Source organism: Collimonas arenae (assembly GCF_000786695.1).
Lineage (GTDB): Bacteria > Pseudomonadota > Gammaproteobacteria > Burkholderiales > Burkholderiaceae_D > Collimonas > Collimonas arenae_A.
The window spans coordinates 5,410,665-5,526,007 of sequence record NZ_CP009962.1 but is presented as its reverse complement, the minus strand read 5'-3'; the positions used below and the strand labels follow the sequence as shown (position 1 = coordinate 5,526,007).

The following is a 115,343-nucleotide window of genomic DNA, read 5'->3' as shown; positions in this document are numbered from 1 at the left end:
CGGGCGAGCTGGGGATTTATCCTCGCCACACCCCACTTATCACGCGCATCAAGCCGGGTGCCGTACGCATCAAGGTGGCAGGCCAGGCACAGGACGAGTTTGTGTTCGTTGCCGGCGGTTTGCTGGAAGTGCAGCCGAACAAGGTTACCGTGCTGGCTGACACCGCAATCCGCGGCGCCGACCTGGACGAAGCGAAGGCTAGCGAAGCCAAGCGTCGCGCCGAAGAAGCGTTGACCAATAAAGAATCCTTGATCGATTACGCAAAAGCACAGTCAGAGTTGACTGCCGCGATTGCGCAATTGGCGGCGATTCAGAAATTGCGTCAAAAAGGACGCTGATCCGCTATTGTGGTTTTTCGGATGGCAACAAGAAAAAGCAGCTTCGGCTGCTTTTTTGTTGTCCAAAGCAAAAGCCCGCTGCAGTTTTAGCATGGCGCGGCGAGTGTTATTCCACTAAGATGTTCCTGTCCCTCATAATAACGCGGCCTGAGCACGCCAAGGAGGAAACAGATGAAAACGCTGCTACGAAATTTGCTGCTGGTTGGCATGTTGGCATGCGGCCTTGGCGCATGTGAGAAGCCGGTAGATACGGCGCCGACTCCGAAGGTATACAAGGTCGGCATGAACGCAGCATTTGCCCCCTTCGGCTCGATCGACACCAGCGGCAAGATCGTCGGTTTTGACGTCGACATCATGCAGGCGGTGGCAGACCAGGCCGGGATCAAGATCGTCTGGGTCAATACCCCCTGGGAGGGCATATTTACCACCCTGGCCAATGCGGACATCGACATCATCGCCTCCGGCGTCACAATTACCGACGAGCGCAAGCAGAGCATGCTGTTCTCGGATCCGTATTTTGAAGCCAAGCAGGTGATCCTGGTTTCGCCAGGGAAAAACATCGGCAGTCCGGATGATCTGAAACAGGCCAATCGTGTTGGTGTGACAGCCGGCACCAGCGCCGACACCATCATGCAGAAAATGCTGGGTAAGAACAGCAACGCGCTGGTGCGCTTCGAAAGCTTGCCGCTGCTGCTGACTGAAGTCGATAACGGTGGTGTCGATGCCGCCGTCGGCGATAACGGCGCGGTGGCCAATCATTTGAAATTCAACAAAGACAAGGGTTTCAAGTTGATCGAGAGCGACAAGTTCGAGAAAGAATATTACGGTATCGCTGTACGGCCAGTCGATACCGCTCTGATGGCCAAGATCAATAGCGGACTCAAAGCAGTGCACGCCAACGGCAGCTACGACAAGATTTACGCCAGCTATTTCGCCAAGTAGACATGCAGCCGCTTTCCGGTAATGGGGGAGGGTGGCCTAAAGCCGTTGCCCATACGACTACAAGAGCGGCGCCGGAAATTGCAAAATCACAGTAATATTCACAGTAAGCTTCGCATTAAGATCATCTTCAGATTCTCGAATTTATCGAGATTTCCCATACGCTGACCAGCAGATCGCCGAACCCATGACCACGCTATCCAAGCCAGAATATAACCCTGTCAATCCGGTCATCGCCATAGTCGGCCTGTCGCCAAAACCGGATCGTCCCAGCTACGGCGTGGCTCGCTACATGCAGGAGCGAGGATACCGGATCATTCCGGTCAATCCGACGCATGTGGGCACTTACATTCTTGGAGAGCCTTGCTACGCCAATCTTTATGACGCGGCAAAAGCGCTGGCAGGGGAAAATCAAAAGATCGACATCGTCGATTGTTTTCGCAAGGCAGAAGACATTCCACCCATCGTCGGCGAGGCGATCATGATTGATGCACGCTGCATCTGGATGCAGCTTGGCATTGTCAATGAAGCGGCCGCCGCCAAGGCGCGCGCCTTTGGAATGCAGGTGGAGATGGATAGCTGCATCAAGATCGAACATGCGCTGGGCAACCTGCACGGTATTTTGTAGCTGACCCGCAGCGACGCAACGAGAATTGACTGACCGGAGAACCGAATGAAAGCATGCAAGCAGTTCCGCGCCACCAAACAGACTAGCATCAAGGATGCCGACGCTGCCGAAAAGCCGCTTTCCAGCGGCGATAAGCTCAAGGATAAGGAGCTGGTCGTGGGCATGGCAGCGGAAATCGCGGCGCTGCAGGAAATGCTGTATGCCGGCCAGCAGCACAAGGTGCTGGTGGTATTACAGGGTATCGATACCAGCGGCAAGGACGGCACGGTAAAAGGGGTGTTTAACCTGGTCAATCCACAGGGTATCCAGATCGCCGATTTCAAGGCGCCGAGCACCATCGAACGCGCCCACGATTATCTGTGGCGGGTGCATCAGCAGGTGCCGCGCCAGGGCGAGATCGTGGTGTTCAACCGCAGCCACTATGAAGACGTATTGATCACCATGGTGCATGACTGGATCGACGAGGCCGAGTGCGAACGCCGCTACGCCCAGATCCGCGACTTTGAAAGAATGCTGGCGGAAACCGGCACCACCATCATCAAGTGCTTGCTGCACATCTCGAAGGATGAGCAGCGCGACCGTTTGCAAGAGCGGGTGGACGACCCTGCCAAGCACTGGAAATTCGATATGCAGGATCTGGAAGAACGCAAAAGCTGGGATAAATACCAGGAATTGTTTGGCAAAGCCATCAATGCTACCGATGCAGATCATGCACCCTGGTATGTCATTCCGGCCAACTCCAAAACCCATCGCAACCTGGCGATCGCCAGCATCCTTCTGGAAACCCTGGCCGATCTGAAATTGAAGCCGCCAGCCGCCAAGCCCGAATTAAAAGGCTTGAAAATTACGTAAATCCGGTGCGCTAGCCCCTATAATTGCTTGCCGATAGGAAAAATAACTCACGAGCCAAGGAGACATGAAGTGCGCCGCTGGTTGCCGGAACTGATTGCATTACCGCTCTTGCCATGGCTGATCATACAAGGCCGTCGCACGCGCCGCATCACGCCACGCCTGCCCGAGGCGATGGGGCCGACCATTGGCCAGGCGCAGATTCCAACCGGGATCGGTCCCGAGCCGCAGCCGCGGCCGTTGGCATTGCTGACGATCGGCGAGTCGCCGGTGGCGGGGGTTGGCGTCGCCACCCATTACGAAGCGATCACCGGGCAGTTTGCCGCGGCGCTGTCGCTACGCTTGCAACGCACCGTGACTTGGCAGGCGGTCGGTCAGAACGGCGCGACGTTGAGTGACGCCGCCAAGATTATGCTGCCGCAGGTAGCGTCGCAAAAGGTTGATATCGTATTGATTGCCTTCGGCGTTAACGACACCACGGCGTTCCGCTCATGCAATCGTTACCGTGCGGAGCTGCTGCAACTGATGCGTGATATACAGGCACATCTGACGCCCCGTCTGATCGTCATTTCCGGCATCCCGCCCATTCACGCTTTCCCGGCTTTGCCCGAACCTTTACGCTACGTGCTTGGCCTGAAAGCCAAGGCGCTGGATGAAACGGTAGAGCAATTGATTTTCAATCTCCCTGCAGATCTCAACCACGTGCGAGTGACGCGGGTGCCCATGCTGATCGATATCAACGACCACGCCTTGATGGCGTCGGATGGCTTTCATCCCTCGGCCAGCGGCGTAGCGTTGTGGGCGCGGCAACTGGCTACCGCGGTGGCGGCGCATTTGAAATCGATCAAGAAAAGCCAGGCCGCGCGGAAGGCAGCCAGCAAGCAGGGCTAGCAAGCTAACGGTTCGTCATTCTACAAAATGGTGCATGCTATGCTGATGCAAAATTTCTGGCTTTTCCTGCCCGCCTGTTTCGCGCTGAACATGGCGTTCGGTCCCAACAACGTTTTGTCGCTGTCGAATGGCGCACGTGATGGCGTGTGGTATTCGATCGCCGCCGCCTTTGGACGCTTGTTGGCTTTTGCCGCGATGATTGCCATCGCCGGCTTGGGACTGGGAGCGTTGTTGCTTGCATCGGAGACGCTATTTACGGCCTTGAAACTCGGTGGCGCCGCTTATCTGGTATGGCTCGGCATCAAATTGTTTTGTGCCGGTCCTGCGCATTTTTCAAGCGCGGCAAAGGATGCCGGGGCTAACTCCGAGCGGCCGTCGGACAAGCTGCGCCGGCTGGCGAAACAGGAGTTTTTGGTGGCGGCGGGCAACCCCAAGGCAATTCTGATTTTCACCGCATTTTTCCCGCAGTTTGTCGATCGCTCGGCCTACGCAATGAGTTTCATTATGCTCGGTGCGACTTTCCTGCTGCTGGAATTGGTCGCGATTGCCATCTATGCAATGTTAGGCGCCAAACTTGGGACGTTGACAAATGGGGCCAGCAGATTCCAGTGGCTCAATCGCGCAAGTGGAACAATGATGGTTGGCTTCGGCCTGGCTCTGGCGTTCCTGCGCCGACCCACAAGCTGAAGCCATGTTTTATTGAGCAATATTGATTAATATGCTCACTTGAGCCATTGATTGACCAGGCGGTCATACTCGCCGGTCGCTTTCAACTGATGCATCCAGGTATCCACGAATTGTTTGAACGGCACGTCGCCGCGCGGCAGCATGAACGCTTTTTCCGAAAATTCCAGCGGCTGGTCGGGATGAATCGCGCATAGCTGCGGATGCAGCTTGGCCTGCCACATCGTCTCGCTGGCGTCGGTCACCATGACGTCGGCCTTACCCTGCACGATCTGGTCGAAGATCGTGACATTATCCGGATGCAGGATCAGTTGCGCCTGTTTGTAGTTAGCGCGGGCGAAGCGTTCGTTGGTGCCGCCGGGATTGACGATGGCGCGGGTGCCAGGCTGGTCGATGGCCGCCAGCGACTGGAATTTCTGGACATCGCTGCAGCGGGCGATGGCTGACTTGCCATCCACCATATGTGGTACTGAAAACGATACTTTCTTCTGCCGTTCCAGCGTCACCGAAACGCCGCCCATTGCGATATCGCATTTTTCCAGGAAGTCGCTGGTCAGGTTGCTCCAGCTGGTTTTGATAAAACGGGCTTCCGAGCCGAGCGCCTTGGCCAGCGAGCGGGCGAGGTCGACATCGATTCCTTCGAAACTATTGTCGGCCTTCAAAAAGCTGAATGGCTTGTAGTCGCCGGTCATGCAGACGCGCAAGTTGCCGGACTTGATGACCTCATCGAGGCGTGAAGGGGATGTCTGCGCTGCCGCAGGAACGGCCTGTGTACCGAGCGCCAAGACAAGGATAAAAAACAGTTTTTTCATGCAATCTCCTCAATCAAAACAGTGGTGATGCGTTCATTTCCAATGGGCCTTGATAATCGCCGCCAGCTTATCGAACGCCGGTGCAATCTGTTCATTCGGTACGCAGGCATAACCCAGCAACAGACCGTTGCGAGCGGTTTCGCTGTTCATGTAATAACGTGACAATGGCCGCGCCACAATCCCCGCTTCGCGTGCGGCGCGGCTGATCGCCAGGTCGTCGCATTGTGCGGGCAGGCCCAGCGCCAGATGCAGGCCGGCTTCGCCGCCGGTCAACGTAATGCCGTCGCCGAAGTGGCGGTCGATGGCAGCCTGCAGCAATTGCAGGCGTTCCGCATACAACAGACGCATGCGCCGGATGTGCGAAGCAAAATGACCCTCGGTCATGAAGTCCGCCATGATCGCCTGCATGAACACCTGGCTGCCGCGATACAGCTCGGAAACGCCGATGGCGAAGGCGTTCGCCAGCGATTCGGGCACCACCATGAAGCCGATGCGCAAGCTGGGAAACATGGTCTTGCTGAAGGTGCCCATGTACAGCACGCGGTCATCGGTATCCATGCCCTGCAAAGACGCCAATGGCCGGCTGCCGTAGCGGAATTCGCTGTCATAGTCGTCTTCGATGATCCAGACTTTGCGCTGCGCCGCATACTCCAGCAGCATGCGCCGCCGCGACAGGCTCATCACCATTCCAAGGGGATACTGATGCGAGGGCGTGGCGCAAATGAAGCGCGGCGGTTGCCGCAGATTGGCCAGCCGCATGCGCATGCCTTCGGCGTCGACCGGAATCGCTACCGGCTTGATGCCGAGCGAGTTGAGCACGCTGCGGGTGCCCCAGTAACAAGGATCTTCAACCCAGGCGCTGTCGCCGTGTTCGCCCAGTAGTTTGACTACGATATCCAGCGACTGGTGAATGCCGGTGGTGATGATCACCTGGCTGGCGTTGCAATTGACCGAGCGCGCCATGCGCAGGTATTCGGCGATCGCTTCCCGCAGCGGCAGGTAGCCGCCGGCATCGCCGTAGGTCAGCAGATCGGCGCGCGAACGTCGCCAGTGCTTGTTTTGCAGGCGGCTCCAGATCTTGTTCGGAAACAGCGTCACATCCGGGACACCCGGCATGAAGGCACCCCATTGCAAATCGCTGACGCCAGCTTGCTGGATCAGTTGTGCGCCATGCGCGGACAGTTCCGATTCGCCGCTGGGATCGGTCAGTGGCGGCGTGTTCAGGCGGGTTTCGGGAATCTGGTCGGGCGTGGTATCGGCGATGTAGGTGCCTGAGCCGGCCCGGGTTTCCAGATAGCCTTCGGCGATCAGCTGTTCGTAGGCATAAGTCACCGTATTGCGTGATATCCCCAGTTCACGGGCCAGGTCGCGCGAGGATGGCAGTTGCAGGGCGGATGGCAGCAACTGGGACAGGATTGCTTCGCGGATGGCCTGGTAAATCTGCCGGTTCAGCGGCGTGCCGGCGGCCGCGGCTTTGGCGATCGTGCCGTCTGCCCCACGCTCAATGCGCATCAACAGGAAATCGGTGAGCGAGGCGATGCGCAAAGTGGCTCCATGAGAAAACTGAAAGTGGCACTATATTATAGAGCCAGCCCGGCCTTAGTATGCATCAAAGCAGTTGCACATACAAAAAACGCATATCTAAACCAGGAGCCAGTATGAAGAACGACGGATATCACGCGGCGGCGGCCATCGCCAATTCAAATAGCAACGCTGAACTGCACAAGCGGAAAAATGCAGCCACCCCGCGCGGCGTCGGCGTCATGTGCGATTTCTATGCTTCGCACGCCCTCAATGCCGAAATCTGGGATGTCGAGAATCGCCGCTTTATCGATTTTGCCGCCGGCATCGCCGTGTTGAACACCGGCCACCGCCATCCGAAATTGATTTCGGCAATGCAAGAACAACTCGGCAAATTCACCCACACCGCTTATCAAATTGTTCCCTACGCCAGCTATGTCGAACTGGCCGAGCGCATCAATGCGATTACGCCGGGCGATCATGCCAAGAAAACCACCTTCTTTTCGACCGGCGCCGAAGCAGTGGAAAACGCCGTCAAGATCGCCCGTGCCGCCACCGGCCGCAGCGCCGTCATCGCTTTCTCAGGCGCTTTCCACGGCCGCACCATGATGGGCATGGCGCTGACTGGCAAAGTGGTGCCATACAAGGTCGGTTTCGGCCCGTTCCCGGCCGAGGTCTACCACGTGCCGTTTCCAGTCGAGCTACATGGCGTCAGCCCGGAGCAGTCATTGGCAGCCTTGCAATCCCTGTTCAAGGCTGACGTCGATCCCAAGCGTGTCGCAGCGATCATCCTGGAGCCGGTGCAAGGCGAGGGTGGTTTCTACGCCGCGCCGCCGGCCTTCATGCAGGCGCTGCGCACATTGTGCGATGAACACGGCATCTTGCTGATCGTTGACGAAGTGCAAACCGGCTTCGCCCGTACCGGCAAGTTGTTCGCAGTAGAACATTCCGGCGTGATTCCTGACCTGATGACGATGGCCAAGAGCCTGGCCGGCGGCATGCCTTTGTCGGCAGTCTGCGGCAGGACGGAAATTATGGACGCGGCCGCGCCCGGCGGTCTTGGCGGCACTTACGCCGGCAATCCGCTGGCGGTGGCGTCGGCACTGGCTGTGCTGGAAGTGATCGAGGAAGAAAAACTGGTCGAGCGCGCCAATCTGCTGGGCGCCAAGCTCAAGCAAGTATTGGAAAGCCTGCGTGCGGAGATTCCGCAGATCGCCGATATTCGCGGCCTGGGAGCCATGGTGGCGGTGGAATTCATGCAGCCAGGCACACGCCAGCCCGATGCCGAGTTCACGAAGAAGGTACAGGCCGAAGCGCTCAAAAACGGCTTGCTGTTGCTGAGCTGCGGGGTCTACAGTAATGCGATCCGTTTCTTGTTTCCGCTGACCATAGAGGATAACTTGATGGATGAAGCGCTGGCCATCCTGTGCGCAGCAATGCGCACCGTTGCGGCCGCTTGAAACCTGGCAGGAGAACAAGTTGAAGCAAGAAAATATCGCTCCCCACCTGGCGTCGTCTGCCGAGGATATCGCTAGCCATACCGCCGCGCAGGATACGCTGGTGCAGTTTTCCGGCGTCAAGAAAACCTATGACGGCGAGAATCTGGTCGTCAAGAATCTCAACCTGGATATCCAGCGCGGCGAATTCCTGACCTTGCTGGGGCCATCTGGTTCCGGCAAGACCACATGTCTGATGATGCTGGCAGGATTCGAGTTTCCCACAGGCGGCGAAATCCGCCTGGATGGCCAGTTGCTCAATAAAGTACCGCCGCACAAGCGCAATATCGGCATGGTGTTCCAGAACTACGCCCTGTTCCCGCACATGACTGTGGCGCAAAACGTTGCCTACCCGCTAAGGGTGCGCAATATCAACGGCAGCGAGCGCGTCGACAAGGTAAAAAGGGCGCTGGACATGGTCCAGATGGGCAAGTTCGGCGATCGTTATCCTGCGCAGTTATCGGGTGGCCAGCAACAGCGTATCGCGCTGGCGCGGGCGCTGGTGTTCGATCCCAAGCTGGTGTTGATGGACGAGCCGCTGGGCGCGCTGGATAAGCAATTGCGCGAACACATGCAGCTTGAACTGAAAGCCCTGCATAAACGTCTCGGCGTCACCTTTGTGTATGTGACGCACGATCAAAGCGAAGCGCTGACCATGTCGGACCGGGTCGCCGTTTTCGACCAGGGGATCATCCAGCAGCTGGCCGTGGTCGATCGTCTCTACGAGTACCCGGAAAACCTGTTCGTTGCCGGTTTCATCGGCGATAACAACCGCTTCCATGGCGTGCTTAGCGCAACCGACGGCGCTAACGGCACCGTACGTCTTCCGCATGGCGGCTTGCTGAGCGGCGTCAACGCAAACCAGGCCAGCGTCAATCAGCAAGTCGTGGCCTGCATCCGCCCCGAGCGGATTCATCTGTTGCCGCTGGCCAGCGCTACCGCTAATGCTTTCCCGGTCAATGTCAGCAGCCTGATTTATTTCGGCGATCACGTGCGGGTACGCTGCGCGATTCCGCAGCAGGAGGACTGCTTCGTCAAACTGTCGCTGAACGACCCGGCTCTGATGGGGCTTAACGAAGGCACAGTGGTTGCATTGGACATAGATCCCAAGCACCTGCGCATTTTCATTTAACAACAACATTAAAAAATTCTGACCTGCTTTTTTCAAACCACGAGGAGACGTGATGAAGTCTGTATTCAAACCTGTATTTAGCAGCATCGTACTGTCGCTGGCCGTCATCGGCATGGCGCAAGCAGCTGCGCTGACGGTGGTCAATTTCGGCGGCGCCAACGGCGCAGCGCAGAAGGTCGCCTACATCGATCCCTACGCCAAGGCTAGCGGCGACAAGATCACCGTAGTGGAATTCAACGGTGAACTGGCCAAGGTCAAGGCCATGGTCGAGGCCAAGAAGGTCAGCTGGGATGCGGTCGAAGTGGATGCAGGCGATATCGGCCGTGCCTGCGAAGAAGGCTTGCTGGAAAAGATCGATTTCAGCAAGATCGGCAACAAGGCCGATTTCAATCCCGCCGCCATTCATGAGTGCGGTGTTGGCGCCTTCGTCTGGTCGACCGTGCTGGCCTACGATGCCGACAAGCTCAAGAGCGCGCCAAAGAGCTGGGCCGATTTCTGGGATACCAAGAAATTTCCCGGCAAGCGTGCTCTGAAGAAGGGCGCGGAGAATAACCTGGAGTTCGCACTGATGGCGGATGGCGTGGCGCCGAAAGATGTCTACAAGCTGCTCGGCACCAAGGCCGGCGTCGATCGCGCTTTCAAGAAACTGGATGAGCTGAAACCGAATATCCAGTGGTGGGAAGCCGGCGCCCAGCCGCCCCAATTCCTGGTAGCGGGCGACGTCGTGATGTCGAGTGCTTTTAACGGCCGCATCGATGCTGCCCAGCGCGAAGGCAAGAACCTCAAGGTCAGCTGGACAGGCAGCATCTACACGCTCGATTTCTGGGTGATTCCGAAGGGCACGCCGAACAAGGCCGACGCCGAGAAATTCGTCGCCTTCGCCAGCAAGCCAGAATCGCAAAAAGCCTATGCCAGCAATATTTCCTATGGTCCGGTGAACAACCAGGCGCTCAAGCTGCTGGATCCGAAAGTGCTGGCCAACCTGCCGACTTCGCCGACCAACGCCAAGGATGCCTTGGCGCTGAGCCAGTCGTTCTGGACAGATCATGGGGAAGAACTGGAACAGCGCTTCACTGCCTGGGCCGCCAAGTAAGCAGGCTGCCGCCGCTGGCCATGGAGAGTTCTTCGTGGCCAGCGACAGTTCTTTGCATTCCTCTTTTTGCTAAAGCCGGATCATCATGACTTCTATTGCATCCTCCGTCGGCGTCAACCCGATGCCGATGGCGCCGCCGGCAGCGCCGCCCAACTCGCAGCTCAAGCGTGAATTGCGGCAAGCGCAATTCCGCAAGCGTGCCGCGGCGCTGGCACTGATCGCACCGCTGGCGATTTTCCTGCTGCTGACTTTCCTGGTGCCGATCGCCATGCTGCTTAAGCGCGCCGTGGAGAACCCGGAAATCGCGACGACGCTGCCGCATACCGTGGCCGCCCTGGCCGGCTGGGATCGCAAGAGCAGTCCTCCGGACGCCGCCTATGCCGGACTGGCGACGGATCTGCTGCAGGCGCGCGAAGACAGTTCTGCCGGATCACTGGCACGCCGCTTGAATTCGGAAATTTCCGGCGCCCGTTCCATCATCATGAAAACCGCGCGCGCCTTGCCCTTGCTGGATGCGGACGGCAAGCCGTTGCCGCCTGCGCAGATCAAGCAGGCACTGATCGATATCGATGAGCAGTGGAATCAATTGCCGTACTGGCAGGTGATCGCCAAGAATGGCGCGCCGTACTCTCCCTATTACCTGCTGGCAGCGCTGGACCTGAAGCAAGACGCTTTCGGCCATATTGAAAAAGCCGATCCGGATGCCTCGGTGTATCAAAAGATTTTCGGCCGCACCTTCTGGATGGGGCTGGTCGCCACGCTGGCTTGCCTGGTGCTCGGCTATCCGCTGGCCTATTGGCTGTCGACCATGTCTGAGCGGCGCGCCAACCTGTTCATGATCCTGGTGCTGATTCCATTCTGGACCTCGATCCTGGTGCGGGTCGCGGCCTGGATCGTGCTGCTGCAATCGGAAGGGCTGGTCAATAAAGCCTTGATGGCGACCGGCCTGACGCAGGCGCCCTTGGAGCTGCTGTTCAACCGCATCGGCGTCTACATCGCGATGACGCATATCCTGCTGCCATTCATGATCTTGCCGCTGTATAGCGTGATGAAGGCGATTCCGCCAACCTATATGCGTGCGGCGGTGTCGCTCGGCAGTCATCCGTTTGCAGCCTTCTGGCGCGTGTATGTGCCACAGACCTATCCGGGTATCGGCGCCGGCGCCTTGCTGGTGTTTATCCTTTCGGTCGGTTATTACATTACGCCAGCCTTGCTAGGCGGGCCCAACGAACAGATGGTCAGCTATTACATCGCTTACTTTACCAATGTCACCATCAACTGGGGCATGGCTTGTGCGCTCGGCGCTTTGCTGTTTGCTGCGACGCTGGTGCTGTACGGCGTGTATCGCCGCTTTACAAAAACCGACGTGAGCATGGCTTAAATCATGAAACTATTTCCACAATTTCCACCTTATGTATCGCTCACCGAACGCGTATGGTTTTATTTTTCGCGCAGCTTCAATCTGCTGGTGCTGCTGTTCCTGTTGTTGCCGATCCTGGTGATTATTCCGCTATCGTTCAGCGACAGTACTTTCCTGGTCTATCCGATCCACGGTTTTTCCATGCGCTGGTATCAAAACCTGGTGCAGTCGGAGGAGTGGGTCAGCGCCGCCAAGAATAGTTTTATCGTGGCGCCGTTGGCGACCATGCTGGCGACCCTACTTGGCACACTGGCAGCTGTCGGTTTGAACAAGGCTGATTTCCGTGGCAAGGGTTTGCTGATGGCGGTGCTGATTTCGCCGATGGTGGTGCCGGTGGTGGTGGTCGGCGTCGGCGTCTATCTGTTCTTCGCGCAGATCGGTTTGTCCGACAGCTATACAGGATTGATACTCGCGCATGCGGCGCTGGGCGCGCCGTTTGTAGTGACAACGGTGCTGGCGACCTTACAGGGATTCAACCAGAACCTCGTGCGCGCCAGCCTCAGTCTCGGCGCCAGTCCGCTCTCGACTTTCTTCCGCATCACATTACCGGTTATCGCCCCGGGTTTGATTTCCGGCGCATTATTCGCCTTCGCGACATCGTTCGACGATGTGGTGGTAACCTTGTTTGTCGCCGGCCCAGGACAAGCAACCTTGCCGCGCCAGATGTTTACCGGCATTAAGGAAAACATCAGCCCGACCATCGCTGCGTTGGCCACTATCCTGATCGTGTTTTCCACCTGCCTGTTGCTGGCGCTGGAATGGATACGCGGTCGCAACAAGGCGCTCGCCAAGATATAGCTCTGTCATCGCTTGCCGGCAAGTTACCGCTTTTCAACCTGTATGGTGCAGTCAACCATACCGGTCTTCCCTGTTCTTAGGAGTTACCTCATGATGCAATTGAAAGATCCCTCATTGTTCCGTCAGCAAGCTTATCTGAATGGCGAGTGGTGCAACGCCGACGGCGGTGGAACGCATGCGGTGACCAATCCCGCCACCGGAGAAACCATCGGTAGCGTGCCGCTGATGGGCGCTGCTGAAACGCGCCGCGCGATTTCCGCCGCCAACGACGCCTGGCGTCAATGGCGGCGCAAGACCGCCAAGGAACGCAGCATCATCCTGCGCAAATGGAATGACCTGATGCTGGCCAACCTCGACGACCTGGCCCTGATCATGACCGTGGAACAGGGCAAGCCTTTGGCCGAATCCAAAGGCGAAATCGCCTATGCCGCCTCGTTCATCGAATGGTTTGCGGAGGAGGGCAAGCGTGCTGGCGGCGACACGATTCCATCGCCGACGCCGGGTACGCGCATCGTGGTGGTGAAGGAGCCGATCGGGGTTTGCGCAGCGATCACGCCATGGAATTTTCCAGCGGCGATGATTACCCGCAAAGCAGGTCCGGCGCTGGCTGCAGGCTGCACCATGGTGCTCAAACCGGCGGAGTCGACGCCGTTCTCGGCGCTGGCGCTGGCGGTGCTGGCTGAGCGCGCCGGCATCCCGGCCGGCGTGTTTAGCGTGGTGACCGGTTCGGCGCGCGAAATCGGCGCGGAAATGACCAGCAATCCTATCGTGCGCAAGCTCACGTTTACCGGCTCTACCGGCGTCGGCCGTTTGCTGATGGAACAATGCGCCGCCACTATCAAGAAACTGTCGCTGGAACTGGGCGGCAATGCGCCATTCATCGTGTTTGACGACGCCGACCTGGATGCCGCCGTAGAAGGCGCGATGGCGTCCAAATATCGCAACGCCGGACAAACCTGCGTATGCGCCAATCGCCTGTATGTGCAAGACGGCGTCTACGATGCCTTCGCGGAGAAACTGGTCGCGGCAGTGGCCAGGCTGAAGGTTGGCAATGGTTTGCAAGAGGGCGTCACGCAAGGCCCGCTGATCGACCAGAAGGCGGTGCTCAAGGTCGAGCAGCATATTGCGGACGCAGTGGCAAAGGGCGCACGCGTGCTGGCCGGCGGGAAACGGCATGCGCTGGGACAGAGTTTTTTCGAGCCGACCGTGCTGGCTGACGTTACCGCCGACATGATGGTGGCGCGCGAAGAGACCTTCGGTCCGATGGCGCCGCTGTTCCGTTTCAAAACCGATGAAGAAGCGGTGGCGCTGGCCAACGATACCGAGTTCGGACTCGCCAGTTATTTTTACTCGCGCGATATCGGCCGCATCTGGCGCGTCGCCGAAGGGCTGGAAAGCGGCATGGTAGGCATCAACACCGGTTTGATTTCCAATGAAGTCGCACCATTCGGGGGCGTCAAGCAATCCGGCCTGGGGCGCGAGGGATCGAAGTACGGGATCGAGGATTACCAGGTGATCAAATATTTGTGCATGGGCGGTATCTGATCAATGACAACGGTGCACATTCATCTGCGGAAATTCTGATCCTCCTGACGTCCGCAGATCAATTGTGCACCGGCGAATCAGCCGTCTTTGGCAAGCAGTTTTATACAAACGAAATAGCTCATTTCCGACGCCTAAGAAGACATAAATTCCGCTCTTCGCTTTTAGCTCAATACAGCCCTTTTTTAAAATAAAAATGCACCAAGGTGCAGCAATAAGAAAATACCGAGAACTAATGTTTATGCGGTGTTTCGGCCAATATTTCCATGTTCATTCTTGTATTTAAATATGTCTTTTTGTATCTCCCGCAGGTACGGAATTTTCTATCCTTTTTAAGATGAAACAAATTGTAAGAACGGATGAGTAAATATTGCAGTGTGGAAATTTAAGACTTATGCTGAGGCTGTAATTTGCAACATCAGGCATGTGGAAATACAGATTTTTTGTAGCGACACTTACCCCACAAGCGTAATGCTGTCGTATCGATGGTCCTTAAAAGGGAATAGTGATGACCGGCGTTAAGTCTTTAGAACCAGCAGCGTTTCTGCAGTCGCAATCCGAACAGGTTTTGGATTTCCTTCATCCTATTTTCTCCCGTATTTTCTCCCGTATCCCGGCACAGGTTGCGCGATCACCAAGGGTCGCGCACCGGCCATCCCAGTAACGAGCTAGAGGTTCGTTAATCCCGCATCGCTACAGGCGATGCATATCTGACGCTTAGCGTGTTCATGTAAGGCTGCTTTTTGCAACCTTGTGGTTTCGCACATTTGTCGTTTGTGTGTGCCCGCGGTTCTAAGGTGCAGGGAGGACTCATCACGCATGCATTGCATTCCGGGTGTATGGAAAGGTGCGCTCAAGCGTTGTCGCAAGCTGTTTCCACGTTGTTTCGGTGTTGCATATTTTAAAAGGAATAAAAAAATGAAATCGAAAGCATCAGCAGCAAAAGCAGGGGAATTCGCAGTACCGCGTATCAGCACATTGGCCTTAGCGTTGTCCCTGGCCTGCATCGGCATGGCGGCGCACGCGGGCACAGATACCTCGAACTGGGTATCGACCAAGACAGACGCTTTCCTGCCGCGCGTACAAACGCACGACAGCACTGGCGTTGCCGTGACAGCAGACAAGGTTGCTGTGGACATGGCGCAGGGCGAAGAAAAAAGCGTGACCGTTGCGCTGCAACTGCGTAACAAGGCGCAACTGGACAGCTTCGTCAAAGAACTCTATACACCCGGCAGTTCGGTGTATCACAAATTTCTGACGCCAGCGCAATTCGCTGCGCAATACTCGCCTACGCAAGCACAGGTCGACGCCGTCACCGCGCACTTGAGCAAAGCCGGCTTCAAGAATATCAACGTCAGCTCGAACCGTCTGCTGGTCAGCGCCGACGGTACCGCAGCGACTGTCAAGCAAGCGTTCAACACTTCCCTGAAGCGCTTCACGCATGAAGGCCGCAACGTTTACGCCAATGAAACCGCAGCACAAGTGCCGCCGGAACTGGCGACCATCGTCGGTTCGGTGCTAGGCCTGCAAAATGCGGCGATCCACCACGTTACACACAGCGGTTTGCACAGCACGCAAAAATCGATAGTCCAGGCAGCGGCCGGGACGGAAACATCGCACACGCCGGTGCAATATCCAGGCATCTACGGCGCGGTCTCGACACCGGCTGCATCGAATGCCGTGGTGGGCACGATTTCCGAAGGCGACATGACATACACCCTGAACGATTTCCAGACTTTCCTCAGCAATAATCCAAGCTTGCCAAAACTGACGCCTACCGTAGTGTATGTCGGTAGCCAGAGCTCGGATGAATCGGGCGAAGTGGAATGGGCCCTGGACAGCCAGGTGATCTACGGCGCTTCCGGCGGCGTCAAGCAACTGATTTTCTACACCGCAAGCTCGATGGAAGATGCGCCGCTGACTGCTGCCTATAACGCCGCCGTGACTGCCAACGTCGCCAGCGTGGTCAACGTGTCGCTGGGCGAGTGCGAAGCTTCAGCCAAGTCTTCGGGCTCGCAAGCGGCAGATGACGCGGTGTTTGAACAAGCCGTGGCGCAAGGTATCACTTTCTCGGTGGCCTCCGGCGATGCCGGTCCTTATAACTGCGACACGGACTCCCAGGGAAATCCTGGCGTGGCCAACACGACCACCAAGAAAAAGACCTATGACGTGAGCGAGCCAGCCAGTTCGCCGTATGTGACTACGGTTGGCGGCACGGCCTTGTTCACTACTTCCGCCGGCGCCTATAACGGCCAGGCGGTGTGGAACGAAGGTACCGCCCAGACCGGCGACGGCAGCGCTGTGCGTATCTGGTCCACCGGCGGCGGTTTCAGTAAATATGAGACCGCACCAAGCTGGCAGACTTCCAGCATCGTCGGCACCGGCCACACCACGCGCGGTTTGCCTGATCTGGTATTCGATGCGGCTTCGGCCAGCGGCACCTATATCTACATCACTGCGTCGAATAACGGCGGCACCGCAGCAGGCGTAGTAGGCGGTACCAGCATGGCGGCGCCGATGTTCGCCGGCTTCTGGTCGCGTCTGGAATCCGCGCACGGCAATAATCTGGGCTTCCCTAATTCGGCCCTGTATGCAGCGATTCCATCGAACGCCAGCCTGGTCTTCCCTGTGACCAGCGCCGCAGTAGATGGCGATGCAATCGACTACAACGGCTGGAGCACGACTTATCCAGGCATGAAAGCCAATGCATCGGGATGGAGTGCAGCGACTGGTTTCGGCAGCTTGAATGTCGACAAATTGAACGCCTACATCACGGCCAACCCAACTGTTTTCCCTGCTAAATAAGGAAAACAAATATCGGCCTCGCTGGCATCTTGCAGGGAGAATGAGGCCGGTTTGATCTGGCAGTACATTGCGCTACAGCGTATAGCGCAATGGTTGTTTCACATGGGTAAATGCCTCGCCGGTTTGCAATAGCCGGAGAGGCATTTTTTTATGTCACCGGCTCTGATATCGAGCAGCGTAGACCATTACAGTAGATTACCGGTCTTTCACGGCAGCGAATTGATATTGCAGGCGGGCAGGGGTAGCGCTTAGGCAGCTTGCCCCTGAACCGTCATTTCGCAAAAATCCAACACTTTTCACGCCGGCCGCCAAATTTCGGCGATGAAATCTGGTAGCGCTAACACAAATAAACCGCGATTGCTATAATGTTGCTTCGCACCACGGTTCCGGGTGCGCGCCATTGACTGCCGCGGTTTTCCTGCCGTTCGGCGGTTCCATTTCCGGATGATCATCATGCTGTCTCTGCCCCTGCTTGCCCTTGCTGTTGCCGCTTTCGGCATCGGTACGACGGAGTTCGTCATCATGGGCCTGTTGCCCGATGTGGCGCGTGATCTGGGGGTGACCATTCCGGCAGCCGGCATGCTGGTGACTGGCTATGCGCTGGGCGTCACCATCGGTGCGCCGATCGTCGCTATCGCCACCGCCAACATGCCGCGACGGACCGCATTGCTCAGCCTGATCGGTCTGTTTATTATCGGTAACGTGCTGTGCGCCTTATCACCGAATTATGCGGTGCTGATGCTGGCGCGGATCGTGACCGCGTTTTGCCATGGCGCGTTTTTCGGTATCGGTTCGGTAGTGGCTGCCGGCCTGGTGCCATCCAACCGGCGTGCGCAGGCGATTGCCCTGATGTTTGCCGGGCTTACCCTGGCCAATGTACTGGGCGTGCCATTCGGTACTGCCCTCGGACAACAGCTGGGCTGGCGCTCGACGTTCTGGGCGGTGACAGTGATTGGCGTGCTGGCGGCAATTGCCCTGGCGTTGTGGCTGCCAAAGAAAATCGAGATGCAAAAGACCAGCCTGCTGCAAGAATTTTCCGTACTCAAGGACAAACAGGTCGTGATGGTGCTGGCGATTAGCGCGCTGGCCTCGGCCAGCCTGTTCTCGGTGTTCACCTACATCACGCCGATCCTGGAAGACGTCACCGGTCTGACGCCGCATGCAGTGACCCTGGTGTTACTGGTATTCGGCCTTGGCCTCACAGTCGGCAGCGCGCTCGGCGGCAAACTGGCCGACTGGCGCTTGCTGCCGTCGCTGATCGGTTTCCTGGTGGCGCTGGCGATAGTCCTGACGGTATTTACCTTGACCATGCGTACGCCGTTGCCGGCTGTGATCACGATTTTCATCTGGGGCGTACTCGCCTTCGCGATTGTGCCGCCGCTGCAGGTACTTGTTGTGGAACGCGCCAGCGCCGCGCCGAATCTGGCTTCCACCCTGAACCAGGGCGCCTTCAATCTCGGCAACGCCAGCGGCGCCTGGTTTGGCGGCATGGCGATCGGCGCCGGTTTTGAGCTGACCACCTTGCCTTACGTCGGCGTGGTGCTGGTGGCACTGGCGTTGGGATTGACTTTATGGTCGGCGTCGATCGAACGCAATAACGGCCTGGCGATGACGCCGAGCGAATAAAGCGGCAGCCTCGCTGCCGCCATGAATGGTGAACTCTCCAGCAATGACCCGGACGCTTAAGTTGCCGGCGTCAACTCCCGCCGCGCCCCAATCCCGGGGCGCAATTGATCAGATCGCCGTTATACCAATTTTGCATTATTATTATCTTTTAACCATTGCTACTATATGTCCTGTCTCCATCCAGCGGTCGTGGCAAGGCAATCCTGGATGACGTTGTGCGGCAAAATCTTGCTTTAAGGCAAGATCGGTTGTAGATTCACTGATTTGAGCAAAGTAGAACCCGGTTCTCGCAGCGTTTGTGCCGAGACTCGCCAGGCTACCGCCATGGCATCGGTATATCTTATAGCCAAGCATTCATCCTGATCGTCGTTCATGTATTCGATACTGCCTGCAGTCGTTGCTTCGATCTTCCTGGCCTACGGTCTGTACGTGGTATGCACCAAGGGCTTCACGCGCATCGGCATCAGTTTCCTGGTGCTGTGCATTACCTCTGCGTTCTGGCAGGGCGCATGGGCATTCCTGTTCACCTTGCGCGATCCGCATATGGCGATGTTTGTGGTGAAGTTCGGCTACCTGCTGATCCTGTTTCTACCGACCAGTCTTTACCATTTCCTGACCGAGATCTGCGAACGCACCGAGGAGCGGAGATTCGTCTACGCTTCCTACGCTTTCGCCGGCATCCTGGCGGTTCTCCTGCTGGGATCGGATCTTCTGGTGTCGGGCTACTACCAGTATTTCTGGGGCTATTATCCGAAGGCCGGCCTGCTGCATCCGTTGCATGTGCTGCAGACCGTCATCGTGGTATGCCGCGGCCTGTACATCACCTATCGCGAGCAGCAGGTGGCGGAACTTGGCAAACGCATCAAGCTGCGCCTGTGTATTGGCGCCATATTGATTTACTTTTTCGCCGCGGTCGATTATCTGTGCAACTACGGCATCGAGTTTTATCCACCCGGCGTCCTGTTCATCGCGGTCAGCCTTGGCGTCATGTCGGTCGCCATCGTTCGCCATCACCTGCTGGATCCGATGACTGTCGCCAGTACGGTCGGCCACGAAATGCGCACGCCGTTGACGTCGATCCGCATGCTGGCGAAAGGGATGGAGCAGTTTTTGCCGACCTTGCTGGAGGGGTACCGGCTGGCGGTGGAACACGGCTTGCTGGCGCCGTCTATTCGTCCGGACACGGTCAAGCAGTTATCGAAGGCCACCAACTCGATCACGCAAGAAGTCGATCGCACAACGGTGGTGATCGACATGATGCTGGCTTCGGCCAAGCTTGATCGTATCGATACCGACGCATTTGCCAACTACTCGGTGGTCCAGCTGATCGATGAAGCGTTGGAACGCTATCCGTTCGAACAGGGCGAACGCGCCAAGATTTACCTGGCCGCCATGGAGGATTACGCCTTCTTCGGCTCGGACCGGTTGTTCGTGTTTGTCCTGTTTAATTTGCTGAAAAATTCCCTGTACGCTTTAAAGGCTGCATCCAAGGGCGAGATCAGTATTTCCACCACGCGCTCCGCGAAATTCAACTACCTGTGTTTTACGGATACCGGTGCTGGTATCGCCACCAATGTCTTGCCGCATATTTTCGACGCGCACTATACGACCAAGAAGGGCGCTGGTTCCGGTATCGGCCTGGCGTTCTGCCATCAAGTGATGGCGGTGTTCGGCGGCAGCATCCGCTGCGAATCAGCGGTTGGAGAATATACCCGCTTCACCTTGGAATTCCCCGTCGTTGCGGGGACGCAGGCTGCTTCGAATCCGCAGCTGCATCACAGCACGCCGCCCGGATGAACCAGGCGGCGCGCACTCTCTGATCTATCTAGTTAGAGAGCATTTCTACTTTTCTTGGATTTTCATACTGCCGGATTTTTTCAAGAATGTGCTCAGGCAAGCGGCTGATTTTTTTGTCCTTGTTGGCAAAGACGATTTGCTGGTGTCCGGTGGAGACCAGTTTGCCGTCTACAAAAAATTGGAACAACAAGGAAAACGAGCATTGCTTGACGGCCGCAGTGCTGACTTCGCACTCCACTTTTTGAAACGCAAAGGTCTCGTGGATGTATGTCTGCTGCGCGTCCTTGGTAATGAACACGCCCAGCGGCGCCAGCATGTCGGCTGAAATACATTCAAAGAACCAGCGCTCGCGGCAGATACCTTGCCATTCAAAATAGCGGGCAAAGTAGATGTTGCCGGTGGCGTTGGAATCCTTCAGGTAGATATCGATCGAATGCCGAAAGATCTTGCGTGAGATAGGCGTGATGGGCAATGAGGAACCGTGGGAAAACATGGTCGATGTCATCCCGGCTTCTTGAAACAGCGATGTTTTTTGTAGCGTGGTAGTCATAGAAGCTCCATAAGTATAAAAACGTTCACAAGTGAACATGACCGTCTCCGACGATTCGGAAGACGGTCATTTCATTGTTAGTATTTTTTTATGAGAGCCGCAACGACAGGTATCGCTACCATCCGCGGAGCCTTACCAGTTGCGCAGTCCCAGGATTTTTTCACCCAGTTCATTCAACCTGGCCAGGGGATAGCGCGTCTTCTCCCATTCACGTGGATCGCCGGGGAAGGCATAGCTGTCCGGACGCATGCGCTGACGCCAGCTCTCCACCCGCCATTGCCGCAATTCGGCCTGCTCTTCGCGCGCCGGCGTGAATGCGATGTACTGTGCGAGCCGGACTTTATCGGCTGAGGTATTGGGCCTGATGCCGTGCGCCAGCAAGCTGTTGAAGATCAGCAGATCGCCAGCCTTCATCGGAATGAATTTGACTTCCCACGGTAGCGACGTAACATCCGGACGCCACGGATTGCGATCCTTGGGAGCGTCCTTGCGCCATCTGGTGAAATTCTGGAACAGCTCCGGAATGCATTGGAAGCCGCCGCTTTCCGGCGTCGTATCGGATAGCGCCAGCACGCCCTGGACGTTGACCGGCAGCGGATCGAGCGAAGTGTCGGCATCCCAGTGGATGAAGCCGCCGAAACGCCGTGCGCCCTGGTTCGGCGTATTCAGGTTGGCGCGGTCGATGGTCACCCACAGGTCTTCGCGATCCCAGATGTCGACGAAGGCATTGACGATGCGTGGGGTCTGGCGATTGTCCCAAAAAGTTTGATGATGATAGGCCTCGACCATGCCGGAGCCGTTCAGCTCGGTCATTTCATGGTCGCGCAACTGCGCCCGGTTCCAGGTTTCCGGCGCGTGCTGATCGAGCTCCTGGAACTCCCACAGGAAATCGGCGGTACGCTGTACCTGTTCGGCGCTTACGGCAGTCCTGACGATGACATAGCCGTAGGTTTGCCAGTGATAGAAATCCGCTGCCGTCAGCACGCGTAGCGGCAGGGTTTTTCGTATCTCGCGTAATTGCGCCTGGTCCGGATAGAGCACGGATGGATTGCTGGGGGCTTGCTTGTCGCTCGCGTAAGGCTGGTTCATGAAGGAATCTCCGCGTTGGTTTTATGAGGTCGGGCAACTAGATTCTGTACCCGCTATCCTCCGCAGATTTCGCTGCAACTGTCCCTTATTGATACTATTCTGATGTTATTGTTCAACCGAAGGTCATAATGCGACCGCAATACGAACACCTCAGCGCATCCCCTGGTCAATCTTGGCGTCTGCTGTGGCGCGAGCTGCCGGAGCTGCCTTTCCTTTGGCACTACCATCCGGAATTCGAGCTGACCCTGACCTTGAACGCGCGCGGGCAGCGTTATGTGGGCGACCATCTGGCGGACTTCTCCGACGGCGACCTGATATTGCTCGGCCCGAATTTGCCCCACACCTGGTCGGCCAGCGAACGTATCGCTCCCGCACAGCAAATGCTGGCGGTGGTGGTCTGGTTTTCGCGCGACTGGCTGGTCCAGCTGCAAACCAGCCTGCCGGAACTGGCCGGGCTGCTGCAATTGGGCAAGCGCGCCGACAGGGGATTGCAATTTTCTGCCGGGACGGCAATCAAGGTCAGGCCATTGATGTTGCGCATGGAGAAATTACCTCCGGCACAGCGTTTGCCGATACTGCTGGAATTGTTGCTGCTGCTTGCACAGGACGAGCAGGCGCGGCCGCTGGCGTCGGTGGCATCGGCATCGATCGCTGTGGATACCCAGCGCCAGCGAATGGGCAAGGTACTGGATTATCTGCATGAAAATTTTCAGGCGGCGATCCCGGTCGAGCTGCTGGCCGAACGTGCGGCGCTGTCGGTAGGCGCGTTTCACCGCTTCTTCAAACGCCACACCCAATTGACCGTCACCGCCTATCTAGCTCAGCTCAGGATCGGCAGCGCCTGCCAGCAACTGATCCAGACCGACAAGGCAATCGGCGTGATCGCGCAGGAAGCGGGCTACCGCAACCTTGCGCATTTCAACCGCCAGTTCCGCGAGGCCAAAGGCGTTAGTCCACGCGATTTCAAGAAGATATATCGATAAAGGTTATCTAAAGCCGAGTGTCAGCGCTTACTGTTCGCAAATACAATGGTTATCGGCGCGGCACGCCCGGCAGCACGCACAGCATTTCATAGGCGAGGTTCGCGCCCAGCAACGCAGTAGTGCCTAGCGGATCATAGGGAGGCGATACCTCCACCAGATCCGCGCCGATAATATCCAGGCCCCAGGCGCCGCGGATGATTTCCAAGGCCTGCGGTACGGTCAAACCGGCAATTTCTGGGGTGCCGGTGCCGGGTGCGTAGGCCGGATCGATGCCATCGATATCGAAGCTCAGGTAGACCGGACCGCCGCCTACGCGCGCTCGCACTTCTTCCATCAGTGGCGTCAGCGACTTGTTCCAGCACTCTTCCACTTGCACAACCTTAAAGCCCTGATCGCGGCACCAGTCGAAATCTTCCGCGGTATAGCCAGTGCCGCGCAGACCGATCTGCACCACGCGCCGGCAGTCCAGCAAGCCCTCTTCCACCGCGCGGCGGAACGGCGTGCCGTGGGCGATCTTTTCGCCGAACATGGTGTCGTTGACATCGGCATGGGCATCGACGTGGATCAGGCCGATCTTGCCGTATTTGCGATGCAGCGCGCGCAGGATCGGCAGCGCGATGGTGTGATCGCCGCCGAGCGAAATCGGCCGGCAGCCGGAAGCGACGATACTGTCATAGGCGTTTTCGATCAGCCTGACCGAATCCAGCAGGTTATAGGGATTGATAGCGACATCGCCCAGGTCAGCCACGCGCAAGGCATCGAAAGGCGCGGCGCGGGTGGCCATGTTGTAGGGACGTAGCAATACCGATTCGGTGCGAATCTGGCGCGGTCCGAAGCGGGCACCGGAACGGTTCGAGGTGCCGAGGTCGAAGGGTACGCCGACGAAACAGGCATCCAGCCCGGCGCTGCCGGCAACATGCGGCAAGCGCATCATGGTGGCGATGCCGCCGAAACGCGGCATGTCGTTGCCGCCTAGCGGTTGATAAAGTGGGGTTTCCGACATGGTCATCTCCAGCAAAGGGAAGGTTGTTTTGGATTCTGTGCCGTAGCGACTCTAGCGATAAATAACATGATGAAAAATCTTTGTAATGCCATGTTTACATTGATAAATATAGATGTATGATCGATTTGATCTTGTCTACGACCAGCACAACAATATGCTCAATCAGCTATCCGATCTTGACCTGCGCCTGATCCGCGTCTTCCTGTCGGTATTGGACGCTGGCGGTATTTCCGCGGCACAGACCACATTGAATGTGAGTCAGTCCACCATCAGCAGCCAGATAGCGACGCTGGAAACGCGGCTAGGTTACCGTTTGTGCGAACGCGGCCGCGCCGGCTTCCGCCTGACGTCGCGCGGCGAGCAGTTTTCCTTGGGCAGCCGCCGGCTGATCGAGAACATCGACCACTTTTGCCTGGATGCGCGGCAAATCGGCCGCAAACTGGTAGGCAAATTACAGTTGGGACTGATAGGCCACGCCGCAATGAGCACAAATGCGCGCCTGAGTCAGGCGATCGCACGGTTTCGCGCCAGGGACGAGGCGGTTATGCTGTCGCTCGCAGTGCTGTCGCCAGGCCAGTTGGAGGAAGAAGTGATCAATGGCCGATTGGATCTCGGCATTGGCTATTTCTGGCACCGCTTGCCGAATCTGGAATATATACCTCTGTACTCGGAACGTCAGGTGGCCTATTGCGCGGCTGAGCATCCCCTGTTTACACGGGCTGGTAATGTAAGCCGAGAGGCGGTAGCCGACCACGACTGGGTCTGGCGCAGCTATCCCTTGCCGGAAGCCGACGGGACGGATGGCGCGTTCTTGCCGGCGCGGGTGACGGCACTGGCCGACAATATGGAAGCGGTCGCGGTCCTGATACTGTCGGGACGGCACCTTGGCTTCCTGCCGGAACACTTTGCCGCACCCTTGGTGCAACAGGGATTGCTGACGGCGCTGAATCCCCAATTACTTTCCTATGACGTGACATTGCACATGGTGACGCGCCGCCAGTCCAGCCGCGGCGAGGTGTTGCAAGCCTTCCTTGATGACCTGATTGCGGCACATCAGGATATTTCCGGCAAATAATAGATACTCTGTCTGGTTTAACAGCGAGCTTGATTTCAAGCTCGCGCCAACTCAAGCATTTACACGGCTCCAAATACGGCTTGGCAAGCTGAAGATGTCGATGAAGCCCTCCGCGCTGCTTTGATTGAAAGTGCAATTGCTATCGTAAGTAACAAGCTCATGACGGTACATTGACTTTGGTGCTTTGCGGGTGACAACTTTTGAATTGCCTTTGTACAGCTTTAACCGAATCTCGCCCGTGACGTTTTGTTGAGTGAACAGAATGAATGCGTCAATTGCAAGTTTCAATGGGCTATACCAAAGGCCTTCGTAGATCATTCGGCTATAGGTAATTTCTAAAGCGCTCTTTTGGGTCAGTAGGTCCGGAGGTAGTACCAGATTCTCCAAATCGCGATGGGCTTGTATGAGAATCTGTTGGCCAGGAACCTCATATAGCTCTCTGGATTTGATGCCGACGACGCGGTTTTCTATCATGTCAACTCTTCCTATTCCATGACGACCACCCACCGTATTGAGTTGTTCCATCAAATTCAATGGCGACATTTTCTTACCATCAAGCGCAACAGGAATTCCTCGCTCAAAGTGAATAGTTATGTACTCTGGTTGAGAGGGGGTATTTTCTATTGCGCTCGTCAGATTCCAGACTTCTTCAGTTGGCTCCCATTGGAGATCTTCGATCAAGCCTGCTTCAATATTCCGACCTAAAATATTCAGATCGATCGCCCATGGCTTTTCTTTTGTTACATGCGAAGAAATGCCAAAGCGCTCAGAATATGCGATGGTTTCGGACCGGCTGAATCCCCATTCTCGTGCCGGAGCGAGAATTTTTAATTCAGGGGCTAGTAGCGCCACGGTCAGATCCATTCGAATCTGGTCATTGCCCTTTCCCGTGCAACCATGTGCCACCGCACCACAACCAAACTCGTTCGCAGTCTGCACAAGCAAGTCGCCTATCAAGGGTCGGCCCAGAGCGGAAGATAGAGGATACTGTAAGTCATACATTGCATTGGCCATGACAGCCGGGAAGCCGTATTCTCTTACGAAACGATCTTTTGCGTCGACGACCACCGCAATATCTGCCCCAGCCTGTAACGCTTTCTGACGAATTGGTTCGAGTTCGTCGCCTTGGCCGAGGTCAGCGGTCATTGCAACAATGAACTGACAATTCATTTCTTGCCGCAGATATGGAATGCAGGCAGTAGTATCGACACCGCCGGAATAGGCGAGGACAACATGATCATTTGGCTTCATTAAAATTCCTTTTTTATAAAACAGAAAAAGTGAAGACTGAGTGACTCAGGCCGGAATTTTTTTCTCTGACACCGGATGCTCAGAACCGAGAAAATGGGCCCACATAATCGCTGCGAGCATGATAGAGAAACCCAATACTTGATGTCGTGAAGTCACCTCACCCAATATTAGTGCTCCACCCGCAACGGCAAACAGTGGTTCGAGATTGAAGAGCATTCCGACAACGAAAGGAGTTACTTGTCGTTGAGCCCATGTTTGAATGACCAGCAATAAGCCGATTACATAAAAACCGCAGAAGAATGCAATTGCATGGATCGTAGGTGAATAAAGCAGTATTGAAGTTAGGTCTGTCGGCAAAATGAAGTAAGCCAGCATCGCGCAAATGAAAACTTGTATCGTAATGAAGGATGGTCCTTTGATACGACGCACGCCTTCTGCCATGATTACAATATGTAAGGCATTAAAGAATGCTCCGACGAAAAGCAAGACCTCACCTTTTCCAATGCGGAACAATTCTGTGTCTTTTTGTGAATCCACCGAGGCGATGACTAGTCCGATTGTCGCCAGCAGCGCAATTGCACATAGGATCGGGCTGGGCCATTTTCGCTCCAACACAGACGTTATTAGCGGGATAAACACAACAGTTAGGCCAGTGATGAACCCGGCGGTACCGGAAGTCGTTTCAACGAGACCGGCAGTTTGCAGATAGTAGATTAGAAACAATACTACGCCTGCGCCGATGCCATATAGCCACTTAGTCAAATCATTGTTTGACGAGATGGGGGACGACGGACGTTTGCAGCGTTGCCACAGCACTAATGGGATCAAAAAACATAATGCATACGCCAAACGTAGCAGAAGGAAGCCAGCGACGGGTATCTCGCCGACAGCAATTTTGATCGGTGCAAACATCAGGCCCCAGGTCGCCGCAATCCAGATCAGGACAAATACGGCTACGTTGCGCCGCCAAGCAATGCCCATTACGCGGGGCTTTAGCATGCACTCTTCAATTTGTTGGTGGCAAGACTGGCGTTAAGCTGATGTAACGTGGCTGCGGCTGTTTTCACACGTTCTGGTGCTGTTCCTCCAAAGGAATTGCGGCTAGCAATCGCATGATTTACATTTAGCACATCAGCCGCACGTTGATCGAAGCGAGGATCGAAGCTGGCTAGTTCTATTTGGGTGACGCCTTGCAATTCTTTACCCCGTTCTTCGAGCCACTTGACCAGATTGCCAACTATGCCGTGACTTTCTCGAAACGAGATCTTCTGTTCTCGAACTAGCCAATCTGCGAGATCAGTGGCGCTACTATTTCCTAAAGTGGCATCGTTCTTCATCTTAGGGAGGTTGATAGTAATTCCGGCCAACATTGCAGTGGTTGCGCGAACGCATAGCTCCACTGTGTCCGCGCTATCAAATAAGGCTTCTTTGTCCTCTTGCATATCGCGGCTGTAGGCAAGTGGGAGACCCTTCAGTACCGCTAGCAATGCCATCAAGTTGCCGAACACCCGGCCAGATTTAGCGCGCACCAATTCAGCCGTATCCGGATTGCGTTTTTGAGGCATGATTGATGAACCCGCAGTTAGATTTTCTGGTAAGTGAGCGAAATCAAATTGGGGGCTACTCCAGATAACGAGTTCTTCCGCCAGGCGAGACATATGCATTGCCATTGTGGCGGCAGTCATCATGTAGTCAAGTACGAAGTCACGATCAGAAACGGCATCTAACGAATTGCGTGTTGGTCGATCAAAGCCTAATGTATGTGCCGTTTGCACTGGATTGATTGGATAACTGGTACCAGCTAAAGCCGCGGCACCTAATGGGGACTCGTTCAAGCGCCTGCGAGCATCCAGCAGACGATCACGATCTCGGAAAAACATTTCACCGTATGCGAGCAGGTGATGTCCCAACGTTACCGGCTGCGCGCACTGCATATGAGTGAAACCTGGCATAGCATGTGCATAGTGATTGTTGGCTTGCTCGACGATGATTTCTATCAGCTGGTACAACAATGCATCCAGTCGATCAGTTGCGTCACGTACCCACATCTTTGTGTCTACAGCGACCTGATCGTTGCGTGAACGGCCGGTATGCAAGCGTCCTGCTACTGGCCCGACAATTACATGTAACCGTGACTCAACATTCATATGTACATCCTCAAGAGCCGAGTCGAACACGAATATGCCGGTTTCGATTTCTAGTTTTATTTTGTGCAATCCGGAAATGATGATTTTTACCTCATGTACCCCCAGCACTCCGCAAAAGGCGAGCATTTCAGCGTGGGCGATTGATCCAGCGATATCTTGCAAAGCCAAACGTTTGTCGAAATGAACGGAGGAATTGATTTCCTTAAGTAGTTCGCTAGCGCCTTCATTGAAGCGACCACCCCAGAGCGGATTGGCCTTGCTGGGTACTTCGCTTGGTACTAGTTGGATATCGTTCATGATTAGATGCTCCTGAAGAATCTCTTAGAATTAAAAAAGTGTTGTGTGGAAAAGAGAACGTGCACAGAGCGACGTTTACTCTGGGTGTAGAACTGCGATTTTGAAGTGGAACTTGCTTCCGAATTCACGTTTTTTTCTCAGTAATTCTCTGATCCGATAGAAATTCGACAGCCATTGGACTTTGTAGAAGAATTTTATGAATAACCAACGCAATGGTTGTTTTTGAACAAAATCATGTTCGGATTCATAGACCTGGAAGCCAGCATCGCGTGCCATTTTTTCCATCGCCGGACGGGAGAAAAATAGCAAATGCTTTTTGTGGGAGTAGCTTAAGGTTCGCAAACTGGTTTCGAATAGATACTTTCCATAGCCATTGCGGCGATATTCACGTTCGATAAACACGACCGCAATTTCGCACCAATTCCCGAGCATGTGATGGGCCAGTAGCGCACCGCATAATTTGTTGGTGGATCGGCGCAACAATACGAACGTATCGCGCCGACCGGCCCATTCACTCAAGCTGTAGCCGGTAATTGTTGGAGAGTCATTTATTTGTTGCGCAATTTTGATCGCCTCCTCGCGAGTTAAGGGACGCCGTTGTACTTCGACTTGGTCGAGCGCGAGTTGGTTTAAGACCCGATTTTCAAAAAATGTCTCTTTTTGTTTCATGTGGGCGCCTTCAAGGTTATCAATTTCATGCGTTAGTGCCAAATGTCGGCTGTTGAACTCAGCGCACTTGGTTTTAGGTTCAACATGTTTTTTTACTGGTTTCGCTATAGTGGCTCGTTTGAATGATTGGGTTAGCGAATAGTGTTATTTTTTTATTAATATATGCGGAGAGGATTATTTATGTCTATAAGGCATGACTGATCTATGTTTCTCGAACCGAGATACGCCTAATTGCAGAGAGGCTGCCAACTTAAATGAACGGTGTGATCGTTGAAGAAATGCGCGTGGTGCGCATCGATGAATGCTATTCGAGCGAGTACAACGAAATCGATAACGAGTTTGGGCACGTTGAAGAATGCCGAAGAAACATGCTGCTCTCTACCTTTGCCAGATCTTTAATTTGTCGTTTTGCGCTGCGTTGGCGTGAACCCGCAAAAACGCTATATGTCATCCAGAATTTTGTATAAGGAATGCTTAGCTCAGCGCTTGCTTGGATGGCCGCTACTTTGCGGCCAAGAACCGATATGATCGCTTGAGTTCGTCTACCGCAGGTTGCCCAAATATGGGCTTGATATTGGTACCCGCATGTTCAGTATTTAGGGTGCTAAGGCTTCAAAAATACCTAGGAATTCGGGAGTTTCAAGCGACGTACGAAAGAGTAGTTGGGAAAAGTTGGTCGGGAATAAATACTGGGTGTATTCAAAGCATCACCGTAGCCTAAGCTTTGGATGAGATAATAAGGTGTTATCACAAGCATTGGTCCTCTCTCATGTCGCAATTCGCCCCTCTGAAAAACGATACCTTCCTGCGTGCGCTGTTGCGCCAGCCGACTGAATACACGCCACTGTGGCTGATGCGTCAGGCCGGTCGTTATCTGCCGGAATACCGTAAAACCCGCAGCCGTGCGGGGTCTTTCATGGGCTTGGCGACCAATCCGGATTACGCCACCGAAGTGACGCTGCAACCGCTAGACCGTTTCCCGCTGGATGCCGCTATCTTGTTTTCCGACATTCTGACGGTGCCGGACGCGATGGGGCTGGGATTGTATTTTGCCGATGGCGAAGGTCCCAAGTTCGAACGGCCGTTGCGCGATGAAAAAGACGTGATGGCCCTGCAATCTCCGGATCTGGAAAAGCTCGATTACGTATTCAAGGCCGTAACGCAAATCCGCACAGAGCTGAATGGCCGGGTGCCGCTGATCGGCTTTGCCGGCAGCCCGTGGACGCTGGCTTGCTACATGGTGGAAGGCCAGGGCTCGCGCGAATTCCATACGGTGAAGACCATGCTGTACAACCGCCCGGACCTGATGCATCACGTGCTCAGCACCAACGCCGCGGCCGTGGCGGCTTATCTAAATGCGCAAATCGACGCTGGCGCACAGGCCGTCATGATTTTCGATTCGTGGGGCGGAGCGCTGGCGGATGGCGCTTATCAAGAGTTTTCGCTGAATTACATGCGCCAGGTGGTGTCGCAGCTGAAGCGAGAGAAAGATGGTGTGCCGATTCCGGCGATTGTGTTTACCAAGGGTGGCGGCCTGTGGCTGGAACAAATTGCCGACATCGGCGCCGATGCCGTCGGTCTCGACTGGACGGTCAATCTGGCTGAAGCACGCGATCGCATCGGCCAGCGCGTTGCCTTGCAAGGCAACCTCGATCCTGCGGTGCTGTTTGCCAATCCTGAACAAATCCGTGGCGAAGTCAGCCGTTTGCTCAATGCATACGGTGCGCCGCAAGCTGGCAATGGCCACGTCTTCAACCTGGGCCACGGGATTTCGCAATTTACGCCGCCAGAATCGGTGGCCGTGATGGTCGATGCGGTCCATGAAGTCAGCCGCAAGATACGCACGTAGGGCCTACGCGCATAGGACCGGCACCGCGGGATTTTGATTTTCGTGTGGAAAAATCGACTGTTACAAAGTGAAACACATAACACATTCGATGCTGCCACGGATATCAATAGCGACTAGTTATGCACAAAATAAATCTGCTGCACCACGGTAATTATTTATATAGATATTTTTATTTTACGACTTGATTGTGTTTTGTAAGTATTTGATTTTTAACGGTTTATTTTCTGCTTTTAGTTTAGGCAATTTAATGAAACCCGCGTCAAATATGAGTCTGCAGCCTGTCAAGAGTGGGTTACCCACAAAGTTATCCACAGACATTGTGGATAATTTGAAAAGCGCTTATGAAACCGACGCTTAGGGCACTTCCTAATGTTTTACATTAAGTAGAATCTTGGGAAATTGTAGTAATAGCGATTTGGCTAGAGTTGACACGGCACCAATTTTGCCGATACGTAGCTGGATAAATTTCACAGAAAAAGCGACATGATGGTGCACTGAGCCGGTTTCGAATATCGATCTGATTGTTACCTGTTGGTGCTCCGTTTTGGCACATTTTGAATTTAGTTATGCACATATTTTTGTTTCTGCAAGGCTATTTTTAAATTGCAGAGAAAATTTTTGCTGTTCACTGCGCATAAATTAAGCCTTTGATTTAAAAGGACTTTTATTTTTAATTTTATTTGACCATCGGCCTGAATGCCCCGTAAACAGGCGCTTTCCCCTTGTTTAGCTGACGTTGTCCACAAAGTTATCCACAGAAAATTCAGTTAGTTTTAAAAGCACTTATGAAACCGATAGTTAGCCAATTTCCTCGGGAATCACATTAAGTTCGTGAAACAAAGCATTCTCCAAATCGTCCTCGATACCCCCCTCGATAGCAGCTTCGATTATCGCTGGCAAGCCAGTGACGACAGCGAGCCTCTGCCGCGCGTTGGCCAGTTGGTGCAGCTATCGTTCGCCCGGCGTGAAGTGGTCGGCATGATCGTGGGCTTGAGCGATGAAAGCGACGTTCCTGCCGATAAATTGAAAAACGTACAAGCCGTGCGTCATCAACTGCCGCCTTTATCGGTGCAATGGCTGGCGCTGTGTCGTTTTGCCGCCGATTATTACCAACGGCCACTGGGCGAAGTGGCGTTGCCGGGTTTGCCGAAAAACCTGCGTGCGCTGAAACCGGTGGCCCTGGATCGCGGTTTGAAAAAGCTGCAGCAAACCGAAGCTGTGCACGACGCCACGCCGATCGACGTGGCGCGGCTTAATCCGGCCCAGCAACAGGCGGCCGATGCAATTGCCGGCGCTCGCGGTTTTGCGCCAACTTTGCTGTACGGCGTTACAGGCAGCGGCAAGACCGAAGTCTATTTGCAGGCGGCTGCGCAGATCCTGGCGCATGACGAAGGTGGCGCTGAGAACCAGTCGCAAATCCTGATCCTGGTGCCGGAAATCAACCTGACGCCGCAACTGGAAGGGAATATCCGGGCCCGGTTTCCCGGCGTCATGGTGGCGACTTTGCATAGCGGCCTGGCCGAAGGTGAACGCATGCGCCACTGGCTGGCGGCACATCTGGGGCAGGCGCGGATTATCCTGGGTACCCGGCTGGCAGTCCTGGCATCCTTGCCGCACCTGAAGCTGATTGTTATCGACGAGGAGCACGACCCTTCTTACAAGCAGCAGGAAGGCCTGCGCTATTCGGCGCGCGACCTGGCGGTATGGCGTGCCCATCAATTAAGCATTCCGATCGTGCTGGGTTCGGCTACGCCGTCGCTGGAGACTTGGCATCACGCGCAATCCGGCCGCTATAAAAAACTGGAACTACGTGAGCGCGCGGTCAAAGACGCTGTTTTGCCGAAGGTGCGCCGGATCGACATGGAGCGCGACAAACCAAGCGAAGGCCTGACTTCAATGCTGGTCAGCGCACTCAAGCAAAGGCTGGAGCACGGCGAACAATCCTTGCTGTTCCTGAACCGCCGCGGTTATGCGCCGGTTATTGCCTGCGATGCCTGTGGTTGGGTCAGCAATTGCACCCGCTGCACTTCTTTCATGGTGTTGCACAAACCCGAGCATCGGCTGCGTTGCCATCATTGCAGCCTGGAGTTGCGCATCCCGAAATCCTGTCCGACGTGCGGCAACGTTGATTTGCAACCGCTGGGACGCGGCACGCAAAGACTGGAAGAGGGCTTGAAAGTCATGTTTCCGGAAGCGCGAGTGCTGCGCATCGACGCCGATTCAACTCGGCGCAAAGGGAGTGCGCAGATTGCTTTCGACAGCGTCCACAACGGCGAAGTCGATATCCTGATCGGTACCCAGATGGTCGCCAAAGGACATGATTTCAAGAATTTGACGCTGGTGGGCATCCTGAATCCGGATACTGCGCTGTTTTCGCACGACTATCGCGCCAGCGAGAGGTTGTTTGCGCAATTGATGCAGGTAGCGGGGCGCGCCGGCCGTGCTGCACAGAAGGAGGGCGGTAGCCCCAGTGAAGTGCTGATCCAGACTCGCTATCCGCAGCATCCGTTGTATGCAGCCGTGATCGCCCACGATTACGACCACTTTGCCAGTTCGCTGCTGGAAGAACGCGAGCAAGCCTGCTTGCCGCCATATATCTACCAGGCCTTGTTACGGGCGGAAGCCAAAGAGCTGGAAACGGCAATTGAGTTTCTGCAACAGGCAGCGCACTGTATCGAGCACGCCGGCATCACGATACATGATCCGATTCCGATGACCATGACGCGGGTAGCCAACGTCGACCGCGCGCAATTGCTGATCGAGTGTCCGTCGCGTCCGGGTTTGCAAGCTTTTCTGACTGACTGGATGGCTCAACTGCGCCAGATCAAGACGCGCGCGAAGTGGTCTCTGGAGGTGGATCCGGTTGATATTTAATACTTTGCTCGGGCACCGACCGCGAGAAAATCTTCACCACCGAGTCCATGTGCGCCCGCATCGCCTTGCGGGCGGCGACGGCGTCGCGCGCCTGCAGCGCTTCCAGGATCACCAGATGTTCGTGCTCTGAGCGGTTCGGCATGTCTTTCGACGTGTACAACGTTTGCAGGCGCTGGAACATCATGCCGTACTTACGTCCCAGCAGATGGCTCACCAGCAGCAGATAAGCGGGGTTGCCGCTGGCCTCGGCGATACGGATGTGAAACAGGCGGTCGCCCGGATGGGTGCGCGAACCGTTGCGGTTATCTTCCACATTGCGGGCATAGGCTTCGGCGATGCTGTGCAGCTGTTCATCGCTGGCGTTAATTGCGGCGAGGGCGGCGGTTTCCGGCTCTACCAGGCGCCTTGCCTGTAGCAGTTTGAACGGCGGAATTTCGTCATCTACCTCATGACTGATTTCCAGGTCGAGTTCAGGGTCGATTTCCCAGCCGCTGCGACGCGCAGCTTGCTGAAGAGTGGATGGTTCTGGCTCATTTCCGGCTAAAGGCTGCTCTTCACGCGGCAACACCACCACGCCGTTACCCACCCGCACGCTGACAATTCCGATCACTTCCAAGGCAATCAGCGCCTCCCGCACCGAAGTACGGCTGACGCCAAATTGCTTGGCTAGCTCCCGCTCGGGCGGCAGGTTGCCGCCAGGACCGTATTCGCCGCGGTCGATCATGTCACGCAACTGATCGGCGATTTGTTGATACAGGCGGCGGTTGTGGATAACTTGTATGGGCATGGCAGCAAGGTAAGATATTTTTCATATTGTGCCATGCCGAGACCTCTGGAAGCCGATTCGGAAGTGGCAGAGACCTATCTTGTTTTAGATAAAGACAAGGACCTTTCACTTGCTCGGGATCGCTAAAAAGTTTCGTCAGTGCACATAAATCAGAATTGCCGAGGATTGGCGGGTTTTTTCATATGGTAATATTGGTCCAGCCAATGAACCTTTTCAAGAGAAAAATTCAACCAGTATCACTCTGAGCAATGGCTTTATTGAATACCGGGGGGCAATCTTTGCTTTTCCTCTATACCGGACGCTTGTCATCCAGACCCATGTGGGTGGCAAGCACGTGAGCGGTGCGCTTAGTTGATTGAGGTAACTGATATGCGTTATTGCCTGGCGCTGGACCTGAAAGAAGATCCAGTCCTGATTCAAGAGTATGAGCAATATCACCGCCGGATCTGGCCCGAGATCGCGGCGCATCTGCGCCAGCATGGCGTGACCGGCATGGAAATCTATCGTCTCGGCACCCGGCTGGTCATGCTGATGGAAACCGATGACGCCGTTTATCGCCCGGAACGCATGGCGCACGCGGCCAAGGTAAACCCCAAGGTGCAAGAATGGGAAGCTTTGATGTGGCAATTCCAGGCCGCTACGCCATGGACTGCCGCCGGCGAGAAATGGGTGCCGATGACGCAGATATTCAATCTCAGCCAGCAGGATTGAGCTGGCCAGGAGTCAATGTCCTGCCGCTTGCTTACCACACGCCAATTCCGGCAGAAACCAGTCTCCGTGCCCGTGCGGCTGGATGACATCGCCGGTGAAGGTTGCGCAGTACCTGCCTAGTTCGATGTCGTTGCGCAAGCCCATTTTTTTCATCGCCGCCGCTTTTTGCAGACTCACTGTCTTCACGCTCTTGCTAAGACGCCTGGCGATATCGTGCAAAGTGTTACCGGCTGCATACAAGCGCAGCACTTCGGTCTCGCGCGGACTGGGGACGCGATATTTGCCTTGTTCCTCAACCTCGACCTGCAACATCGCCTGAAACGAGGGGCTCACATATGGCGTGTCGCTACCGAGTTGGCGGATGTTTTTGCCAAGTTCAGGAATCGCATCGCTTTTGTGCAGCAGGCCGTTCACGCCGCTATTGATGATCTGTTGCAGCACGACCGGAAAGGCATTCATGCTCAATACGATCTGCCAGGTTTGCGGATGGTGACGCCGGATGTAGGAAAGCAGGTGCAAACCATCGCTGACGCGCGTCGTCGGCATCGAAAACTCGGTGATGATGAGATCGCATGGCGTCGATTCCAAGCAGCGGACCAGGTCATCGGCGCTGGTAACGCAGGCGATCACGCGACAATCGGGTACGCGATCGAGATAGTCGCGTACCCCTGCGGTAAATACGGGATGGTCGTCTGCTAGAACGATTTTCACAGTAATTGCTCCATGGAAAAACACAACCAGGTAAGGCCGGTCCGGGACAATCGTTTGTCCAGGAATCTCAGCGTCGTGTAGTAGCGGGCTCAATATTATCCATTTTGCATCTAAGTTATCAATTGATCTACATATTTACGAAGATTACTTATATATTTAATAACAAGCAAATCGGATACTTCCTAATCGATAACGATAAGTAAAACCCTAGGAACCGGTCATCCTGAGTCGGCCCCTGGAGCGATACATCAACCATTTATCCGAAGGAGGGAGTTCCATGATCAAGATCATTCTGGCCGACGATCAGCCAGCCGTTATTTCGGGCGTACGCAAATTCATCCGGCAAATGCCCGGCTTTACGGTGGTAGCGACGGCGGCGTCGATCAAAGAGCTCGCAGAGCGGTTGCAAGATACGCCCTGTGACCTGGTGATCACCGAATTCTCGCTGCCGATCAATCGTATCGGCGGCGGCTGCACCTTGCTCAACCAGATCAAGCGTGACCATCCGGGCGTTTCGCTGATTGTGCTGACGATGATTGGCCTGCCTGTGGTGCTGCACCAGATCATGCAAAGCGGGGTAAAAGGATTAGTACACAAGAGTGACGAGATGGTTGAACTCGGCCGCGCGCTCCTGGAGGGGTCGCATAGTGCACCATACATCGGAAAATCAGCGCTGACGCTGCTGAGTAACGGTCCGAGCGGCAAGTTACCGACCAGGCGGGAAATCGAAGTGCTCAAGATGTATGTAGTGGGCAACAGCCTGCGCGAAATTGCCGACCGTCTTCAAAAAAGTGTCAAGACCGTGGGCTTACAAAAGGCTTCCGCGATGAAGAAAATGGGCTTGCGCAACGATATTGAGCTGGGCAGATATTCTTGCACGATGGGGCGGATCAACACGCCGCCGAGTTAATCTGGCGGACTGTATTTTTGGATTACCGGGGGCGATTACAAGACCACTTGAGGCTGAAGCCGTTATACTTGGAGGAATAGCGGGCCAGACTGGCCGACAGAAAGCAAGCTCCATGAACGGTATCAAACAAGAATCCAAGTCCTCCGGCCAGCAGCCGTCCAAGCACGAAATTCGTCCAGGTCAATCGATAGAACTGCTCAAAGAGCTGCATATCCTGACGCGCGACGGCAAATTGAATCAGGATAGCCGCCGCAAGCTCAAGCAGGTATATCATCTATATCAATTCATTGAACCTTTGCTGCAGGAAATCCAACAGGAACAAAGCGGCGTACAGCTGGTCGATCATGGGGCGGGCAAATCGTATCTGGGATTTATTCTCTACGATTTGTTCTTCAAGACGCTCAGCGACAATTCGCATATCTTCGGCATCGAGACGCGCGAAGAACTGGTGAAAAAATCGCAAGAACTGGCGCAGCGTCTAGAGTTTCCGGGCATGTCGTTTCTCAATTTATCAGTGGCGGAGTCGATCGAATCGACATTGCTGCCCAGCCGGATCGATGTCGTTACAGCATTGCACGCGTGCAACACTGCGACTGACGATGCGATTGAGTTCGGCTTGAAGAAACAGGCACGCTTCATGGTGCTGGTGCCTTGCTGCCAAGCTGAAGTGGCTTCGGTGCTGAAGAAGAATAAAGGGAAATCGCTCGGAAAAGAAGCTTTGACCGAGATTTGGCGTCATCCGTTGCATACGCGTGAATTCGGCAGCCAAGTGACCAATGTGCTGCGTTGCTTGCAATTGGAAGCACACGGTTATCAAGTCAGCGTGACCGAACTGGTCGGCTGGGAGCATTCCATGAAGAATGAACTGATTATCGCCAGCTACAAAAATCTACCGCGCAAGAGACCGACCGAGCGTCTGCAAGAGGTGCTGCACACGCTCGGGCTGGAAGAAATGGAAGAACGCTTCTTCACTACGCAATAATTTATTTCGCGCATTTGCCGCACATTTCCCCGGCGCAAAAGCACAAGCGAACCTAAACAAAAATCTGAACAATATCGAGTCTGCAGCATCAGCCCGCAGTAGCGGGCCGTCCATCATCACACCACTTAACCAAAGGAGAGTGACATGAGTAAGACGAGTGGCTCACATGCCGTTAAAGAATTCACCAAGGCGCCGCTAACCGAGGAAGGATTGACTGAAACGGTGCAGCGCATAACCGCGGGCGCCGATGAGTTCAGTGTTCTTAACCACCCTGCGCGCGCCGTGCTGGTCGCCAAAGTGACAGAGCAATGGCAACAGGATTTTGTCAGTAATTTCCATATTCCCGACGACCTTGCCAAGGCAGGCGAAGCCTACGCCGCCATCGAGCAAGGCGACAAATACCCGAGCTTGACCGATTCCGCCCGCGAAGCCGTGCTAAAGCGCTTCGATGACCGTTACGGCGACGGCGGTCCGCGCCTGTGGGCCGGCCTCAATGGAAAATAGCGCCTCAGCCTGGTCGAAACCATAGAAACTGCGCCGCATGGCTTCCCAGCTGCTGTTTTCCTTACTTCCAACGTAATATCCCGGATCGTGCCCATCGCCGCCAGCATCGGACAGACGCCGAGGCTGACGCGATGCGCACCAGCCTCGACCATGATTGAAGCCGAGGGTGCGCCAGACAACGCCGTCAGGCTGAGCTGACCATGCAGCGCGGTGCTGATGCGCCTGATTGATTTTCACCGTCGCTGCCGTATTTATTGTCGCAATGCTCATGTCCGAAAACCGCTAGACACTGCCAGCCGATGGCGCGATCATGCCGCCATGGAACTCGATCACGACACCTGCTACCGGGCGCTGGCCAGCCGCGATGTGCGCTTTGACGGCAGGTTCTTTATCGCTGTCAAAACTACGGGTATCTATTGCCGGCCGATTTGCCCGGCACGCACCGCCAAATCGGAAAACGTCTTGTTTTTTGCCAGCGCCGCCGCAGCCCAGGAAGCCGGTTTCCGTCCTTGTTTGCGCTGCCGACCCGAAGCCGCGCCCGACTCCGGCGCCTGGCGCGGTGTCTCGAATACAGGCGTCTCGCATGCTGTGGCGCGGGCGTTGGCGCTGATCGAAATGGGGGCATTGGATGAGGCCGGCATGGATGCGCTGGCAGATCGTCTCGGTCTGGGCGAGCGGCAGCTGCGCCGTCTGTTTGTGCAGCATGTAGGCGCATCGCCGGTCACCGTGGCGCAGACCCGCCGCGTATTGCTGGCCAAGCAGCTGATCCACGAAACCCGCATGCCCTTCACTGAAATCGCCTTCGCTGCCGGCTTCGGCAGCGTGCGTCGTTTTAACGAAGTGTTCCATGGCCTGTATCAACGTCCGCCCAGCGCCTTGCGGCGTAGCGCCCAGCCCGAACAATCGGCCGGCGCTCAAGGCGAGGTGACGCTCCTGCTACGTTACCGTCCACCTTACGACTGGCCGGCCATGCTGGCCTTTTTCAAGGCGCGTGCCATCAACGGCCTGGAACTGGTGTCCGACAGCAGTTATTCCCGCAGCATCTGTCTCGACGGCGTGCAAGGCACGGTGCTGGTGCAACAGGGCGCCGGCCATGCGCTGCAAGCCACCATTCGTTTTCCGCGGCTGGCGTCGCTGCCGGCCATCATCGCCCGCCTCAGAAGAATGTTCGACTTGGCCGCCGATCCGCAAGCCATCAACCAGCAATTGAGCGCTGATCCTTTGATGGCGGCACTGACCGCAGCGCGCTCCGGCTTGCGCCTGCCAGGTGCCTGGGATGGTTTTGAACTGGCGATGCGCGCCGTGCTGGGGCAGCAGATTACCGTAGCCGGTGCGATCCGGCTGGCCGCCAAACTGGTGGCGCAACATGGCGAAGCGCTGCGGGAACAATGCGCGGATCGTCCCGGCCTCAGCCATGTATTTCCGCAACCTGCGCACGTCGCATTGGCGGATCTGGCGCTGCTAGGCATGCCGAAATCGCGCGCGGCAACCTTGTCGGCGATAGCGGCTGCGTTGGTAGCCGATCCGCAATTGCTGGATGGCCGCGCCAGCCTGGGCGAAGCGGTGCAAAAGATGTGCGAGCTGCCCGGCATCGGCGACTGGACTGCGCACTACATCGCATTGCGGCATTTGCGCGAACCGGATGCGTTTCCAGCCGCGGATGTGGCGTTGATGAATGCGATTGCGCTGCATGAAGGCGGGACTCGGCCAAATGCCAAAGAGCTAGCCATACGTGCAGAAGCCTGGCGGCCCTGGCGCGCCTATGCGGCGCAGCATCTTTGGGCTTCGCTGGCTGTCAATGGCTGACAACTTCAAGCAAGCCGCGCTGCCACAACCAGGTCAGCAGGCGCTGGGCTTTTTGCAAACCCATGGTTTGACCCAGCAGATCGCGCGCCGAAGCCAAGCGGGTTTGTTGTGACAATATCTCCAGGCGTGGCAGCACGGCTTCGTTTTCCCAAAAGGCCAGGGGACGCTCCAGATGCGGATGCCGCATGGCCGGCAATAATTTGACCTTATCGGCCATCGCGCAGGGCAAAGGCACTATTTCTACCGCAGGATGAAAGCGGATCATCTGGTCACCTTGTATTCCGGGACCTGCCTGCAACACTGGCTCACGATAGTTTTCCAAGCGATCCATTTCCAGTTGCAGTGCGTCCGTCATGAGACGAGATTCTGGATTGCTGGCTGCCGATGCGAGCGATGATGAAGCAAGCGACGATATCGAGCGGCTACGCCAAAATGGCTGTTCGCTACACCAGGCTTGCCGATAATATGCTGTGGTCCAGAAATGATGGCGGGCGCAGGTTTCAAGCAGGCGTTGCTGATAGAACTCATGCGCCAGGGTTTGCTGCGCCGGATTGTCCGCCTGGCAAAAGGTATGCACCGCAAGCGCTGCCTGCAAGGAAAAGCGCATGGCCTTTTCCACGCCGGAGGAGGATATCGGATCCAGCGCAAATGCCGCATCGCCAAGTTTGATACGGCCATCCTGCCAGCTGTTCAGTGCCACATAGGGGGTCGCGGAGCACATCTGTAGCGAGCTGGAAAATTGCTGTTGGGCCACATCCGCGAACAAAGTACTGGCGGCGCATTGACTGCGTAGCCACGATTCCGGTTCGCCCGCATGCAGCTGGCGCGAGGTAGCCGGATCGGATAACAACATGACGCGATAACGCCGGTCCGGCAAGCGCGTGCCCCATAACCAGCCATGCGCAAGCGCTTCAACCTGGGTGACATGCGCCATATCGGCGGGAATGTGATTTTCCGCAATTTCCACCCACATGGCGGATAAACGTGGCGCGCTGAGCAACTGTTGGGCCGGTTTGCCCTGGCGTCCCTGAGCGTCAAGAATCATCCGTGCCTTGACCAGATGCGTGGCACCGGGCGTTGAAAAGGCCAGTTGCCAGGCACCCGCGCCGCCGGTGATGCTGTCCAGGGCGGCCGGCTGATGCACCTCGATCCCGCGCGCCTTGGCCAGTTGCAGCAAGGCCGCATCGAAAGCCGCGCGGTCGACCACGGCGGCATCGGCATGCGCCACCGTTTCCACTGTCTTGCTGCGCCAGCTCAAGCGCGTCGGCAAGCGGGTCAGATGCGGGACATGTTCCATGGCGTCGTTGGCGTCCAGGAATGCGATGATGTTTTTTACTCCCGGCGTCAGGGCTTCGCCGATCTGGGCGCGCGGCCAGACGGCGCTGCGCTCGATCAACATCACGCGATAGCCGAGCTGCTGCAGACGCAGCGCTGCGCACAGCCCGGCAGGGCCGGCGCCGATCACGAACATGTCGACCTGACGGCTCACCGCTAATCGCCGTCGGCGTTGCCCGGATCGGCAAACCAGGCGGGCGCCAGCTGGCCGAGACGGCCGTGGGCGCCGATGGTGTAATGCAGCCAGCCGCGGATATAGTCGCAGGCGCTGCGGCCCCGCGCCAGCACCTCGTGATGGCAGCCGCCGCCGCACAGATAGCGTGCCCAGCAGGCATTGCAAGGCTGTTGCTGATGTACGTGGCGCTGTTCCAGCCACACGGTCTGGCGCGCCTGATCGACGCCCTCGGCCAGATTTCCCATCTTGCCGGCTTCGTCGCCAACGAAGCGATGGCAAGCCGATAATTCACCTTCTGCAGATACGCCGAAATAGCCGGCGCCGGCACCGCAAGGGTAGGGGCGATGGGTGCCGCGCTGAATTTCGCGCAGGGCGTTTTGCATGTTCATGAAGGGATAGCGTCGCCCCAGCATGACATTTTGCTCAAACGCCAGGCCGCAGGCGATCATACCCTGTAGCATCTCTTCCATATCCTCCGGCCCCATTTCCGCCTGGCCGTTCGAGGCGCGCAGCAATGGCGAAAAGCCGACGCTATGGAAGCCCATGCCGATAAACAGGTCCAGCGTTTGCGGCAAGTTCAGATTAAACGGCGTCACCGTGACCCGCGCCGATACCTGCATCTGGCGCTGGCGTTCCAGCAGCGGCGCGAGTCGTTCGATAATTTTATCGAACGAACCTTTGCCGCCCTTGAACGGACGCAGGCGATTGTGCTGCTCTGAGGGGCCATCCAGGCTGACCGTCACAGCGAAACCGTGTTCTTCGAAAAAGTCAGCGTCGTCCGCTTGCAATAACGTGCCATTGGTCGTGATCGAAAAATGGCAATTGACGCCTCGCTGCCGGGCCTGTTCTTGCGCATAGGAGGTGACAGCGCGCAAAGCAGGGCGATTCGCCAGCGGTTCGCCGCCCATGAAAGCCAGGTTGACCTTGGCCCCGGGCGCAGCTTTGCGCAGCAGCAGATCGACTGCCTGCTGCGCCGTTTCCAGCTCCATGTTCTTGGCTTTGCCGCCAAATTCGCCTTGTTGCGCATAGCAATAGGTGCAACCCAGATTGCATTTTTGCGCAATCGCCAGCGACAGCGCGTGCACTGGCGGCGCGGCCAGTGGCACGTCATCGATCAGCGGCGCCATTTGCAGGCCGCTGCTGGCGATCAGGCCTTGCACCAGGCTATCGTCCTGCGCATCCAGCGCCATCCGGAATTCCGCCACCAGCTCTGGCGGCAAATGAAACAGGCGACTACCGTTCACCATCAGTAGCTGCGCGCCTTGCGCATCGTCGATCAGGTGGGCGTCGCGCTGGCGTGGCCGCGATGCTTCGACGATGCGCGCCGCCAGCGCAGGCGCCATGCCGGCCGCCAGCGCGGCATCGACCAAAGGCGCCGGAATCGGTTCGGCAGCGTGCAGCGCCAGCTGGTCATGCTTCATCGGCATCTTTCCCGCGAATCACGAATTGCAGGTCTTCTTGCCAGGATTTGAACAAGTCATCGTAAGACCACAAGCGTGTATCTACCCGGTTGTCGGGGATGTAGGTGCCGGTGCGTTTCTTGGCGAACCACATGTCACCTTTGGACAGACCATCCTGGCCCGGCTCCACATTGACATAATCGGGGCGTGACGCCGCCCAGTAATAACAGGCGCATTCGCGATAATCGTTTTGCCAGGGTGCGCACAAGCCTTGCGTCAGTTCGCCCGGTTGCAGCATGTCGGTGTTGATGGTGGCGCTTTCCGCTTCGAAGAAACGGCGCATGGTCAGGTTGACCTTGAGCGTTTCGGTGTCCTTCGTCACCAGCACTTCGTCGGTGGCGTTGGCGTAGGTGGTGAATTCGCATTCGACCTGCTGCCCTTGCAGATGGATGATGCGGGCAAATGAATTCGACCATTCCATGAACGACACGGCATTCGGATTGGCGGCGCTGGCCAGCGTGCCGGAGGAGCCGTTAGGGTATACCGGTCCGCTGGTCGCCACCATGGTGCCGACATCCAGGCCGGCAAAGCGTAGCAGGCGACGCGTCGCCAGGTGTTGGAACGGCGGTTCGGCATGCACCACGTAGTTGTTGTTCTCGACCAGGACAATGCCTTCAAAGGCGCGTCGCCACAGGTTCCGGAAATCGAATTCCAGGCCCGGAAAGCAATTGGAGATGGCGCTGCGAGGCAGCACCGAAGCAGGGTTTCCCGCGCCGCGATGGTGGATTTGCGCCGTCAGGTTATTGGCGCGGATCGTCATGTTTTTAGCGGACATTGTGGTCTCCGTCTGGATGGGTTTGGCCAAACATCGCGTTGCGGGCCGCCTTGATCACCATGTTGATGTGACGCCGGGTCAGCGTCAGGCTGCGGCCATCGGCGCCGCGCATCAGGGCCGGCATCTTGCGCAATCCTTCCGACGACAGGTCGCCGATTTCTTCAGGCTGGCGCAATACCTTGGCGAACCATGGCGCGCCGCCGGCGGTCAGGGTGCTGAAGACGCGTTCGTGCAGGGCGCGCAAAGCCAGGTTGTCGACGATCGACGGCGCTGCAATCGGTTCGTAATAGCGTTCAAAGTCGGCGCTGTTCTGGCGCACCATGGTGCTTGCCACGTTTAGCTGGCCGTTGACCGGATTGCCGTTCATCACGGCGGTATTCATCAGGCGCACGGTTTCCAAGGCGCGCAAGACGATTTCCGTGGCGGCATCCAGCGAGACGCTTTCCTCGGCGACTTCGGGACCGTACAGGATCTGCTCCATTTCATCCGACACGACCCGGATAGGCAGCGTATCGGGGGCAAAGGCCGGCGGACCGGCGCCGATATAGCCATGCGCCCAAAGCTGGCTACCGTCCTTGCGGGTCAGGCCGATGCGCGCCACGCCGTCGCATTCGTCGTCCAGGTAGCCCCAGCTGACCTGGTTGCCATCCTTGTCCGCATAGCCGGCGTAGATTCCGGCCGGGTTGGTCAGGGTAGGGCCGGTGCTTTCGCTGTAGTTCAGCCAGTCGCCCCTTGTTTCGTCGTACAGCACCAAGTCGTGGTGATCGATTACAGGGTCGTCGTGCAGCTCCAGGTCCTGGTACGATTCGCGCCGTTTCATGCGGGTGCCGTAGACGATGCCTGCGGCCGGCGTGTAGCGCAGGCGGATTTCCGGAAATTCGTCGCTTGGCTTGATAAACTGGATAAAGCCCAGCGGCAGCCGTTTATCATGGTGAAAGTTCGGGCAGCTGCCGACGATTGCATGTCGCCGGTGATCTTTCAGGGTGTGCAGGCTGGCCTCGATTTTGTCGTTTTCGTTGTTGGTGCGACGATAGATCTTGATATTGCCCAGGTCGATATCCCAATGCAGCGCCGTCAGATCCAGGCCTTCCGCCGCCAGCAAGGCCAGCGTCAATGGCTGCAGTTCCAACGGCGCTTCGCTGGTGCGGGCGTAGACTTCCAGGAAGGGCGCCACGGGCCGGATCTTTTTGTTGTCGTCCTTGAAGCGTATGGTTTCCGGCACATAGCAGCGCACAATCTCTCCGCTTTGCGGATCGATTTCAAAACTTGGCCGTGGCACGATGCGGCGATAATCAAAGGGCTGGTCGGGGTTGATTTCCAGATCGAATGCTTCCAGCGGCGTGGTTGCAGCGCCTAGCCGTCCGATGGCGATCGGCGGCAGGATACGGAGTTCTAATATCGGCATAATCGGCTCCTAGAGCAAGGCTGGATCAATGCTGCCGGACAAAATACGCGTCGCAATCGCGATCATGTTTTTATCCGCTTCGCGCAAACTGTGCAAATAGGCGTGGCGCGCCGGGCTGCTGGTGAGCAGCAGTGCGGCGATCAACCCCTCGGATGCGTTAAGCAGGTCGAGATGTCCGATCCAGCGATCCGCTTCACTAAATGCACTGTTCAGGGTGTAGGGCATCTGAAATGGTGGCCCCGCGAATCCGGCTTCCGGATCGGTGGCGGAGACCGGTGACTGCATCAGGATTTCCGAAATGGCGCGCAGGTTGTACATTTCGCCAAACGTCGCATTCACGATGGTGCCGCGCGGTGTGATCAAACCCGCCGCATTCAACCCACCGTACAGCGTGAAGCTGTGGATCAAGTAGGTCAGCAACATGCGATAACGTACGTTGTGCAAAGAGGCCCACAGTGCTGATTCCGGATGGGTAATCGGCGTGGTAGGCGTGCCGTCTTGCTCGGGTTCCTCGTCGCTATCCAGCGACACATACGGATTGACCGCCACCGGGCGCGAAGCGCTCCACGGTGCGGCGTTGGCCTGCGGCGCAGAAGCCATGTCCGGGTAGGAGCGCGTCCAGGCATCCTCCAGAAAATCGGCAGGACGGGCGTTGTTCCACAGTTCCAGGCTGCAGGCCTGATGGGTCTGCGCCGCGCGCATTTCGACGTACACCCGCAAAAAACGCACGAAATGCGACGGCGTCGAGCCATGCGGCGCTTCACCCTGCTTGGCGATGGCCTTCAAGGCGTTGACAGCATCGTCGCGGCAAGTCACCGGCACCACCAGCACATCTGGCGTCCTGGTCACGGTCTTTTCCGTGGCGGTGTCGGTGCTGTTGCCGCGATTGCCGCCCTGGTAGCCGCGGCCCCACTCGGCGAAGTTGGCCTGGCAAGAGAAGGTGTCGGCCTGGAATACGTAATCGTGCAAATACAGCGGATCTTCCACCAGCGGAATCAAGGTATTGAACAATTCCGCCACCTGATGCGGATTCGACGTCTGGGTCGCCACCCGCGCCCGGATTTCGTCGCCCAGCGCGCCGCCTTTCCAGTCCACGGCGGCTTCCGTGTAGACATACTTGGCCAGCGAATCCAGGGTCAGCGGCTGCAGCATGAACGGGAAGGGGTAAAACGGCACATCCCAGGGATAGTCTTCGCGCTCGAAGTGCAGCGGCGCGCCGATCAGGCGCAGCACGTTTTGCACCGAAATCAAGTGCCCCATTTCCTCTTTGGCAATGCCCAGGATCACTTCCTGCCAGCTGCGCACGGCGTCGCGAAACTGCGACGGCACCTGCGGTCCGCCCAGCGAATAGGCAGCGTACAGATACTGCACCATCAGGCAGTGCTCAATCTCGGCATCGATGGATAGCAGATAAGCAACATAATCGCGCGGGGAAAATTCAAGATTAAGCAGTTGTTCGCTGGCGGCGTCTTGCGTAGTCAGTTTTTGCGCGGCCAGCATGGTTGGCGTAGTGGCCGGCAGCAATTTCGCCGCCCCACCCAGATGACGCCTTATTTGTGAAGCTTGCATTGTTTCTCCTTCGTATCAACTTCATTGAAAATGAGTACGGTTTGCGAAAACAAGGAAAGACGCTTGCCTGGGGCACCTATCGCCTTTTACCAGCTGCAATAAAGCGCATGGCTAGCAGCCGCGCGCTGTGCGACTTGCAAGCTGATAAGGATCGAGCAAGATGAAACGGGATTCAGATGGGAAGCAGGAGCAGCATTTGTATTTTTTAGCCATCGGCATGTGCAGCTAGTTGCCTCAAGGCATTTGGTGCTTGGCAAGATTGCTCGTCAATCTTGATTTGAACAACTGTCAAAATTGATAGGATCTGGATTGCTGGAAATCTGTTGAGTCGCAAAGATGTTGTAAGACTGTTCCGCAAATCTCAACGATTGAAGGTGTATGTATCTCTGGAGTAGGCCGGTCGTAAAACTAGTGCAAGGTTTTGCTATTTATAGTGACGCTGCGGCTGTTCCTGCGTCAGCACCAAAGGAGGCTAATTGCAACGGGAGTCGCCCGGACGATCAAATAGGATGGGAATCTGAGGGCAGTGAACCGCTATAATTGCCGGTCGTTCGCACTAGCATGGTTTGCAAGCGATTTTTAAGTATTTGATTTGTATGGGGAAAACTGGTGCGGCTGGCTGGAATCGAACCAGCGACCCTTGGCTTCGGAGGCCAATACTCTATCCACTGAGCTACAGCCGCATAAGAGGAACGGTGAAGAGGCATGAAGGATACCGTTTTTCTGCGCGCGCGTCCATGTAAAGCAACTGTTGTTCGTTCCAAATAGTATTTATTGCGACTATAATCAAGGGTTTGGCGAGGGATCGTGGACTGTTCTGGCAGTTTGAACGGTTTTTTGGCGCGTATCCGGCTATGGCTTTGAAAATTGCACTGAGGGAATTATGAGCGACGCACAAAACGAAGAGCATCAATCCGCGATCAAGACGCCTAAGCAACTGATCATTGCTGTTGCAGCCGGTTTTTTAGTCCCTATCATCTGTATTGTATTGCTGGTGCAATACGTCACCGCCGGCAAAAAAGTCGGTGCAGGTTCCGAAGGGCAGACGCCCGAAGCGATCGCTGCCCGTATCCAGCCGGTCGCCGACGCCGGTTTTACCTTCAAGGATGCCAATGCTCCCAAGCAGTTGCTGTCCGGTGAAGAAGTCTTCAAGTCTACTTGTTCCGCTTGCCATGCGACCGGCGCAGCGGGTGCGCCAAAGGTCGGCGATGCCGGCGCCTGGGGACCGCGTCTGGCTGATGGCTATGACAAGGTGGTTGGTTATGCATTGCACGGTCTGCGGGCGATGCCGGCCAAGGGCGGCAATCCTGATCTCGACGATATCGAAGTGGCGCGCGCAGTGGTCTACATGGCCAACCAGTCCGGCGGCAAGTTCAAGGAACCTGAAGTTCCGGCACCAGCTGCACCAGCGGCTGCTTCTGCCGCGGCTAGCGCCGCTTCGGAGCCGGCAGCAAAATAATTTAGCTTAGACAGTGACCCGTCCTGAAATAGGTTGACACCTGTCAGTGCGTCGATTCACTGATCAGATAGTAGCCAGAGACGCCCGATGAATTTCATCGGGCGTTTTGTATTGTAAAGACAGATGCGGCCTTTCAGCGTTATAAATGCGCACGGATTGTTTTACCATTAAGGCTGCCTGTTGAAGATTGGCAGGTCGTTGCAAGAGAAACTCTCCCTTCAAGATGCCATTAACGCGTTCTGCCAAAGCGTTCTGATAACAATCATAACCATCGGTCATGGAGCAGGTGATACCGTGACGTGCATGAATTTTTTGATAATAGGTCGAACAGTATTGCATTCCCCGATCGGAATGATGGACCAATTGCTGCCGAGATTGACGTTCTCTTAGTGCCATCTTCAGTGCTTGGCTTACTTGCTCGGTCTGCAAGCTATCATGGACATGGTAGCCGACAATCTTTCTAGAGTAGGCGTCGGTGATCAAACTCAAATAAGCAAACCGCTGGGCCGTCGGCAGATAGGTAATATCGGCCACCCAGACCTGCTCAGCCTGAGTCGGTACGATTTTCGACGGTCCATCCTTGAGCAAATTCGGATGCCTGCGGAAACGATGGTGGCTATTGGTTGTCTTGTGATATGCCCGGCGGGGGACGACCAGCAGGCGTGCTCTACGTAGCACATTGAACAAGCCGTCTCGCCCTAGCTTGACGCCAATCTCGCCCAGCGGCGGACTCAAGATGTGTTGAAGTTTGCGGGTGCCAAGGCGAGGCTGACGTAAGCGAACCTGCTTCACCAACGTAATGATCTTGCCTTCTCGCTCATCTTTTTGTTGCTGGCTTTGATGGCGTTTGTAATATGCTTGGCGACTGATGCCAACATATTCGCAGGCCTTGCTCACGCTCAATCCTTCGACGAGCCTTTGTGAGAGGACCTGCCCAAAGGCTTTTTTACGATGCGTACTCCGTAATCCTTCTTCAGAACATCGATCATGGCCTCAAACAGCTGCGCTTTCTCATTGGCAGCCTTGAGTTGTGCCTCCAATTCCTTGATGCGCTGTTCCGGCGTGAGCACTTTCTTTACCTCGTTTCCCATTGCGAACTCCACAGTCTTACGGCTCGATTGGCCACTCCAATCCTGATGACCGTATTTCCGCAACCATACCAGTACCGTCGATCTACCTTGTATGCCATATCGGCGCTGCGCCTCTATATAGCTCAGTTCGCCTTTTTCTACCTGTTCTACCACTGCCAATTTAAAGGCCAATCCATAATCGCGCTGCGTCCGCTTAACCATTGATTCCATTGACTTCTCCTTCGTTGCGACGAAAAAGTGTCAACCTATTTCAGGACGAGTCACAGTCGTAAAAAAAAGCCAGTCAATACGTTGACTGGCTTTTTTTTTGCTCAAGATCTCGGATGAGAGATCAATAAGCCCGTGCTTGTGGCTGCGGTTGCCCTTGCTGGGGAGCCGGTTCGCGGACAAAGATTTCAGCACGGCGATTGACCGCGCGATTGGCTGCCGTATCGTTGGCGACCAGAGGCTGAGTTGAGCCGAGGCCGTCCGAGGTGATGCGGTTCGGGGCGACGCCGCGGCTGCTCAGGTAGCTGGCGACATTCTGCGCACGCTGGCGTGACAGGGGACCGTTGATGGCGTCGGTACCGGTGCTATCCGTGTGGCCGTAGACTTCCACCAGGGATGCCGGGTTCTGCACCAGCGTTGTCGCCAGTTGGTCCAGGATCGGGCGCAGGGCCGGATTGAGGTCGGCGCGTCCGGTGGCAAAGCCGGTATCGGCCGGAACATTGACCTTCAGACGGTTATCGGCGGTCTGGGTAACTTGTACGTTAGTACCGGCAGTAGCTCTTTCCATCGCCAGTTTCTGGTCTTGCTGGTGCTTACCCCAGATATTGCCGCCGACCGCGCCAATCGCGGCGCCAATTGCTGCACCGGCAGCCGTCCGGCCAGCGCCGCCCGGGCCTGCGATACCGCCCACCAAGCCGCCGAGTACAGCGCCTGCGCCCGCACCCATTGCGGTGCTTTGCTGCGTTTGCGACATATCGGCACAACCGGCGGTTGCCATGGCAACTGCCACAACCAGAGCGCCTAATTTAAATTTATTCATGGTCTTTCCTCTCGAAGATTGAGACAGCATCAGCAAAAAACCGGATCTCCGGGCGGAGATTACGGTCATTCGTCATCCGTTGTTTCCTTGCTATTTCTACTGCTGACAAAAACGGCGCCGCCGATTGCTGCAATTACAGCAGCGCCGATTAGAAAAGGTTTGCGCGTGCAGCGCTTGGACAGCCATGACACGCCGGTCACCACCAGCGGCAGCATCGCCGGCAGATTGCTCGCCTTGAGCGCGCTTGAGGTGCCGAGCAAGGAGGAGGCGATGCCGCTGACGCGGCCCAATACAATCGTCGCCAGCGATTTGCTGTTCAAATTGGCGCGTACGATATCGCGTGAATGGAGCATCTCAGCGCGAAACACCGCACCTTCCGCAAGCAGTTTCTGTTTGCGTTCGGCGGTTGAGAGGTGGCTGTCCAGTCCTGCGTGTCTGCTCATGTGCGGTTCCGTGCTTAAAGTAGTGCGTCGCGATCTTTGCGCAGTTCCGCCATGGTGACCGGCAAACCGAGCCGGCCCTGGCGCAAGACGCTGCGTACATACAAGGCCGAGCCTATCGCCACCAGGGTGAAGAACGCGCCCAGAATCACCAGTATTTTCCAGCCCATGGCTTCCCACGCCAGCACCACTACCAAGGCGCTCCAGAAGGCCAGCGCAAACCACAGCGCGACAATGCTGAGCGCGCAGATCAGGAACAGCTTCAGCAGGTGGGAGCCGATCTCGGAAAACTCCAGGGCGGCCAGTTCAATGCGGCTGATCACCAGCGCAAACATGTTTTTCGCGGTGCTGACCAGCCCGGACACCAGACCCGGGCTACTGTGCTTGGGTTGTTGTGGGTTCATGCGTGCCTGACGGTTATGCTGCGTTTATTTACGGGAAATGGCCAAGCCGAGCAGCAAACCGATACCGCCGGCAATCGCGATGGCGCTCCATGGGTTTTCCTGAACATAATCATCAGTAGTGGCGGCGATATCCTTGCCGGCTTCGATCGCTGCTGCTTGCACGTCTTGTGCTTTAGATACAGCCGCGTCAAGTAGTTCCAAACCTTTTTGACGCAAATCTTCAGCTTTCTCGCCGGTGGTCGCTGCCGCTTCGCGGAACAGCTCTTGTGCGTCTTTGACCAGGCTACGGATATCGCTGCGAGTGGTTTTCAGGGTGGATCTGTGCATGGTGTAGCTCCTTGATTCGTGGATTTTTAAGTATAGCGAATACGTGCTATGACGGCTGTCGCCGAGCTAGCTTAGGCAGTATCGACGATGATACAGGCTACTGTGCCAATCTGCCAACAAGGTGTTTTACCGGCAGATGTGCACCGATTGGCGAAGGTAACAGACGATCTGCGACTATTTCTTGTCGCGCAATTCCGCAATTTTTTCAATATTGCCGATCTGGATAACGATGGGACGCAGCGCAATCGTCGCTTGCGCGGGGCGCCAGGCAAACAGCCATTCATGCTGGGAGGCGTCGCGCTTGGGTTTGGTAAATGTCGCGCCCAGCGGACTCGGCTGACCGTAGCAGATGGCGGCGTCGATCCCGGCCCAGTTGGGCAGCACACGCTGGGCGGCGCGATGGATCAGTTCACCGAATTCTTCTGTATTGTGAATCACCAGGCAGCAGTCGGACGGTGCAAAGGCGTTGAACAGGCTGGCGTCGTCGCTGCTGCTCATGCTTAGCGTCAATAACTGCGGCATGGCTTTGGCGCCCGAATTGCGTGGATGATGCAGGTTGCTGATCTGCAGGCTTTCTGCCGGCGGACGCAAGCGGAATTCTCCGAGCGTCAAAGAGCGTTCCAGCCACTGCCGCTCCGAATAGCGGTAGAGCTTGGGAGGGCGTTGATAATCTGCGCTTAACATGATGACCTGTCTTTACTTTTTTACGTAACAGACGCGATAGCTCGACGTCTTGAAAACTTGCGGCAGTAGATGGCGTTTTATTGGATATAACGTTGTCGGCTGCTGCACGCGATTGCGGATGTGATTAAAGGTGAAATTCGCCGTTGGCTTCGGGCTGGTAAGTCACGTCCAGGATCCGCAGCTGCAGAGGACGGCCGCCCGGGCCTTGCCAGGAAATCGATTGTCCTACCGACAGACCCAGCAAAGCACTGCCGACCGGGGCCAGGATCGATACCGCATCCGGCGGATTGGACGGGCCAGGGTAGGCCAGGGTCATGTCGTATTCGACTTTGCTGACATCGTCAATAAAACGGACTGAGGAGTTCATGGTGATCAGGCCTGGCGGAATCTGTTCCGGATCAACCACGGTAGCGCGGCCCAATTCATGCTCCAGGGCGTCGATGCCCGGCAGGTTGCGGTAGGCGGCCGACGCCAGCAATTGTTCAATACGTTCCAGGTCGAAGCTGGAAATGGTGATTGGCGGCTTGATATCCATGACTGTGCTATCTCGTAGAAAAAGGGGATGTAGGTGCGAACGCGGCGTGACGAAGAATCACACGGAGTGCTACCTGGCGTTCTGGCTGGTAGCTCGATGGTAGGCGAGATGCGCGCGGGAAGCAAGCCTCCCCGGCAGCGCCTGTCAGGATGCACCTTGCCAAGCGCGTTATTGATCCATTTGCTGTTCCGCGATCGAGCGCAGCTGGAAACGACCATCGTCATTGAACAGCCAGCTTTCTGCGATCTCGACTTCGCCGCGCCGCAGGAATTTGCCGTCGGGTTTGGGGAAGGGCGCGGCTTTGCGTACCGAGGTCAAGGCGCTGGTTTCCGCCTTGCGATCCCGATTGGTGCGTAAGATTTCCGCGCGCAGCAGCTGGCCATCGGCATTGATATAGTATTTCACTACGATCACAGCGCGCAGCAGCGCCTGCGGCCGGCCGATGTACACCTCGGTCGAATTGACGGCGACGATTCTTTGCGCCAAGCCGCGCTTGTAGTCATCCAGCGTGGTGGCGGTTGAGGTGGCGTTGGGCGTTGTGGCCGGTATCGGTGGCGGCGCCGTCGGCGTGCTGGTGCAAGAGCCTAGTAGAAGCGCGGTGGCGCAGTACAAGCCTAGATTGATCCTGGCGTTCATCGCGGTCTCCTGGAATTATCGGGCAGGTCGCCTTTTTATCATTCTAGGCTGAGAGCGGGCTATCGCCAAAATAAAAAGCCGTCGGCTTTCGCAGATGGCTTTTGATCGGGCGCATTGGCTTCGCTCTATCTCAATTCAGCTAAGCTTGATCAATTTGCTGGTAGCGTTGACTGCCGCTGCCAGTTTGCCGATATCGCGCAGTTCCGCTGCCGTAATGCCCAGTTTCTTTAACTCGGCAATATGGCCGGTGACGCAGCCGCGGCATTTGCCGACGATCGATGCCGCCAAAGTGTAGATTTCGAAGTGCTTCTTTTCAACGCCGCCGTGGGTGGCGTAGGCTTGCATGCGGATTTGCGGCGGCTGGGTTTTCAGCTCGGCGTCATCGGCCAGCTCCAGATAGCTGTACCAGATATTGGTCATGCCCATGATTGCCGCCGCAGTCTTGGCGGCGGTGGCTTCGGCTTCGGTAGTCAAACCCTGGAACGCTTCAACCAGCTGGGGACTGCCGGCCGAGATCGCTGCTGCAATGCCTGCGGCCGCCGCAACTTCCGGCGCTAGGCCAGACCTGTTCAAAGCGCCATCAAGGGTGATCCAGACGTCTTTGGCATACGACGGGATGGCATCGCGTAATTGAAGCATATCCATGGTTTCTCCTTAAGTACTGAATTCAAATCGTGTCGGCTCGCGAGGCGCCGGCATTAGCCAGGCCTCGTTGCGGACGGTTACATCATTGCTGGATTGCTCTCGGTATCACACCGGATCAAGCGCAGGGGGCTTGATCGAATCCGGATGGATTACAGAGTTTCGCCGCCAGGGGCGCGGTTGCAGGCGCACAGTTCGTCGGTTTGCAGAGCATCCAGGATGCGCAGTGTTTCTTCAGGGTTACGGCCGACATTCAGGTTGTTGACGGAAACGTGCTGGATGACGTTGTTTGGATCGATGATGAAAGTCGCGCGCAGTGCTACGCCGGCTTCGTGGCGAATGCCCAGTTGGTCGATCAGGCTGCCGGTTGTGTCGGCGAACTGCCAGTTGCTCAGCTTGTTCAGGTCAGCGTGCTCGCGGCGCCATGCCAGCTTGACGAATTCATTGTCGGAAGAACCACCCAGCAAGACTGCATCGCGGTCATCGAAGTCACGCGTCAGTTTGTTATAGGCAACGATTTCAGTTGGGCAAACGAATGTGAAATCTTTTGGGTAGAAGTACAGGATCTTCCATTTGCCAGGAAACGAGGTTTCGGTGATGGTTTCAAATGCCGATACGCCGTTCTCTTCAGGCAGGTTGAAGCCAGGTTTTACGCCTTCGACTTTGAATGGTGCGAGAGATTGACCGATTGTTTTCATCGTGATGCCTTTCGATAGTAAAAGTTAATTATATACAATTCGTTGATAGCATTAATTGTATATTTCTATGAGGACGATAGGTCGTTGCTGCGGCGCCGCATGAATCCACACGACGTACAACGATCTGTGTCAGGATACGAAGCTGCGACTGGTGACGACAGTCGACATGAACCCGGCATTCCTTTTTCTGGAAAACCAATTCAGCCGAAAGAATAGCAGAGTGCGTCGGAGTACGCGTTCGTCACGTGGCGATTTTGTGGTCGGGATCGACAGAGCTACAGAGGGAAATGCGGGGCTACGGAAAACTTTTTAAACAATTTTTAATGAAGCGCTAGTTTTTTTAAAAAAACCGTTGTACAATCTGCCCCCTTCAGGCGTAGTGACATACGCAAGAAAATTTGGCTGACTAAGTGTGCATTTTGGGTGCTTAGCTCAGTTGGTAGAGCGGCGCCCTTACAAGGCGTAGGTCGGGAGTTCGAGCCTCTCAGCACCCACCAAGTAGCCAAATGATCTTAATGAAGAGTAGTTTAGGAGTGGTAGTTCAGTTGGTTAGAATACCGGCCTGTCACGCCGGGGGTCGCGGGTTCGAGTCCCGTCCACTCCGCCAAGAATACAAGTGCCCGCGCAAGCGGGCATTTTTATTTCAAGTCCCAATTTCATATTCCCGTTAGGGGATATCACTCTGTGGAGTGGAGAAAGCCGCCTGTGCGGCTTTCGGCGGGAGTCGAAGGGCTGCGCTTGCAAGCGCAGCAGCGGCCTGCAGCATGTAGGCGAGTCCCGTCCACTCCGCCAAGAATACAAGTGCCCGCGCAAGCGGGCATTTGTATTTCAGGGATCGTTTATGGGATGACTTGAAAATAAAAAAGACGACTTCGAAGTCGTCTTTTTTCGTCAGGCCGTATCCACTATCCCTATATCTTAAAAGCGATCGCCAATAGTCCGTGTGATAGCGGTGCCTTCCGATTTTTGCAGCATTACCTTGCCATTGCGTATCACCAGCGTCTCAACGCTTTTGTCCCTGGTCTCGGCAACCTTGCCTATTGGTCCGATTGCCATGCTGACATTGGTCGCCAGCTTTACTTCGGCGCTACGCTTGTCCTTGCCAATCTCGATATGCTCGATGTTTATCTGGTAATTGGCCGACATCATGCCGCCGGTATGGGCCATGCCGTCGAACATCTTGTCGTATTTGTCGCAGGTTTCCTGCTTGTCGGCATTTTCCTGAATGCGTCCCTGGCTGGTCGAATTGATGCCGGTGCGCGTAAAATCCTTGGTCAGCATGGCGCACAGTTCTTTGCCTTGGCCATTCAGCACATGTTCGGTGGCTATGTCGTAGAAGCGTGTGACGGCTGCCTCATCAAGGGTATTTTGACGATTCCAGTACCAACCGCCTATCCCGACAGCAACTAATAACAAAATAATGACTCTCATACTCCCCTGATCCCCTTAAAACACGAAAGACGTTCTATTTTTACGGTCCCATTTGCACCGGCCTGCTTCTACACCTGGTTAAGGATTGGCAGATGCGGTTTAAATTTCCGATAAGCTATAGCATATCTGTTGTGTAACAATTTTGATACATTACTCATTCCCACATCCGTGTGATAGCCAAAACATGGCATTATTGTTCCCCTTTAGTACCATGTCCTGCATCCATTTCTCCCAAAAAAATGAATTGCTGTCTGTCATGCGTGGCGGCTTGTTGCCAATAGAGCTGAAGAAACCAATGGCAACAATGGCGTGCAAAGGGAATTCGGGGAAATGAAAGAGCAACGACGAAAAGAAATGAATGCGATGGCATTCGGCATGCTGGGGCGCGTCGCGCTGAGCGGGGTACTGGATGTCTTGCTGCTATGCGGTTTTGCCTATGCCGGGGTGATACAGCCCGATATCGCGCTGCTCTACGGCATGGCCGTGATCGTGGTGAGCGGGATTTTCTATCTGTTGCTCAGAAGCGGCTACAAACGCCGCTCCAAAGATCCCGGCCTGACTTTCCCGCAAGTAGTGACGGCTTTGCTGGTGCAGACCGGATTCCTGATACTGGCGCCGCAGGTGGGCTACCTGTTCCTGATCAATTTCTTCGTTATCTACGCCTTCGGGGCTTTGGGTCTCAGCACTTTCTGGAATGTGGTGAGCTGGCTGATCGGCTCGCTCGGGCTGGTGCTGGCGTTCAGCCTTATCGGCTGGCACCTGCAATTCCCGGTAGGCAGCAATCTTGGCCAGCTGCTGGTCTGCCTCTCATTCATCCTGACCCTGGGCCGCTGCATCTACCTGGCCAACATGATGAGCCGTATGCAGCGCAAGATCACCGAACAGAACCAGCAACTGGTGAAGGCCATGAAACGGGTGCAAGAGCTGGCGACCCGCGACGAACTGACCAATATCGAGAACCGTCGTTCGCTGATGGAAATCCTGGCTGTCGAGCAAAAGCGATTTCAGCGCGGCGGTACGCCGTTCTGCATCGCCATTCTCGATCTGGACGGCTTCAAGTCGGTTAATGATAATTTCGGCCACGCGGCCGGCGACATGGTGCTTAAGACTTTCGTTGAGATTGTCCGCAACGAAATGCGCCTGAGCGACCATTTTGCCCGCTACGGCGGCGACGAGTTCGTGCTGGTGCTGACCGGCACCACGGTGCAAGAAGGCGTGACCGCGCTTGACCGCATCTGCGCCGAGACTGAAATGTACGACTGGAGCAAGTTCGGCAAGGATATTATCTTGACGGCGTCGATCGGCATTACCGATTTCCGCCCTGGCGAAAGCATCGACGAAGCGTTTCAGCGCGCCGACATGGCCCTGTACGGCGCCAAGGCGGCAGGCCGCAACCGCGTCATGATCAGCCCGGACAGCTTCGAGTCTTCCGACGGCGGCACCACCATCCGGGCTTTTTAAGAATCAGCACGGGGTTTCGCTATTGCCGAAACCCCGCATCAACTGGATCAGACCGCCGGTTCGCCACCCAACGCAAATACGATATCGTTGAGCATCTTGCTCAGTTCGCCGGTCATCAGCATCATGTCGGAATCGAAACGTTCGTCGTCGTTCTTGCTGCTGACGTCATTGCTTTCCTTCAGCACATCCAGCGGCGCGATGCGCTTGATCGCCAGCGATTCAGTCAGAACGAAAGAAATGTGATCAGCCCAGGTCATCGCCAGCCGCGTGCATTGCTTGCCGGAGGCGATATGACGGCGGACGTCGTCGGCTTCGATGGTATGGCGCACGTAGCGTACGGTGGCTTTGCTCTCGCCGGCGGCGCGCAGTTCGGTGTCCTGGTCGACGGTAAAGCCATGCGGCGCTTCATCCGACGCCAGCCAGTTGGTCATCGAAGTCAACGGCGAATGCGCCGTGCGCAAGCCGGAAATCTGCAGTTTGTCGACCGATCCCAGCAGCAGCTTGAGGATTTCTTCGGCCTTGGCCGGGCTCGACGCATCGATGACCAGCCAGCCGTTGACCGGATCGATCCAGACCCAGGTATTGCGCTGGATGCTGAATGCGCGCGGCAACAGCTCATCGGTGACTTGTTCCTTGAGATCTTTCAGCTGCTTGCGACCGGGCGCATAGCCTTGCTGCTCTTCAATCTCGGCGGCGCGCGCCTTGGTGACCTGGTTGACAACGGTAGCTGGCAGCAATTTCTTCTCCGTGCCCAGCAGGATCATCATCTGGCGATTCACGGTATGCACCAGCATGCCGTTGTCGCGGGGCGACAGCCAGCCCTGGCTTTGCAGTTCCAGGCTGCTGCATTTGGCAAATGCCTGGGGCGCCAGGAATGCTTCCAGCTGTTCGGCCGAAATGGCCCAAGGTGCGGGGATACGATAGATCTGGAGATTTTTAAACCACATAATGTTCCAATAAAATAAACAATCGCGGCACACAGCTTCATGGCCACACGCTATGTGGCGATTTATGCTGTGTACGGCGGGTTAAACGGGAAGTTTGAGGCGTTCTTGGCAGTTACAGGCAGGGTCGTCCCTGCCCGCAAAGTCATATTGGCTGGGGAATCAGATACCCATATTGGTCAGCGTATCGGCGATTTCGCGCAATACCGGTTCCAGGTGCGGATGCTTCACCGCGAGGCGTGCCGAAATGCCCTGGGCGCGCTCCACCAGTTCGGAGCGGATACCGGTCGCCGGCGCTGCTGTTGCGGTGGTTTCGGGGGATTTCAGCAACTGCTGGATGTCGGTATCCAGGGTTTGCAGCAAGTTCTTCAATTCGCCATCCACCGCGCCGTTGTTCTCCAGCGTTGCGCGGAGCTTTTCCAGCGAGGTCTTGATGTTGTCTATACTCATTTGTTACTCCTGAATGGAAACGCTGTAAGGCCTATCATCTCACGCCGCTCTCGGCTTCTGCAACAAAGCCTTCAAATTGGCCAGGCGATTCTGTGGCGTGATCTGTTCGGCTTCGGTCGGCATGGCGTCGCCTTCATCCAGCTTCATTTCCTTGACGAACCGTGATATTTCGCAAACGATGGATTCGCCGGCGCGTTTGCGTTTCTTGCACCAGCTGACGTGCAGGCTGCGCTGGGCGCGCGTGATGCCGACGTACATCAACCGCCTTTCCTCTTCGATGCGGGCGGCGATGGTTTCCGGCGGCGCATCGGGGTCACCCTTGTGCGGCAGGATGCCCTCCTCGACGCCAATCAGGAACACGTGCGGATATTCCAGCCCTTTGGAAGCATGCAGAGTCGACATGCGCACCGCATCCGGTTCTTCGTCGCGCCCTTCCAGCATCGACATCAGCGCCACCATCTGGGTCAGCTCCAGCAAGTTGCGCTCATCGCCGGCGCCATCCTTACCGCCAGTGCCCTTTTCCTTCAGCCAATTGGTGAAATCCAGCACGTTCTGCCATTTGCCCTGGGCCGCGCGGTCGTCGAAGCTGTCATACAGATAATGCTCGTAATTGATTTCCTTCATCATGTCGTCCAGCACCGCCGCGGCGTTTTCGCCGCTGCCCGAGGGGCCGACACGGCTGGCGCGGGCTTCCAGCTGGTTGATGAAATGGCAGAATTCTCGCAGCGGGTATAGCTGGCGGTCGGTCAGCTTGGCTTCGATGCCACCCTTGAACACCGCTTCAAACAGCGAACATTGCCACTGCCCCGCCACCGTGCCCAGCACTTCCAGCGTGGCCTGGCCGACGCCGCGCCTTGGCGTGGTAATGGCGCGGATGAAAGCCGGATCGTCGTCCTCGTTGGCGATCAGGCGCAAATAACTGATGATGTCCTTGATTTCTGCGCGGTCGAAGAAGCTCTGGCCGCCCGACATCGAATATGGAATGCGTTCGCGCCGCAAAGCCTTTTCAAATATCCGCGCCTGGTGATTGCCGCGGTACAGGATGGCGTAGTCGGAAAACTTGGCGCGCCGCTCGAAGCGATGCGCAGACAGCATGATCGCCACCTGCTCCGCCTCTTTCTCGTCGTCTTCCATGCCCATCACCTTGATCGGATCGCCCAAGCCGTGTTCCGACCACAACGATTTGTCGAACAGCTTGGGATTGTTGCCGATCACCGCATTGGCGGCTTGCAGGATACGGGTGGAAGAACGGTAATTCTGTTCCAGCTTGATCACTTTCAGGTCGGGGAAATCGACCTGCAGGGTTTTCAGGTTCTCTATGGTGGCGCCGCGCCAGGCGTAGATCGCCTGGTCGTCGTCGCCCACCGCGGTGAACATCGGTTTCTTGCCGAGCCCGGTCACCAGCAGCTTGACCAGTTCGTACTGGCAGGTGTTGGTATCCTGGTATTCATCGACCAGCAGATAGCGCAAGCGCCGCTGCCATTTGTCGCGCACCGCCTCGTTGCCGCGGAACAGTTCCACCGGCAGGCGGATCAGGTCGTCGAAATCAACCGCCTGGTAGGCCGCCAGAGTCGCCACATAGCTGCGATAGATACGCGCAGACTGGGCTTCGTCTTCGGTGACGGCATCCTTGATGGCTTGCTCCGGATCGATCAGGCCGTTCTTCCAGAGCGACATGGCGCCCTGGATACGGCGCACCAGCTGCTTGTCGGTCGTGATCGCCAGATCTTGCACGATAGAAAAGCAATCGTCGCTGTCCATGATCGAAAAGCGGTCCTTCAAGCCCAGCGAGCGTGCTTCCTGGCGCAGGATCTTGACCCCCAGCGAATGGAAGGTGCTGACGGTGATGTGCTTGGCCTGCTTCGGGTCCTTCAACAGCTTGGCGATACGCTCCTGCATTTCTGTCGCCGCCTTGTTGGTAAAGGTCAGCGCCGCGATGTGTTTGGGGTCGTAGCCGCAATCCTCGATCAGATGCTGGATTTTCTGCGTGATGACGCGCGTCTTGCCGGAGCCCGCCCCGGCCAGCACCAGGCAGGGGCCGTCCAGGTACTTGACGGCTTCCCGTTGGGGAGCATTGAGACCGAAATTGGGGGTGGACGACATAAATGACAGCGCAGCGGCAGGCCGAAAGGAGCAAAGCGCTGTATTTTAACAGTGCGCGGGGGACGGGCAAGCTTCCTGCGGCCTGGCACCAGTTCCTGTGCCGAATATGGGACAATCCGTCATCAACTATTTCGCCGGACATTCCATGAAATTCAGCCATTTGATCGAAATCAATGATCCCCTCAACCCGCTGATCGACTCCCTGACCCGCGAGCAGCTGTGGCGCGGACTGGTGATGCGCGCCGAACAGCCGATGTTGTTCGTTGAGCATCTGGACGATTGCCGCTTGTCGGACAAATCGGTGCAGTCGGTCGCGCGGGAATTGCGTTATGGCAAAGTAACGGTCAAGGATGTGGTCAGTTACCTGCCATTGCTGCAAGTGCGCTACCAGGTGCCGAAACAGCAAGATATCGGCGGTTCCAGCCTGATCATGACGATTGAGGAGCCGGAACAGGAAATGCTGTTCGTGCGCTTTGAATATGAGGACGACGCGGTTGAGCGAGAGCCGGCGGCGCAGGCCGAGCAAGAGTTTTACGATGAATTCCGCCGTTCCGCTTATGAAGAGGCCGACATCGACACCATCCGCATGATTCGCGAACTGGCGGCCGAAGGGAAACTGGGCTAGGCAACAATTGCCTTGATCGCCTTGATCAGCTTCTTAGCGAAAATTATTTTCCACCGCGAACTTGATCAGCTCGGCCTGCCCCTCTATATCCAGCTTGCGCTTGATGTTGAGCCGGTGGGCTTCCACGGTGCGCACGCTTAAATCGAGGTCGCGCGCAATCTGCTTGTTCGATTCGCCGTTGGCGATGTGTTGCAGCACTTGGCGCTCGCGGGCAGTCAACAATTGTCCCGGCGTCATCGGCCGCGCCAGCTTCTGCGCCAGCGCCGCGCTGTAGTACATGCCGCCCGAAATCACGGTTTCTATCGCATGCACGATGTCCTTGCCGGGCGCGTCTTTCAGCACATAACCGCGGGCGCCAGCCTGCACCGACTGCATCAGGTACTCGGTCTTGTCGTGCATGCTCAGGATAAGTACGGCGATTTCCGGGAAGCTGGCATGGAAGCGCGCCGTCAGGTCGATGCCGTTGCTGCCGCCGCGCAGGTTGATATCCATCAGAATCAGGTCTATCGGTTGCTCTTCGGCGCGCTGCAGGGCTTCCTCGGCGCTGCCGGCTTCGGCCACGATGGCGAAATTCGGCACGGCTTCCAGCCGTGCGCGCAAGCCGTCGCGCACCAGCGGATGGTCATCGACCAGCATGATCTTCGTAATTGTTTCAGGCATAAGATGTGTGGGGAATGGTTGCCAGCACGCGAGTGCCTGCGGCTGATGAACTGATGCCGAGACTGCCGCCGACTGCTTCCAGCCGCTCGACCATATTACGCAAGCCGATGCCGCGCTTCGGATTGCCGTCGATTTTATCGACGTCGAAACCGACGCCGTTGTCTTGCACGGTCAAGGTAATCGCTTGCGCATCGCCTTGCAACATGATGTCGATCTGTGTCGCCTGTGAATGGCGGGCGATATTGGTCAGGGCTTCCTGGGCGATGCGGAACAGCACGGTATTGGCGACCGCGGGCAAGCCGTCGGTGTGACCTGCGTGCTTGAATGTGATCGGGATGCCGGCATGTTCCAGCCATTCCTGAGTCAGGTGTTCCAGCGCAGCCGCAAGACCAAGATCATCCAGGATCGCCGGACGCAGATCGTGCGAAATACGGCGTACTTCGCCCAACACGTCATTGAGCTGGCCAGCAGTGCGTTCGAAGGTCGTGCGCGCCGCCGTGGCATGTTGCGGGCCGTTATCCAGTCGGGTGATGCCGGCTTCGATCTGCAGCTTGATCGAGACCAGCCACTGGCTGATGCCGTCGTGCAGATCGCGTGACAACCTTGCGCGTTCCTCTTCCTGCGAACGCACCACGCGTTGCGCCAGGACTTTCAGCTTGGCGTCTGCCACCCGGTGCTCGCTGATGTTGAGCACCAGTCCCGACGCCCCGACCACCAATGCGCTCAGGATGGCGATGCCGGCGATCCACCACATGGTGTTGCGGATATTGCCGGAAACCTGGGCGTCGATCTTGCTGAGTGCATCGTCGACGTCGTCCAGATAGATACCGGTACCCAGCATCCAGCCCCATTTAGGTAACGCCACCACATAGCCGAGCTTGGGCGCCACATGGTGGCTGGACGGCTTTCCCCACAAATAGCGTTCAAAGCCGCCACCGCTCCTGGCGCGTTCTATCAGGTGCTGGATGGTCAGGCTGCCATTCGCATCTTTCATGTCCCACAAATCGCGTCCGACCAGCTCCGGCTGGCGCGGATGCATCAGGCTCTTGCCTTGCATATCGTAGATAAAGAAGTAACCGTCGTCGCCGTAGGACAGCTTGGCCAGGATTGCCTTGGCCTCGTCCAGCGTGGCCTGGTCACTGCGGCCGGATTCGTAGAGATGGGCGATCGAACGCGTTGCCAGCGCTACATAGTGCTTGAGCTCGGCTTCCTTGCTGGCCAGATACGCTGCCTGGATTGTTGCGCGCTGCTGCTGCCCTAGTGAAATGGCCTGATGGCGCACCGCCAGCGCAATGGCGCACAGCGCCAGGATCAGCGGGACGATGGCCATGAAGATGATTTTTTGCCTTAATTTCATGGCGCTACTTTACTCGTAATCGCAGGCGGATCTGAAAAAATCCCCAGCGCCGTAGTGAAATTTCCCATAGAGACTACGTAGTACTACGTAAAGGTTTTGCGTAGTTCCTCGCTTGTTCTCATGCTCCGTATGCCAAATACTTTGGCCGCGGTTCCTGCTGCCTGGCCGGCGTCAGCCGCACACCCTAATAAAAACAATATCTAACAACATTCTTTCCCTCTGGGAGGAGACCAATGAATCGTCTATATTCAAAAATGGGCTGGCTTGCGCTGGCCCTGCTCGGTGCATTCGCGTTTGGCTACATCGGCCTGCAGCGCGGCGAATCCATCAGCGCCATCTGGATCGTGATCGCCGCCGTCTGCGTCTATCTGATCGCTTACCGCTTCTACAGCCTCTATATATCCGACAAGGTGCTCGGCCTGGACGCCAAGCGCATGACGCCGGCCTACAAGTTTAACGACGGCCTGGATTATGTGCCGACCAACAAGAACGTCTTGTTCGGCCATCACTTTGCGGCGATTGCCGGCGCGGGTCCGCTGGTCGGCCCGGTGCTGGCGGCGCAGATGGGTTACCTGCCGGGAATGTTGTGGATATTGGCCGGGGTGGTGTTTGCCGGCGCGGTGCAGGATCTGATGGTGCTGTTCATCTCGACCCGCCGCGACGGCCGTTCGCTGGGTGATCTGATCAAATCCGAGCTGGGTCCGATTCCTGGCGTGATCGCATTGTTCGGCACCTTCATGATCATGGTGATCATCCTTGCGGTGCTGGCGCTGATCGTGGTCAAGGCGCTGGCGGAATCTCCCTGGGGCACCTTCACCGTGATGGCGACGATTCCTATCGCGCTGTTCATGGGCGTGTACACCCGTTATCTGCGGCCGGGACGCATCGGCGAAATCTCGCTGATCGGTTTTGTGCTGCTGATGCTGGCGATCGTCGGCGGCCAGTATGTGCAGGAACATGCGGTGCTGGGCGCCATGTTTACCTTTACCGGTAAAGAACTGACCTGGATGTTGATCGGCTACGGTTTCATCGCATCAGTGTTGCCGGTCTGGCTGCTGCTGGCGCCGCGCGACTACCTCTCGACTTTTCTCAAGATCGGTACCATTGTCGGCCTGGCGCTGGGCATTGTATTTGTCGCGCCGGAACTGAAAATGCCAGCCTTCACCCAGTTCATGGATGGCTCGGGTCCGGTCTGGTCGGGCAGCCTGTTCCCCTTCTTGTTCATTACTATCGCCTGCGGCGCAGTCTCGGGTTTCCATGCGTTGATCGCTTCCGGCACCACGCCGAAATTGCTGGAAAACGAACGCCATGCGCGTTTCATTGGCTACGGCGCGATGCTGATGGAATCCTTTGTCGCCATCATGGCGCTCATCGCCGCGTCCTGCATTGAGCCGGGTGTGTATTTCGCGATGAACAGTCCAGCGGCGTTGATCGGCACCACGGTCGAAACTGCAGCGCATGCGGTATCGCAATGGGGCTTTTATGTGACGCCGGAAATGCTGGCGCAGGTGGCCAAGGATGTCGGCGAGCACAGCATCATTTCGCGCGCAGGCGGCGCACCGACCCTGGCGGTTGGCATGGCGCACATTCTCTCCAGCGTTGGCGGCGGCAAAGTCATGATGGCGTTCTGGTACCACTTCGCGATCTTGTTCGAAGCCTTGTTCATCCTCACCGCAGTGGATGCCGGTACCCGCGCCGGACGCTTCATGCTGCAGGATCTGCTCGGCACTTTTGTGCCATCCATGCGCAAGACCGATTCGCTACCGGCCAGTCTTATCGCGACGGGCCTGTGCGTCGCAGGCTGGGGCTACTTTCTGTACCAGGGCGTGGTCGATCCACTGGGCGGCATCAATACCTTGTGGCCGCTGTTCGGCATCTCCAACCAGATGCTGGCGGGGATTGCGCTGATCCTGGCGACATGCGTGCTGTTCAAGATGAAGCGCGATCGTTTCGCCTGGGTCACCATCGTGCCGACTGTCTGGATTCTGATTTGCACCCTGACCGCCGGCTGGCAAAAGATCTTCGACGCCAATCCGCGCGTCGGCTTCCTGACCCACGCCAGCAAATACCAGGCGGCCCTGGCCGAAGGAAAACTGCTGGCGCCGGCCAAATCGGTGGCGCAGATGCAGCAAATCATTTTCAACGATTACCTGGATGCCGGACTGGCGGCGTTCTTCATCCTGGTGTTGCTGAGCGTTCTCGGTTTTGGCATCAAGACAGTGCTGGCGGCACGCGCCACCAGCAAGCCTAGCACCAGCGAGACGCCGTTTGAAGCGCTACCGGCGAGCGCCCTGCCCACAACCTGAAAGGCTGGCTATGTTGGATGAAATAGTTAAAGCCGGACGCTACCTCGGTCAATCCATGCGGTTGATGGTGGGCCTGCCTGAGTACGGCACTTACGTGACGCACATGGAAAACACGCATCCGGGCGAGCCGATGATGAGCTACGAAGAGTTCTTCAAGGAGCGCCAGGAAGCACGCTATGGCGGCAATGGCCGGGTCGGGCGCTGTTGTTGATCCGCCTGCACCGCCTTTAAAAGTTAAGCGTCCTATGGGGGATGTTTGTGCCGACCGGTTTTCCGGTCGGCATTTTTTTTGACGCTGCAATCAACCGTTCAACCGGCCGCCGTAGAGATTCGCCGATGACTGTGCGCTGCGGTACAGGCTGGCGATGCGCGACAGGCGCCCGATGAGCATGCCGTTGAAAATGCCGTACAGCGTGCAAACCACAGCCGTGAATGCGGGGTCCTGGGCAAGCGATGGATGTATTGCCAGCAATACGCCAACGATATATTTGGTCAGGAAAATTCCCATCATCAGCACCAATGGCAACCAGCTGCCGCGCTGGAACACAACACCGCGCTCTGGATAGGCAACTACCCTGCTTTTCCTGAAAAGGACCCAGCTGAGTGCTGCTGTGACACCTGCGGCCAGCAGCCAGCAGGCCGTGGTTAACGGCGTGATGCCGAAACTGCTGGCTATGCCTTGCCAGGAAAGCGCCAGCATCACCAGAGGAATGATGGACAGCTTTTTCAGCGTGACTTCGCGGTCGGCGCTGGCCAGGATGCCGCGATAGACCAGAAACGCCAGCAAGGCCCAGACCCAAAGCGGCGTGTGCGAAATGATTTGTGCAAACATGATGTTCTCCCATTGATTGATCTGCGGCGATTATCTGGTCGCGGCACAACTGGGAGAAGCGGAAAGCGACGAAATGCAGAAATGCGTCGTGAATCGACTGTCCGGGAGGATGGCGTGCGGCTGATTGCCGACCGCCTAAGAGGCTGTTGCAAACACACCTGGCGTTGTTGCCCTTGCAGGGTCCCCCCCGCTTGCAAGCCCGGGTCGTTCCGCAGGCAGACGACAATGTCGTCTGAAACCCCCGCTACACCCTCCTTGCCGTACTACTTGTACTGTCTTCGTCGGAGCGCCTAGCCATCTGTGTTCGCAACAGCCTCTAAGTCTGTTAACGCACTTCTGCAGAGTATTGAAAGCGCTCGGCCGGTACGAAGGAGCTGCGCCATTCGACCGGTTCGCCGGCATGGTCCAGCATCAATCGTTCCACACAAATCGCCACGGTCTTGGTTTTCAGCTTGAATACGGCGGCGTTGGCACGGTTCAAAGGTTTTGCCGTCAAGTCATCAATGGCGCGCGAGACCAGCACGTCGCATTCGCTCTCATAGACAGGATACAAAAAAGGCGGAGAGTTGCTTTTAAGATATTTTTGTAGCTTGCGGAAGCGCGCCAGCGGCAGCCAGATATGCTCTGACAAAACAATCTCATCATTCAAAGACCGGGTGCGATGCAGATAGAGGGTTTTGTCGCGCGGCTTGAGTTTGAGTTTTTCCGCTACTGCAGCCGGAGGTATGGCAGTCGTCATCGACCGGATGTGCGTGACCGGCAATTCATTCCTGGTTTTTCCCTGAGCGCGTACAAAGCGCAGCATTGAAGAGCGTTCTGCAGCGCACGCGACAAATGTCCCGCGTCCGCGCACGCGATCGACGATGCCGTCATTGACCAGCGTGTCGAGCACCTTGCGCATCGTACCAACCGCAATGTCATATTCGGCGGCCAGTTTTTCTTCAGACGGTAGCGCTTCATCAGCGGCCCAGCTACGCAAAACGATCCTTTTCAAGAGATCGTCACGGACTTGCAAATAGCGAGGCAAACGCGGATCAGACGCATTTTTTGGCGAGAGAGACGCGTTTTTTTGAGAGAGAGACGTGTTTTTTTTCAAGAGAGGCGCGTTTTTTTGCGAGAGAGACGTGTTTTTTTCGTCTTTTTGAGGGTTTTTTTTCGGATTTTTTTTATTCAGCATTAACAGCATTTCAAACCAGGTAAGGGCCAGAAATGTATCAAGTTCCAACTGTTTTTACAATACATATGTGCATCTCTAGTTCTATACAGAAGTAGAGATTCACATATGTAGGGATTGAGGATATTGATGAAATAAGGGGATGGAATGTGCATTTTTCCAGGCGTGGAAATGCGGAATATTTAGAACGAAAGAAGAGATGTTTTACTGACCGGCCGTGCCGCTGGAGTGATGTCACTTTTCATGACGTCACACCAACGGCAGGTAGAATTTTTGCGGAGGGATATTGATGAAATGAGCTCTAGCTTTAAATCAGTTTTGACCAAGTACAACCCGGCCCGGACGGGCGTTGCGCTCTGCCAGCCATAAAAGCAGGATTGCTACTGTCGAATAAATCCAGTAATCGACCGGCACGCCGCCTAGCCAGTGCTTGTGCCACGGCACGTCGATCGGGTTGAAGCGCGCCAGGCCGTAGGCCGGATTGAGCACGAACCATAGCCAGTCTTCGCTGATCCAGAACACCATGATGGAGGCCATGATGCGGCTTTCGGCGCGCCAGTCCCAGCTACCGTTGAACCAGATCGGATAGTGGAACATCAAGGCGATGAAAGGGAACACCCAGGCGTGATAGCCGGTCATGGCGCGGCCGCCCCAGAAGATGTCGAGCAGCCAGTGATGCTCGATGCGCCAGGTCGGCAGATTGGCTGCCCAGCCCGCCGCGCCCTCGATCTGGATTTCGACGTTGGCGAAAAAGAAGGCGGTCAGCACCGCCCAGAACAGCATGCCGAAGATGCGGCGATAAGGTGTGGAAGCAGTCATGGCGAGGAGTATTTGAATTGAGAATCGAGTTTGCTAAGGACCGTTTGCAGCACAGCACGGCCGGCTTGCGGCCGGCCTAGCGCCAGGCTGCGCTGGCGCAGGTGCTGCAGCAATTCCGGTTGATGCAGCAATTGCTGCAGGCGGTATTCGAGGGCGGTCAGGTCGATCGCCTTGAGCGCAGCGCCTTGCTCCAGCAGATAGTCGGCGTTGCGTTCTTCCTGTCCGGGGATGGGCGAATGAATGATCATCGGCACGCCCATCGCCAGGCATTCGGAAGTGGTCAGGCCGCCCGGCTTGGTAATCGCGAGGTCGGCGCACGCCATCAGTTCATCAACCCGGTTGGTAAAGCCGAACGGAAACAGGCGCGTCGGATGCGCCTTTGCCAGTTGCTGCAAATCGGCCAGCATGGCGGCATTCTTGCCGGCCAGCGCCACTAGCTGGAAATCGTCCGGCAGCGACAGCAAGCGCTGTACCGTCTTGTCGAGATCGCCGATGCCGGCGCCGCCGGACATCATCAGGATGATCTTGCGTTGCGGGTCCAGTCCGAATTCTCTTGCGCATTGTTTGCGCGCCAGCGTCCGGCCGAAGCCGGGCATGATCGGGATCCCGGTCACATGCACCGCATCGGCCGCCAGCCCGCGCGTGCGCATGCGGTAAGCGATTTCTTCGGTAGCGGCAAAATAACCCTGCATCAGCGGCTGCAGCCACATGCTGTGCAGATCGAAATCCGTGACCTGTACCCAGACCGGACACACCACGCGTTGCTTGCCGATTTCTCGCGCCAGCAATTCAGCCGGCAGGAAATGGGTGCAGATGATGGCGTCCGGCGCTGCCGCCTGGATCGCCTTGCGCAGGGGGCGGGTGCTGATGCGCTCGATCGCGCGCCGCAATTTTTGCGTCGGCGAGCTGCTCAAGGCCTTGTCGCTTTTTTGATAAACGTAGCCCCACAGCGCGGGATGGCGGTTCACCAGATGCAGATAGAAATCGGTATACACCGCCCTGAAGCCGGCGGGAACGAAATCCATGGCGTCCAGGTGGATCGCCTCGGTATCCGGGAATTCGGCGGCGGCATAAGCCCGCAGCGCTTCGGCGGCGCGCATGTGACCGGCGCCGGCGGAAACGCTTAACAGCAGTAGCTTGCGAGGGCGGGACTGGGTTGTTGCGCTGGCATTCGGCGCGCTTTTTAGCGTATGAATAATCGGCTCCGGCGATGAGGGTTTGCTGCCGGCAATGCAAAAGTGACTACTTTCAAGCATACTCCTTGCAATCTGATCTCTAGGCCCGCGATGGCGGCCAATGACGTTGATGATAGGGATAAATCAACGCTGAGTAAAATGACATTTATGACAAACAATCCCTGCCTTTGAAAGACAGTAATATGCCTACCACCCGCAAGCCGCTAGACGGCTTGGCCATGAGCCTGATGTTAATCCTGTGTATGTGCTGGGGGCTGCAGCAGGTGGCGATCAAGGTGGCGGCGCCGAGTATCTCGCCGATATTGCAAAATGGCCTGCGCTCCACCGTTGCAGCGGTACTGGTGAGCGGCCTGATGTGGTGGCGCGGCAGCAAATTTTCGTTGACCGACGGCAGTTTCTGGCCGGGTCTGGCGACCGGCTTGCTGTTCGCCGGCATCGCGGTGGCGTTTGCGGGCGGCTTTGAAGCCGGCGCCGGTTTCAGCGGGACCTTGATCGGCGACGCGCTCGGCGTGCTGGCTGCCGTATTTTGGGCTGCAACCACCATCATGATCAAGCGCAGCGTCCTGACTAATGCGTCGCCCAGCATGACCCTGTGGTACCAGCTGGTGGTCGCGGCCCTGGCGTTGCCGCTGCTGGCGCTGGTTTCGGGACAGACTGAAGTCGCACCACTGACAGGCGTCATGTGGGCCAGCCTGGCGTTCCAGTCGCTGATCGTGGCTTTCGGCAGTTTCCTCGCGTGGTTCTGGATGCTGCGTCGATACCTTGCGTCCCGGCTCACCGTGTTTTCATTTCTGACGCCGCTGTTCGGCGTCAGTTTCGGCGTGTTGCTGCTGGACGATCCGATCGGCTTGCCGTTTGTGTTTGGGGCATTGCTGGTCCTGAGCGGGATCGTGCTGGTCAACTGGCAACGCGGCTAGCTATCTGTGTTTGCAACAACCTCTTAGTACCTTTAAACGATACATATATATCAGAGAGAAAAATGGTTACTTGTTATCTGCGATACATCATCGATGCCGGCAAACTCAAGGAATTTGAACACTACGGGAAATTATGGATACCGCTGGTGGAAAAATTCGGCGGTACGCACCACGGTTACTTCTTGCCGTCCGAAGGCGCCAACAATGTCGCCTTGGCATTGTTCACCTTCCCCAGCCTTGCCGCCTACGAACAATATCGCATCAAGATGGCGAACGACCCGGCATGCCAGGAAGCGTTCAAGTACGCCGAGGATACCAAATGCATTATCAGTTATGAGCGCAGCTTCTTCCGGCCCGTGTTTGAATGAAACAAGGGCAAATATGAAAATGCGGATTAACAGCTTGTACCGTTAATCCGCATCGAATTTGCTTGCCTAAGCAATGCAATCATTGCCAAGCTCTAGATTTAGTCTCGAATTAAGCCTTGAAAGTACCTTCCGACACCAACGCGTGCAAAGGCAAACGCGGGCTAGGTTCTTCCTTGGCGCGCAAACCTTCCGGCAACATGGCTTTGTCGCCGATCTTGCCGATGGCTACCGCTGCTTCGATTGCAAAGTTTGCAGGTACACCCAGTTCCGTACGCGTCTTTTCTTTGTCGAAACCAGCCATGCCATGCGCATGCCAGCCGGACAGGCTAGCTTGCAGGGCCAGGTAACCCCAGGCTGAACCGGCGTCGAAAGAATGGGTAGGCGCAGGCAATTCTTCGCTGCTGCCCGGCGGCGCAAAAGTGGTTTTCGACAAAACGATCACCAGCGCAGCGGCGTTTTCAGCCCAGCTGCGATTGAATTCGTTGAGCAAGCCCAGCAATTTGGTCCATTGCGGCGTGCCGCGGCGGGCGAAGACGAAGCGCCATGGCTGCGAGTTATAGGACGATGGTGCCCAGCGCGCTGCTTCGAGGATGGTCAGCAATTCTTGCTCTGACATTTCGTCATTGGCATAAGCGCGGGGCGACCAGCGGCTGAGGAATTGCGGATGGGCCGGATGATCGGCAACGCGTGGCGTGGATTGAGTCATGATGTTTCCTGTAGTTTCTTGTATATAAACACTAATTAAACACTAATAAAGGGATGCAAAATCGCTGTGGCCGAAGCGCTCCCGGCCAAGACGCTGCATCTTAGCAGCAGTTTTTGTTGCGTGCAGAGGAGCGGGGAATTTGCGGCATGGCTTTGCCGCGCCCGGCAAACGGGGTGAAGATTGCTGCGCCAAGGCGGTACGCCAAGCCGGTATAATCGGAAATAACCAAGGCTGTCAGGGAGTGGTCCAAGCGTTTCAACAATCCCTCAGACTTTCGCTTAATCCCATGCGGCGCAGCGTATTTCCGCGCCGCATTCTTGTTCTACTGACTATCAATCTTATGCTAGCACCGCAAAAACAACAGATCATCGACCTTTTTAACGCTGCATTGCAGCCCATCGTTGCAGATAGCGGCTTGACGCCGACGGTCACGCTGGAGCGTCCGCGCGATCCGTCACATGGCGATGTCGCTTGCAATATCGCCATGCAACTGGCGAAGCCGCTGAAAAAGAATCCGCGTGAGCTGGCGCAAGCCGTGGTGGCGGCAGTCATGGCGGGCGCGGCAGGTGGTAATCTGATCGAAGCTGCGGAAATCGCCGGTCCCGGTTTTATCAACCTGCGCCTGACGGCCGCCGCCAAGCAGCAAGTGGTCAAGACCGTGCTGGAACAAGCGGCTGAATTCGGCAAGAGCCAGCTTGGCGCCGGTAAAAAGGTGCTGGTCGAATTCGTCTCGGCCAATCCGACCGGACCGTTGCACGTTGGCCACGGCCGCCAAGGCGCGCTGGGCGATGCGTTGTCGGCATTGTTTGAAATGCAAGGTTTTGATGTCACCCGCGAGTTTTACTACAACGACGCCGGCGTCCAGATAGCTACCCTGGCGACCTCGGTCCAGGCGCGCGCCAACGGCTTCAAGCCGGGCGACGCCGAATGGCCGGAAAGTGCTTACAACGGCGATTACATCGACGACATCGCCCGGGATTTCCTGGAGCGCAAGACCGTGGCAGCGAGCGACGGCGAGCCGGCGACCGCCAGCGGCGACGTTAACGATATCGAATCGATCCGCAAGTTTGCGGTTGCCTACCTGCGTCGTGAGCAGGATCTGGATTTGCTGGCTTTCGGCGTCAGGTTCGACAACTATTTCCTGGAATCTTCGCTGTACAAGGATGGCAAGGTCAATGCCGCAGTCGACGCCCTGATCGCCGCCGGCGTTACTTATGAGCTGGATGGCGCACTGTGGCTGCGCACCACCGACTACGGCGACGACAAAGACCGCGTGATGCGCAAGACCGACGGCACTTATACCTATTTTGTGCCGGACGTCGCTTATCACATCGTCAAATGGCAGCGCGGCTTCGGCAAGGTCATCAACGTCCAAGGCAGCGACCACCATGGCACGATCGCGCGGGTGCGGGCCGGTTTGCAGGCAGTCAATATGGGCATTCCGCAGGGCTACCCGGATTACATCCTGCACAAGATGGTCACGGTGATGAAGAACGGCGAAGAGGTGAAAATTTCCAAGCGCGCCGGTTCTTACGTTACGGTGCGCGACCTGATCGAATGGTCGGCCGGTGAAGACGTTGCCGCCGATGGCAGCCGCGACCTGACCCGCGGCCGCGATGCCGTGCGTTTTTTCCTCATCTCACGCAAGGCCGATACCGAATTCGTGTTCGACGTCGACCTGGCGCTGGCTAAATCCGACGAAAATCCGGTCTATTACGTGCAATACGCCCATGCGCGTATCTGTTCGGTGCTGGCGCAGTGGACCGGCGACGAAACCAGCCTGGCGAAGATTGACCTGAGTCCGCTGACCGCGCCGCGCGAAGCCAGCCTGCTGGCCAAGCTGGCGGAATATCCGGATATGCTGCAGCACGCGCTGGAGGAGCTAGGACCGCACCAGGTAGCGTTTTATCTGCGCGATTTGGCGGGCGAGCTACATAGCTACTACAATGCGGAGCGGGTTTTGGTCGATGATGAAGCCCTCAAGCTGGCGCGACTGGCGCTGATGTATGCAACCCGCCAAGTGTTGCGTAACGGCCTGGCGCTGATCGGCGTATCGGCACCCGCACGCATGTGATTTGAATCTACAATAGACGAGTTCTGCATGGCAATGTGCCTGATCCGGCGTCCGCGCCGGTTCCTGGCTGCCGGCAGGAATTGTCTGTAACCAGTATGTCATTGGGGAAGTATGAGCAAACTTAACAATAGGTTTCAAACCAAGCTTAACTACAAGCAAGCTGGCGGTACTTTACTGGGCCTGATTTTCGGCCTGATTATCGGATTGGCGATTGCCGTTGTGGTGGCGATCATGATCACCAAGACGCCGACGCCGTTTACGAACAAGGCAGCCAAGGCCGACAAGCCGGCCGATGCCATTACGACTCCTGTCGCCCCTGCTGCTTCGGCCACGGGCACGGACCAGCTGCCCGATCCAAACAAATCCCTCTACGGCAACAAGGACGCGGCCAAGGAAGCCGCCAAGGCGTTCACGCCCGCTAATCCTGCCAATCCTGCTATTCCGCCGGCGCCAACCGACGGTTCGCCCGCCGCTGTCAGCCAGGCTGCCGAGAAAAAGCTGGATGCGCTGGTCGCCAAGGCGCAGGAGAAGCCTGCTCCGGTGGTCGATAAATCGACTGCCGACAAGGCCAAGAAGGTTGCGGGCGACATCGCCGAAGCCAAAACCAAGGCCGCAGTGGCCGACGACAACTACATCTATTTCCTGCAAGTCGGTGCTTTCCGTGAACAGAATGAAGCTGAAAGCGCCAAGGCCAAACTGGCGCTGATGGGGTTCGAAGCCAAGATCAGCGAACGCCAGGCGGATACGGGTTCGCTGTACCGGGTCCGGGTCGGACCATTTAATCAGTTGGAAACAATGAACCGGATTCGCGGGAAGTTGTCAGATAACGGCGTTAATGCGGCTGTGGTGCGAGCTGCGAAATAAGAGGCCGTTGCAAACACACCTGGCGTTGTTGCTCCTCTTGGCCGTACTACTCGTACGGCCTTCCTCGGAGCACCCAGCCATCTGTGTATTCAACAGCCTCTAAAAGATTTTCCAGTTGCATTGTTATGTAAACGATTTTCTTTGCAGTTCAAATGTTTTGTCTAATCAGTTGAGGACAGAGGCGCTCGGCTAGAGGCGCCCCTGTCCCGCAATTAAAAATAAGGATATTTCATGCGTTTCTTTCAAAAAGCCTTGGCTGTCGCTGGTCTTAGCCTGAGTCTCGGCCTGGTTGCCGTGAGTGCGAGCGCATCGCCGGCCAGCCCGGTTGCCGGCACCGACTACAAAGTTCTCGACAATCCGCAGCCGACTGACAGCGGCCTGGGGAAAAAAGTGGAAGTAACAGAGTTCTTCGGTTACTTCTGCCCGCATTGCAATGCGCTTGAGCCGACGCTGGAAGACTGGATCGCCAAGCAGGGCGACAAGATTTCTTTCAAGCGTGTGCCGGTCGACTTTGGCGATCCGAATGGCGATCCGAAGAAATCCCCTTATGTAACGCAGAAAAAGCTGTACTACACGCTGGAAGCGATGGGCAAGCTGCCTGAGATGCACAAGAAGGTTTTTGCTGCCATCCATGTACAGCGTCAAAACCTGAATACAGATGCTGCGGTTGCCGATTTCGCAGCCAAGCAAGGTCTCGACAAAGCCAAATTCGTGGATGTGTACAATTCCTTCGCGGTACAAACCAAGGTTACCCGCGCCACCCAGCTGCAAAACGCCTATAAGGTCGATGGCGTGCCAATGCTGGTGGTTGATGGCCGCTACGTCACCTCGCCGTCAATCGTCGGCGCAACGCCAGGCGCAGGCGATACCGAGCCAGCCTTGTTCAAGTCTACGCTGCAAGTGATGGACGGCCTGGTGAGCAAGGTCGCAGCGACCAAGAAATAAGCTGAATGGCCCCAGCGGTCAGTCAGCGGTAGATATTGAAAAGTCCGCCTCTCGCAAGAGGGCGGGCTTTTTTATCGGCAGTTGCTGGCCTTGCCTGGGTTGCTTGCCTGGTGTCGCCAAACAGCGTTTGATGCAGCGGCACGCTGCTTTAACCTATCACGGAGATTGTTCATCCCATGAAACGCATATTCATCACCGGCGCTTCCAGCGGTATTGGCGCAGCCCTGGCGCAATATTATGCGGGGCAGGGCGCCGCACTGGGGCTGGTGGCCAGGCGGCAGCCGGTGCTGGAACAGCTGCTGGCCAGCCTGCCGCATCCGGAACGGCATCGCCTGTATGCGCTGGACGTCAACGATCATGCCGCGTTGGCTGCTGCGGCGGCGGACTTCATTGCAGCCGGCAATGGCGTCGATGTGGTGATCGCCAGTGCCGGTATTTCGCAAGGCACGCTGACCGAGTATGCCGAGGACCAGCAGGTGTTCGACCGGGTCTTCGCAACCAACGTGCTGGCGATGGTGGCGACCTTTTCGCCGTTTATCGCCACCATGAAGCGCCAGGCCCAGGCCGGCCAGCGCGATTTGCGGCTGGTAGGCGTCGGTAGCGTGGCCGGGATTCGCGGCTTGCCGGGCGCTGGCGCTTACAGCGGCTCTAAGGCGGCGGTGATCAGTTATTGCGAATCGCTCAGGGTGGAATTACGTAGCAGCGGCATCAAGGTAGTTACCATCGTCCCTGGTTATATCGATACGCCGATGACCCAGGTGAATGCATACAAGATGCCGTTCCTGATGCCGGCGTCCCGCTTTGCGGCTAAGACCGGCGCGGCGGTTGCGCGGGGCAGCAGCTACCAGGTGATCCCATGGCAAATGGGCGTGGTCGCCAAATTGTTGCGGATATTGCCAAACTGGCTATATGATCTGCTGTTCTCAAAAGCGCCGCACAAGGCGCGCATAACGGATTGATCCATGGAATTCCACAATTTCTTCCTGTTCGTCCTGACCGAACTGGCCTTGTCGGCCTCGCCCGGACCGGCGGTCATGCTGGTGGTCGCCTATGGCATCACAGCCGGCTGGAAAAAATCGATTTTTGCGACGCTGGGGATACTGACCGCCAATGCGATTTATTTCATCATTTCGGCAACAGGGCTGGGCGCGTTGATTGTCGCGTCGCATACCCTGTTCACGGTGGTGAAATGGTTGGGCGTGGCCTATCTGGCCTATCTTGGGTTGTCAGCGATTTTCGGCCGGCCTTCGCCGATTACCGCTTCCAAAATGAACGGCAGGAACGCATCCGGCTGGAAAATCTGGCTGAGTGGGCTGACCCTGCAACTCGCCAATCCCAAGGCCTTGATCTTTTTCATCGCGATCCTGCCGCAATTCCTGAATCCGGCCGCGAACGTGCCGCTGCAAATGCTCTGGCTGGCAGCGGGTTCGATGATTCCGGAATTCTTTATCCTGATCGGCTACGCGGTGCTGGCGGGAAGAATGCAAACTATCGCCACCCGTCCGAGCTTTGCGCGGATTACGGACCGCGTTGCTGGCAGCCTGATGCTGGCGGTGGCGATGATCGTTGCGGCAATCCAGCAATAAGCAATGTCTGCTTAAGTCTGGATTGTCGGGATCTTAAACGGCGCTAAAGCGGTAAACCTGATCCGCATCCAGCCGCCGTTTCAACACACCGTCAAACCACAGCTTGTGCAGGTGCGCCAATGCTTCGCCCAGCGCGAACGTCATCTGATGCGCGTCGAGCGGGCGGCGGAACATGATGGGAACGATATCGCTGGCCGATTGCGGTGCATTTGTGCAAGCACTCACTACTTCTACAAGCCTTTCACGATGGTGTTGTTGCAATTGGTCGATACGGATCTGCAGACCGCGGAACGGCTTGCCGTGCGAAGGCAGCACCAGCGTTTCAACCGGCAGGCCGCGGTATTTTTCCAGCGAATCCATATATTGCTGGACCGGATTGGACTCCGGCTCAATGGCAAACACGGATACATTGGTGGAAATCCGCGGCAGCACCATATCGCCGGAAACCAGCAGTTTGAGATCGCCGCAATAGAGCGCCACGTGTTCTGGCGCATGGCCGAAGCCGGTGATTACGCGCCATTGATGTTGCCCGATGCGCAAGCTTTGCTGGTCGGCCAGCCGGTGATAGGCCTGCGGTACCGATGGCACCATCGATGGATAATAGGATTTGCGCTGGGATACCTTGGCGATGACCTCAGGGTCACGCATGCCGTGTTGCTCGAAATGCGGCAACGCCGCACTGCCGTCCGCGCCAGGTAAAGCCGCGGACATGATGCGGGCCGAAAAATACTCGCCGCCGCTCATCCATAAAGGTGCTTGCCAACGCGTACACAGCCAGTCGGCCAGGCCGACGTGATCAGGATGGCAATGCGTCACCAGCACCCGCAATACAGGCAAGCCGCGTAACTCGTTGGCAAAGATTTTATCCCAGGCGGCGCGCGTGGCGTCGCTGGAGATCCCGCAATCGATGATGGTCCAGCCATGGCGGGTACCATCCTCGGTTTCAATGCTGTCTTCCAGCAGCCACAGATTGATGTGATCCAGGGCAAAAGGCAGGCCCATGCGTAGCCAGCGCACACCCGGCGCAACTTCGAGTGTGGTGCCGCTGGCCGGTAACATATCGCCAAATGCGTAGCTGAGCTGAGCTTCAAGTGCGTTCATTTTCGTTTCTTTCTTTTTTTGCCAATAAAGCGCTAGCGTAAAGTGTTATGAAGGCCGACCCTGGAAACAGGGGAAATCAATAAGTTACAGGTGGATGCGCCATACATATCGGGATTATTTGTCGCAGAAGATGAGATCTCTTATGGCTTCGCTATAGAAGTGAGATTTTCTGTATATCTCGTTATTGTAGAGTTTTCATATGATTTGACGTCAATTTTCGGCGACGGTCTATCTGCCTTAGTGCAGATTTGTTTCTCAAAAAGCTTTACTGCATATTCTAAGTAGCGGTTCAACGAACGAGTTGCGCCGAGGCCAGTCAACCGGATGGAAGCTGCGGTACTTGCAGCTCGGCCCTATTTTTAAACGCGATCATTGGTGGCGGGATTACCCCTTAACCGCATCCCTCGCTTCGCCCCAGCTGTTGTAAGTAGCTCGGACTGACTTTTGCGATGCAAAGTCAGTCAGGTATCTGCACGCCCATTTACTCTTGATAACGGTTTTTATCAATAACAAAAAGATGTCATGGGGCAACATTAAATAGTTGCCATGCTTAAATATTTGTATATATTTAAATAGTTTCTAACTCATAATTATTTTTAATGCCTATCGGTCATCACGTTTGCAGTTCGCTAGCCTGAATGAAACATAAACTCATTTAGAAGCCCCTTAACCATGTTTCTCCCTCACTACGGACCATTCGATGAACAACTCAAATTTCCTCCAGGACGACTCTGGAAATCTGTCTGCCACGCGTCTGGCCCTTCTGCTCTGGGTTACCCGGGGTTAATAGGTACATCGTGCATTTCAGTAATGGCAGCACCCGGTTGCAATACTCGCAGACCAGTTTGATTAACTTGTCGATCAAAGATCAATTACCGCCTTTCCTGCACATCGACGCCAATCCCCAGGTGAGGGCTCAGTAACACCATTACCGCGATTCATGTACACAGAGGAGATCGATCATGACGAATATGGCCACTTCATTGCCGAGGCTCACTCCGGCGGAAAAAGCGTTGGTTCACAAATTCAATACGAACCCTGACTGGACTCACGATACCTTGTTGGCGAAGCTAAAGACCTTGTTGCAGGTGGTGATCAAGGTCGAATTGTCGACCATTCCAATTTACCTCTATAGCTATTATTCGCTCGACCGGACGGTCGGCAACGCGAATCCGCCGTCGGTGACCAATTATTCTGCGACGGCATTGTTCGCCAATCAGGCGGGCGGGCGCATCATGAGCGTTGCGGTCGAAGAAATGCTGCATATGTCGCTGTCGAGCAATATTCTGTATTCGGTGGGGGGGTGTCCGCAGCTTTACCTGAATGCCCCCAGCAATTATCCGACAAACTTGCTCGATCACGCCACAGATGGTCCCGATGGCAATCCTCTCCTCATCCCGTTGGCGCCATTCTCATTCGCGCAGCTTTGGCAATTTTTGGAGATCGAGTATCCCGAAACCTCAGACGCCATTCCCGAGGATAACAATTGGCAGACTCTGGGGCAGGTATACGCCTACATTCGCTGTCTGATCGTGTGCGATAAATTGGTCGATGCTGATTTCAACCATGGCGCCCGCGCGCAACAGATTCAGCCGAGCAATTACTCTTCCGGCAATATAGACGCCGTCTTTCCCGCCGCAAACTTCAATGCGTCCAACCCTCCTGCACAAGCGGGCTCGGCGGCAAGCCAGGCACAGTATGCCAATGCCTCGGACAGTCACGCCGGTCGCGCCCAGCTCTTGACGATTCAAGACAAGAAGAGCGCCCTGCACGCCATCGATACTGTGACTGAGCAAGGAGAAGGCAGCAACAGTGTGCAGTGGGACGACCCGAAAAAGCTGGAACTGTCGCACTACTACAAATTCCTCACCCTGCAATCGCAATTGCAGGGCTACCCCTCGGCTTCACAGCCGCTGGCCGCACAGCCGGCCCCCCCAGCGGCGGCGGCGATGCAGTTTTCGGCGAGCGATCTGTCCGCCGTTGTCTTCAATTTCCCGAGCAATCCCAAGACGGCCGACTATCCACCCTGCCTTCTGACCAAGAACCCCAATTCCCCTGCGAACCCGCAGGACATCTCGAATTTTTGCAATGGCCTGTTCCAGTACATGTTGATCCTGAGCGAGACCATTTTTCTGGTACCTAGCCAGGAACAGAAGCGCTATTTCAACCAGGCACTGCACCTCTCCATGATCTGGATTCTCGATAAGCTGGTCCAGCAAATGGCGAAGTTGTCGATCGATGGCGGTCAGTTCGCCGGAAAGAATTTTGCACCGACGTTCGAGAATTACAATTTAGGCACCCGCGACCAAGCGTATGCAAATTTGGTCGCACTCGGCAATAAGATGGCTATCAGCAGTCCCAGTTTCGCTTGGTTGCCCCAAGACTACATTACCAACAGTAAGGGTGTGTCTCTGCCGGACGTGAGCAGCTATTGGTCAAGCGCGACACCCAGCACCCCGCTGAAGAACAACCCCTACGCCAATGTTCCCAAGTTTCCGGCCAATCCGCCTGTGGGCGCCTTCGACCCCCACACGTGCATGGGGCTCAATAGCTGTAAGGGCCAGGATCGATTTGGCCCGGCGGGACACCTGGATCAGCAGGGCCAAATGGTGCAAAACGCTTGCGCCGGACAAGGTTATTGCTCCAGCACGGCCGACCATTCCTGTCGTGTGTTGAACAATTGCAAATATCAAGGCGGTTGCGGCCTTTATGGAGACGCCGAAGAACAGAATAACCCCGGTGGTAACGCCTGCCAGTCGTTGGGTTCCTGTGCGACGCCGATCAACGCAGAACGCTTTAGCACCGACGGCCCGAACCAAGGACTGGGCGTATGGTTGCGCGCGCGCCAAGTGTTCCTGGAAAAACGTTGGCCAGCGATCGCCAGGGCGCATGGGCTTGACCCCACCAAATTGCCGGGTCCGCCGCACCCGGAACTGTTTGCCAATGGACCGACCTTTGCCTGGTTCACGGAGAGTGGTGTCGGCGTGACGGCATGTGGCTCCAGCGGCATGAGCGGAGCGGGTAGTTGCGCGGCATAGCCACACAACCGGCGAAGGCGGAAGGCGCCGGCGCGTTGTCGTCCATGCCGCGACTTGGTCTTGGCCTCGGACTACGCAACGTCCATTTCGACCACATCCTCACTGAGTGGCCGAAGGTCGACTGGTTTGAGGCCATCTCGGAAAATTTCATGGATTCTGGCGGACGACCGCGCGCCGTCCTGCGTCGGATCGCCGAACGCTATCCGATCACGCTGCACGGCGTGTCGCTGTCGATAGGCAGCACCGATCCGCTCAACCGATCCTATCTCGCGCGCCTGCGCCAACTGGCCGACGAAGTGTCGCCACGCTGGGTCAGCGACCACTTGTGCTGGAGCGGCATGCAAGGCATCAACAGCCACGACCTGCTGCCGCTGCCGTTGAACGAGGACACGCTGGTGCACGTCATTGCGCGCGTGGCCCAGGCGCAGGAGTTGCTGGGCCGCCCTCTGGTTCTGGAAAATCCCAGCACTTATATGCGTTTCCGCGACTCGAGCATCGACGAGCCTGCGTTTCTCGGCGAACTGTGCCGCGCTACGGGTTGCTGGCTGCTGCTCGACGTCAACAACGTCTACGTCAGCTGCTTCAATGCCGGCACCGACCCATGGGACTACCTGGAGCGCTTTCCCTTCAAGCGCGTCGTGCAACTGCATCTGGCGGGCCATCAGCATTGCGGCACGCACATCGTCGACACCCACGACAGGCCGGTCTGCGACGACGTATGGCAGCTGTTTCGCGCGGCTTGGCAGCGCAGCGGCGGTGCCGCCACTCTGCTCGAATGGGACGGCGACGTTCCGCCGTTCGAGCGTGTGCAAGCGGAATTGATGCTGGCGCAAAAGGTGCTCCACGGCGACACCCCCACCTCGACAATGTCGCCCTCGCGGTTGCAATCCGACACTGCGGAGGCCCTGTCTACGCCGGTAGATTTTCTCGTGCCCAGGATTATGGGCAGTAGCGCACTGTACCGGCCATGACCCCAGCCCCGGACCGCCTACAGCGGCTGCAGCACTGGATGCTCGATGCGCTGATTGCCCCCGGTGGTGTGGACGCCGCCGCCATAGCCGCAGCCGTCTTGCCGGGCCCCAAGCTTTCGGCCTCCGGCTGCCTGGCGATCTATCAGCGCAGCTACATTCAGCGTCTGCGGACATGTCTGAAAGAGCAGTTTCCCGCAAGCTGCCATGCGATCGGGGGGCAGTTGTTCGCCGATTTCGCAGACGAGTATCTGCGCGACTGTCCATCCGAAAGCCATACCCTGTACGAACTGGGCAAGCGCTTCCCGCAATGGATCGAGGACAACCGCCCGGATCGCGACGAGCCGGCCGAACGGCGCGAGACCTGGATCGATTTCATGGTCGACCTGGCCGGGTACGAACGCGAGCTATACCGCCTGTTCGACGCGCCCGGCCATGAAGGGAAACCGTGGCCGGACACAACGGCCGACGACGAGGCGCTGATCCTCCAGCCCTGTCTGGCCCTGGTCCGGCATGGCTACCCGGTCGCTTGGTACTACCACGAGGTGCGCGCGGAACGATCGCCGCCTTTTCCCGCCGCCCGGCCCTCCAGTGCCGTGATTTTGCGCCGCGATTTCCTGACCCACACTTACCCTATCACACCCCAGCACCATCGTTTCCTTTCGCTGATGCAGCAGACGATGCACGTGCCGACTGCCCTGGAGCAGGTTGCCGCCGAAACCGGGTGCGACTTGGAAGAAGTCAAACGTTCGTGGCGCGATCAAGTGCGCGGCCCTTGGCTGGAAGCGGGATTCTTCATCGAACGGTGGGCGCTGGATGCGTCACATTCGGTGGTCTGATAATGCCTTGGGCCGCGCGCCCGGTCCCCCGCACGGACGAGGACCGGGTTTCCGCATCAACTGCCCTTCACCTTGGTCAAGGTGTTGGCCGTCACGTGCGGGAAGGAAACGGTCTTGCCGTTGATCGGAATCTGCAGCGTGATGGTCTGGCTGTATTGCAGCTGCGTGTAATTGCCGCTGCCGTCGAACGATTCGAGCCAATAGTTGAAATCATAGCGGCTCACGTTCGCATGCTGCTGCTCGTAGCCGATGTTGGTGACCGCGCCAGTGCCGTTGGCCGTGCTCATGCTCAAGCGCAGGAAGTTGGTGCAAGGCCGCAGTAGGAGCGCATTGACCAGCACCTGGTTCGGATTGGCGGTCAGGCTGGGTTGCGGATTGGTCACCGGATCATCCACCGTATACTGCACGGTGGGAACGCCTTGGGGCAAAGGTGAGACCGACGGGATCAGCGGCATGCCGGGTCCTGCATTGGCTTGGCTATATGCGCCCAAGGCCAGGATGGAATTGCCATGGGGTACCGACACCTGCTTGACCAGGTTGTATGGCTGGGTGGGCGGGACGCTATTCTTCACGACCTGATTGCCCAAGCCGTAGCGGTCGCCGTTGCCGTAAGGGCCGAGCGGCTGGGTGGAATCCAGCAGCAATAGCAGCGAACCGTTTTCGGCGTGGATCAACGCATCCTTGTTCGGACCCTCGGCGAAATACACGCGCTGCTCGTAGAACAGCGCATAAGCTACCTGCTGGCCGATTCCGCCGCGATTGGGCGCATTGCCGTGGATCGCGGTGAAGGTCAGTTCCTCATAGTAAGTGAAGTTCTTGAGAATGTAGCCGGTGGGCGAGCTTGGATCGACTTGGGGCAGAGGCATTACGTTGTAGGAAAACGGCGCTTGCGGGCCGCCCTGGTTCGAGTCGCCCAGATTCTGGTTGGTCCACGTGCCGATCAGCTGGCTCAGCCCGCCGAGCTGGCTGGCGGGTACGGCGGGAGAAATCTGCGCTGGATCGTGCGCGAGCGGAGTGCCGGTGTCCGGCGGTGTGTTCATCGGATAGATGAATACATTCACGTTTCCTCGATTGTCCTTCAATCCGGCGCCGTAGTGGCCGGTGATATCGTCGTTGATGCACAGATCAAGCGCTCCGCCCGCTGCCGAAATGATCGTGTAAGGCCCGTTGCCGATCAGGAAAGGCGCCCCGCCGTTGAGGCGCCCGACCAGCGCACCCATTTGCACACCCGTAATCGGATAGTTGGTCTGATTCGTCGGAACCAGCAAGCCGGGGCAGCCCGCTGCATCATATGGCTTGCCGCCATTGGTATCCGGATCCGCTGTCCACAAGCCGTTCTGGTAAACGATCATGACCTCCACGGAGGGCGGTATCGTCACGCCCGTGCTCTGCCATGGCTGGGTAGACAGAATCGTGAGGGCCTCGCTCTGGATGCTTGGTGCACCTGCCTGTAATTCTGTGGCCATCATGAGAGTCTCCCTGCGTTGAGCGTGAACAATCAAGTGCTTGGATACTCGCATGCTTGTTTAGTTATATCTACCTGTCATTATTTACAGGTGGCAACAATCACTCCCTGTTTCTACGTTTCGGGGGGGGGGGGGCAAAATTGGCCGGATTGGCACTACGTCAGCGCTTTTGTACCCTTCGAAGAGTAAATGCCGCTTATTGCAGCTTCTCTCCCTGCAGCTTTTCTCCCGCTGGGTCAATTACGTGGCGTTTTTTGTAACTATGTACACACTATCCCAATTGCGAATGTCGCGTCCGGGCCGGTCGGTTTCGGACAGTTAACTCACCGCGTTGCGTCAATTCTGGCCCATCGCAATGTACGTCTCGGCGAGTGGGCAGTTGTCCAGCGCTTGGGGACAATCAAGTTATCGAAGGCTGCATCATGCTCGATGACGGCATCCGGGTAGTGTTGCACAAGTGCAAAACTACATGCGGTAGCCTGATGATTGCTGTCGGCAACGTGTGCATTTCGAGAGAGCACTGTAGCGTATAGGTAAACGGCTTGGACCAGCCTCATTTATCTCGGTAAAAATCTCACCTTCTATGGCAGTAATCGCAACTTCTACGTCACTTTAGGCGCTAGTAGTTTTTCGGTGTTTTCATTTTTCGTCAGCGCGCCTACAATGTGCTTTACGTTAACGTTAACTGCCATTGTACTTAAACCAGAAATTTTTGTTCCGCCAACCTGACTATGCCGACTTACACCATCACCGAACTGGCCCGCGAATTCGATATTACCCCGAGGGCGATCCGCTTCTATGAAGATCAGGGTTTGCTCAGCCCGTCGCGGGATGGCGCCGGCGGCCGCAACCGGGTGTATGCCGGACGCGAGCGTACCCGTTTGAAGCTGACCTTGCGCGGCAAGCGCCTGGGTTTGACTTTGTCGGAAATCAAAAGCTTGGTCGATATGTACGATTCCCCCAAGGATTCGGCGCCGCAGCTGGAGCTGTTCCTGCAAGTGCTGGCCCGCCACCGCGAGCATCTGGAGCAGCAGCGAGAAGACATCGAAGTGACGCTGGAAGAAATTACTGCCCACGAGGATGAATGCCGGCGCTTGCTGAATAGCGGCGAGCTAAGCGATCACGGCGCAGTAGCGGCAGTCAGCCAAAAGGGTGGCGCGGACGCATTCTGATTCAAACAAGCCTATCCACCAGAAACACGAAAGCCACAAGCAGGTTTCTGTCATTTTTCGTGGATAAAAATATTTTATGAAGAAAATCAAGGAGACAACATGATTCATCTACCCGGCCTGACCTTTGATCACGGCGAAGACATCGACGCCCTGCGTAGCGCCATTCAAGAATTCGCCGCTGCGGAAATCGCTCCGCGCGCCGCCGAGATCGACCGCAATGACCAGTTTCCCATGGATCTGTGGAAGAAAATGGGCGACCTCGGCCTGCTCGGCATCACCGCCGAAGAAGAATACGGCGGCAGCGGGATGGGCTACCTGGCGCATATTATCGCCATGGAAGAAATCTCGCGTGCGTCAGCTTCGGTCGGCTTGTCGTATGGCGCGCACTCGAATCTGTGTGTGAACCAGATCAAGCGCAACGGCAATGCTGAGCAAAAAGCCAAGTACCTGCCGAAACTGATTTCCGGCGACCATGTCGGCGCCCTTGCCATGTCCGAGCCGAACGCCGGTTCTGACGTCGTCAGCATGAAGCTGCGCGCCGAGCTGAAGGGGGATCGCTGGGTCCTCAACGGCACCAAGATGTGGATCACCAACGGTCCTGACGCCGATGTGCTGGTGGTCTACGCCAAAACGGATATCGAAGCCGGCGCCCGCGGCATGACCGCTTTCCTGATCGAAAAAGGCTTCAAGGGTTTCAGCGTCGCCCAAAAGCTGGACAAGCTCGGCATGCGCGGTTCGCACACCGGCGAGCTGGTATTTCAGGATTGCGAAGTACCGGCTGAAAACATACTGGGCGGCCTCGGCAAGGGCGTCAATGTGCTGATGTCCGGCCTGGACTACGAGCGCACCGTTTTGTCCGGCGGCCCGCTTGGTATCATGCAAGCATGCATGGATGTGGTGGTGCCGTATGTGCATGACCGCAAGCAGTTCGGCCAGTCCATCGGCGAATTCCAGCTGATGCAGGGCAAATTGGCTGATATGTATTCGACCATGATGGCTTGCAAGGCATATGTATACGCTGTGGGCCAGGCTTGCGACCGCGCCAAGACGCCGGCAGCAGCCCGCGCTTTGCGCAAGGATGCGGCCGGAGCGATCTTGTATTCGGCGGAAAAGGCAACCTGGATGGCGGGTGAAGCGATCCAGGCGCTGGGCGGCAACGGGTATATCAATGAATATCCGGTGGGACGCCTGTGGCGCGACGCCAAGCTGTATGAAATCGGTGCCGGCACCAGTGAAATCCGCCGTATGCTGATCGGCCGGGAATTGTTTGCGGAAACACGCTGATTAACCCGGTAACAGAGGGATTGCAGCCTGGCTGCGTAAATTGTAAGGTGTTTTGCAATCCCCCTGATTGGTGGCACAATTAAAAAATAGGCAACAGCGTTAAGAACATGACTTCATTGCATATTCACACCGCATTACTGCGACATCCGCAACTTTCCGTCGCACTCGACAAGCAAGTGTTGCTGAAGATGGAAAACACCCAGCCGGCCGGTTCCTTCAAGCTGCGCGGCATCGGTCTGCTATGCCAGCGCGCGGTGGCCGGCGGCGCCAGCCACCTGGTATGTCCGTCGGGCGGCAACGCGGGTTTTGCCGCGGCGTTCGCCGGTGCTGCGTTAAACATCAAAACTACCATTGTCGTTCCTGAGACTACAGCAGCCCAGGTTTGCCAGCGCATTCGCGATATCGGCGCAGAGGTGATTGTCCACGGCGGCGTCTGGGACGAAGCTAACCAGCGCGCACTGCAACTGTGCGAGCAACCCGGCAGCGTCTATATTCCGCCTTTCGATCATCCAGACATCTGGGACGGCAACGCCACCATGATCGATGAAGCGGTGCTGCAGGCAAAGCAGCTTGGCGTTGAATTCGATGTTGTCATCTGTTCGGTCGGCGGCGGCGGTTTGATGAGCGGCGTGTTGAGCGGCCTGCACCGCAACGGCTTGTCGCATATCCCGTTGCTTGCAGCGGAAACCGAAGGCGCAGCTTCACTCAACGCGGCCGTACGCGCGGGCGAGCTGGTGAGCTTGCCGGCGATTACCTCGATTGCGACCACGCTCGGCGCCAAGCGCGTGGCGGCAGAATGTTTCGCCTGGACCCAGCGCCATGAAGTCCATAGCGTAGTAGTCAGTGACGCCCAGGCAATTGCTGCAACGTTGGCGTTTGCCGATGAAATGCGGACTTTGGTCGAGCCGGCTTGCGGCGCGGCGCTGGCCGTCGCCTACCAGAAATTACCCGTGCTGGCGGCTTATGAACGGCCGCTGATTGTGGTCTGCGGCGGCATCGGCGTCAGCCTGGCGGCGCTGGCCGGCTGGAAGGAGCGGTTCGGCCTGTGATTACGTCTGCAAACTTTCCGAAATTATTGTCGTCGCAGATCGCTTTCGATACTGCGCGCATGATCTTGGACGGTTTCGACAAGCACTACCGTTTGTTCCGCGCAGCCAGCGTGCTGGCCAAGCAGCATTTCGAAGCGGCCGACTGGAAAACCGCCCAGCTCGCCGCACGTGAACGTATCGGTTTCTACGATGCCCGGGTGCGCGAATGCGTGCAGGCGTTGGAAGACGAGTACGACCAGGATGACTTGACCGATGAGGTCTGGCGCGAAGTCAAACTGCACTACATCGGCATGCTGACCTATCACAAGCAGCCGGAGCTGGCGGAAACCTTCTTCAATTCGGTCTGCTGCAACATCCTGCATCGCACCTATTTCCATAACGATTTCATTTTCGTGCGGCCGGCGGTATCGACCGAATACATCGATACCGACGAAGCGCTGCCGACTTACCGGGTGTATTACCCGGCCAAGGACGGCCTGCACTACACGCTCAAGCGCCTGATCACCAATTTCCAGCTGCAACGGCCGTTCGCCGATCTCGAGCGCGATGTCACGCTGGCCGAAGATCGTATCCGCCAGGCCTTCGGCGACACGCCGCTGGAGCCGAACCATCAGATCCAGGTGCTGGCGAATGCGTTCTACCGTAACAAGGGCGCGTACGTGGTCGGCAAGATGATCAACGGCCCGCGCGAATATCCGTTCGTGGTGCCCATCCTGCACGACAGCGACGGCAAATTGGTGCTGGATGCGGTGCTGTTCGATAACAAGATCCTGACCGTCCTGTTTTCTTTCACGCGCGCCTACTTCATGGTCGATATGGAAGTGCCGTCGGCCTACGTGCAGTTTTTGCGCAGCCTGCTGCCGAACAAGCCGCGCAGCGAAATCTATACCATCCTGGGTTTGCAAAAACTCGGTAAAGCACTGTTTTATCGCGATTTCCTGCGCCATCTGCGGCATTCCTCGGACAATTTCGAAATCGCTCCCGGCATCCGCGGCCTGGTGATGGTGGTGTTTGCCCTGCCGTCGTTTCCCTATGTGTTCAAGGTCATCAAGGATTATTTCCCGGCGCCCAAGGAAACCACCAATGCGCTGGTCAAGGAAAAATACCTGCTGGTCAAATATCACGACCGGGTCGGACGCATGGCGGATACCCTGGAATATTCCAGCGTGGCTTTCCCGCGTGCCCGCTTTGCCGACGAATTGCTGGCCGAACTGAAGCTGGTGGCGCCTTCGGTGGTGGAAGAAGAAGGCGATGAAATAATCATCAAGCACCTGTATATCGAACGGCGCATGGTGCCGCTCAATATCTACCTGAGCAACGCCGAGAAAAACGACGACCAGGCCGCGCTGGAGCATGGCATCACCGAATATGGCAATGCCATCAAGGAACTGGTGGCCGCGAATATTTTTCCGGGCGACATGCTATACAAAAATTTTGGCGTGACGCGTCACAACCGTGTCGTGTTTTACGACTATGATGAGATTGAATACATTACCGACTGCAATTTCCGGACGATCCCGCAGCCGCGCAATGAAGAAGATGAAATGTCGGCCGAACCCTGGTATTCGATCGCCAAAAACGATGTCTTTCCAGAACAGTTCGGTGTATTTCTTCTCGGAAATCAAAACGTGAAGAAGTATTTTATCAAGCACCACGCCGATTTATTAACCCAACAATATTGGCAGCAGCACAAGCAGCACATACTGGAAGGCCATTTCGACGATGTCTTTCCTTATCCACAAGAATGCCGTTTTAGCCATGTATCCGGTTAAACGTTAGGCAGTAGTAGAAACAACAACACTGACAGCGCAGCAGTTTCAATGTCGGCATCAGTTTTATTTGGAATTTTATTTTTTGACCAACCAGGCAGCAAAGCCGTTTCAGGGCATGGCAGACGGATGCAAGTGACTCCCGAAGCGACCCCGCAGCGGTTTACAAGTTGTCGTAATCTGGAGAAGCAACATGAATGACCCAATCGTTATCGTCGGTGCAGCACGTACTCCAATGGGTGCGTTTCAGGGTGATTTTTCGGCGTTGACCGCCAGTGATCTGGGCGCCGTGGCGATCAAGGCCGCGGTAGAACGCGCAGGCCTGAAGCCGGAGCAAGTCGATGCCGTGTTGTTCGGCAATGTGCTGCAAGCGGGCCAGGGCCAGGCGCCGGCACGCCAGGCAACCATCAAGGCCGGCTTGCCGGTCGCAACGACCGCCGCCACCATCTCCAAGGTGTGCGGTTCGGCAATGCAAGCCACCATGTTCGCCTTCGACGGCCTGCTGGCGGGAACCAATGAAGTGGTAGTTGCAGGCGGCATGGAATCGATGACCAACGCACCATACCTGATCCCGAAGGCACGCGGCGGCTACCGTATCGGCCACGGCATGATTTTCGACCACATGATGCTGGATGGCCTGGAAGATGCGTATTCCAAAGGTGAAACAGGCGGCGGCCGTTCGATGGGTACTTTCGGCGAAGAATGCGCCGCCAAATACCATTTCAGCCGTGCCGACCAGGATGCATTCGCCATCGCTTCGGTGCAGCGCGCGCAGGCCGCTACCGCCGACGGTTCCTTCAAATGGGAAATCGCGCCGGTGACCGTTACCAGCCGCGCCGGCGAAGTCGTGATCGACAAGGATGAAGGTCCGCAAAAAGCCAAGATCGACAAGATCCCTTCCTTGCGCGCAGCGTTCAAGAAAGACGGCACCATCACAGCCGCTTCATCGTCCTCCATCAACGACGGCGCCGCAGCATTGGTGCTGATGCGCGAATCGACTGCGAAGAAACTCGGCTGCACGCCGATCGCCCGCATTCTCGGCCATGCCAGCCACTCGCAAGAACCGGAATGGTTCACTACCGCTCCCGTCGGCGCGATTGAAAAGCTGTACAAGAAAGTCGGCTGGAAAAACAGCGACGTCGACCTGTATGAAGTCAATGAAGCGTTCGCCGTAGTGCCAATGGCGGCAATGAAAGAACACGACATCCCGCACGACAAGATCAATGTCCACGGCGGCGCCTGTGCTCTCGGCCATCCAATCGGCGCTTCCGGCGCACGCATCATCGTCACCTTGCTGGGCGCATTGAAGGCTAAAGGCCTCAAGCGCGGTGTGGCGTCGCTATGTATCGGCGGCGGCGAAGGCACCGCGATTGCCGTCGAACTGGTGTGATGGCCTGCAGCCGTACTTGCTATGGCTGCAACGCAAGCAGTAAATAAGTAATAGCAAACAAGTTGACAAGTTGTAAACCGATCAGCGTTTTTCCGTGGAATCTCCACGGATTCACGCTGATCTTTGTTATCTGACTTCATGAATTGCGATTTAAACAAGGTGCAAAAAGATGGCCGCAGCAATTGATTTCTACTTTGATTTTTCTTCGCCCTACGGTTACTTCGCTGCCACCCGCATCGATGAACTGGCGGCAAAATACAAGCGCGATGTCGAATGGCATCCGATCCTGCTCGGGCCTGTGTTCAAGACCACTGGTTCGGTACCCCTGCCGCAAGTACCGATCAAAGGCGATTATTCGTTTCACGATTTCGAGCGCAGCGCGCGTTTTCACGGTATTCCCTATAACCGTCCGAGCGCCTTTCCGATTTCGACCCAGGCAGCGGCACGCGCCGTGCTGTGGGTGCGCGGCAAGCAAGGCGAGGACAAGGCCAACAAATTCGCCAAGCAGATTTACAAGGCGTACTTCGTCGATGGCGTCAATATCGGCGAACCGATGCACCTGCTGGAAGTCGGCCATCACAGCGGCGTCGATACTACCGGCCTGATGGAGGGCATCAACAGCCTGCCGATCAAGAACCAGCTGAAAGCGGAAGTCGACCTGGCGATGGCGCGCGGCGTGTTCGGCTCGCCGTTCGTGATTGTCGACGGCGAATCGTTCTGGGGTTTCGACCGTTTCGACCAGCTTGAAGCATTTATGAGGGATGGCAAGATTTGACGGCTGCAATCATTGACTGCCCTTGTGGCGGCGGCAAATACGCGCAGTGCTGCGGCCGCTATCACAATGGCGATGACGTAGCGCCGACTGCGCTGGCGCTGATGCGCTCTCGCTACAGCGCCTACGTGATGGACCTTGGCGACTATCTGTGGGTAACCTGGCATCGCAGCACCCGGCCGCAGGAATCCATCGTGGCGGAAGCCGGCGTCAAATGGCTGGGGCTGGATGTACGCAGGCATGAAGCAGACGGCGACAGCGCGACAGTAGAGTTCGTCGCACGCTACAAGATCGGCGGCCGTGCCGAACGTTTGCACGAAGTCAGCCGCTTTGTGCGTGAGTACGAAACCGGTGCGGATGGATTGCCGCGCTGGTTTTATGTCGACGGCAGTTTTCCCGGAAAAAAATAAAAATCGCGGAAAACATCAGCAACGCTAACAGGGGACAGGACCATGGCAAATTTGAATTCCAGTATTGATCGCGGCAGGCAGGATACGCCGCTGATCGAACAGACTATCGGTCATTTTTTTGACGACATGGCGGCACGCGTTGCCGACAATGACGCGCTGGTATCGCGTCATCAAAAAATCCGCTTCAGTTATCGCGCCTTGCAACTTGAAGCGCGCCGCCTGGCCAGCGCCATGCTCAAGCTCGGCCTGCAGCCAGGTGACCGCATCGGCATCTGGTCGCACAACAACGCTGAATGGCTGCTGACGCAACTGGCGACCGCCTATGCCGGCATCGTCCTGGTGAATATCAATCCCGCCTATCGGGTCAGCGAGCTGGAATATGCGCTCAACCTGGTCGGCTGCAAGGCGTTGATATCGATGACCAGTTTCAAGACCAGCGACTATCTGGAAATGATCCGCACCTTGGCGCCGGAACTGGCGACTGCCAAGCCTGGCGAATTGCAGGCTGCCCGGCTGCCAACGCTCAAAACGGTGATCCAGCTCAGCAGCGACGTTGTGCCGGGCATGCTGCGCTTTGCCGACCTGGTAGCCGGCGGCGATGCCGATGATCCGCAGCTGGCCGTTATCGGCGCAACCTTGCGCGCCACCGACCCGATCAACATCCAGTTCACCAGCGGCACCACCGGCTTTCCGAAAGGCGCGACGCTGACGCATCGGAATATCCTCAACAACGGTTTTTTCATCGGCGAAGCAATGAAGCTGACCGCCGCCGACCGTCTCTGCATTCCGGTCCCGCTGTATCACTGCTTCGGTATGGTGCTGGGTAATCTGGCGTGCCTGACGCATGGCGCCGCCATCGTTTATCCGAATGATGGCTTCGAGCCGCTTTCGGTATTGCAGGCAGTGCAGGAAGAGCGCTGCACCGGTCTGCATGGTGTACCGACCATGTTCATTGCCGAACTGGATCATCCGCGTTTTGCCGAGTTCGATCTGTCGACGCTGCGCACCGGCATCATGGCCGGTTCGCCCTGTCCGATCGAAGTCATGAAACGCGTGGTGCGCGACATGCATCTGGAGCAGATCACGATCGCCTACGGCATGACGGAAACCAGCCCGGTCAGTTGCCAAAGCATGACTGACACGCCGCTGGAGAAACGGGTCTCGACGGTCGGCACGGTGCAGCCGCATTTACAGGTAAAAATTGTCGATCCGGAATCCGGCGAGATCATGCCGATCGGTAGTTCCGGCGAATTGTGCACTCTAGGTTATTCAGTGATGCACGGTTACTGGGGCGACGCAGAAAAGACGCGCGAAGCGATCGACGATGAAGGCTGGATGCATACCGGCGACCTGGCGGTGATGGACGCCGAAGGGTATGTCAACATCGTCGGCCGCATGAAGGACATGGTGATACGCGGCGGCGAAAACATCTATCCGCGCGAGATTGAAGAATTTCTGTACCGCCATCCGGCGATCCAGGACGTGCAGGTGGTTGGTGTGCCCGATCCGAAATACGGTGAAGAACTGTGCGCCTGGATTATTTTGCGTCCTGGGCAAAGTGCGGATGAACAATCGGTGCGCGATTTTTGCCAGGGCCAGATTGCGTATTACAAGGTGCCGCGTTACATCCGTTTTGTGGATGCCTTTCCGATGACGGTCACCGGCAAGATACAAAAATTCAAGATCCGTGAAGCGATGAAGGATGAGTTGCATCTCAACGATATCCATACCGCCTGACGACAGATCCGCAGATCAAAAAATCATATCAGAGACACATAAAAGGACATTGCAATGCCCCAGTTAGAAAGCAAGCTGAATCCACGTAGTGAAGAATTCCAGCAAAACGCCAGCGCCCTCAATCTGCTGGTTGACGACCTGCGCCAGAAAGTCGCGCAGATCGCCGAAGGCGGCGGCGAGGCCGCGCGCAACAAACACGTCGCGCGCGGCAAGCTGCTGCCGCGAGACCGGGTGCAGATGCTGCTCGACCCGGGCACGCCGTTCATGGAATTTTCCCAGCTTGCCGCCTACCATGTCTACAAGGACAAGGATGGCAGTGACGCCGCGCCGGCGGCCGGCGTGATTACCGGCATCGGCCGCATCGCCGGCCAGGAATGCGTGGTGGTCTGCAATGACGCCACCGTCAAAGGCGGCACCTACTATCCGCTCAGCGTCAAAAAACATCTGCGCGCGCAGGAAATCGCCGAGCAGAATAATCTTCCCTGCATCTATCTGGTCGATAGCGGCGGCGCCAACCTGCCGAACCAGGATGAAGTATTTCCAGACCGCGACCATTTCGGCCGCATCTTCTACAACCAGGCCAACCTGTCGGCCAAGGGCATTCCGCAAATTGCAGTGGTGATGGGATCGTGCACCGCCGGCGGCGCCTACGTGCCGGCGATGAGCGACGAGTCCATCATCGTCAAGAACCAGGGAACGATTTTCCTGGCCGGGCCGCCGCTGGTGAAAGCTGCTACCGGCGAAGTGGTCAGCGCCGAGGACTTGGGCGGTGGCGATGTGCATACGCGCCTTTCTGGCGTAGCGGATCATCTGGCGCAAAACGATATGCACGCATTGTCGCTGGCGCGCACGATCGTCTCCAACCTGAACCGCCAGAAACCGCAAGGCCCCTTGTTGCGCCAAGTGGTGGAACCCAAGTATCCGGCGCATGAACTGTATGGCGTGATTCCGGTGGATACCCGCAAGCCTTTCGATGTGCGCGAAGTCATCGCGCGCGTTGTCGATGGCAGCGAATTCGACGAATTCAAGGCGCGCTATGGCACCACGCTGATTTGCGGTTTTGCGCATATCTACGGCATGCCGGTCGGAATCATCGCCAATAACGGCATCTTATTTTCGGAAGCGGCGTTGAAGGGCACGCACTTCATCGAACTCTGCTCGCAGCGCAAGATTCCGCTGGTATTTCTGCAAAACATCACCGGCTTCATGGTAGGCCGCCGCTACGAAAACGAAGGCATCGCTCGCAACGGCGCCAAGATGGTGACAGCGGTGGCCACCACATCGGTGCCCAAGCTGACGGTCATCATCGGCGGCAGTTTCGGCGCCGGCAACTACGGCATGTGCGGCCGTGCGTACTCGCCGCGCTTCCTGTGGATGTGGCCTAACGCCCGCATTTCGGTGATGGGCGGCGAGCAGGCCGCCGGCGTGCTGGCGACCGTCAAGCGTGATGGCATCGAAGGCAAGGGCGGCAGCTGGAGCGCCGATGAAGAAGAAGCCTTCAAGAAACCGATCCGCGATCAGTACGAACATCAAGGCCATCCGTACTACGCATCCGCACGCTTGTGGGATGACGGCGTGATCGATCCTGCCGATACCCGCAAGGTGTTGGGCCTGGGCCTGAGCGCTGCCTTGAATGCGCCGATAGCCGAGACAAAATTTGGTGTGTTCCGGATGTAAACCAATAGTCAGGCCGGAGAATAAAACAGAGTTAATTGAGAGCCGATCATGGACCAATCTACACCGTCATATGTCAAACGGACAGCGCCTGCCATCATGCGCTGCGTGGTTGTATGCCTGTGTGTATCTATTGGCCATGTTTCGGCGCAGCCTCTGGTGCAGGATTTGAACGAAACGATTACCAAGCTGCCGGTGACAGTCAAGAATTTATATGGCCGTAGCGTCACCGGGGATATCATCGTGACGCAATTCAAGCCGGCCGGCCTCGGACCGTTCCCGTTGGTTATCATCAATCATGGCCGCAGCGCTACCGACCGCAGCAAGCCTGCGCGCTTTCGCTATATCCAGCAGGTGCGTTTTTTCACCGAGCGCGGCTTTGCGGTGTTCGTGCCGACACGGCTTGGCTATGGCGATACCGGCGTAGAGCCTGATCCTGAAGACAGCGGCGGTTGCAATCAAAAGGACTATGCGCCCATGGCAGAGGCGGCCAGTACGGAAGTACTGGCGGTGCTCGACTACGCCAAACGGCAGTCTTACGTGAATCCCGAGCGCGTGTTGCTGGTCGGCCAATCGGTCGGTGGTTATGCCACCACGGCTACGGCAGCCAGGATGCCGCAGGGCTTGGTGGCAGCAATCAATTTTGCCGGCGGCGCCGGCGGTGACCCGGACAAACATCCGGGCGTGCCTTGCCAGGGCGGCAAGCTGGAGAGCATGTACGGCCAGTTCGGTAAGAGCAGCAAGGCGCCGATGCTGTGGATATATACCGAAAACGATTTGTTCTTCGGCCCCAAATACAGCCAGGAATGGTATGCCGCTTTTACCAAGGCCGGCGGCCAGGCTGAATACAAACTGATGCCAGCCTTTGGCAAGAACGGTCATTTGCTGTTCTCGTCGGGGACCAATGTGTGGACGCCGGTGGTTGCCGATTTTCTGGGCCGGGTGGGATTTCCTGCGGAGCCAACAGGTAAATGATGCAAAGTTATTTTGAATCGCTGGCCAGCTACCATGTCTGGGCCACTGCGAAAATACTGAAACATGTCGATGCTATCAGCGAGGAGGAGTATCGCCGCGATTGCGGACTGTATTTCGCTTCGATCCATGGCACGCTTAACCACATGCTGGTTGGCGAACGCAATTGGTACGCCCGCATTGCAGGGGAAAATTCCAGCATAGCCCCGCTTGACGCAGAACTTGAAAGCCGACGCGATGTGCTTGGCCAAGCCCTGAGTGCGGCATCCAAGCGTTGGGGGGACTGGTTAAGCACGCATCCGCAACAAAAATACGACGGCGATTTGCGATACACACGAGCGTCCGGAGAGCACGCCGTTGCACCATTCGTGGCCGTGCTTGGCCACATATTCAATCATGCCACGCATCACAGGGGGCAGATTACGGCAGCATTGACCGCCATGGGCCATCAATGTCCGGAACTCGATTTTATCTATTGGGCGATAGCCACGCAGCAAACGGAGAAGAACCAGTGACTTATCAGACTTTGGCAATACAACAGGCGTCGCAGGTCGCCACCATTACTCTCAACCGCCCTGAAGTGCGTAACGCCTTCAATGAAACCATGATCGCGGAAATCACCCACGCTTTCCTGGAGCTTGGCCGTAGCGTCGATGTACGGGCAATTGTGCTGGCCGCCGATGGTCCGGCATTTTGCGCTGGCGGCGATCTTAACTGGATGAAGGCGATGGCGGATTACACGCCGGAGCAAAACCGCGCCGATGCAGCGCAGTTGGCGAGCATGCTGCGCACCATTTATCAATGCCCCAAGCCGGTGATCGCCAGAGTGCAGGGCGATTGCTATGCCGGCGGCGTCGGCCTGGTTGCCGCCTGCGATATCGTGGTGGCGGTGGAGGCGGCGCAGTTTTGTTTATCGGAGGTGAAAATCGGCTTGATCCCGGCGACCATTTCGCCTTATGTCATCAAGTCCATCGGCGAGTCTGCCTCGCGCCGTTACTTTATTACGGCTGAGCGCTTTTCCGCCGATGCTGCGCAGCGGCTCGGCCTGGTGCACGAGGTGACCAGCGCCGAGAAACTTGATGAAGGCGTTAATCTGTTGCTCAAGGCCCTGCTGTCAGCAAGCCCGAACGCAGTCACCGAAGCCAAGCGCCTGGTGCGCGCGATTGCGGGCCAGCCGTTGACGGAAGTTCTGATCGCCGACACGGTCGAGGAGATCGCAAAAATCCGCGCTTCCACCGAGGGACGGGAGGGTGTGCGGGCGTTTCTGGAGAAACGTAAACCATCCTGGCTGTTGTGATCGAACGGTGATTGGATGGCGATCGAGGGGTGATTGCGCCGCGATCACATACAATCTCGTCCTTGCAGAGACGTTTTTGCCCAAGTAAGTGCTGAAAATGATATCAAATGATTAACGAAGCTTTCTTGAACGACCCCTATCCCGCGTATCACGCCCTGCGTGCCGAAGGCGCGTTGCATTGGAGCCCCGAGTTCTGCGGCGGCGCCTGGCTGTTGACCGGCCACGCCGATGTCGCCAGCGTGCTGCGCGACCCGCGCTTCTCGGTGCGGCGCGCCGGCGGCTGGGCCAATAGCAGCGGGCCGGGAGCTTTGAACGAATTGCGTGAATTCAAGCGCATTTTTTCGCGCTCGCTGTTGTTCGTCGATGCGCCCCAGCATACGCGGCTGCGGCAGGTCATGAACGCAGGTTTCAAGCCGGCGGCCTTGCAAGAACTTGCGCCGCAGATACAGATTATCGTCGACCGTTTGCTGGATGACATTCTGTCAAAAGCGGGAACAACTGCGAATGGGCAGTTTGCCGAATTCGACTTCATGCACGATTTCGCCCGTCCGCTGCCGGCCCTGGTCATCGCCAGCATGCTAGGCATCGCCGCTGAAGACCGCAGCGAATTCGTTGCCTGGTCCGACGATATCGCGGCATTCATCGGCAGCCCGACGCCGACGCTGGACATCGCCCGCGCGGCCCAGGTCAGCCTGATTGCGATGAATGACTATTTCCGCCAGCTGCTGCCGCAACGGCGCGCAGCGCTGGGCGACGACCTGATGAGCCAGCTGATCCGCGCCGAAGCGAACGGCGGCATTATCACCACCAAGGAATTGCTGGCGCAATGCTGCACCTTGCTGTTCGCCGGCCATGAAACCACGCGTAACCTGCTCGGCAACGGCATGCTGGCGCTGCTGCAGCATCCACAACAATGGCAAGCCCTGCAAGCTGCGCCGTCTTTGCTGCCTTCGGCGTTAAAGGAATTACTGCGTTTCGACAGTCCGGTGCAATACACCGGCCGCCGTCTGAAGGTCGACGTCGAAATGCACGGCCAGCTGATGAAGAAGGGCGACCTGGTGATACCGCTGATCGGCGCCGCCAATCGCGACCCCGCCAAATATACGGATCCGGACCGGCTCGACATCCAGCGCAATGAGGGAGCGCATCTGTCATTCGGCTACGGTCCGCACGTCTGCATCGGCGCTACGCTGACTTATCTGGAAGCGGAAATCGCCATGCGCAGCGTGATGCAGCGCCTGCCGCAACTGCGTCTGGCAAGCGCTACCCAGTCGTGGGGCGTCAACGCGGTATACCGTAGCCTGAACGCCTTGTCTCTGCAATTTTCACCTCCTGCCCCGGCTGCAGAATCACCGGTAGTGGAAGCCGACTATGCCTGAGCTGCTGAACCAGATTCGCGAGCAACTGGCGGCGCTGCAAGAGCAAAAGCTGTTGCGCAAGCGCCGGATCGTCGATGGTCCGCAAGGACCGTTGCTGGAGGTCGATGGCCGCCAGTACCTGGCTTTTTGCAGCAACGATTATCTCGGCCTGGCCAATCATCCGGCCTTGCATGCGGCAGCGCAGGCCGGACTGGATAAATATGGCGTCGGCGCCAGCGCTTCGGCGCTGATCAGCGGCCACACCAGCGTGGTCGAGGAACTGGAACTGGCGCTGGCTGAATTCGTCGGCATGCCGCGCGCGCTGCATTTCTCGACCGGCTACATGGCCAATATGGGCACCATTCCGGCACTGGTCGGGGCCGGTGACGTGGTGTTCTCGGATCGCCTCAACCATGCGTGCCTGATTGATGGCGCACGTTTGTCGGGCGCGCAGTTCCGTATTTATCCGCACGGCGATGTCGCCAGGCTGGAACAGCTACTGGCGAAGAGCAATAGTTCGGGCAACAGCCCGCGCAAACTGGTAGTCACCGACGCCATCTTCAGCATGGATGGCGATATCGCGCCGCTGCCGGAGCTGTTGGCCTTGTGCGAAAAATACGATGCCTGGCTGCTGGTCGACGATGCCCATGGCTTTGGCGTGCTAGGCCCGCAAGGACGTGGCAGCGTGGCGCATTTCGGTTTGAAATCGGAGCGCATCCTGTACATGGGTACGCTGGGCAAAGCCGCCGGCGTGGCCGGCGCGTTCGTCGCCGGCGATGCGATCCTGATTGAATGGCTGTTGCAACGCGCGCGTACCTACATATTCACCACGGCCAGTCCGCCGATGCTGGCGAGCGCCTTGCTGGCGGCAGTCAAGGTGATGCAGACGGAAGACTGGCGGCAACAACATTTGCAACAACTGATTGGGCGCTTGCGCAGCGGCCTGGCCGACTTGCCATGGCCTTTGCTGCCATCGGAAACGGCGGTACAGGCCTTGATCGTCGAAGATAACCAGCTGGCGCTGGATTTGATGGAAGGTTTGCGCGCGCTGGGTATCTGGGTGCCTGCGATCCGTCCGCCGACTGTACCGAAAGACACGGCGCGCCTGCGCATATCGCTATCGGCGGCGCACAGCAATGAACAAATAGATCAACTGATCAGTGCATTGCACACGGTGGCAAAACACGCGCTGGCGAAAAACGCACTTACGAAAAAATACACTGCTGCGGAAACGCCCGGCATGACAAGGAGTACCGTTGAATAAAAAACCACTCGCACCTCAACCGGATCTGGTTCAGCGCAGCCTGAACAGCGTCTGGCATCCGTGCACGCAAATGCAGCACCATGAATCGGTGCCGCTGATTCCGGTCAGCCGCGGCCGCGGCGCCTGGCTATACGATACGGAAGGTAAGCGTTACCTGGATGCGATCAGTTCCTGGTGGGTTAATCTGTTTGGCCACGCCAATCCGCGCATCAACGCCGCCTTGAAGGATCAACTCGACCAGCTGGAACATGCGATGCTGGCCGGCTTTACCCATGAACCGGTGGTGCAGCTGTCGGAACAACTGGCAGCGCGCACCGGCCATGTGCTGGGACATTGTTTCTATGCGTCGGACGGTGCGTCGGCAGTCGAGATCGCATTGAAGATGAGTTTTCACGCCTGGCGCAATGCCGGTTACGGCGACAAGCAGGAATTCGTGTGTCTCAAAGGCAGTTATCACGGCGAAACCATCGGCGCGCTGGCGGTCACCGATGTGCCGCTTTTCCGCGATGCCTATGGTCCCATGTTGAGACAGGCGCACGTGGTGGCCTCACCCGATGCGCGCGCTGCCCGTGACGGTGAAAGCGCCGCCGACGTCGCTCATCGCGCTGCATCGACGCTGGAAAAGCTTCTGCAACAACGCTCCAGCCACATCGCCGCCGTGATCATCGAACCGCTGGTGCAATGCGCCACCGGCATGGCGATGCACGATCCGGTGTATTTGCGCGAGTTACGCGCCTTGTGCGACCGCTACAAGGTGCATTTGATTTTCGACGAGATCGCGGTCGGCTGCGGCCGCACCGGCACCTTCTTCGCATCCGAGCAGGCCGCTGCTGCTGGGGAGCCGCCGGTCTGGCCGGATTTCCTGTGCCTGTCGAAGGGCATCAGCGGCGGCTATCTGCCATTGTCATTGGTGATGACCCGCGACGAGATCTACCAGGCTTTCTACGATACCGATGTTGCGCGCGGTTTCTTGCATTCGCATTCCTACACTGGCAATCCGCTGGCATGCCGCGCCGCATTGGCGACGCTGGCGATTTTCGAGGAAGACGACGTGCTGAACGCCAATCGCCACCGGGCGGAAAAAATCACCGCAGCGCTGGCGCCATTGGCGCAACACCCGAAAGTAAAACACTTCCGCCAGCGCGGCATGATCTGGGCCTTCGACGCCGTGATCGATAGCAAGGCGCAGGCAGCAACCTTTTCACGGCGCTTCTTCAGCAGCGCCGTCGAGCACGAATTGTTGATGCGGCCGATCGGCAAGACCGTGTATCTGATGCCGCCGTACATTCTTGACGACGAAGAAATCGCTTTGCTGGGCGCGCGTACTGCCGCTGTGTTTGAAAGTGTGATCGGCCATGACTGACGCTAACCTGGATCAACAAAAAGTCGCCTGGTTCATCGCCGGCACGGATACTGAAATCGGCAAAACCCTGATCGCCGGTGCGATGTTGCACGCGCTGACTGAAACCGGCGTGCGCAGCGCAGGTATGAAACCGGTCGCCGCCGGTGCAGAATTGCGTGATGGCGTCTGGCACAACGACGATGCAGACATTTTGGCTGCTGAAGGCAGCGTGGCGCTGCCACAGGAGTTGACGACGCCGTACCTGCTGCGCCAGCCGACCGCGCCGCATATCGCCGCCACACATGAAGACCGCATCATCGAGATACCGCACATTCTTTCATGCTATCAGCAGCTCACCAAGCTGGCGGATGCACTGGTGGTCGAAGGCGTCGGCGGCTTCCGGGTGCCGCTCAACGATCATCAGGATACTGCCGATCTGGCGCAACAGCTTGGCTTGCCAGTGGTGCTGGTGGTCGGTTTGCGGCTAGGCTGCATCAGCCATGCGTTGTTGACGGTTGAAGCGATCGCCGCGCGCGGCTTGCAACTGGCTGGCTGGGTGGCCAACACAGTCGACGTCCACATGCTCAACGGCGACGCCAATATCGCCGCGTTGAGCAGCCGCATAAACGCACCATTTCTAGGCCACGTGCCGCGCATGGATCCACTGCCTGCCAAGGCGCTGGTCCGGACGGCAGCGAGCCATTTGAATTTCTCATGCTTGCCGGGGTGGCCTGAATCCAGGTCAGGACTACGCCGCAGCCACTCTTAAACCTATTGCCTCAATATACAAAGGAAATCTGATCATGTCATCGCAACCAATTACATTCCAGCCCGCCGCTAAAGCCATGGTGTTTCCGGAAGATGCAAAATGGCCGGTACAAAAAGTACTCGACCTGTTCAACCTGCCGTTCAATGAACTGATCTTCAAGGCGCAACAAGCGCATCGCGAAAATTTCGATCCTAACGAAGTCGAACTGGCCACGCTGTTGTCAATCAAGACCGGCGGCTGTCCGGAAGATTGCGGCTATTGCCCGCAAGCGGCGCGTTACGATACCGGGGTGACCGCGCAGAAGATCCTGCCGCTGGATACCGTGCTGGAAGCTGCGCGCCAAGCCAAGGCGCATGGCGCCACCCGTTTCTGCATGGGTGCGGCCTGGCGTGAGCCGAAAGACCGCGATCTGGAAAAGGTCGAAGAAATGGTGCGTGAAGTCAAGGCGCTCGGCCTGGAAACCTGCGCCACGCTGGGCATGCTGGGCGAAGGCCAGGCAGAACGCCTGAAGGGCGCGGGCCTCGATTACTACAATCACAATCTCGATACCGCACCGGAAATCTACGGCGACATCATCACCACGCGCGATTACCAGAACCGCCTGGACACGCTCGACAGCGTGCGCGGCGCAGGTATCAAAGTGTGTTGCGGCGGTATCGTCGGCATGGGTGAATCGCGTTTGCAACGCGCAGGCCTGGTGGCGCAGTTGGCCAACCTGGAGCCGTATCCGGAATCGGTGCCGGTCAACAATCTGGTGCAGGTTGAAGGCACGCCATTGCATGGCATTGCGCCGCTCGACCTGTTCGAGTTCGTACGTACTGTCGCGGTCGCGCGTATCACCATGCCGAAGGCGCGCGTGCGTTTGTCGGCAGGTCGCCGCCAAATGGGCGATGCGATTCAGGCCCTGTGCTTCCTGGCTGGCGCGAATTCGATTTTCTACGGCGACAAGCTGCTGACCACCGGTAATCCGGAAGTCGAAGAAGACCGCGCCCTGTTGGAAAAGCTGGGCATGCATTCGCGTTCGTCGACCTTCGATGCGCGTTGCGAAGTGACCGCCGACAACAACACCCAACCACAATAAATCTAAAAGGGGGAGACCGCATGTTTACCAAGATTCTGATCGCCAATCGCGGCGAGATCGCTTGTCGCGTGGCGGCTACCGCACGGCGCATGGGTATCAAGACCGTGGCTGTGTATTCGGATGCGGATGCCGGCGCCAAGCATGTCGCGGTATGCGACGAGGCAGTGCTGATCGGGCCGCCGGCAGCCAAGGAAAGTTATCTGCGCGCCGACAAGATCATTGAAGTGGCCCTGGCGACAGGCGCGCAGGCAATTCATCCCGGCTATGGCTTTCTGTCTGAGAACGCCCAGTTTGCGCAGGCTTGCGCCAAGGCTGGCCTGGTATTCATCGGCCCGCCGGCCAGCGCGATTTCGGCGATGGGCTCGAAGTCGGCCGCCAAGGAATTGATGGAAAAAGCCAAGGTGCCGCTGGTGCCGGGTTATCACGGTGAAAACCAGGATGCCGAATTCCTGCAGGTGGAAGCCGACAAGATCACCTATCCGGTGTTGCTGAAAGCCAGCGCCGGCGGCGGTGGCAAGGGGATGCGCATCGTCGAGCACAGCGCTGACTTCAAGGCGGCGCTGGCATCGTGCAAGCGTGAAGCGATCAACAGTTTCGGCGACGACAAGGTGCTGGTCGAACGCTATCTGACGCGTCCGCGTCATATCGAGATTCAGGTGTTTGCCGATACCCAGGGCGATTGCGTTTACTTGTTCGAGCGCGATTGCTCGGTGCAGCGCCGCCATCAAAAGGTGCTGGAAGAAGCGCCGGCCCCGGGAATGACCGCACAACGCCGGCGCGCCATGGGCGAAGCGGCCGTAGCTGCGGCCAAGGCAGTTGGCTATGTCGGCGCCGGTACGGTGGAATTCATCGCCGATTATTCAAACGGCGAGGACGGATCTTTCTATTTCATGGAAATGAATACGCGCTTGCAAGTCGAGCATCCGGTAACTGAAATGATCACCGGTCTTGATCTGGTCGAATGGCAGTTGCGTGTGGCGTCGGGCCAGCCGCTGCCGCTGAAGCAGGAGCAGCTGACGCTGAGCGGCCATGCGCTTGAAGCGCGGATCTATGCGGAAAATCCGGACAAGGGATTCTTGCCGTCGATAGGCACCTTGCGCCATTTGCATACGCCGGCAGCGAGCGCTTTCGAAGTCAGCCAGTCCAGCGCCAGCATCGTGCGGATCGATTCCGGCGTGCGCGAAGGCGACGCCATTTCTCCGTTCTACGACCCGATGATCGCCAAGCTGATCGTCTGGGGCCAGGACCGTGAGCAAGCACTGGCGGCAATGGCGAAGGCTTTGGCGGAATATCAGATTGTTGGCCTGGCCAGCAACGTCAAATTTCTGCAGCGCCTGATTGGCAGCAAAGCATTTTCCGAAGCAGATCTGGACACCGGCCTGATCGAGCGTAATCATGACGCGCTGTTTCCCGCCGCTGCACCGGTGGCGATCGAAGTGCTGGCGCTGGCCGCTGCATCGCTGTTGCTGTCGGAACGCAATGCGGTGCATAACGCCGGTAGCGATCCCTGGACCAGCACCGATGGCTGGCGTTTGAATGGTAACCTGCAGCGCCGGCTGGCGTTTGTCGATGGCGACAAAGCCGAGTCTTTGGATGTGATGTATGAAACCGGACGCTGGTTGCTGCACCATGAGCAACTGCAAGGCCAGAATTTCCGCCAGATGACGGTGCTGCATCAAACCGGCAACGCAATTGAAATCAGTCTGGGCGACCGTACCGTGGCCGGCACCGTGGTGCGTGAAGGTGAACAGTTCCATGTGTTCCATGCGGGCAGCCAGCATACGGTGGGCTACATCGATCCGCTGCTGCATGCCGGCGACGCCGAAGCAGAGGGCGGTCGCCTGACTGCGCCTATGCCAGGAAAAATCGTCGCGCTGTTGGTAACGCAAGGCGAGCAAGTTAAAAAAGGCGCGCCATTGCTGATCATGGAAGCGATGAAAATGGAGCACACCATCGCTGCGCCAGCGGATGGCCTGGTCGAAGAATTGTTGTATGTGGTGGGCGATCAGGTAAGCGAATCGGCGCAACTGCTGGTATTCAAGCCTGATTAAGCCCGTTGAGGATCAAACTGTGAAACTCCTGTGTTACGTACCGCCTGGCAGCGATTTCGAAAACTGGATCGCTGACTTCAGCAAAGCCCTGCCAGAAGCGGAAGTCCGCTTCTGGCAGGAAGGCGATAACGCCCCGGCCGATTACGCCCTGGTCTGGCGTCCACCCGCAGCCATGCTGCAAGGACGTCGCGATCTCAAAGCGATTTTCAACCTGGGCGCAGGTGTCGACGCCATCTTGAAACTGGGCGACGCGCTGCCAGCCGGCGTGCCGCTGATCCGCATCGAGGACGGCGGCATGGCGATCCAGATGGCCAGCTATGTGACGCACGCCGTACTCGGCTATTTTGGCCGCTATGACATTTACCGGCAGCAGGCCGCGCGCCGCGAATGGCGGCCGTTGCCGGAGCCGGACAAGCGCGCATTCAGCGTCGGCATTCTCGGCCTTGGCGTGCTCGGATCGCGGATCGCTGCGGCGCTGGCGCATTTCGATTTTCCCGTGAATGGCTGGAGCCGCACTCCCAAGGATTTTCCTGGCGTGCGCAATTTTGTCGGCGACGACGCGCTCGACGGTTTCTTGCGGGCTTCACGTGTGCTGGTCTGCATCTTGCCATTGACCGACGCCACGCGCGGCATCGTCAATCGGGAAAACCTGCTGAAATTGCAGAAAGGCGCGGAAGGCGCATACTTGATCAACGTTGCACGCGGCGGACACGTCGTCGAGGCCGATTTGCTGGCGCTGATCAAGGAGGGGCAGATTGCAGCGGCAACGCTGGATGTATTCGAGCAAGAGCCGCTACCGCCGAATCATCCCTTCTGGCAGGAGCCGCGCATCAGTATCACGCCGCATATTTCAGCCATCACTGTCGACGAAGATTCAGTACAGCAGATCAGCGCCAAGATACAACTGCTGGAACAAGGAAAAGCGGTGAGCGGCACTATCGATCGTAGTAACGGTTACTAAGAGTAAGAGGCAGAGCATGACATTCCCAAGTAAAGTGAAAATCGTTGAAGTTGGTCCACGCGACGGCTTGCAGAACGAAAAGGAAACCATCCCGGCCGAGGTCAAGATCGCATTGGTCGACCAGCTCACGCAAGCCGGTTTCGCCAACATCGAGGCAGCTTCGTTTGTGTCGCCGAAATGGGTGCCGCAGATGGCTACCTCGACTGAAGTGATGGCGGCCATCCAGCGCAAGCCGGGCGTAATTTATTCCGCACTGGTACCCAACATGAAAGGACTGGAAGCCGCATTGGCGGCCGGCGCCGACGAGATGGTGATCTTTGGCGCGGCCTCGGAGGCTTTCTCGCAAAAAAATATCAATTGTTCGATTGCTGAATCGATCGAGCGTTTCCGCGACGTTGCGACGCTGGCCAAGCAAGAAGGCAAGCGCCTGCGCGGCAGCATCAGCTGCGTGTTCGGCTGTCCTTACCAGGGCGAAGTCGGCATCGATTCGGTGGTCGATGTGCTGCACCGTTTGCGTGACCTCGGCTGCGACGAAATCGACATTGCCGATACCATCGGCGTCGCCACGCCGAACAAGGTCCACGCGGTGATGCAACGGCTGGTGCAGGAATTCCCGATCGACCGCCTGTCCGGACATTTCCACGATACCTACGGCCAGGCGTTGGCGAACATCTACGCCAGCCTGGAAGTCGGCATTTCGATTTATCATTCGTCGGTTGCGGGTCTGGGCGGCTGTCCGTACGCCAAGGGTGCGACAGGCAACGTAGCGTCTGAGGACGTGCTGTATCTGATGCAGGGGCTCGGGATTGAAACCGGCATCGACCTCGACAAGGTGGTTGACGCCGGCCAGTTCATCTCGCGTCATCTGGGTCGTAAGTCCGCCAGCCATGCCGGCAATGCAATTGCGGCCAAGCGGGCTGCCAGCTAACAAGTAACCGGGCTACCGCCCGGATTATCAATAGAAAAGCGGAAAATTCATGAAACTTACTTTTGTCAAAACAACCCTGTTGGCCCTATTGGTCGCGACTGGACTCAGCGCCTGCGGCAAACATGAGGAGGCGCCTGCCGCCAGCGCAGCGGTGAAAGAATATGTGGTCGGCACCGGCGCTACCTATGCACCATTCGAGTATGAGAACGAACACAAGGAACTGGTCGGCTTCGACATCGACGTGATGAAGGCAGTTGCGGCAAAGGAAGGTATCCAGGTCAAGTTCGTCAACACACCTTTCGACGGCATTTTCACTGCGCTGGCGCAGGGTGACCGCGACATCATCATTTCCGGCCTGACGATTACCGAGAAACGCAAACAGACCGTCGATTTTTCGGATCCTTATTTCGAAGCCGGCCAGGTAATCGTGGTGCCGAACGATTCCAAGATCCTGAAAATTACCGATCTCAAGCCGCTCAAGGTTGGCGTCCTGCAAGGTTCCACCGGCGACGACATGATGCAGAAGCTGGCAGGCGACAACAACGAAAACATCAAGCGTTTTGAATCCAGCCCGCTGGCTCTGAAAGAGCTGGAAACCGGCGGCGTCAGCGCGGTGATCGCCGACAAGGGCGCAGTCGCGCATTACCTGTCCAACAACCAGGTCAAGGGTCTGCGGATGGTGACGGACGACAATTTCCCAAAAGAGTATTTCGGTATCGCCGTACAAAAGGGCAATGCCGCGTTGCTGGGGAAGATCAACCAGGGTCTGGCCGCTATCAAGGCTGACGGCAGTTACGACAAGTTGCACGCGCAGTATTTTGACGCCGCCAAGTAAGGGACAGCTGCGACGCCTTGCGTGATCCGCATTTTTTTGAACGAGATGAGCATCGTATGGATAAATTACCGGAAAGCGCGCAGCGCGTTGCCGATCTGCTGACGACTATCGGCCATGACAAGCCTGTCGTGATGTTGCCGGAAACCGGCAAGACTTCCGCCGAAGCTGCTGCCGGGCTTGGCTGCAGCGTGGCTGAAATCGCCAAGTCGATCGTGTTCCGGCGGCTGTCCGATGACGCCGCCGTGATGGTGGTCGCCAGCGGCAGCAATCGCGTCGATGAAAACAAGGTCGCCGCCATCGTCGGTCCGCTGGGCAAGGCCGACGCCCGCTTCGTCAAGGAGCGTATCGGTTACGCAATTGGCGGCGTGTGTCCGATCGGCCACGTCGGCAAGACCGTGATGCTGATCGATGAAGATTTGCTGCAACTGACCAATGTCTGGGCGGCAGCCGGGCATCCGCACGCCGTGTTCAACCTGACGCCGAAGCAGCTGGTGACGATGACTGCGGCGCCGGTGGCGGATGTCGCGCTGCGGGCCTGACGGTAATCAGGCCCACGCCCCAGATTTAATCTGCCTGCGGCGTTTTGATTACAGCGGTTTGATACCAGTCGATTTTGCGGGTAACGATCATTATCACAGCCAGAATCACGAACAGCATCAGGCTGCCCAGCATCAGTGCATTGTCTTCTGAAATCAGCAAACCGTACAAGGTGCCGTATAACATGGTCAGCATGGCGCCAAAGCCGAGGCCGCGGCCTATGCTGCGCAGCACCTGGCTCAGGTAGAAGGTCAGCAAGCTGATGCAGGCGGCGCTGGCGGCCAGATAAGCCTGCCAGAAGGGGATATGCTCAGACAGACTGACCAGTATCAGGAAAAAGATCGCCAGCCCGAGCCCTACCAGCAGATACTGGATCGGATGGATAGGTAGCTGCTTGATCATTTCAAAAATGAAGAATCCGACGAAAGTCAGCAGCACGAACAGCAAGCCGTACTTGGTTGCACGATCAGCCTGCGAGTAGATATTCACCGGTTCGGCCAGCTGGATATCCAGGCTTTCAATCCCCGTCTTGTCATCGCTGCGCAATTGGCGCTGGGCATTGGAGGCCAGAGAGGAAACTTCCCATACGGCGCGGAAACCTTGCTCCGAGATGCTGCGGGAGCGCGGCAAAAAGCTGCCGCCGAATTGCGGATGCGGCCAGCTGGAAGAGAGCTCGAAGCGATTGTTGTCGCCAATCGGCGTAATCGCCAGGCTCTCGGTGCCGGCTACGGTCATGGCAAGCGACACGTCGATGCTGCCGTTCTCCACCAGGCCAGACTGCGGCAAAGCCGCATGCATGCCTTTACCCAAGCCGCCCGCGCCTTGCTCCAGCGCCAGTGCCTGGCCGCTTATTTTCAATAGTGGCGAACCAAGCAAGCCGCGGACATCGCTGATGCCGATGGCCAGGTAGGGATGCGACAAGGTGATCTGATCCGCCGCCAGTTGCGCTGCCGACGGCAATTGATAGTCGATGCGGCCGTTGAAGCTGCTTTGCAACTCATACACGTGCACTTTGTGCAAACCCCGATAGCGCTCGCCCGGCAGCAGCTCGCCCTGCATCTGCAGGTCTTTCGGGAAAAACAGGTACTGACGGTTTTCGTTGCGGCTGCGGAAGGTTTTCTTGCCCTCGGCATCCTGCGCCACTTCGTCGATCTTGATCTTGTACGGCACTACCAACACAGGTCCGGTGATGGTCTGTCCACCGGCATAGCTGGCGGCGATCGATGCAATCGCATCTTGCCGGTGCTGCTGGCGGTCTTGCACGGTATCGCGGATCAGGCCCAGTGGAATCAGGATCAGCAGCGTCAGGATGAAAATGGCCAATAATTTGAATAGCAAGGGTCGGTTCATGGTCTCTCTCGGTGGGTTCATCGTGACGCACGGTCACGTTGCACTCAGTGTAAGAAAGGGATGTGAATCGATGACGGCGGCATTGCGGGGTTGCTGTGGCGATAATGTGAAGCGAGTGTGAAGTTGAATCTGATTTGGCTTAGAGGCAGTTATGCAGGCTCGGCCGGCAGCGTCAGCTGAGCCTCGGCGCCGCCTTCGCTGCGGTTATGCAAGCTGATCTGGCCGTGATGCAGTTGCGCTACCTGTTGTACGAAGCAGAGGCCGAGGCCGGTGCTCTTTTCACTGCTGCCTGGTCGCGGCAGGGAGTAAAAACGCTCAAATACGCGCGTCAGTGCATAGGACGGTATGCCGGGGCCGTTATCCAGTACCGATAGCTTGACGGTTCCAGCCACCGAGAAATCCGTCTTGAGCGTGATCTCGCTGCCTGCAGGTGAAAAATCAATCGCGTTCTCCAGCAGGTTGATCAGCGCTTGCCGTAACAAGAAAACCTCGCCTCGTATCTTCGGCCGCACTTTTGGTCCCAGCTGCGACCGGCCTATGTGCACCGTCAGGGATGCTTGCCGCAGGCGTGGTTCAAGCAATTCGAGCACTTCATCCAGCAAACCGCCGAGATCCACCGTGACCACATTTTCCAGCGTCTGCCGGTGCTCGATGGCCGCCAGCGCCAGCATTTTTTCTATCAGTTCCGCCAGCCGCTGCGACTGGCTGCGGATGTTGTGCGCGAAGCGGCGGCGCTGGGTATCCGGCAAATCTTCATCGAGCAGTTCGGCCGCGCCCTGGATCGCCGCCAGCGGGCTTTTCATTTCATGCGTCAGGCTATGGATATAGTGCTCGACATACTGCTTGCCCTCCAGCTTTTGCCGCATCGATTCAAGCGCCTGGCCCAGCTCGACGATTTCGCTGGCGCCTTTGGCTGGCGGCTGCGCACGTTCGCCGGCGGTCACGGCGCGTGCGTAGCGCTGCAATGCGCCCAGCGAGCGGCTGATCCACAAGGTGACGGCGAGCCCCACGGCCAGCGACAGGAACAGCAGCAAACCACCCCAGCGCAGGATGGTCCGCTCGCTTTGCGAGATTGCCGGCTGCAGGGTGTTGTTGGGCTTGGCGACGGTGAGCACGCCAATCATCTTGCCGTCGTCGATGATCGGCGCGGCCACATGCATCACGGTGCTGCGCTCGTCGCTGTCGACGTCGCGCGTAGAGCGCACGCCGTAGCTGCCTTGCAAGGTCAGGTAGACGTCGTTGCGGCGAGAATAATCCTGGCCCACCGCGCGGCCGGTGGAGTCGAACAGCACGATGCCTTTGAGGTCGGTGACATAGATGCGGTAATCCAGCGTGGTCTTGCGAAAACTCCAGATCTTGGCGTTGATGTCGCGATGCGCATATTCGCGCACGCGGCTGGCGAAGTTGCCGTCGGCGATGCGGTTTTGCTTCATGTCGTCGGCGGCCAGTTCGGCCAGGATATTGGCGGTATCGACCAGCGTATCCTCCATCGCCTGGCGTACTGCCGGCTTTACTTCAGCCAGGAACACGCGCTGGATGAAGACCCCGGCCAGGCCGACGATCAGGAAGTAGCCGAGCAGGATGCGGATGCCGAGTTTCATGGGGTGGCAAGTTCCAGCGAATAGCCGAGGCCGCGATGGGTATGGATGGGATCGGCTGCGGGCGTGACTGCTTTCAATTTGATGCGCAAGGTTTTGACATGGGTATCGACCGTGCGGTCGGTGCTGTCGGGTGCATCGCGCCAGATCGAATCCATCAGCTGGTTACGGGTAAAGATGCCGCCCGGCCGGCTCAGCAGCATCTTCAGCAGCAGGTATTCGTAACGCGTCAGTTGCAGGGTCTGGCCGGCGTAGCGTATGCGCATGCCGATCTGGTCCACTTCAAAAGCGCCCAGCGCGCTTGCTGCCGGGGCGCTGGCGTCGGCGGCAGGCGCCTGGCCCAGCCGCCGCAGCACGACCCGGATGCGCGCCGCCAGTTCGCGTGGCGAGAACGGCTTGACCATGTAATCGTCGGCGCCGATTTCCAGGCCGATCAGGCGATCGATCTCGCTGCCGCGCGCAGTCAGGAAGATCACCGGCAGCGAGGAAAATTTGCGCAGCTCCCGGCAGACATCGAAGCCGCTCATGTCAGGCAGGCCGACATCCAGCACAGCCAGGTCGAATCGGCCTGCGCGTGCTTGTTGCAAGGCTGCGCTGCCGAGCAGGCAGTGATGGACCTGGATGCCTTCGCTGTTGAGCGCGTAGACGATCGTGTCGGCAATCGCGCTTTCGTCTTCGGCCAGTAGAATATTCAGCATGCAGATGGTCGTTATGGAGGAATGGGATGTCGCTTATTATATGGATAAGCGACACAAATAAGCGACACAATCAACAGCATAATCAGAGACATAGTGAAAAACCCGTACCTTAAGCCCATCATTGCGTTGCCGCCAGCAAAGAGCGATGACGCTGCTGCTCCGGCTCCTGATTGCAGCGCTTCGCCTTGCATCAATATCTGCGTGATGAATGCAGAGAACGCCTTGTGCGACGGTTGCCAGCGCACGCTGGATGAAATTGTGTTGTGGGGCAGCGCCAGCGATGCGCAAAAGCGGGCGATCTGGCAACGCATTTTGCAACGACGCCTGCAGATGGGCATGGCGCCATGAGCGCGCTCTCGTTGCCGCCGACGATGCGGGTGCTGGAACGCGGCTGGCTATCCTCCAACAACATCTTGTTTCTAAGCAGCGGGCAAACCGCGCTGATCGACAGCGGTTACGTCACCCATGCGGCGCAGACCCTGGCGCTGGTGGCGCACAGCTTGCAAGGGCGGCCGCTGGACCGTTTGCTGAACACCCATCTGCATTCCGATCATTGCGGCGGCAATGCCGCCTTGCAGCAGGCTTACGGTTGCCGCACGTCGATTCCGGCGGGACAGGCAGAGCAAGTACGTAGTTGGGATAGTGCCGCGCTGAGCTATCACGGCACAGGGCAGCAATGCGCGCCTTTCGGTTTCGACGATACCCTGCAGGCTGGCGATCAGCTGACGCTGGGCGACATGGAGTGGCAGGTGCTGGCGGCAGCGGGTCACGATCCGCATTCGCTGATTTTCTACTGTCCGGAGCATGGCATCCTGGTTTCTGCCGATGCCTTGTGGGAAAACGGCTTCGGCGTGATTTTCCCGGAGCTTGACGACGATTCCGGCAGCGGTTTTGCCGAGGCGCAGGCGACGCTGGAACTGATCGCCACATTGGACGTGCGCCTGGTGATTCCAGGTCATGGCAGTCCGTTCACCGGCGTCGGCGTTGCGCTTGACAGTGCATTTTCACGACTTGCCTATCTGGCCGCCGATCCGCAGCGCAATGCCAGGAACGCGATCAAGGTCTTGCTCAAATTCCTGCTGCTGGAACGACAACAGATCAGGCTGGCGGATGTTCCGCACATGCTGGCTGGCTTGCCCTTGGTCGCGGCCGCCAACCGGCTTTACCTGCAACGCAGCGAGGCGGATCTGGCAGAATGGACAGTCGGCCAATTGTTGCGTGCCGGTGCGGCGGAAGTACGCGACGGGTATTTGTTAAATCGATAATAAAGCAGTGCGGCCGACTGTCTGGTTTAGAGGACAAAATCTAGCACGATCGTACTTTTTGTCCAGGGCTTCCCCCTATAATCAGCTACTCCACTCCCAATTCAAGAGGTTGTTATGGCACTGCCAGCTGCGTTGCAAAACCTGAGCCTTCCTGTCATCGGCTCGCCTATGTTTATCGCCAGCGGTCCGGCCCTGGTGGCCGCGCAATGCAAGGCGGGCATCGTCGGTTCGTTCCCGGCGCTGAACGCCCGGCCGGCGGAATTGCTGGATGTCTGGCTGACCGACCTGCAAGCCGAACTCACCGCCTATCAAGCCGAAC

107 protein-coding genes and 3 tRNA genes (2 of these 110 cut by a window edge) are annotated in these 115,343 nt (G+C 57.0%); 67 read left to right on the top strand and 43 right to left on the bottom strand.

The features are described 5' to 3' along the window. The 6 genes from LT85_RS24500 to LT85_RS24475 form a co-directional block, all read left to right on the top strand. On the top strand, nt 1-338 hold the 3' portion of the coding sequence (locus LT85_RS24500) for a F0F1 ATP synthase subunit epsilon (protein ID WP_038497456.1). It extends 88 nt beyond the left edge of the window; the window shows 338 of its 426 coding nt (coding positions 89-426); the start codon falls outside the window, past its left edge; the stop codon is at nt 336-338. 171 nt (nt 339-509) lie between these two features. Next, on the top strand, nt 510-1,280 hold the full coding sequence (locus LT85_RS24495; RefSeq protein ID WP_052135445.1) for a basic amino acid ABC transporter substrate-binding protein: 771 nt from the start codon (nt 510-512) through the stop codon (nt 1,278-1,280). Between the two features lie 184 nt (nt 1,281-1,464). After that, nucleotides 1,465-1,905, top strand: coding sequence for a CoA-binding protein (locus LT85_RS24490; protein ID WP_038494297.1), 441 nt, complete (start codon nt 1,465-1,467; stop codon nt 1,903-1,905). Between the two features lie 45 nt (nt 1,906-1,950). Further along, the gene (locus LT85_RS24485) at nt 1,951-2,757 is read left to right on the top strand and encodes a PPK2 family polyphosphate kinase (protein ID WP_038494293.1); all 807 of its coding nucleotides are present in this window, start codon (nt 1,951-1,953) and stop codon (nt 2,755-2,757) included. Between the two features lie 69 nt (nt 2,758-2,826). Continuing rightward, nucleotides 2,827-3,645, top strand: coding sequence for an SGNH/GDSL hydrolase family protein (locus LT85_RS24480; RefSeq protein WP_052135444.1), 819 nt, complete (start codon nt 2,827-2,829; stop codon nt 3,643-3,645). Nucleotides 3,646-3,684: 39 nt separating this feature from the next. After that, complete coding sequence (locus LT85_RS24475) at nt 3,685-4,332, top strand: LysE family translocator (protein WP_038497446.1); 648 nt, start codon at nt 3,685-3,687, stop codon at nt 4,330-4,332. Between the two features lie 35 nt (nt 4,333-4,367). Here LT85_RS24475 and LT85_RS24470 read toward each other — a convergent pair whose 3' ends face one another. Together LT85_RS24470 and LT85_RS24465 are read right to left on the bottom strand one after the other, a co-directional pair. Next, complete coding sequence (locus tag LT85_RS24470; protein ID WP_038494291.1) at nt 4,368-5,141, bottom strand: transporter substrate-binding domain-containing protein; 774 nt, start codon at nt 5,139-5,141, stop codon at nt 4,368-4,370. 33 nt (nt 5,142-5,174) lie between these two features. Next, nucleotides 5,175-6,686 (bottom strand): PLP-dependent aminotransferase family protein, encoded by a 1,512-nt coding sequence (locus LT85_RS24465; RefSeq protein ID WP_081992688.1) that lies wholly within the window; start codon nt 6,684-6,686, stop codon nt 5,175-5,177. Between the two features lie 113 nt (nt 6,687-6,799). Here LT85_RS24465 and gabT point away from each other — a divergent pair, with 113 nt between their 5' ends. The 9 genes from gabT to LT85_RS24420 all read left to right on the top strand — a co-directional run bounded on the left by gabT (nt 6,800) and on the right by LT85_RS24420 (nt 20,371). Beyond that, entirely contained in the window at nt 6,800-8,122 is a 1,323-nt protein-coding gene (gabT, locus tag LT85_RS24460; RefSeq protein ID WP_052135443.1) for a 4-aminobutyrate--2-oxoglutarate transaminase, read from the top strand. After that, the gene (locus tag LT85_RS24455; protein WP_081992686.1) at nt 8,070-9,290 is read left to right on the top strand and encodes an ABC transporter ATP-binding protein; all 1,221 of its coding nucleotides are present in this window, start codon (nt 8,070-8,072) and stop codon (nt 9,288-9,290) included. The genes gabT and LT85_RS24455 overlap by 53 nt, the downstream gene beginning before the upstream one ends. Before the next feature lie 52 nt (nt 9,291-9,342). Continuing rightward, complete coding sequence (locus tag LT85_RS24450; RefSeq protein WP_038494288.1) at nt 9,343-10,383, top strand: ABC transporter substrate-binding protein; 1,041 nt, start codon at nt 9,343-9,345, stop codon at nt 10,381-10,383. Between the two features lie 85 nt (nt 10,384-10,468). Then, nucleotides 10,469-11,764 (top strand): ABC transporter permease, encoded by a 1,296-nt coding sequence (locus LT85_RS24445; protein ID WP_156117631.1) that lies wholly within the window; start codon nt 10,469-10,471, stop codon nt 11,762-11,764. Nucleotides 11,765-11,767: 3 nt separating this feature from the next. Further along, nucleotides 11,768-12,601, top strand: coding sequence for an ABC transporter permease (locus LT85_RS24440; protein WP_038494285.1), 834 nt, complete (start codon nt 11,768-11,770; stop codon nt 12,599-12,601). Between the two features lie 90 nt (nt 12,602-12,691). Continuing rightward, nucleotides 12,692-14,146, top strand: a complete 1,455-nt coding sequence (gene gabD, locus LT85_RS24435) for an NADP-dependent succinate-semialdehyde dehydrogenase (protein WP_038494282.1) — start codon at nt 12,692-12,694, stop codon at nt 14,144-14,146. 915 nt (nt 14,147-15,061) lie between these two features. Further along, nucleotides 15,062-16,948 carry a S53 family peptidase gene (locus tag LT85_RS24430; protein ID WP_081992684.1) on the top strand — a complete coding sequence of 629 codons (1,887 nt, stop codon included), beginning with the start codon at nt 15,062-15,064 and terminating at the stop codon, nt 16,946-16,948. A 456-nt stretch (nt 16,949-17,404) separates the two neighbouring features. After that, nucleotides 17,405-18,574, top strand: coding sequence for an MFS transporter (locus LT85_RS24425; RefSeq protein ID WP_038497428.1), 1,170 nt, complete (start codon nt 17,405-17,407; stop codon nt 18,572-18,574). Nucleotides 18,575-18,946: 372 nt separating this feature from the next. Then, complete coding sequence (locus LT85_RS24420) at nt 18,947-20,371, top strand: sensor histidine kinase (RefSeq protein WP_038494279.1); 1,425 nt, start codon at nt 18,947-18,949, stop codon at nt 20,369-20,371. A gap of 28 nt (nt 20,372-20,399) precedes the next feature. Here the strand turns inward: LT85_RS24420 and LT85_RS24415 are convergent, their stop codons facing one another. Both LT85_RS24415 and LT85_RS24410 read right to left on the bottom strand, forming a co-directional pair. Beyond that, a complete protein-coding gene (locus LT85_RS24415) occupies nt 20,400-20,876 on the bottom strand; it encodes a thioesterase family protein (RefSeq protein WP_038497425.1) in 477 nt (158 codons plus the stop codon). A 177-nt stretch (nt 20,877-21,053) separates the two neighbouring features. Continuing rightward, on the bottom strand, nt 21,054-22,010 hold the full coding sequence (locus tag LT85_RS24410) for a phytanoyl-CoA dioxygenase family protein (protein ID WP_038494276.1): 957 nt from the start codon (nt 22,008-22,010) through the stop codon (nt 21,054-21,056). A 128-nt stretch (nt 22,011-22,138) separates the two neighbouring features. Here LT85_RS24410 and LT85_RS24405 point away from each other — a divergent pair, with 128 nt between their 5' ends. Continuing rightward, entirely contained in the window at nt 22,139-22,993 is an 855-nt protein-coding gene (locus LT85_RS24405) for a helix-turn-helix domain-containing protein (RefSeq protein ID WP_038494273.1), read from the top strand. Between the two features lie 49 nt (nt 22,994-23,042). Here the strand turns inward: LT85_RS24405 and speB are convergent, their stop codons facing one another. Further along, the gene (gene speB / locus LT85_RS24400; protein WP_038494271.1) at nt 23,043-23,996 is read right to left on the bottom strand and encodes an agmatinase; all 954 of its coding nucleotides are present in this window, start codon (nt 23,994-23,996) and stop codon (nt 23,043-23,045) included. A 154-nt stretch (nt 23,997-24,150) separates the two neighbouring features. On the opposite strand from speB, the gene LT85_RS24395 reads away from it, so the two are divergent. Beyond that, complete coding sequence (locus LT85_RS24395) at nt 24,151-25,071, top strand: LysR family transcriptional regulator (RefSeq protein WP_038497421.1); 921 nt, start codon at nt 24,151-24,153, stop codon at nt 25,069-25,071. Nucleotides 25,072-25,122: 51 nt separating this feature from the next. Here the strand turns inward: LT85_RS24395 and LT85_RS24390 are convergent, their stop codons facing one another. From LT85_RS24390 to LT85_RS24375, 4 genes are all read right to left on the bottom strand, one after another. After that, on the bottom strand, nt 25,123-26,322 hold the full coding sequence (locus LT85_RS24390) for an argininosuccinate synthase (RefSeq protein ID WP_038494269.1): 1,200 nt from the start codon (nt 26,320-26,322) through the stop codon (nt 25,123-25,125). Between the two features lie 45 nt (nt 26,323-26,367). Next, the gene (locus LT85_RS24385) at nt 26,368-27,321 is read right to left on the bottom strand and encodes a DMT family transporter (protein ID WP_038494266.1); all 954 of its coding nucleotides are present in this window, start codon (nt 27,319-27,321) and stop codon (nt 26,368-26,370) included. After that, complete coding sequence (gene argH / locus LT85_RS24380) at nt 27,315-28,766, bottom strand: argininosuccinate lyase (RefSeq protein ID WP_052135442.1); 1,452 nt, start codon at nt 28,764-28,766, stop codon at nt 27,315-27,317. The genes LT85_RS24385 and argH overlap by 7 nt, the downstream gene beginning before the upstream one ends. Nucleotides 28,767-28,841: 75 nt before the next feature. Further along, the gene (locus tag LT85_RS24375; RefSeq protein ID WP_038494263.1) at nt 28,842-29,435 is read right to left on the bottom strand and encodes a GNAT family N-acetyltransferase; all 594 of its coding nucleotides are present in this window, start codon (nt 29,433-29,435) and stop codon (nt 28,842-28,844) included. 254 nt (nt 29,436-29,689) lie between these two features. Between LT85_RS24375 and LT85_RS24370 the strand changes: the two genes are divergently transcribed. The 3 genes from LT85_RS24370 to LT85_RS24360 all read left to right on the top strand — a co-directional run bounded on the left by LT85_RS24370 (nt 29,690) and on the right by LT85_RS24360 (nt 34,158). Then, nucleotides 29,690-29,902 (top strand): hypothetical protein, encoded by a 213-nt coding sequence (locus LT85_RS24370; protein WP_038494256.1) that lies wholly within the window; start codon nt 29,690-29,692, stop codon nt 29,900-29,902. Nucleotides 29,903-30,204: 302 nt separating this feature from the next. Next, nucleotides 30,205-31,284: a uroporphyrinogen decarboxylase gene (gene hemE, locus LT85_RS24365; RefSeq protein WP_038494254.1), complete on the top strand. Its 1,080-nt coding sequence runs from the start codon at nt 30,205-30,207 to the stop codon at nt 31,282-31,284. An 831-nt stretch (nt 31,285-32,115) separates the two neighbouring features. Then, on the top strand, nt 32,116-34,158 hold the full coding sequence (locus tag LT85_RS24360; protein WP_038494251.1) for a primosomal protein N': 2,043 nt from the start codon (nt 32,116-32,118) through the stop codon (nt 34,156-34,158). On the opposite strand, the gene LT85_RS24355 is transcribed toward LT85_RS24360, so the two are convergent. Then, nucleotides 34,109-34,945: a FadR/GntR family transcriptional regulator gene (locus LT85_RS24355; protein WP_052135441.1), complete on the bottom strand. Its 837-nt coding sequence runs from the start codon at nt 34,943-34,945 to the stop codon at nt 34,109-34,111. The genes LT85_RS24360 and LT85_RS24355 overlap by 50 nt on opposite strands. A gap of 369 nt (nt 34,946-35,314) precedes the next feature. Here LT85_RS24355 and LT85_RS24350 point away from each other — a divergent pair, with 369 nt between their 5' ends. After that, nucleotides 35,315-35,656: an L-rhamnose mutarotase gene (locus LT85_RS24350; RefSeq protein WP_038494248.1), complete on the top strand. Its 342-nt coding sequence runs from the start codon at nt 35,315-35,317 to the stop codon at nt 35,654-35,656. Between the two features lie 12 nt (nt 35,657-35,668). Here LT85_RS24350 and LT85_RS24345 read toward each other — a convergent pair whose 3' ends face one another. Beyond that, a complete protein-coding gene (locus LT85_RS24345) occupies nt 35,669-36,367 on the bottom strand; it encodes a response regulator transcription factor (protein ID WP_052135440.1) in 699 nt (232 codons plus the stop codon). Between the two features lie 277 nt (nt 36,368-36,644). On the opposite strand from LT85_RS24345, the gene LT85_RS24340 reads away from it, so the two are divergent. The 4 genes from LT85_RS24340 (at nt 36,645) to LT85_RS24325 (ending at nt 40,569) form a co-directional block, all read left to right on the top strand. After that, nucleotides 36,645-37,277, top strand: coding sequence for a response regulator transcription factor (locus LT85_RS24340; protein WP_038494245.1), 633 nt, complete (start codon nt 36,645-36,647; stop codon nt 37,275-37,277). A gap of 112 nt (nt 37,278-37,389) precedes the next feature. Next, nucleotides 37,390-38,259 (top strand): class I SAM-dependent methyltransferase, encoded by an 870-nt coding sequence (locus LT85_RS24335; protein WP_052135439.1) that lies wholly within the window; start codon nt 37,390-37,392, stop codon nt 38,257-38,259. A gap of 144 nt (nt 38,260-38,403) precedes the next feature. After that, nucleotides 38,404-38,763 carry a hypothetical protein gene (locus LT85_RS24330; RefSeq protein ID WP_038494238.1) on the top strand — a complete coding sequence of 120 codons (360 nt, stop codon included), beginning with the start codon at nt 38,404-38,406 and terminating at the stop codon, nt 38,761-38,763. Nucleotides 38,764-39,081: 318 nt separating this feature from the next. Next, nucleotides 39,082-40,569: an AlkA N-terminal domain-containing protein gene (locus LT85_RS24325; RefSeq protein WP_038494234.1), complete on the top strand. Its 1,488-nt coding sequence runs from the start codon at nt 39,082-39,084 to the stop codon at nt 40,567-40,569. Here the strand turns inward: LT85_RS24325 and qhpG are convergent. The 6 genes from qhpG to LT85_RS24295 all read right to left on the bottom strand — a co-directional run bounded on the left by qhpG (nt 40,559) and on the right by LT85_RS24295 (nt 47,971). Next, a complete protein-coding gene (gene qhpG / locus LT85_RS24320; RefSeq protein ID WP_038494232.1) occupies nt 40,559-42,058 on the bottom strand; it encodes a flavin-dependent monooxygenase QhpG in 1,500 nt (499 codons plus the stop codon). The two genes, LT85_RS24325 and qhpG, sit on opposite strands and share 11 nt — an antisense overlap. 2 nt (nt 42,059-42,060) lie before the next feature. Further along, the gene (locus tag LT85_RS24315) at nt 42,061-43,500 is read right to left on the bottom strand and encodes a radical SAM/SPASM domain-containing protein (protein ID WP_038497405.1); all 1,440 of its coding nucleotides are present in this window, start codon (nt 43,498-43,500) and stop codon (nt 42,061-42,063) included. After that, a complete protein-coding gene (locus LT85_RS24310; protein ID WP_038494229.1) occupies nt 43,490-44,314 on the bottom strand; it encodes a LodA/GoxA family CTQ-dependent oxidase in 825 nt (274 codons plus the stop codon). The genes LT85_RS24315 and LT85_RS24310 overlap by 11 nt, the downstream gene beginning before the upstream one ends. Then, on the bottom strand, nt 44,304-45,719 hold the full coding sequence (locus LT85_RS24305; protein ID WP_038494226.1) for a hypothetical protein: 1,416 nt from the start codon (nt 45,717-45,719) through the stop codon (nt 44,304-44,306). Before LT85_RS24305 ends, LT85_RS24310 begins: the two co-directional genes overlap by 11 nt. A 9-nt stretch (nt 45,720-45,728) precedes the next feature. Then, nucleotides 45,729-47,288 (bottom strand): ferritin-like domain-containing protein, encoded by a 1,560-nt coding sequence (locus LT85_RS24300; protein WP_038494223.1) that lies wholly within the window; start codon nt 47,286-47,288, stop codon nt 45,729-45,731. A 607-nt stretch (nt 47,289-47,895) separates the two neighbouring features. Then, a tRNA-Arg gene (locus tag LT85_RS24295) sits at nt 47,896-47,971 on the bottom strand. A gap of 200 nt (nt 47,972-48,171) precedes the next feature. On the opposite strand from LT85_RS24295, the gene LT85_RS24290 reads away from it, so the two are divergent. Then, nucleotides 48,172-48,747: a c-type cytochrome gene (locus LT85_RS24290; protein WP_038494220.1), complete on the top strand. Its 576-nt coding sequence runs from the start codon at nt 48,172-48,174 to the stop codon at nt 48,745-48,747. A 63-nt stretch (nt 48,748-48,810) separates the two neighbouring features. Here LT85_RS24290 and LT85_RS24285 read toward each other — a convergent pair. The 10 genes from LT85_RS24285 to LT85_RS24235 all read right to left on the bottom strand — a co-directional run bounded on the left by LT85_RS24285 (nt 48,811) and on the right by LT85_RS24235 (nt 55,231). Continuing rightward, nucleotides 48,811-50,048, bottom strand: a protein-coding gene (locus LT85_RS24285) for an IS3 family transposase (RefSeq protein WP_156117425.1) whose coding sequence is annotated in 2 segments (ribosomal slippage) — nt 48,811-49,695 and nt 49,698-50,048 — 1,236 coding nt in all. Because the reading frame shifts where the segments join, the coding sequence is not laid out codon by codon here. A 121-nt stretch (nt 50,049-50,169) separates the two neighbouring features. After that, entirely contained in the window at nt 50,170-50,865 is a 696-nt protein-coding gene (locus tag LT85_RS24275) for an OmpA family protein (protein ID WP_038494217.1), read from the bottom strand. A 65-nt stretch (nt 50,866-50,930) separates the two neighbouring features. Then, nucleotides 50,931-51,308, bottom strand: coding sequence for a hypothetical protein (locus tag LT85_RS24270; protein ID WP_052135438.1), 378 nt, complete (start codon nt 51,306-51,308; stop codon nt 50,931-50,933). A 14-nt stretch (nt 51,309-51,322) separates the two neighbouring features. Then, nucleotides 51,323-51,709 carry a phage holin family protein gene (locus tag LT85_RS24265; protein ID WP_038494213.1) on the bottom strand — a complete coding sequence of 129 codons (387 nt, stop codon included), beginning with the start codon at nt 51,707-51,709 and terminating at the stop codon, nt 51,323-51,325. A 24-nt stretch (nt 51,710-51,733) separates the two neighbouring features. Next, nucleotides 51,734-52,036: a DUF883 family protein gene (locus LT85_RS24260; protein ID WP_038494210.1), complete on the bottom strand. Its 303-nt coding sequence runs from the start codon at nt 52,034-52,036 to the stop codon at nt 51,734-51,736. 174 nt (nt 52,037-52,210) lie between these two features. After that, a complete protein-coding gene (locus LT85_RS24255) occupies nt 52,211-52,720 on the bottom strand; it encodes a hypothetical protein (RefSeq protein ID WP_038494208.1) in 510 nt (169 codons plus the stop codon). 124 nt (nt 52,721-52,844) lie between these two features. Next, nucleotides 52,845-53,255: a nucleoside diphosphate kinase regulator gene (gene rnk / locus LT85_RS24250; RefSeq protein ID WP_038494205.1), complete on the bottom strand. Its 411-nt coding sequence runs from the start codon at nt 53,253-53,255 to the stop codon at nt 52,845-52,847. A 168-nt stretch (nt 53,256-53,423) separates the two neighbouring features. After that, nucleotides 53,424-53,891, bottom strand: a complete 468-nt coding sequence (locus LT85_RS24245; RefSeq protein WP_038494202.1) for an energy transducer TonB family protein — start codon at nt 53,889-53,891, stop codon at nt 53,424-53,426. Nucleotides 53,892-54,026: 135 nt separating this feature from the next. Continuing rightward, complete coding sequence (locus tag LT85_RS24240) at nt 54,027-54,536, bottom strand: carboxymuconolactone decarboxylase family protein (RefSeq protein WP_038494199.1); 510 nt, start codon at nt 54,534-54,536, stop codon at nt 54,027-54,029. Nucleotides 54,537-54,685: 149 nt separating this feature from the next. Continuing rightward, entirely contained in the window at nt 54,686-55,231 is a 546-nt protein-coding gene (locus LT85_RS24235; protein WP_038494196.1) for a peroxiredoxin, read from the bottom strand. 421 nt (nt 55,232-55,652) lie between these two features. On the opposite strand from LT85_RS24235, the gene LT85_RS24230 reads away from it, so the two are divergent. Both LT85_RS24230 and LT85_RS24225 read left to right on the top strand, forming a co-directional pair. Then, a tRNA-Val gene (locus LT85_RS24230) sits at nt 55,653-55,728 on the top strand. 33 nt (nt 55,729-55,761) lie between these two features. Beyond that, nucleotides 55,762-55,838 (top strand) — tRNA-Asp (locus LT85_RS24225). A 311-nt stretch (nt 55,839-56,149) separates the two neighbouring features. Here LT85_RS24225 and LT85_RS24220 read toward each other — a convergent pair. Further along, nucleotides 56,150-56,662, bottom strand: coding sequence for a hypothetical protein (locus tag LT85_RS24220; protein WP_156117630.1), 513 nt, complete (start codon nt 56,660-56,662; stop codon nt 56,150-56,152). 354 nt (nt 56,663-57,016) lie between these two features. Here LT85_RS24220 and LT85_RS24215 point away from each other — a divergent pair, with 354 nt between their 5' ends. Then, nucleotides 57,017-58,123 (top strand): GGDEF domain-containing protein, encoded by a 1,107-nt coding sequence (locus tag LT85_RS24215; protein ID WP_038494191.1) that lies wholly within the window; start codon nt 57,017-57,019, stop codon nt 58,121-58,123. A gap of 47 nt (nt 58,124-58,170) precedes the next feature. Here the strand turns inward: LT85_RS24215 and LT85_RS24210 are convergent, their stop codons facing one another. From LT85_RS24210 to LT85_RS24200, 3 genes are all read right to left on the bottom strand, one after another. Continuing rightward, nucleotides 58,171-59,070, bottom strand: coding sequence for a recombination-associated protein RdgC (locus LT85_RS24210; RefSeq protein WP_038494189.1), 900 nt, complete (start codon nt 59,068-59,070; stop codon nt 58,171-58,173). 159 nt (nt 59,071-59,229) lie between these two features. Then, a complete protein-coding gene (locus tag LT85_RS24205; protein ID WP_052135437.1) occupies nt 59,230-59,517 on the bottom strand; it encodes a DUF4404 family protein in 288 nt (95 codons plus the stop codon). Between the two features lie 39 nt (nt 59,518-59,556). Beyond that, entirely contained in the window at nt 59,557-61,620 is a 2,064-nt protein-coding gene (locus LT85_RS24200) for a UvrD-helicase domain-containing protein (RefSeq protein WP_038494187.1), read from the bottom strand. Between the two features lie 145 nt (nt 61,621-61,765). Here LT85_RS24200 and LT85_RS24195 point away from each other — a divergent pair, with 145 nt between their 5' ends. Then, nucleotides 61,766-62,245, top strand: coding sequence for an SRPBCC family protein (locus LT85_RS24195; RefSeq protein WP_038497396.1), 480 nt, complete (start codon nt 61,766-61,768; stop codon nt 62,243-62,245). Between the two features lie 33 nt (nt 62,246-62,278). Here LT85_RS24195 and LT85_RS24190 read toward each other — a convergent pair whose 3' ends face one another. Beyond that, nucleotides 62,279-62,905, bottom strand: a complete 627-nt coding sequence (locus LT85_RS24190; RefSeq protein WP_038494184.1) for a response regulator — start codon at nt 62,903-62,905, stop codon at nt 62,279-62,281. Continuing rightward, entirely contained in the window at nt 62,898-64,262 is a 1,365-nt protein-coding gene (locus LT85_RS24185; RefSeq protein WP_038494182.1) for a cache domain-containing protein, read from the bottom strand. Before LT85_RS24185 ends, LT85_RS24190 begins: the two co-directional genes overlap by 8 nt. Before the next feature lie 233 nt (nt 64,263-64,495). On the opposite strand from LT85_RS24185, the gene LT85_RS24180 reads away from it, so the two are divergent. Then, the gene (locus LT85_RS24180; protein WP_038494180.1) at nt 64,496-66,568 is read left to right on the top strand and encodes a carbon starvation CstA family protein; all 2,073 of its coding nucleotides are present in this window, start codon (nt 64,496-64,498) and stop codon (nt 66,566-66,568) included. Nucleotides 66,569-66,578: 10 nt separating this feature from the next. Continuing rightward, the gene (locus LT85_RS24175; RefSeq protein ID WP_038494177.1) at nt 66,579-66,779 is read left to right on the top strand and encodes a YbdD/YjiX family protein; all 201 of its coding nucleotides are present in this window, start codon (nt 66,579-66,581) and stop codon (nt 66,777-66,779) included. Between the two features lie 90 nt (nt 66,780-66,869). Here the strand turns inward: LT85_RS24175 and LT85_RS24170 are convergent, their stop codons facing one another. The 4 genes from LT85_RS24170 to LT85_RS24155 form a co-directional block, all read right to left on the bottom strand. Further along, nucleotides 66,870-67,400: a DUF6622 family protein gene (locus tag LT85_RS24170; RefSeq protein ID WP_038494174.1), complete on the bottom strand. Its 531-nt coding sequence runs from the start codon at nt 67,398-67,400 to the stop codon at nt 66,870-66,872. Between the two features lie 325 nt (nt 67,401-67,725). Further along, complete coding sequence (locus LT85_RS24165) at nt 67,726-68,625, bottom strand: GntR family transcriptional regulator (protein ID WP_253273619.1); 900 nt, start codon at nt 68,623-68,625, stop codon at nt 67,726-67,728. 261 nt (nt 68,626-68,886) lie between these two features. After that, nucleotides 68,887-69,393 carry a hypothetical protein gene (locus LT85_RS24160; protein WP_038494170.1) on the bottom strand — a complete coding sequence of 169 codons (507 nt, stop codon included), beginning with the start codon at nt 69,391-69,393 and terminating at the stop codon, nt 68,887-68,889. After that, complete coding sequence (locus LT85_RS24155; protein WP_052135595.1) at nt 69,390-70,493, bottom strand: MGDG synthase family glycosyltransferase; 1,104 nt, start codon at nt 70,491-70,493, stop codon at nt 69,390-69,392. Before LT85_RS24155 ends, LT85_RS24160 begins: the two co-directional genes overlap by 4 nt. A 278-nt stretch (nt 70,494-70,771) precedes the next feature. Between LT85_RS24155 and LT85_RS24150 the strand changes: the two genes are divergently transcribed. Both LT85_RS24150 and LT85_RS24145 read left to right on the top strand, forming a co-directional pair. Then, nucleotides 70,772-71,506 (top strand): DMT family transporter, encoded by a 735-nt coding sequence (locus LT85_RS24150; protein WP_038494168.1) that lies wholly within the window; start codon nt 70,772-70,774, stop codon nt 71,504-71,506. A gap of 62 nt (nt 71,507-71,568) precedes the next feature. Further along, nucleotides 71,569-71,874, top strand: a complete 306-nt coding sequence (locus LT85_RS24145; RefSeq protein WP_038494165.1) for an NIPSNAP family protein — start codon at nt 71,569-71,571, stop codon at nt 71,872-71,874. 109 nt (nt 71,875-71,983) lie between these two features. Here LT85_RS24145 and LT85_RS24140 read toward each other — a convergent pair whose 3' ends face one another. Beyond that, nucleotides 71,984-72,580: a nitroreductase family protein gene (locus LT85_RS24140; protein WP_038494160.1), complete on the bottom strand. Its 597-nt coding sequence runs from the start codon at nt 72,578-72,580 to the stop codon at nt 71,984-71,986. Between the two features lie 340 nt (nt 72,581-72,920). Here LT85_RS24140 and argS point away from each other — a divergent pair, with 340 nt between their 5' ends. The 5 genes from argS (at nt 72,921) to LT85_RS24115 (ending at nt 78,049) form a co-directional block, all read left to right on the top strand. Beyond that, entirely contained in the window at nt 72,921-74,654 is a 1,734-nt protein-coding gene (gene argS, locus LT85_RS24135; protein WP_038497387.1) for an arginine--tRNA ligase, read from the top strand. Between the two features lie 111 nt (nt 74,655-74,765). After that, on the top strand, nt 74,766-75,518 hold the full coding sequence (locus LT85_RS24130) for an SPOR domain-containing protein (protein WP_038494158.1): 753 nt from the start codon (nt 74,766-74,768) through the stop codon (nt 75,516-75,518). Between the two features lie 231 nt (nt 75,519-75,749). Next, complete coding sequence (locus LT85_RS24125; protein WP_038494156.1) at nt 75,750-76,463, top strand: thiol:disulfide interchange protein DsbA/DsbL; 714 nt, start codon at nt 75,750-75,752, stop codon at nt 76,461-76,463. A 176-nt stretch (nt 76,464-76,639) separates the two neighbouring features. Further along, on the top strand, nt 76,640-77,422 hold the full coding sequence (locus LT85_RS24120; protein WP_038494154.1) for an SDR family oxidoreductase: 783 nt from the start codon (nt 76,640-76,642) through the stop codon (nt 77,420-77,422). Between the two features lie 3 nt (nt 77,423-77,425). Beyond that, nucleotides 77,426-78,049, top strand: a complete 624-nt coding sequence (locus LT85_RS24115; protein WP_052135435.1) for a LysE family translocator — start codon at nt 77,426-77,428, stop codon at nt 78,047-78,049. A 33-nt stretch (nt 78,050-78,082) separates the two neighbouring features. Here the strand turns inward: LT85_RS24115 and LT85_RS24110 are convergent, their stop codons facing one another. Then, complete coding sequence (locus tag LT85_RS24110; protein ID WP_038494151.1) at nt 78,083-79,150, bottom strand: MBL fold metallo-hydrolase; 1,068 nt, start codon at nt 79,148-79,150, stop codon at nt 78,083-78,085. A 962-nt stretch (nt 79,151-80,112) separates the two neighbouring features. On the opposite strand from LT85_RS24110, the gene LT85_RS24105 reads away from it, so the two are divergent. From LT85_RS24105 to LT85_RS24090, 3 genes are read left to right on the top strand one after another with little or no spacing between them, the layout of a single operon-like run. Continuing rightward, nucleotides 80,113-82,188 (top strand): ferritin-like domain-containing protein, encoded by a 2,076-nt coding sequence (locus LT85_RS24105; protein WP_052135434.1) that lies wholly within the window; start codon nt 80,113-80,115, stop codon nt 82,186-82,188. Then, the gene (bufB, locus tag LT85_RS24095; protein WP_253273618.1) at nt 82,176-83,159 is read left to right on the top strand and encodes an MNIO family bufferin maturase; all 984 of its coding nucleotides are present in this window, start codon (nt 82,176-82,178) and stop codon (nt 83,157-83,159) included. The genes LT85_RS24105 and bufB overlap by 13 nt, the downstream gene beginning before the upstream one ends. A 38-nt stretch (nt 83,160-83,197) precedes the next feature. Next, nucleotides 83,198-83,995 carry an HvfC/BufC N-terminal domain-containing protein gene (locus tag LT85_RS24090; RefSeq protein WP_038494147.1) on the top strand — a complete coding sequence of 266 codons (798 nt, stop codon included), beginning with the start codon at nt 83,198-83,200 and terminating at the stop codon, nt 83,993-83,995. 56 nt (nt 83,996-84,051) lie between these two features. On the opposite strand, the gene LT85_RS24085 is transcribed toward LT85_RS24090, so the two are convergent. Continuing rightward, entirely contained in the window at nt 84,052-85,464 is a 1,413-nt protein-coding gene (locus LT85_RS24085) for a heme-binding protein (RefSeq protein WP_216595037.1), read from the bottom strand. A gap of 728 nt (nt 85,465-86,192) precedes the next feature. Here LT85_RS24085 and LT85_RS24080 point away from each other — a divergent pair. The 22 genes from LT85_RS24080 (at nt 86,193) to LT85_RS23975 (ending at nt 110,115) form a co-directional block, all read left to right on the top strand. Next, entirely contained in the window at nt 86,193-86,633 is a 441-nt protein-coding gene (locus tag LT85_RS24080; RefSeq protein ID WP_038494145.1) for a MerR family transcriptional regulator, read from the top strand. A gap of 99 nt (nt 86,634-86,732) precedes the next feature. Next, nucleotides 86,733-87,917, top strand: coding sequence for an isovaleryl-CoA dehydrogenase (locus LT85_RS24075; protein ID WP_038494142.1), 1,185 nt, complete (start codon nt 86,733-86,735; stop codon nt 87,915-87,917). 107 nt (nt 87,918-88,024) lie between these two features. Next, complete coding sequence (locus LT85_RS24070; RefSeq protein WP_038494140.1) at nt 88,025-88,966, top strand: pyridoxal-phosphate dependent enzyme; 942 nt, start codon at nt 88,025-88,027, stop codon at nt 88,964-88,966. Continuing rightward, complete coding sequence (aceK, locus tag LT85_RS24065; protein WP_081992861.1) at nt 88,966-90,738, top strand: bifunctional isocitrate dehydrogenase kinase/phosphatase; 1,773 nt, start codon at nt 88,966-88,968, stop codon at nt 90,736-90,738. Before LT85_RS24070 ends, aceK begins: the two co-directional genes overlap by 1 nt. Nucleotides 90,739-90,928: 190 nt before the next feature. Continuing rightward, nucleotides 90,929-92,125, top strand: a complete 1,197-nt coding sequence (locus LT85_RS24060) for an acetyl-CoA C-acetyltransferase (protein ID WP_038494138.1) — start codon at nt 90,929-90,931, stop codon at nt 92,123-92,125. Nucleotides 92,126-92,294: 169 nt separating this feature from the next. Continuing rightward, nucleotides 92,295-92,900, top strand: a complete 606-nt coding sequence (locus LT85_RS24055) for a 2-hydroxychromene-2-carboxylate isomerase (RefSeq protein WP_038494136.1) — start codon at nt 92,295-92,297, stop codon at nt 92,898-92,900. Next, entirely contained in the window at nt 92,897-93,307 is a 411-nt protein-coding gene (locus LT85_RS24050) for a YchJ family protein (RefSeq protein WP_038494134.1), read from the top strand. The genes LT85_RS24055 and LT85_RS24050 overlap by 4 nt, the downstream gene beginning before the upstream one ends. A gap of 42 nt (nt 93,308-93,349) precedes the next feature. Then, a complete protein-coding gene (locus tag LT85_RS24045) occupies nt 93,350-95,044 on the top strand; it encodes an AMP-binding protein (protein ID WP_038494131.1) in 1,695 nt (564 codons plus the stop codon). Between the two features lie 54 nt (nt 95,045-95,098). Continuing rightward, complete coding sequence (locus tag LT85_RS24040; protein WP_038494129.1) at nt 95,099-96,721, top strand: carboxyl transferase domain-containing protein; 1,623 nt, start codon at nt 95,099-95,101, stop codon at nt 96,719-96,721. A gap of 48 nt (nt 96,722-96,769) precedes the next feature. Then, nucleotides 96,770-97,693: an alpha/beta hydrolase family protein gene (locus tag LT85_RS24035; protein WP_038494127.1), complete on the top strand. Its 924-nt coding sequence runs from the start codon at nt 96,770-96,772 to the stop codon at nt 97,691-97,693. Next, the gene (locus tag LT85_RS24030) at nt 97,690-98,205 is read left to right on the top strand and encodes a DinB family protein (RefSeq protein WP_156117629.1); all 516 of its coding nucleotides are present in this window, start codon (nt 97,690-97,692) and stop codon (nt 98,203-98,205) included. Before LT85_RS24035 ends, LT85_RS24030 begins: the two co-directional genes overlap by 4 nt. Further along, nucleotides 98,202-98,987, top strand: coding sequence for an enoyl-CoA hydratase/isomerase family protein (locus LT85_RS24025; protein WP_038494124.1), 786 nt, complete (start codon nt 98,202-98,204; stop codon nt 98,985-98,987). The genes LT85_RS24030 and LT85_RS24025 overlap by 4 nt, the downstream gene beginning before the upstream one ends. 107 nt (nt 98,988-99,094) lie before the next feature. Continuing rightward, nucleotides 99,095-100,366: a cytochrome P450 gene (locus LT85_RS24020; RefSeq protein WP_038494122.1), complete on the top strand. Its 1,272-nt coding sequence runs from the start codon at nt 99,095-99,097 to the stop codon at nt 100,364-100,366. Further along, a complete protein-coding gene (gene bioF, locus LT85_RS24015) occupies nt 100,359-101,609 on the top strand; it encodes an 8-amino-7-oxononanoate synthase (RefSeq protein WP_038494120.1) in 1,251 nt (416 codons plus the stop codon). Before LT85_RS24020 ends, bioF begins: the two co-directional genes overlap by 8 nt. Then, a complete protein-coding gene (gene bioA, locus LT85_RS24010) occupies nt 101,602-102,972 on the top strand; it encodes an adenosylmethionine--8-amino-7-oxononanoate transaminase (protein WP_038494116.1) in 1,371 nt (456 codons plus the stop codon). The genes bioF and bioA overlap by 8 nt, the downstream gene beginning before the upstream one ends. Continuing rightward, complete coding sequence (gene bioD / locus LT85_RS24005; protein WP_038494112.1) at nt 102,965-103,720, top strand: dethiobiotin synthase; 756 nt, start codon at nt 102,965-102,967, stop codon at nt 103,718-103,720. The genes bioA and bioD overlap by 8 nt, the downstream gene beginning before the upstream one ends. 34 nt (nt 103,721-103,754) lie before the next feature. Continuing rightward, entirely contained in the window at nt 103,755-104,801 is a 1,047-nt protein-coding gene (bioB, locus tag LT85_RS24000) for a biotin synthase BioB (RefSeq protein ID WP_038494110.1), read from the top strand. Nucleotides 104,802-104,821: 20 nt separating this feature from the next. After that, the gene (locus LT85_RS23995) at nt 104,822-106,852 is read left to right on the top strand and encodes an acetyl/propionyl/methylcrotonyl-CoA carboxylase subunit alpha (RefSeq protein WP_038494106.1); all 2,031 of its coding nucleotides are present in this window, start codon (nt 104,822-104,824) and stop codon (nt 106,850-106,852) included. Nucleotides 106,853-106,871: 19 nt separating this feature from the next. After that, nucleotides 106,872-107,813 carry a 2-hydroxyacid dehydrogenase gene (locus LT85_RS23990; protein ID WP_038494103.1) on the top strand — a complete coding sequence of 314 codons (942 nt, stop codon included), beginning with the start codon at nt 106,872-106,874 and terminating at the stop codon, nt 107,811-107,813. A gap of 16 nt (nt 107,814-107,829) precedes the next feature. Continuing rightward, entirely contained in the window at nt 107,830-108,741 is a 912-nt protein-coding gene (locus LT85_RS23985; protein ID WP_038494101.1) for a hydroxymethylglutaryl-CoA lyase, read from the top strand. Between the two features lie 49 nt (nt 108,742-108,790). Next, nucleotides 108,791-109,576 carry a basic amino acid ABC transporter substrate-binding protein gene (locus LT85_RS23980; protein ID WP_038494097.1) on the top strand — a complete coding sequence of 262 codons (786 nt, stop codon included), beginning with the start codon at nt 108,791-108,793 and terminating at the stop codon, nt 109,574-109,576. Nucleotides 109,577-109,632: 56 nt separating this feature from the next. Continuing rightward, nucleotides 109,633-110,115, top strand: a complete 483-nt coding sequence (locus LT85_RS23975; protein WP_038494090.1) for a YbaK/EbsC family protein — start codon at nt 109,633-109,635, stop codon at nt 110,113-110,115. A gap of 25 nt (nt 110,116-110,140) precedes the next feature. Here LT85_RS23975 and creD read toward each other — a convergent pair whose 3' ends face one another. The 3 genes from creD to creB form a co-directional block, all read right to left on the bottom strand. Beyond that, a complete protein-coding gene (gene creD, locus LT85_RS23970; protein WP_038494087.1) occupies nt 110,141-111,463 on the bottom strand; it encodes a cell envelope integrity protein CreD in 1,323 nt (440 codons plus the stop codon). Nucleotides 111,464-111,612: 149 nt separating this feature from the next. Then, entirely contained in the window at nt 111,613-113,064 is a 1,452-nt protein-coding gene (gene creC, locus LT85_RS23965; RefSeq protein WP_038494085.1) for a two-component system sensor histidine kinase CreC, read from the bottom strand. Then, nucleotides 113,061-113,759: a two-component system response regulator CreB gene (gene creB / locus LT85_RS23960; protein ID WP_038494082.1), complete on the bottom strand. Its 699-nt coding sequence runs from the start codon at nt 113,757-113,759 to the stop codon at nt 113,061-113,063. The genes creC and creB overlap by 4 nt, the downstream gene beginning before the upstream one ends. Before the next feature lie 93 nt (nt 113,760-113,852). Here creB and LT85_RS27270 point away from each other — a divergent pair, with 93 nt between their 5' ends. From LT85_RS27270 to LT85_RS23945, 3 genes are all read left to right on the top strand, one after another. Next, on the top strand, nt 113,853-114,107 hold the full coding sequence (locus tag LT85_RS27270; RefSeq protein ID WP_253273617.1) for a DUF1289 domain-containing protein: 255 nt from the start codon (nt 113,853-113,855) through the stop codon (nt 114,105-114,107). After that, a complete protein-coding gene (locus tag LT85_RS23950; RefSeq protein WP_038494077.1) occupies nt 114,104-115,024 on the top strand; it encodes an MBL fold metallo-hydrolase in 921 nt (306 codons plus the stop codon). Before LT85_RS27270 ends, LT85_RS23950 begins: the two co-directional genes overlap by 4 nt. A gap of 114 nt (nt 115,025-115,138) precedes the next feature. After that, nucleotides 115,139-115,343 carry the start of an NAD(P)H-dependent flavin oxidoreductase gene (locus tag LT85_RS23945; RefSeq protein ID WP_038494075.1) on the top strand. It continues 755 nt past the right edge of the window, so 205 of the gene's 960 nt are visible here — the first part of the coding sequence; the start codon lies at nt 115,139-115,141; its stop codon lies off the right edge, out of view.

Bases quoted from the DNA above. Each gene is read 5' to 3' on its own strand.
- LT85_RS24495 (WP_052135445.1), top strand. From the start codon at position 510: ATGAAAACGCTGCTACGAAATTTGCTGCTGGTTGGCATGTTGGCATGC.
- LT85_RS24490 (WP_038494297.1), top strand. From the start codon at position 1,465: ATGACCACGCTATCCAAGCCAGAATATAACCCTGTCAATCCGGTCATC.
- LT85_RS24485 (WP_038494293.1), top strand. From the start codon at position 1,951: ATGAAAGCATGCAAGCAGTTCCGCGCCACCAAACAGACTAGCATCAAG.
- LT85_RS24475 (WP_038497446.1), top strand. From the start codon at position 3,685: ATGCTGATGCAAAATTTCTGGCTTTTCCTGCCCGCCTGTTTCGCGCTG.
- LT85_RS24470 (WP_038494291.1), bottom strand. From the start codon at position 5,141: ATGAAAAAACTGTTTTTTATCCTTGTCTTGGCGCTCGGTACACAGGCC.
- gabT (WP_052135443.1), top strand. From the start codon at position 6,800: ATGAAGAACGACGGATATCACGCGGCGGCGGCCATCGCCAATTCAAAT.
- LT85_RS24455 (WP_081992686.1), top strand. From the start codon at position 8,070: ATGAAGCGCTGGCCATCCTGTGCGCAGCAATGCGCACCGTTGCGGCCG.
- LT85_RS24450 (WP_038494288.1), top strand. From the start codon at position 9,343: ATGAAGTCTGTATTCAAACCTGTATTTAGCAGCATCGTACTGTCGCTG.
- LT85_RS24445 (WP_156117631.1), top strand. From the start codon at position 10,469: ATGACTTCTATTGCATCCTCCGTCGGCGTCAACCCGATGCCGATGGCG.
- LT85_RS24440 (WP_038494285.1), top strand. From the start codon at position 11,768: ATGAAACTATTTCCACAATTTCCACCTTATGTATCGCTCACCGAACGC.
- gabD (WP_038494282.1), top strand. From the start codon at position 12,692: ATGATGCAATTGAAAGATCCCTCATTGTTCCGTCAGCAAGCTTATCTG.
- LT85_RS24430 (WP_081992684.1), top strand. From the start codon at position 15,062: ATGAAATCGAAAGCATCAGCAGCAAAAGCAGGGGAATTCGCAGTACCG.
- LT85_RS24420 (WP_038494279.1), top strand. From the start codon at position 18,947: ATGTATTCGATACTGCCTGCAGTCGTTGCTTCGATCTTCCTGGCCTAC.
- LT85_RS24415 (WP_038497425.1), bottom strand. From the start codon at position 20,876: ATGACATCGACCATGTTTTCCCACGGTTCCTCATTGCCCATCACGCCT.
- LT85_RS24410 (WP_038494276.1), bottom strand. From the start codon at position 22,010: ATGAACCAGCCTTACGCGAGCGACAAGCAAGCCCCCAGCAATCCATCC.
- LT85_RS24405 (WP_038494273.1), top strand. From the start codon at position 22,139: ATGCGACCGCAATACGAACACCTCAGCGCATCCCCTGGTCAATCTTGG.
- speB (WP_038494271.1), bottom strand. From the start codon at position 23,996: ATGTCGGAAACCCCACTTTATCAACCGCTAGGCGGCAACGACATGCCG.
- LT85_RS24395 (WP_038497421.1), top strand. From the start codon at position 24,151: ATGCTCAATCAGCTATCCGATCTTGACCTGCGCCTGATCCGCGTCTTC.
- LT85_RS24390 (WP_038494269.1), bottom strand. From the start codon at position 26,322: ATGAAGCCAAATGATCATGTTGTCCTCGCCTATTCCGGCGGTGTCGAT.
- LT85_RS24385 (WP_038494266.1), bottom strand. From the start codon at position 27,321: ATGCTAAAGCCCCGCGTAATGGGCATTGCTTGGCGGCGCAACGTAGCC.
- argH (WP_052135442.1), bottom strand. From the start codon at position 28,766: ATGAACGATATCCAACTAGTACCAAGCGAAGTACCCAGCAAGGCCAAT.
- LT85_RS24375 (WP_038494263.1), bottom strand. From the start codon at position 29,435: ATGAAACAAAAAGAGACATTTTTTGAAAATCGGGTCTTAAACCAACTC.
- LT85_RS24370 (WP_038494256.1), top strand. From the start codon at position 29,690: ATGAACGGTGTGATCGTTGAAGAAATGCGCGTGGTGCGCATCGATGAA.
- hemE (WP_038494254.1), top strand. From the start codon at position 30,205: ATGTCGCAATTCGCCCCTCTGAAAAACGATACCTTCCTGCGTGCGCTG.
- LT85_RS24355 (WP_052135441.1), bottom strand. From the start codon at position 34,945: ATGCCCATACAAGTTATCCACAACCGCCGCCTGTATCAACAAATCGCC.
- LT85_RS24350 (WP_038494248.1), top strand. From the start codon at position 35,315: ATGCGTTATTGCCTGGCGCTGGACCTGAAAGAAGATCCAGTCCTGATT.
- LT85_RS24340 (WP_038494245.1), top strand. From the start codon at position 36,645: ATGATCAAGATCATTCTGGCCGACGATCAGCCAGCCGTTATTTCGGGC.
- LT85_RS24335 (WP_052135439.1), top strand. From the start codon at position 37,390: ATGAACGGTATCAAACAAGAATCCAAGTCCTCCGGCCAGCAGCCGTCC.
- LT85_RS24330 (WP_038494238.1), top strand. From the start codon at position 38,404: ATGAGTAAGACGAGTGGCTCACATGCCGTTAAAGAATTCACCAAGGCG.
- LT85_RS24325 (WP_038494234.1), top strand. From the start codon at position 39,082: ATGGAACTCGATCACGACACCTGCTACCGGGCGCTGGCCAGCCGCGAT.
- LT85_RS24315 (WP_038497405.1), bottom strand. From the start codon at position 43,500: ATGAAGCATGACCAGCTGGCGCTGCACGCTGCCGAACCGATTCCGGCG.
- LT85_RS24310 (WP_038494229.1), bottom strand. From the start codon at position 44,314: ATGTCCGCTAAAAACATGACGATCCGCGCCAATAACCTGACGGCGCAA.
- LT85_RS24305 (WP_038494226.1), bottom strand. From the start codon at position 45,719: ATGCCGATATTAGAACTCCGTATCCTGCCGCCGATCGCCATCGGACGG.
- LT85_RS24300 (WP_038494223.1), bottom strand. From the start codon at position 47,288: ATGCAAGCTTCACAAATAAGGCGTCATCTGGGTGGGGCGGCGAAATTG.
- LT85_RS24290 (WP_038494220.1), top strand. From the start codon at position 48,172: ATGAGCGACGCACAAAACGAAGAGCATCAATCCGCGATCAAGACGCCT.
- LT85_RS24275 (WP_038494217.1), bottom strand. From the start codon at position 50,865: ATGAATAAATTTAAATTAGGCGCTCTGGTTGTGGCAGTTGCCATGGCA.
- LT85_RS24270 (WP_052135438.1), bottom strand. From the start codon at position 51,308: ATGAGCAGACACGCAGGACTGGACAGCCACCTCTCAACCGCCGAACGC.
- LT85_RS24265 (WP_038494213.1), bottom strand. From the start codon at position 51,709: ATGAACCCACAACAACCCAAGCACAGTAGCCCGGGTCTGGTGTCCGGG.
- LT85_RS24260 (WP_038494210.1), bottom strand. From the start codon at position 52,036: ATGCACAGATCCACCCTGAAAACCACTCGCAGCGATATCCGTAGCCTG.
- LT85_RS24255 (WP_038494208.1), bottom strand. From the start codon at position 52,720: ATGTTAAGCGCAGATTATCAACGCCCTCCCAAGCTCTACCGCTATTCG.
- rnk (WP_038494205.1), bottom strand. From the start codon at position 53,255: ATGGATATCAAGCCGCCAATCACCATTTCCAGCTTCGACCTGGAACGT.
- LT85_RS24245 (WP_038494202.1), bottom strand. From the start codon at position 53,891: ATGAACGCCAGGATCAATCTAGGCTTGTACTGCGCCACCGCGCTTCTA.
- LT85_RS24240 (WP_038494199.1), bottom strand. From the start codon at position 54,536: ATGGATATGCTTCAATTACGCGATGCCATCCCGTCGTATGCCAAAGAC.
- LT85_RS24235 (WP_038494196.1), bottom strand. From the start codon at position 55,231: ATGAAAACAATCGGTCAATCTCTCGCACCATTCAAAGTCGAAGGCGTA.
- LT85_RS24220 (WP_156117630.1), bottom strand. From the start codon at position 56,662: ATGAGAGTCATTATTTTGTTATTAGTTGCTGTCGGGATAGGCGGTTGG.
- LT85_RS24215 (WP_038494191.1), top strand. From the start codon at position 57,017: ATGAATGCGATGGCATTCGGCATGCTGGGGCGCGTCGCGCTGAGCGGG.
- LT85_RS24210 (WP_038494189.1), bottom strand. From the start codon at position 59,070: ATGTGGTTTAAAAATCTCCAGATCTATCGTATCCCCGCACCTTGGGCC.
- LT85_RS24205 (WP_052135437.1), bottom strand. From the start codon at position 59,517: ATGAGTATAGACAACATCAAGACCTCGCTGGAAAAGCTCCGCGCAACG.
- LT85_RS24200 (WP_038494187.1), bottom strand. From the start codon at position 61,620: ATGTCGTCCACCCCCAATTTCGGTCTCAATGCTCCCCAACGGGAAGCC.
- LT85_RS24195 (WP_038497396.1), top strand. From the start codon at position 61,766: ATGAAATTCAGCCATTTGATCGAAATCAATGATCCCCTCAACCCGCTG.
- LT85_RS24190 (WP_038494184.1), bottom strand. From the start codon at position 62,905: ATGCCTGAAACAATTACGAAGATCATGCTGGTCGATGACCATCCGCTG.
- LT85_RS24185 (WP_038494182.1), bottom strand. From the start codon at position 64,262: ATGAAATTAAGGCAAAAAATCATCTTCATGGCCATCGTCCCGCTGATC.
- LT85_RS24180 (WP_038494180.1), top strand. From the start codon at position 64,496: ATGAATCGTCTATATTCAAAAATGGGCTGGCTTGCGCTGGCCCTGCTC.
- LT85_RS24175 (WP_038494177.1), top strand. From the start codon at position 66,579: ATGTTGGATGAAATAGTTAAAGCCGGACGCTACCTCGGTCAATCCATG.
- LT85_RS24170 (WP_038494174.1), bottom strand. From the start codon at position 67,400: ATGTTTGCACAAATCATTTCGCACACGCCGCTTTGGGTCTGGGCCTTG.
- LT85_RS24160 (WP_038494170.1), bottom strand. From the start codon at position 69,393: ATGACTGCTTCCACACCTTATCGCCGCATCTTCGGCATGCTGTTCTGG.
- LT85_RS24155 (WP_052135595.1), bottom strand. From the start codon at position 70,493: ATGCGCGCCGCCGAAGCGCTGCGGGCTTATGCCGCCGCCGAATTCCCG.
- LT85_RS24150 (WP_038494168.1), top strand. From the start codon at position 70,772: ATGCCTACCACCCGCAAGCCGCTAGACGGCTTGGCCATGAGCCTGATG.
- LT85_RS24145 (WP_038494165.1), top strand. From the start codon at position 71,569: ATGGTTACTTGTTATCTGCGATACATCATCGATGCCGGCAAACTCAAG.
- LT85_RS24140 (WP_038494160.1), bottom strand. From the start codon at position 72,580: ATGACTCAATCCACGCCACGCGTTGCCGATCATCCGGCCCATCCGCAA.
- argS (WP_038497387.1), top strand. From the start codon at position 72,921: ATGCTAGCACCGCAAAAACAACAGATCATCGACCTTTTTAACGCTGCA.
- LT85_RS24130 (WP_038494158.1), top strand. From the start codon at position 74,766: ATGAGCAAACTTAACAATAGGTTTCAAACCAAGCTTAACTACAAGCAA.
- LT85_RS24125 (WP_038494156.1), top strand. From the start codon at position 75,750: ATGCGTTTCTTTCAAAAAGCCTTGGCTGTCGCTGGTCTTAGCCTGAGT.
- LT85_RS24120 (WP_038494154.1), top strand. From the start codon at position 76,640: ATGAAACGCATATTCATCACCGGCGCTTCCAGCGGTATTGGCGCAGCC.
- LT85_RS24115 (WP_052135435.1), top strand. From the start codon at position 77,426: ATGGAATTCCACAATTTCTTCCTGTTCGTCCTGACCGAACTGGCCTTG.
- LT85_RS24110 (WP_038494151.1), bottom strand. From the start codon at position 79,150: ATGAACGCACTTGAAGCTCAGCTCAGCTACGCATTTGGCGATATGTTA.
- LT85_RS24105 (WP_052135434.1), top strand. From the start codon at position 80,113: ATGACGAATATGGCCACTTCATTGCCGAGGCTCACTCCGGCGGAAAAA.
- LT85_RS24090 (WP_038494147.1), top strand. From the start codon at position 83,198: ATGCTCGATGCGCTGATTGCCCCCGGTGGTGTGGACGCCGCCGCCATA.
- LT85_RS24085 (WP_216595037.1), bottom strand. From the start codon at position 85,464: ATGATGGCCACAGAATTACAGGCAGGTGCACCAAGCATCCAGAGCGAG.
- LT85_RS24080 (WP_038494145.1), top strand. From the start codon at position 86,193: ATGCCGACTTACACCATCACCGAACTGGCCCGCGAATTCGATATTACC.
- LT85_RS24075 (WP_038494142.1), top strand. From the start codon at position 86,733: ATGATTCATCTACCCGGCCTGACCTTTGATCACGGCGAAGACATCGAC.
- LT85_RS24070 (WP_038494140.1), top strand. From the start codon at position 88,025: ATGACTTCATTGCATATTCACACCGCATTACTGCGACATCCGCAACTT.
- LT85_RS24060 (WP_038494138.1), top strand. From the start codon at position 90,929: ATGAATGACCCAATCGTTATCGTCGGTGCAGCACGTACTCCAATGGGT.
- LT85_RS24055 (WP_038494136.1), top strand. From the start codon at position 92,295: ATGGCCGCAGCAATTGATTTCTACTTTGATTTTTCTTCGCCCTACGGT.
- LT85_RS24045 (WP_038494131.1), top strand. From the start codon at position 93,350: ATGGCAAATTTGAATTCCAGTATTGATCGCGGCAGGCAGGATACGCCG.
- LT85_RS24040 (WP_038494129.1), top strand. From the start codon at position 95,099: ATGCCCCAGTTAGAAAGCAAGCTGAATCCACGTAGTGAAGAATTCCAG.
- LT85_RS24035 (WP_038494127.1), top strand. From the start codon at position 96,770: ATGGACCAATCTACACCGTCATATGTCAAACGGACAGCGCCTGCCATC.
- LT85_RS24030 (WP_156117629.1), top strand. From the start codon at position 97,690: ATGATGCAAAGTTATTTTGAATCGCTGGCCAGCTACCATGTCTGGGCC.
- LT85_RS24020 (WP_038494122.1), top strand. From the start codon at position 99,095: ATGATTAACGAAGCTTTCTTGAACGACCCCTATCCCGCGTATCACGCC.
- bioF (WP_038494120.1), top strand. From the start codon at position 100,359: ATGCCTGAGCTGCTGAACCAGATTCGCGAGCAACTGGCGGCGCTGCAA.
- bioD (WP_038494112.1), top strand. From the start codon at position 102,965: ATGACTGACGCTAACCTGGATCAACAAAAAGTCGCCTGGTTCATCGCC.
- bioB (WP_038494110.1), top strand. From the start codon at position 103,755: ATGTCATCGCAACCAATTACATTCCAGCCCGCCGCTAAAGCCATGGTG.
- LT85_RS23995 (WP_038494106.1), top strand. From the start codon at position 104,822: ATGTTTACCAAGATTCTGATCGCCAATCGCGGCGAGATCGCTTGTCGC.
- LT85_RS23985 (WP_038494101.1), top strand. From the start codon at position 107,830: ATGACATTCCCAAGTAAAGTGAAAATCGTTGAAGTTGGTCCACGCGAC.
- LT85_RS23980 (WP_038494097.1), top strand. From the start codon at position 108,791: ATGAAACTTACTTTTGTCAAAACAACCCTGTTGGCCCTATTGGTCGCG.
- LT85_RS23975 (WP_038494090.1), top strand. From the start codon at position 109,633: ATGGATAAATTACCGGAAAGCGCGCAGCGCGTTGCCGATCTGCTGACG.
- creD (WP_038494087.1), bottom strand. From the start codon at position 111,463: ATGAACCGACCCTTGCTATTCAAATTATTGGCCATTTTCATCCTGACG.
- creC (WP_038494085.1), bottom strand. From the start codon at position 113,064: ATGAAACTCGGCATCCGCATCCTGCTCGGCTACTTCCTGATCGTCGGC.
- creB (WP_038494082.1), bottom strand. From the start codon at position 113,759: ATGCTGAATATTCTACTGGCCGAAGACGAAAGCGCGATTGCCGACACG.
- LT85_RS23950 (WP_038494077.1), top strand. From the start codon at position 114,104: ATGAGCGCGCTCTCGTTGCCGCCGACGATGCGGGTGCTGGAACGCGGC.